Origin of the sequence: Nitrospira defluvii, assembly GCF_905220995.1 — a bacterium.
Lineage (GTDB): Bacteria > Nitrospirota > Nitrospiria > Nitrospirales > Nitrospiraceae > Nitrospira_A > Nitrospira_A defluvii_C.
In genome coordinates this window covers 1-111,718 of sequence record NZ_CAJNBJ010000001.1, presented here as the reverse complement: position 1 = coordinate 111,718, position 111,718 = coordinate 1, and the positions used below count along the sequence as shown (strand labels likewise).

General features: G+C 59.5%; 115 protein-coding genes and 6 tRNA genes (1 of these 121 cut by a window edge). 63 read left to right on the top strand and 58 right to left on the bottom strand.

Translation table 11 applies throughout. The annotated features are described in order from the left end of the window. On the bottom strand, positions 1-1,099 hold the 5' portion of the coding sequence (locus KJA79_RS00600) for a DUF2330 domain-containing protein (RefSeq protein ID WP_213040070.1). The gene continues 254 nt to the left of window position 1, outside the view; only the first 1,099 of its 1,353 coding nucleotides appear in the window; the start codon lies at positions 1,097-1,099; its stop codon lies off the left edge, out of view. Then, positions 1,096-1,995, bottom strand: coding sequence for an RnfABCDGE type electron transport complex subunit D (locus KJA79_RS00595; RefSeq protein ID WP_213040069.1), 900 nt, complete (start codon positions 1,993-1,995; stop codon positions 1,096-1,098). Before KJA79_RS00595 ends, KJA79_RS00600 begins: the two co-directional genes overlap by 4 nt. A gap of 565 nt (positions 1,996-2,560) precedes the next feature. Between KJA79_RS00595 and KJA79_RS00590 the strand changes: the two genes are divergently transcribed. Next, positions 2,561-3,196 (top strand): hypothetical protein, encoded by a 636-nt coding sequence (locus tag KJA79_RS00590; protein ID WP_213040068.1) that lies wholly within the window; start codon positions 2,561-2,563, stop codon positions 3,194-3,196. 90 nt (positions 3,197-3,286) lie between these two features. Further along, on the top strand, positions 3,287-3,649 hold the full coding sequence (locus KJA79_RS00585; RefSeq protein ID WP_213040067.1) for a hypothetical protein: 363 nt from the start codon (positions 3,287-3,289) through the stop codon (positions 3,647-3,649). A gap of 25 nt (positions 3,650-3,674) precedes the next feature. On the opposite strand, the gene KJA79_RS00580 is transcribed toward KJA79_RS00585, so the two are convergent. The 5 genes from KJA79_RS00580 to KJA79_RS00560 form a co-directional block, all read right to left on the bottom strand. Beyond that, positions 3,675-4,949, bottom strand: a complete 1,275-nt coding sequence (locus tag KJA79_RS00580; RefSeq protein ID WP_213040066.1) for a hypothetical protein — start codon at positions 4,947-4,949, stop codon at positions 3,675-3,677. 74 nt (positions 4,950-5,023) lie between these two features. Then, positions 5,024-5,521 (bottom strand): RNA polymerase sigma factor, encoded by a 498-nt coding sequence (locus tag KJA79_RS00575; protein WP_213040065.1) that lies wholly within the window; start codon positions 5,519-5,521, stop codon positions 5,024-5,026. A gap of 11 nt (positions 5,522-5,532) precedes the next feature. Further along, positions 5,533-6,525 carry an amidohydrolase family protein gene (locus tag KJA79_RS00570; protein ID WP_213040064.1) on the bottom strand — a complete coding sequence of 331 codons (993 nt, stop codon included), beginning with the start codon at positions 6,523-6,525 and terminating at the stop codon, positions 5,533-5,535. A gap of 57 nt (positions 6,526-6,582) precedes the next feature. Further along, complete coding sequence (locus KJA79_RS00565) at positions 6,583-9,981, bottom strand: acyl-[ACP]--phospholipid O-acyltransferase (RefSeq protein ID WP_213040063.1); 3,399 nt, start codon at positions 9,979-9,981, stop codon at positions 6,583-6,585. Between the two features lie 128 nt (positions 9,982-10,109). Continuing rightward, positions 10,110-11,993, bottom strand: a complete 1,884-nt coding sequence (locus KJA79_RS00560; protein WP_213040062.1) for a MutS family DNA mismatch repair protein — start codon at positions 11,991-11,993, stop codon at positions 10,110-10,112. Between the two features lie 29 nt (positions 11,994-12,022). Between KJA79_RS00560 and KJA79_RS00555 the strand changes: the two genes are divergently transcribed. The 4 genes from KJA79_RS00555 (at position 12,023) to KJA79_RS00540 (ending at position 15,064) form a co-directional block, all read left to right on the top strand. After that, positions 12,023-12,958 carry a 50S ribosomal protein L11 methyltransferase gene (locus KJA79_RS00555; RefSeq protein ID WP_213040061.1) on the top strand — a complete coding sequence of 312 codons (936 nt, stop codon included), beginning with the start codon at positions 12,023-12,025 and terminating at the stop codon, positions 12,956-12,958. Then, entirely contained in the window at positions 12,936-13,454 is a 519-nt protein-coding gene (locus tag KJA79_RS00550; protein ID WP_246507314.1) for an MOSC domain-containing protein, read from the top strand. The genes KJA79_RS00555 and KJA79_RS00550 overlap by 23 nt, the downstream gene beginning before the upstream one ends. 35 nt (positions 13,455-13,489) lie before the next feature. After that, complete coding sequence (locus KJA79_RS00545; RefSeq protein ID WP_213040060.1) at positions 13,490-14,149, top strand: class I SAM-dependent methyltransferase; 660 nt, start codon at positions 13,490-13,492, stop codon at positions 14,147-14,149. A 114-nt stretch (positions 14,150-14,263) separates the two neighbouring features. Further along, the gene (locus KJA79_RS00540) at positions 14,264-15,064 is read left to right on the top strand and encodes a formylglycine-generating enzyme family protein (RefSeq protein ID WP_213040059.1); all 801 of its coding nucleotides are present in this window, start codon (positions 14,264-14,266) and stop codon (positions 15,062-15,064) included. 224 nt (positions 15,065-15,288) lie between these two features. Here the strand turns inward: KJA79_RS00540 and KJA79_RS00535 are convergent, their stop codons facing one another. The 8 genes from KJA79_RS00535 to KJA79_RS00500 all read right to left on the bottom strand — a co-directional run bounded on the left by KJA79_RS00535 (position 15,289) and on the right by KJA79_RS00500 (position 23,964). Further along, positions 15,289-17,151, bottom strand: coding sequence for a fibronectin type III domain-containing protein (locus KJA79_RS00535; RefSeq protein ID WP_213040058.1), 1,863 nt, complete (start codon positions 17,149-17,151; stop codon positions 15,289-15,291). Between the two features lie 275 nt (positions 17,152-17,426). Next, a complete protein-coding gene (locus KJA79_RS00530; protein ID WP_213040057.1) occupies positions 17,427-18,227 on the bottom strand; it encodes an alpha/beta hydrolase family protein in 801 nt (266 codons plus the stop codon). A 13-nt stretch (positions 18,228-18,240) separates the two neighbouring features. Next, on the bottom strand, positions 18,241-19,557 hold the full coding sequence (locus tag KJA79_RS00525) for a hypothetical protein (protein ID WP_213040056.1): 1,317 nt from the start codon (positions 19,555-19,557) through the stop codon (positions 18,241-18,243). Positions 19,558-19,565: 8 nt separating this feature from the next. Then, positions 19,566-20,360: a bifunctional hydroxymethylpyrimidine kinase/phosphomethylpyrimidine kinase gene (gene thiD, locus KJA79_RS00520; RefSeq protein ID WP_213040055.1), complete on the bottom strand. Its 795-nt coding sequence runs from the start codon at positions 20,358-20,360 to the stop codon at positions 19,566-19,568. 38 nt (positions 20,361-20,398) lie between these two features. Continuing rightward, positions 20,399-21,376, bottom strand: coding sequence for a FlgO family outer membrane protein (locus tag KJA79_RS00515; RefSeq protein ID WP_213040054.1), 978 nt, complete (start codon positions 21,374-21,376; stop codon positions 20,399-20,401). A gap of 76 nt (positions 21,377-21,452) precedes the next feature. Further along, positions 21,453-21,953 carry a hypothetical protein gene (locus KJA79_RS00510; protein ID WP_213040053.1) on the bottom strand — a complete coding sequence of 167 codons (501 nt, stop codon included), beginning with the start codon at positions 21,951-21,953 and terminating at the stop codon, positions 21,453-21,455. Continuing rightward, positions 21,950-22,996 (bottom strand): HEAT repeat domain-containing protein, encoded by a 1,047-nt coding sequence (locus KJA79_RS00505; protein ID WP_213040052.1) that lies wholly within the window; start codon positions 22,994-22,996, stop codon positions 21,950-21,952. Before KJA79_RS00505 ends, KJA79_RS00510 begins: the two co-directional genes overlap by 4 nt. A gap of 140 nt (positions 22,997-23,136) precedes the next feature. Continuing rightward, on the bottom strand, positions 23,137-23,964 hold the full coding sequence (locus KJA79_RS00500; protein WP_213040051.1) for a hypothetical protein: 828 nt from the start codon (positions 23,962-23,964) through the stop codon (positions 23,137-23,139). A gap of 426 nt (positions 23,965-24,390) precedes the next feature. Between KJA79_RS00500 and KJA79_RS00495 the strand changes: the two genes are divergently transcribed. Next, positions 24,391-24,555: a hypothetical protein gene (locus KJA79_RS00495; protein ID WP_213040050.1), complete on the top strand. Its 165-nt coding sequence runs from the start codon at positions 24,391-24,393 to the stop codon at positions 24,553-24,555. Positions 24,556-24,878: 323 nt separating this feature from the next. Here KJA79_RS00495 and tenA read toward each other — a convergent pair whose 3' ends face one another. The 9 genes from tenA to KJA79_RS00450 all read right to left on the bottom strand — a co-directional run bounded on the left by tenA (position 24,879) and on the right by KJA79_RS00450 (position 34,269). Continuing rightward, positions 24,879-25,547 (bottom strand): thiaminase II, encoded by a 669-nt coding sequence (gene tenA / locus KJA79_RS00490; protein WP_213040049.1) that lies wholly within the window; start codon positions 25,545-25,547, stop codon positions 24,879-24,881. A gap of 79 nt (positions 25,548-25,626) precedes the next feature. Further along, complete coding sequence (gene sthA / locus KJA79_RS00485; RefSeq protein ID WP_213040048.1) at positions 25,627-27,030, bottom strand: Si-specific NAD(P)(+) transhydrogenase; 1,404 nt, start codon at positions 27,028-27,030, stop codon at positions 25,627-25,629. A 161-nt stretch (positions 27,031-27,191) separates the two neighbouring features. Beyond that, positions 27,192-27,878, bottom strand: a complete 687-nt coding sequence (tpx, locus tag KJA79_RS00480; protein ID WP_213040047.1) for a thiol peroxidase — start codon at positions 27,876-27,878, stop codon at positions 27,192-27,194. A gap of 73 nt (positions 27,879-27,951) precedes the next feature. Further along, positions 27,952-28,914: an alpha/beta fold hydrolase gene (locus tag KJA79_RS00475; RefSeq protein WP_213040046.1), complete on the bottom strand. Its 963-nt coding sequence runs from the start codon at positions 28,912-28,914 to the stop codon at positions 27,952-27,954. A 3-nt stretch (positions 28,915-28,917) separates the two neighbouring features. Beyond that, entirely contained in the window at positions 28,918-30,903 is a 1,986-nt protein-coding gene (gene oadA, locus KJA79_RS00470) for a sodium-extruding oxaloacetate decarboxylase subunit alpha (protein WP_213040045.1), read from the bottom strand. Between the two features lie 71 nt (positions 30,904-30,974). Further along, complete coding sequence (gene accC / locus KJA79_RS00465) at positions 30,975-32,393, bottom strand: acetyl-CoA carboxylase biotin carboxylase subunit (RefSeq protein WP_213040044.1); 1,419 nt, start codon at positions 32,391-32,393, stop codon at positions 30,975-30,977. Between the two features lie 169 nt (positions 32,394-32,562). After that, positions 32,563-33,018 carry an IPT/TIG domain-containing protein gene (locus KJA79_RS00460; protein WP_213040043.1) on the bottom strand — a complete coding sequence of 152 codons (456 nt, stop codon included), beginning with the start codon at positions 33,016-33,018 and terminating at the stop codon, positions 32,563-32,565. A 12-nt stretch (positions 33,019-33,030) separates the two neighbouring features. Then, the gene (locus KJA79_RS00455; RefSeq protein WP_213040042.1) at positions 33,031-33,855 is read right to left on the bottom strand and encodes a substrate-binding domain-containing protein; all 825 of its coding nucleotides are present in this window, start codon (positions 33,853-33,855) and stop codon (positions 33,031-33,033) included. 102 nt (positions 33,856-33,957) lie between these two features. After that, positions 33,958-34,269 carry an FmdB family zinc ribbon protein gene (locus tag KJA79_RS00450; protein ID WP_213040041.1) on the bottom strand — a complete coding sequence of 104 codons (312 nt, stop codon included), beginning with the start codon at positions 34,267-34,269 and terminating at the stop codon, positions 33,958-33,960. A gap of 158 nt (positions 34,270-34,427) precedes the next feature. On the opposite strand from KJA79_RS00450, the gene KJA79_RS00445 reads away from it, so the two are divergent. The 4 genes from KJA79_RS00445 (at position 34,428) to KJA79_RS00430 (ending at position 36,433) form a co-directional block, all read left to right on the top strand. Continuing rightward, positions 34,428-34,604 (top strand): hypothetical protein, encoded by a 177-nt coding sequence (locus KJA79_RS00445; RefSeq protein WP_213040040.1) that lies wholly within the window; start codon positions 34,428-34,430, stop codon positions 34,602-34,604. A gap of 148 nt (positions 34,605-34,752) precedes the next feature. Further along, a complete protein-coding gene (locus KJA79_RS00440) occupies positions 34,753-34,956 on the top strand; it encodes a hypothetical protein (RefSeq protein WP_213040039.1) in 204 nt (67 codons plus the stop codon). A gap of 126 nt (positions 34,957-35,082) precedes the next feature. Further along, positions 35,083-35,985, top strand: a complete 903-nt coding sequence (locus KJA79_RS00435) for a DMT family transporter (protein WP_213040038.1) — start codon at positions 35,083-35,085, stop codon at positions 35,983-35,985. Beyond that, on the top strand, positions 35,963-36,433 hold the full coding sequence (locus KJA79_RS00430; protein WP_213040037.1) for a hypothetical protein: 471 nt from the start codon (positions 35,963-35,965) through the stop codon (positions 36,431-36,433). Before KJA79_RS00435 ends, KJA79_RS00430 begins: the two co-directional genes overlap by 23 nt. A 48-nt stretch (positions 36,434-36,481) precedes the next feature. On the opposite strand, the gene KJA79_RS00425 is transcribed toward KJA79_RS00430, so the two are convergent. After that, positions 36,482-37,498 carry an acyl-CoA desaturase gene (locus KJA79_RS00425; protein ID WP_213040036.1) on the bottom strand — a complete coding sequence of 339 codons (1,017 nt, stop codon included), beginning with the start codon at positions 37,496-37,498 and terminating at the stop codon, positions 36,482-36,484. A gap of 364 nt (positions 37,499-37,862) precedes the next feature. On the opposite strand from KJA79_RS00425, the gene hemE reads away from it, so the two are divergent. The 4 genes from hemE (at position 37,863) to KJA79_RS00405 (ending at position 41,982) form a co-directional block, all read left to right on the top strand. Continuing rightward, on the top strand, positions 37,863-38,888 hold the full coding sequence (gene hemE, locus KJA79_RS00420) for a uroporphyrinogen decarboxylase (RefSeq protein WP_213040035.1): 1,026 nt from the start codon (positions 37,863-37,865) through the stop codon (positions 38,886-38,888). Positions 38,889-38,912: 24 nt separating this feature from the next. Beyond that, complete coding sequence (gene hemH / locus KJA79_RS00415) at positions 38,913-39,857, top strand: ferrochelatase (RefSeq protein WP_246507313.1); 945 nt, start codon at positions 38,913-38,915, stop codon at positions 39,855-39,857. 210 nt (positions 39,858-40,067) lie between these two features. Beyond that, the gene (hemG, locus tag KJA79_RS00410) at positions 40,068-41,537 is read left to right on the top strand and encodes a protoporphyrinogen oxidase (RefSeq protein WP_213040034.1); all 1,470 of its coding nucleotides are present in this window, start codon (positions 40,068-40,070) and stop codon (positions 41,535-41,537) included. 28 nt (positions 41,538-41,565) lie between these two features. Then, a complete protein-coding gene (locus tag KJA79_RS00405; RefSeq protein ID WP_213040033.1) occupies positions 41,566-41,982 on the top strand; it encodes a hypothetical protein in 417 nt (138 codons plus the stop codon). Positions 41,983-42,245: 263 nt separating this feature from the next. Here the strand turns inward: KJA79_RS00405 and KJA79_RS00400 are convergent, their stop codons facing one another. Then, positions 42,246-42,860 carry a hypothetical protein gene (locus KJA79_RS00400; RefSeq protein WP_213040032.1) on the bottom strand — a complete coding sequence of 205 codons (615 nt, stop codon included), beginning with the start codon at positions 42,858-42,860 and terminating at the stop codon, positions 42,246-42,248. Further along, on the bottom strand, positions 42,857-43,765 hold the full coding sequence (gene mazG / locus KJA79_RS00395; RefSeq protein WP_213040031.1) for a nucleoside triphosphate pyrophosphohydrolase: 909 nt from the start codon (positions 43,763-43,765) through the stop codon (positions 42,857-42,859). Before mazG ends, KJA79_RS00400 begins: the two co-directional genes overlap by 4 nt. Positions 43,766-43,897: 132 nt before the next feature. Between mazG and KJA79_RS00390 the strand changes: the two genes are divergently transcribed. The 13 genes from KJA79_RS00390 (at position 43,898) to KJA79_RS00330 (ending at position 57,019) form a co-directional block, all read left to right on the top strand. Beyond that, positions 43,898-44,317, top strand: a complete 420-nt coding sequence (locus KJA79_RS00390) for a DUF1844 domain-containing protein (RefSeq protein ID WP_213040030.1) — start codon at positions 43,898-43,900, stop codon at positions 44,315-44,317. A gap of 201 nt (positions 44,318-44,518) precedes the next feature. Beyond that, positions 44,519-46,816, top strand: a complete 2,298-nt coding sequence (locus KJA79_RS00385) for a sensor histidine kinase (protein ID WP_213040029.1) — start codon at positions 44,519-44,521, stop codon at positions 46,814-46,816. An 11-nt stretch (positions 46,817-46,827) separates the two neighbouring features. Then, complete coding sequence (locus KJA79_RS00380; protein ID WP_213040028.1) at positions 46,828-48,228, top strand: sigma-54-dependent transcriptional regulator; 1,401 nt, start codon at positions 46,828-46,830, stop codon at positions 48,226-48,228. 278 nt (positions 48,229-48,506) lie between these two features. Beyond that, positions 48,507-49,544: a phosphoribosylformylglycinamidine cyclo-ligase gene (purM, locus tag KJA79_RS00375; RefSeq protein WP_213040027.1), complete on the top strand. Its 1,038-nt coding sequence runs from the start codon at positions 48,507-48,509 to the stop codon at positions 49,542-49,544. Further along, positions 49,534-50,205, top strand: a complete 672-nt coding sequence (gene purN, locus KJA79_RS00370) for a phosphoribosylglycinamide formyltransferase (protein ID WP_246507312.1) — start codon at positions 49,534-49,536, stop codon at positions 50,203-50,205. Before purM ends, purN begins: the two co-directional genes overlap by 11 nt. Positions 50,206-50,391: 186 nt before the next feature. Next, positions 50,392-50,467, top strand: a tRNA-Ala gene (locus KJA79_RS00365). Between the two features lie 510 nt (positions 50,468-50,977). Further along, positions 50,978-51,235, top strand: coding sequence for a hypothetical protein (locus KJA79_RS00360; protein ID WP_213040026.1), 258 nt, complete (start codon positions 50,978-50,980; stop codon positions 51,233-51,235). A gap of 10 nt (positions 51,236-51,245) precedes the next feature. Then, positions 51,246-52,052: an ankyrin repeat domain-containing protein gene (locus KJA79_RS00355; protein WP_213040025.1), complete on the top strand. Its 807-nt coding sequence runs from the start codon at positions 51,246-51,248 to the stop codon at positions 52,050-52,052. A gap of 68 nt (positions 52,053-52,120) precedes the next feature. Then, positions 52,121-52,273: a hypothetical protein gene (locus KJA79_RS00350; RefSeq protein WP_213040024.1), complete on the top strand. Its 153-nt coding sequence runs from the start codon at positions 52,121-52,123 to the stop codon at positions 52,271-52,273. A gap of 469 nt (positions 52,274-52,742) precedes the next feature. Further along, entirely contained in the window at positions 52,743-53,792 is a 1,050-nt protein-coding gene (locus tag KJA79_RS00345) for an NAD-dependent epimerase/dehydratase family protein (protein WP_213040023.1), read from the top strand. 342 nt (positions 53,793-54,134) lie between these two features. Beyond that, positions 54,135-54,752, top strand: coding sequence for a glycosyltransferase (locus KJA79_RS00340; protein ID WP_213040022.1), 618 nt, complete (start codon positions 54,135-54,137; stop codon positions 54,750-54,752). Between the two features lie 147 nt (positions 54,753-54,899). After that, positions 54,900-55,583 (top strand): response regulator, encoded by a 684-nt coding sequence (locus tag KJA79_RS00335; protein ID WP_213040021.1) that lies wholly within the window; start codon positions 54,900-54,902, stop codon positions 55,581-55,583. Continuing rightward, a complete protein-coding gene (locus KJA79_RS00330; RefSeq protein WP_213040020.1) occupies positions 55,580-57,019 on the top strand; it encodes a sensor histidine kinase in 1,440 nt (479 codons plus the stop codon). Before KJA79_RS00335 ends, KJA79_RS00330 begins: the two co-directional genes overlap by 4 nt. Positions 57,020-57,043: 24 nt before the next feature. Here KJA79_RS00330 and KJA79_RS00325 read toward each other — a convergent pair whose 3' ends face one another. The 5 genes from KJA79_RS00325 to KJA79_RS00305 form a co-directional block, all read right to left on the bottom strand. Next, positions 57,044-57,325, bottom strand: coding sequence for an Hpt domain-containing protein (locus KJA79_RS00325; protein WP_213040019.1), 282 nt, complete (start codon positions 57,323-57,325; stop codon positions 57,044-57,046). Between the two features lie 44 nt (positions 57,326-57,369). Further along, a complete protein-coding gene (locus tag KJA79_RS00320; protein ID WP_213040018.1) occupies positions 57,370-59,139 on the bottom strand; it encodes a response regulator in 1,770 nt (589 codons plus the stop codon). 90 nt (positions 59,140-59,229) lie between these two features. Continuing rightward, positions 59,230-60,234, bottom strand: coding sequence for a GGDEF domain-containing response regulator (locus KJA79_RS00315; RefSeq protein WP_213040017.1), 1,005 nt, complete (start codon positions 60,232-60,234; stop codon positions 59,230-59,232). Between the two features lie 42 nt (positions 60,235-60,276). Beyond that, the gene (locus tag KJA79_RS00310) at positions 60,277-60,918 is read right to left on the bottom strand and encodes a response regulator (RefSeq protein WP_213040016.1); all 642 of its coding nucleotides are present in this window, start codon (positions 60,916-60,918) and stop codon (positions 60,277-60,279) included. 139 nt (positions 60,919-61,057) lie between these two features. Then, positions 61,058-61,507: a GatB/YqeY domain-containing protein gene (locus KJA79_RS00305; RefSeq protein WP_213040015.1), complete on the bottom strand. Its 450-nt coding sequence runs from the start codon at positions 61,505-61,507 to the stop codon at positions 61,058-61,060. A 176-nt stretch (positions 61,508-61,683) separates the two neighbouring features. On the opposite strand from KJA79_RS00305, the gene KJA79_RS00300 reads away from it, so the two are divergent. Continuing rightward, a complete protein-coding gene (locus tag KJA79_RS00300) occupies positions 61,684-61,896 on the top strand; it encodes a hypothetical protein (protein WP_213040014.1) in 213 nt (70 codons plus the stop codon). Between the two features lie 25 nt (positions 61,897-61,921). On the opposite strand, the gene KJA79_RS00295 is transcribed toward KJA79_RS00300, so the two are convergent. Further along, entirely contained in the window at positions 61,922-63,349 is a 1,428-nt protein-coding gene (locus tag KJA79_RS00295) for an MFS transporter (protein ID WP_213040013.1), read from the bottom strand. A gap of 133 nt (positions 63,350-63,482) precedes the next feature. Here KJA79_RS00295 and KJA79_RS00290 point away from each other — a divergent pair, with 133 nt between their 5' ends. Then, positions 63,483-64,175 carry a hypothetical protein gene (locus KJA79_RS00290; protein ID WP_213040012.1) on the top strand — a complete coding sequence of 231 codons (693 nt, stop codon included), beginning with the start codon at positions 63,483-63,485 and terminating at the stop codon, positions 64,173-64,175. A gap of 84 nt (positions 64,176-64,259) precedes the next feature. Further along, positions 64,260-64,535 (top strand): hypothetical protein, encoded by a 276-nt coding sequence (locus tag KJA79_RS00285; RefSeq protein ID WP_213040011.1) that lies wholly within the window; start codon positions 64,260-64,262, stop codon positions 64,533-64,535. 6 nt (positions 64,536-64,541) lie between these two features. On the opposite strand, the gene KJA79_RS00280 is transcribed toward KJA79_RS00285, so the two are convergent. Beyond that, positions 64,542-65,165 carry a glutathione peroxidase gene (locus tag KJA79_RS00280; protein ID WP_246507311.1) on the bottom strand — a complete coding sequence of 208 codons (624 nt, stop codon included), beginning with the start codon at positions 65,163-65,165 and terminating at the stop codon, positions 64,542-64,544. 17 nt (positions 65,166-65,182) lie between these two features. After that, the gene (htpX, locus tag KJA79_RS00275; RefSeq protein WP_213040010.1) at positions 65,183-66,100 is read right to left on the bottom strand and encodes a protease HtpX; all 918 of its coding nucleotides are present in this window, start codon (positions 66,098-66,100) and stop codon (positions 65,183-65,185) included. Between the two features lie 267 nt (positions 66,101-66,367). On the opposite strand from htpX, the gene KJA79_RS00270 reads away from it, so the two are divergent. Genes KJA79_RS00270 through KJA79_RS00260 form a run of 3 tightly spaced genes read left to right on the top strand, consistent with a single transcriptional unit; the run spans position 66,368 to position 68,369 of the window. Continuing rightward, on the top strand, positions 66,368-66,814 hold the full coding sequence (locus KJA79_RS00270; protein ID WP_213040009.1) for a cupredoxin domain-containing protein: 447 nt from the start codon (positions 66,368-66,370) through the stop codon (positions 66,812-66,814). Positions 66,815-66,865: 51 nt separating this feature from the next. Further along, entirely contained in the window at positions 66,866-67,867 is a 1,002-nt protein-coding gene (locus KJA79_RS00265; protein WP_343224233.1) for a phytoene/squalene synthase family protein, read from the top strand. 40 nt (positions 67,868-67,907) lie between these two features. Next, a complete protein-coding gene (locus tag KJA79_RS00260) occupies positions 67,908-68,369 on the top strand; it encodes a hypothetical protein (protein ID WP_213040008.1) in 462 nt (153 codons plus the stop codon). A gap of 69 nt (positions 68,370-68,438) precedes the next feature. Here the strand turns inward: KJA79_RS00260 and KJA79_RS00255 are convergent, their stop codons facing one another. From KJA79_RS00255 to KJA79_RS00240, 4 genes are all read right to left on the bottom strand, one after another. Then, a complete protein-coding gene (locus KJA79_RS00255) occupies positions 68,439-68,666 on the bottom strand; it encodes an ATP-binding protein (protein WP_213040007.1) in 228 nt (75 codons plus the stop codon). A gap of 65 nt (positions 68,667-68,731) precedes the next feature. Beyond that, positions 68,732-69,145, bottom strand: a complete 414-nt coding sequence (locus tag KJA79_RS00250; protein ID WP_213040006.1) for a hypothetical protein — start codon at positions 69,143-69,145, stop codon at positions 68,732-68,734. 35 nt (positions 69,146-69,180) lie between these two features. Beyond that, positions 69,181-69,531 (bottom strand): (2Fe-2S) ferredoxin domain-containing protein, encoded by a 351-nt coding sequence (locus tag KJA79_RS00245; RefSeq protein WP_213040005.1) that lies wholly within the window; start codon positions 69,529-69,531, stop codon positions 69,181-69,183. A 45-nt stretch (positions 69,532-69,576) separates the two neighbouring features. After that, complete coding sequence (locus KJA79_RS00240) at positions 69,577-69,945, bottom strand: hypothetical protein (protein WP_213040004.1); 369 nt, start codon at positions 69,943-69,945, stop codon at positions 69,577-69,579. A gap of 163 nt (positions 69,946-70,108) precedes the next feature. On the opposite strand from KJA79_RS00240, the gene ald reads away from it, so the two are divergent. The 10 genes from ald to KJA79_RS00190 all read left to right on the top strand — a co-directional run bounded on the left by ald (position 70,109) and on the right by KJA79_RS00190 (position 76,568). Further along, positions 70,109-71,212, top strand: coding sequence for an alanine dehydrogenase (gene ald / locus KJA79_RS00235; protein ID WP_213040003.1), 1,104 nt, complete (start codon positions 70,109-70,111; stop codon positions 71,210-71,212). A gap of 34 nt (positions 71,213-71,246) precedes the next feature. Beyond that, a tRNA-Pro gene (locus tag KJA79_RS00230) sits at positions 71,247-71,323 on the top strand. 227 nt (positions 71,324-71,550) lie between these two features. Further along, positions 71,551-71,838: an acylphosphatase gene (locus KJA79_RS00225; RefSeq protein WP_213040002.1), complete on the top strand. Its 288-nt coding sequence runs from the start codon at positions 71,551-71,553 to the stop codon at positions 71,836-71,838. Between the two features lie 14 nt (positions 71,839-71,852). Continuing rightward, entirely contained in the window at positions 71,853-72,851 is a 999-nt protein-coding gene (locus KJA79_RS00220; protein ID WP_213040001.1) for a sigma-70 family RNA polymerase sigma factor, read from the top strand. 24 nt (positions 72,852-72,875) lie between these two features. Continuing rightward, positions 72,876-73,391: an adenine phosphoribosyltransferase gene (locus KJA79_RS00215; protein ID WP_213040000.1), complete on the top strand. Its 516-nt coding sequence runs from the start codon at positions 72,876-72,878 to the stop codon at positions 73,389-73,391. Between the two features lie 105 nt (positions 73,392-73,496). Then, positions 73,497-74,072: a TraR/DksA family transcriptional regulator gene (locus tag KJA79_RS00210; RefSeq protein WP_246507308.1), complete on the top strand. Its 576-nt coding sequence runs from the start codon at positions 73,497-73,499 to the stop codon at positions 74,070-74,072. Positions 74,073-74,191: 119 nt separating this feature from the next. Beyond that, complete coding sequence (queC, locus tag KJA79_RS00205; protein WP_213039999.1) at positions 74,192-74,890, top strand: 7-cyano-7-deazaguanine synthase QueC; 699 nt, start codon at positions 74,192-74,194, stop codon at positions 74,888-74,890. A 44-nt stretch (positions 74,891-74,934) separates the two neighbouring features. Beyond that, positions 74,935-75,111, top strand: a complete 177-nt coding sequence (locus tag KJA79_RS00200; RefSeq protein WP_213039998.1) for a hypothetical protein — start codon at positions 74,935-74,937, stop codon at positions 75,109-75,111. A gap of 26 nt (positions 75,112-75,137) precedes the next feature. After that, positions 75,138-75,530 (top strand): c-type cytochrome, encoded by a 393-nt coding sequence (locus tag KJA79_RS00195; protein WP_213039997.1) that lies wholly within the window; start codon positions 75,138-75,140, stop codon positions 75,528-75,530. 201 nt (positions 75,531-75,731) lie between these two features. Next, positions 75,732-76,568 carry an SPFH domain-containing protein gene (locus tag KJA79_RS00190; RefSeq protein ID WP_213039996.1) on the top strand — a complete coding sequence of 279 codons (837 nt, stop codon included), beginning with the start codon at positions 75,732-75,734 and terminating at the stop codon, positions 76,566-76,568. An 81-nt stretch (positions 76,569-76,649) separates the two neighbouring features. Here KJA79_RS00190 and KJA79_RS00185 read toward each other — a convergent pair whose 3' ends face one another. Both KJA79_RS00185 and KJA79_RS00180 read right to left on the bottom strand, forming a co-directional pair. Beyond that, positions 76,650-77,381, bottom strand: a complete 732-nt coding sequence (locus tag KJA79_RS00185; RefSeq protein WP_213039995.1) for a hypothetical protein — start codon at positions 77,379-77,381, stop codon at positions 76,650-76,652. 85 nt (positions 77,382-77,466) lie between these two features. Then, on the bottom strand, positions 77,467-78,387 hold the full coding sequence (locus tag KJA79_RS00180) for a DUF72 domain-containing protein (protein WP_213039994.1): 921 nt from the start codon (positions 78,385-78,387) through the stop codon (positions 77,467-77,469). A 178-nt stretch (positions 78,388-78,565) separates the two neighbouring features. Here KJA79_RS00180 and malQ point away from each other — a divergent pair, with 178 nt between their 5' ends. The 3 genes from malQ (at position 78,566) to KJA79_RS00165 (ending at position 83,555) form a co-directional block, all read left to right on the top strand. After that, entirely contained in the window at positions 78,566-80,827 is a 2,262-nt protein-coding gene (gene malQ, locus KJA79_RS00175; RefSeq protein ID WP_213039993.1) for a 4-alpha-glucanotransferase, read from the top strand. 168 nt (positions 80,828-80,995) lie between these two features. Continuing rightward, on the top strand, positions 80,996-82,147 hold the full coding sequence (locus KJA79_RS00170) for a sensor histidine kinase (protein WP_213039992.1): 1,152 nt from the start codon (positions 80,996-80,998) through the stop codon (positions 82,145-82,147). Between the two features lie 13 nt (positions 82,148-82,160). Next, on the top strand, positions 82,161-83,555 hold the full coding sequence (locus KJA79_RS00165) for a sigma-54-dependent transcriptional regulator (RefSeq protein WP_213039991.1): 1,395 nt from the start codon (positions 82,161-82,163) through the stop codon (positions 83,553-83,555). A 7-nt stretch (positions 83,556-83,562) separates the two neighbouring features. On the opposite strand, the gene KJA79_RS00160 is transcribed toward KJA79_RS00165, so the two are convergent. The 6 genes from KJA79_RS00160 to KJA79_RS00135 form a co-directional block, all read right to left on the bottom strand. Continuing rightward, positions 83,563-84,000, bottom strand: coding sequence for a hypothetical protein (locus tag KJA79_RS00160; RefSeq protein WP_213039990.1), 438 nt, complete (start codon positions 83,998-84,000; stop codon positions 83,563-83,565). Between the two features lie 5 nt (positions 84,001-84,005). Continuing rightward, on the bottom strand, positions 84,006-84,260 hold the full coding sequence (locus KJA79_RS00155; RefSeq protein WP_213039989.1) for an Lrp/AsnC ligand binding domain-containing protein: 255 nt from the start codon (positions 84,258-84,260) through the stop codon (positions 84,006-84,008). Between the two features lie 120 nt (positions 84,261-84,380). Beyond that, complete coding sequence (locus KJA79_RS00150) at positions 84,381-86,099, bottom strand: PD-(D/E)XK nuclease domain-containing protein (RefSeq protein WP_213039988.1); 1,719 nt, start codon at positions 86,097-86,099, stop codon at positions 84,381-84,383. A 107-nt stretch (positions 86,100-86,206) separates the two neighbouring features. Further along, positions 86,207-86,701 (bottom strand): response regulator, encoded by a 495-nt coding sequence (locus tag KJA79_RS00145; protein WP_213039987.1) that lies wholly within the window; start codon positions 86,699-86,701, stop codon positions 86,207-86,209. A gap of 40 nt (positions 86,702-86,741) precedes the next feature. Beyond that, positions 86,742-87,590 carry a hypothetical protein gene (locus tag KJA79_RS00140; protein WP_213039986.1) on the bottom strand — a complete coding sequence of 283 codons (849 nt, stop codon included), beginning with the start codon at positions 87,588-87,590 and terminating at the stop codon, positions 86,742-86,744. A gap of 120 nt (positions 87,591-87,710) precedes the next feature. Next, complete coding sequence (locus tag KJA79_RS00135) at positions 87,711-88,187, bottom strand: hypothetical protein (RefSeq protein ID WP_213039985.1); 477 nt, start codon at positions 88,185-88,187, stop codon at positions 87,711-87,713. 172 nt (positions 88,188-88,359) lie between these two features. On the opposite strand from KJA79_RS00135, the gene KJA79_RS00130 reads away from it, so the two are divergent. Then, positions 88,360-88,509 carry a hypothetical protein gene (locus tag KJA79_RS00130; protein ID WP_213039984.1) on the top strand — a complete coding sequence of 50 codons (150 nt, stop codon included), beginning with the start codon at positions 88,360-88,362 and terminating at the stop codon, positions 88,507-88,509. A 229-nt stretch (positions 88,510-88,738) separates the two neighbouring features. Here the strand turns inward: KJA79_RS00130 and KJA79_RS22910 are convergent, their stop codons facing one another. Both KJA79_RS22910 and KJA79_RS00125 read right to left on the bottom strand, forming a co-directional pair. Then, complete coding sequence (locus KJA79_RS22910; RefSeq protein WP_281412636.1) at positions 88,739-88,870, bottom strand: hypothetical protein; 132 nt, start codon at positions 88,868-88,870, stop codon at positions 88,739-88,741. A 603-nt stretch (positions 88,871-89,473) separates the two neighbouring features. Then, positions 89,474-90,172 carry a hypothetical protein gene (locus KJA79_RS00125; protein WP_213039983.1) on the bottom strand — a complete coding sequence of 233 codons (699 nt, stop codon included), beginning with the start codon at positions 90,170-90,172 and terminating at the stop codon, positions 89,474-89,476. A 319-nt stretch (positions 90,173-90,491) separates the two neighbouring features. Here KJA79_RS00125 and KJA79_RS00120 point away from each other — a divergent pair, with 319 nt between their 5' ends. The 5 genes from KJA79_RS00120 to KJA79_RS00100 all read left to right on the top strand — a co-directional run bounded on the left by KJA79_RS00120 (position 90,492) and on the right by KJA79_RS00100 (position 94,076). Continuing rightward, positions 90,492-90,728, top strand: coding sequence for an antitoxin family protein (locus KJA79_RS00120; protein WP_213039982.1), 237 nt, complete (start codon positions 90,492-90,494; stop codon positions 90,726-90,728). Then, positions 90,728-91,138 (top strand): type II toxin-antitoxin system VapC family toxin, encoded by a 411-nt coding sequence (locus tag KJA79_RS00115; protein WP_213039981.1) that lies wholly within the window; start codon positions 90,728-90,730, stop codon positions 91,136-91,138. Before KJA79_RS00120 ends, KJA79_RS00115 begins: the two co-directional genes overlap by 1 nt. A gap of 525 nt (positions 91,139-91,663) precedes the next feature. Then, entirely contained in the window at positions 91,664-92,671 is a 1,008-nt protein-coding gene (locus tag KJA79_RS00110) for a replication initiation factor domain-containing protein (protein WP_213039980.1), read from the top strand. A 42-nt stretch (positions 92,672-92,713) separates the two neighbouring features. Then, positions 92,714-93,022 (top strand): helix-turn-helix domain-containing protein, encoded by a 309-nt coding sequence (locus tag KJA79_RS00105; protein ID WP_213039979.1) that lies wholly within the window; start codon positions 92,714-92,716, stop codon positions 93,020-93,022. Beyond that, the gene (locus KJA79_RS00100; RefSeq protein WP_213039978.1) at positions 93,009-94,076 is read left to right on the top strand and encodes a tyrosine-type recombinase/integrase; all 1,068 of its coding nucleotides are present in this window, start codon (positions 93,009-93,011) and stop codon (positions 94,074-94,076) included. The genes KJA79_RS00105 and KJA79_RS00100 overlap by 14 nt, the downstream gene beginning before the upstream one ends. A gap of 5 nt (positions 94,077-94,081) precedes the next feature. Here KJA79_RS00100 and KJA79_RS00095 read toward each other — a convergent pair. The 6 genes from KJA79_RS00095 to KJA79_RS00070 form a co-directional block, all read right to left on the bottom strand. Continuing rightward, positions 94,082-94,158, bottom strand: a tRNA-Arg gene (locus tag KJA79_RS00095). Positions 94,159-94,266: 108 nt separating this feature from the next. After that, on the bottom strand, positions 94,267-94,683 hold the full coding sequence (locus tag KJA79_RS00090) for a hypothetical protein (protein ID WP_213039977.1): 417 nt from the start codon (positions 94,681-94,683) through the stop codon (positions 94,267-94,269). A gap of 81 nt (positions 94,684-94,764) precedes the next feature. Continuing rightward, a complete protein-coding gene (locus tag KJA79_RS00085) occupies positions 94,765-96,135 on the bottom strand; it encodes a DUF4340 domain-containing protein (protein WP_213039976.1) in 1,371 nt (456 codons plus the stop codon). Between the two features lie 3 nt (positions 96,136-96,138). After that, positions 96,139-97,668, bottom strand: coding sequence for a GldG family protein (locus KJA79_RS00080; protein ID WP_213039975.1), 1,530 nt, complete (start codon positions 97,666-97,668; stop codon positions 96,139-96,141). Further along, on the bottom strand, positions 97,659-98,429 hold the full coding sequence (locus tag KJA79_RS00075) for an ABC transporter permease (protein WP_213039974.1): 771 nt from the start codon (positions 98,427-98,429) through the stop codon (positions 97,659-97,661). The genes KJA79_RS00080 and KJA79_RS00075 overlap by 10 nt, the downstream gene beginning before the upstream one ends. A 3-nt stretch (positions 98,430-98,432) precedes the next feature. After that, positions 98,433-99,401: an ABC transporter ATP-binding protein gene (locus tag KJA79_RS00070; RefSeq protein WP_213039973.1), complete on the bottom strand. Its 969-nt coding sequence runs from the start codon at positions 99,399-99,401 to the stop codon at positions 98,433-98,435. A gap of 250 nt (positions 99,402-99,651) precedes the next feature. Between KJA79_RS00070 and KJA79_RS00065 the strand changes: the two genes are divergently transcribed. From KJA79_RS00065 to KJA79_RS00045, 5 genes are all read left to right on the top strand, one after another. Further along, positions 99,652-100,026, top strand: coding sequence for a hypothetical protein (locus KJA79_RS00065; protein ID WP_213039972.1), 375 nt, complete (start codon positions 99,652-99,654; stop codon positions 100,024-100,026). A gap of 61 nt (positions 100,027-100,087) precedes the next feature. Beyond that, positions 100,088-100,744, top strand: coding sequence for a hypothetical protein (locus KJA79_RS00060; protein ID WP_213039971.1), 657 nt, complete (start codon positions 100,088-100,090; stop codon positions 100,742-100,744). A 344-nt stretch (positions 100,745-101,088) separates the two neighbouring features. Then, a complete protein-coding gene (locus KJA79_RS23105; protein WP_213039970.1) occupies positions 101,089-101,748 on the top strand; it encodes a septal ring lytic transglycosylase RlpA family protein in 660 nt (219 codons plus the stop codon). A gap of 131 nt (positions 101,749-101,879) precedes the next feature. After that, positions 101,880-102,083, top strand: coding sequence for a hypothetical protein (locus KJA79_RS00050; protein ID WP_213039969.1), 204 nt, complete (start codon positions 101,880-101,882; stop codon positions 102,081-102,083). A gap of 63 nt (positions 102,084-102,146) precedes the next feature. Further along, complete coding sequence (locus tag KJA79_RS00045; protein WP_213039968.1) at positions 102,147-102,977, top strand: HEAT repeat domain-containing protein; 831 nt, start codon at positions 102,147-102,149, stop codon at positions 102,975-102,977. A 249-nt stretch (positions 102,978-103,226) separates the two neighbouring features. On the opposite strand, the gene KJA79_RS00040 is transcribed toward KJA79_RS00045, so the two are convergent. The 3 genes from KJA79_RS00040 to KJA79_RS00030 all read right to left on the bottom strand — a co-directional run bounded on the left by KJA79_RS00040 (position 103,227) and on the right by KJA79_RS00030 (position 107,697). Further along, positions 103,227-104,669: a HEAT repeat domain-containing protein gene (locus KJA79_RS00040; protein ID WP_213039967.1), complete on the bottom strand. Its 1,443-nt coding sequence runs from the start codon at positions 104,667-104,669 to the stop codon at positions 103,227-103,229. Further along, on the bottom strand, positions 104,632-106,791 hold the full coding sequence (gene glgP, locus KJA79_RS00035) for an alpha-glucan family phosphorylase (RefSeq protein WP_213039966.1): 2,160 nt from the start codon (positions 106,789-106,791) through the stop codon (positions 104,632-104,634). Before glgP ends, KJA79_RS00040 begins: the two co-directional genes overlap by 38 nt. Positions 106,792-106,860: 69 nt before the next feature. Next, positions 106,861-107,697: a hypothetical protein gene (locus KJA79_RS00030; RefSeq protein WP_213039965.1), complete on the bottom strand. Its 837-nt coding sequence runs from the start codon at positions 107,695-107,697 to the stop codon at positions 106,861-106,863. Positions 107,698-107,821: 124 nt separating this feature from the next. On the opposite strand from KJA79_RS00030, the gene KJA79_RS00025 reads away from it, so the two are divergent. From KJA79_RS00025 to KJA79_RS00005, 5 genes are all read left to right on the top strand, one after another. Beyond that, the gene (locus tag KJA79_RS00025; RefSeq protein WP_246507306.1) at positions 107,822-109,906 is read left to right on the top strand and encodes an ATP-dependent helicase; all 2,085 of its coding nucleotides are present in this window, start codon (positions 107,822-107,824) and stop codon (positions 109,904-109,906) included. Between the two features lie 94 nt (positions 109,907-110,000). Then, the gene (locus KJA79_RS00020) at positions 110,001-110,906 is read left to right on the top strand and encodes a hypothetical protein (protein WP_213039964.1); all 906 of its coding nucleotides are present in this window, start codon (positions 110,001-110,003) and stop codon (positions 110,904-110,906) included. 236 nt (positions 110,907-111,142) lie between these two features. After that, a tRNA-Tyr gene (locus tag KJA79_RS00015) sits at positions 111,143-111,228 on the top strand. Between the two features lie 146 nt (positions 111,229-111,374). After that, positions 111,375-111,449 (top strand) — tRNA-Gly (locus KJA79_RS00010). 70 nt (positions 111,450-111,519) lie between these two features. Next, positions 111,520-111,595: transfer RNA gene (locus tag KJA79_RS00005), tRNA-Thr, on the top strand. The last annotated feature ends 123 nt before the right edge of the window (positions 111,596-111,718 follow it).

Genomic DNA, 111,718 nt, shown 5'->3' with positions numbered 1-111,718 from the left:
TCAGATCTTCAGGGAAATGCGCGGCATCGTATCGGACATGCAGCCGAGTGAGAAACACCTGCTGGCCTTGCTGGAACGCCCCTCTCCTGCCGCGCCCCTGAGGCTCCTGCCAAAATACGCCCAGACTACGCAGCTCTTCCGCCGACAGCGGGTTGGCGGCGCAGGGATCGCACCAGTTCATGTCCCAGGCATATTCCAGGAACAGACCTCGTTCATGCTCCCGCTTGACCTGTTGCGCGAACAGGTCACGGTAAAAAACGCCGAACCTGTCCTTCACGTACAGCGGCACTTCCTGGGCCTCAGGGGGACGCACGGTCCGGTAGTTCGTCGTCTCCACCCGTCCTTGTTGAGTCAGTAGATAGATGAACAATTCCTGCGCGCCGTCGGCATTCACGGTACCGAGCCGGATGGGCAACATGAACTTCGGCGATTCGAAGGCAATCTGCAACGGCCGGAGGTGCGTCAGTCCCAGTTTCGCCTGCTCACCGAGATTCACCTTGGCTACGAAAAATTTCATGCCTTGTGTGAGATAGCTGTGCAGAACCGGGGAGGCGCCGTTGGGAATCTTGTAGTCATGCTCGGTCAGCCAGGTTTCGAGCCCGGCACTTTCCTTGGCCGAGAGGATGAGGATGTCATATTCGCCGACGGTATATTGTGCCTCGATGGTAATGCCCAGGGCCTTGTCGCGCGTCCTGGGTGAGGCGGCTGCCGGCGCCACGTTTTTCATGGCATCCATGCTCCGGCGTTCCATTAATTCCTCACGCAGGCAGGGGTTCTCGTCGAAGTATTCCACGAGCCGCGGGGCCGAGTAGTCGGCGAGATGTGCGAGTACTGCGGCATCACTCACATGGATCTGTTCTTTCTCCAGGATCGTCGGGACCGGAACGACCAGCGCGAACTCCTTCGTGTCACCCGTGAAGTCGTTCGCCATCGTGATCACCGTCTTGTCGTCGTGCCGCGCGATGGCCACCTCCGACGCCTTGTTGAACAACTTCGTGTCGACCTTACCGACATAGAACCCGCAGAAGGCCGAGGCCTCACCGCTCCAGAGGACGAGTCCGGCGGTCAATATCAGAACAGGAAGCAGCCAACGTTTCATGAGAACCTCCTTGGTCGTGGGATGGGTAATGAATTCAGCATCGGAAGCAGGGTGGGGGGCGGTCTGTCGTCGGGCGAGGGGCAAGGCCAGTTATACCGCCGGCCCGGCAGCCAGGTGTCGATCAGCGGAACCAACGGCGCACAGACGATGAGTCCCCACAGCGGAGCAGTCGGACGAAACAGGCCGAATTGGACGTAGCAGGCGGTGAGGGCGACGCAGAGCGCATAGGTGATCCGTCCCGTGCGGGAATCCGGCGTGGTCTTCGGGTCGGAGATCATGAAGAAGGCAAAAATCAGGAGCGCGCCGCTTTCGAGTTGATGTAGCGGAATTGTCAACGGATCGCCGATCCAGAGGGCGCGTGCGACCAAGAGGCCGCTGTAGAACAACAGAAACGCCAACGTCACATCGGCTCGCGCTGCACCGGTGACGACCAGGCTTCCGAGGCAGGCAATGAAAAAGCCGAACCAGGCGACGTGGCCCCATTGGCCCGGCGAGATCCACCCGAATCCGGTCGCCAGCACGACGGCCAGCGCGAGGGCGGTGGGGTTGAAGACGTGCTTGTGACCCCAGCGAATAAGGAACTTGCTGCTGATAGCCAGCACCGCCGCCGCGGCCGATACGGCAAGGTCATTCGTGCGGAGGAGCAGGCAGAGTGAGAGCGACGAGATGAGGGCGCTCTTGGGATCGAATGTCGGGAGACCGACGAGGCGCGTTGCGGCGTACTGCACCAGCAGAGCGGTCCCGATGGTGACCACGATGTGTGGGAAGGAGACCTCGAACTGCAGCCAGACGAGCCCGTACGTCAGGAGCGTCCCGAGGCTGACGATCTGATACAGGCGGGGATCGCGCCGATTGATTAAGAAGCCTGGTTTGGACATGCCGTGAATCTGCTCCATGATGCCTCCCTTCACAGGAGGATATGGTGCGAGAAGACAAATCCTTTCAGGCGGGGAAATGAGCAAGGCGGGGAGCTATACTCTTTGCTCGCGGAACGCGCGGCTTCAGAAAGCCCTCGTTCGACGCGCGCAGTAGAGCACAGCTCCCCGCCTCGCTGAAATGAGGTAATGAGGGTGGGTTTAAGAAATCGTGAGGTGACCTGTGACATGATAGGCTCGCCGGCGTGCGCCAACGTGACGCTCGTTCTTCCTCGCGTCGCGCACCTCGCGGAACGGCCGGCTTGAGACAGCTCTCGTTCGACGTGCGCAATAGAGCAGAGACCCCCGGCTCGCTGAATTGAGAGAGCATCGGTTAGATTGGGGGGCGATGTTCGGTCAATGCTTGCAGAAACGAGCCACCTCGCCGAGGCCGTCAGCAGGAATGGCCGGAAGTCGGCATTGATGAGCGGAACGCATCCTGCTCCCTCTTCGCGGCCTAGTGTTGACTTCAGCAGCTAGGGACATCCCCCATTGAACAGCAGATAGCTCATGCGTAACATTGAGAGGACAATGGAGACGGTGCGAGATGCCAATGCGTCGTGTTTGGTTCGTGGTGCTCTTCGTCATGGGACTCGGAGGTTGCTCGCTGGAGCAAGAGTTGTCCCGAACGCCGCGAACGGCGGTGGAACAGGTGCTGCTGACGCAGGCGCTGACCCATGCGCTCAAGAATCTCACCCTTCAACTGCCAGGCGGCGTCAACGTGGAAGTGGATGCGACCGGGTTGGAAAGCGACCGATCCCGGCTTCGCATGACGAACTCGGACCTGGGTTCGTTGAACAGTCCGGCCCGCGATATCCTCTACATTCGAGACTTGGTCGCGGCGGAATTGGGGCGTCGAGGATATCTGGTGCGGGCGCGTGACACGGAATCGCCGTACCTTGTGCGCGTGATGGCCGAGTCATTCGGCACGATGCAGGGCATTACCTTTTTCGGCATGCCGCCGGTGCAGAGTGTGCTGATTCCCTTTGCGCTGCCGGAACTGACGCTCTACAAACAGCAGAATCAGAGCGGGTATGCGCGGCTGCACCTGGACATCTATGACAATCGCACCGGTGAATTTCTCGGGTCGTCCGCCACACTGGTGGGCCGTACGTTTTACAATCAGTACACGCTGCTATTCTTTCTCACCTGGAATCGGACCGATATCGACGCACCGCCGTGAGGGTGCCGCCCGCGCTGATCACCTGCCATCTTGTCCACGGTACAGGCGGGATTCTGCCCTCCCTGCCCGGTCTCCGGTATACTCACGCCCATGCTCGAATTGCTGATTGTGTTGGGAAGTCTGGTACTGATCGGGTTGACCGGCCTGCTGACGGTCGTGGTGACGCCGCCCCTCATGGTGGAGTTTGGGATCTGGGTCCTGGCCGCCGGCCTGTTGATGGGCATTCCGGCCGGCTGGTGGTATCACGTCATACTGTATCGGACGCTGGCTGCCAGGATGTCCCTGCCTTCGCTGTGGTGGCGGAAGCCGGTGGACCTGCATTCTCTCCTGACGCCGAGCGAGTATCGCCGGATGCGACCGTGGTTCGTCGGCGGGGCCGTGGGGTTTGTGTTGTGTGTCATCGGGGGGATGGCGGCGATTGCCGGGATGTTGGTGTTGCGGTTCTCTTCCTGATCTGAAGGTGCGGCAGCGGCGCCCGTTATCGGCTCACGGGAATGTCGACGGCGATTTGAGCAGCGGGTGACGCGTCAGAATTCATCACATACGTCGCAAACTCCCGGGCTCCGGTGGTTCCGTCGGGGGAGACGGTCTCGATCAGCAGATTGCCGGAAAACCGGTCGAGCATGCCGACCTCTTGCATTGTGAGCGGGCCGAAGGGCTTCGGTGAAAACCGGAGGACGAGATCGAGCAAGCCGCTCTCTGCCGGGGGAGGCATGGGAATCTCGACCCGTGTCCTCGCGACGGCCTTCAGCGAAATTTTCCCGGTTTCCTGCGGGGGCCACCAGAGTCTGGTCCCGGCCGATCCGAGATTCTGCAGGAGTTGCAGATATCCGTCATGGGTGGTCTCCACCAGTAACCGCACGGGCCCTGTACTTCTGGAGGCAGTCGCGGCACTGACCTCCTGATTCTGTCCGTCGCTTCCTCGAATCACAAAGCTGTAGCGCAACCCCAACAATGTCACCGATGCGGCGGCGCCTGTGTTCCCTTCCGTCCTCGTTCCGGCTCCTGTGGATGGAGAGACGCCTCCGAAGTAGAGCGCCCGGGCGCTGTTGACGGGCGCCGGGGCAGCAGCTCCGGATAAAGCGGAGGGGGCAGGCTTGAGCATGGGTGCCGCGGCCGGGGCAGGTGGGCGCGGTGTCTCCGTCACGCGTGCGCGGTCTTCCGAGACGCGTGCGTGCTCGGCGGGTTGGCTCGATTCTCCCGCGGGAGCTTGATCGGTCGCATCGGTGCGTGGTCGTGCGGCTCGTGTTTCGCGGCTCGCCGCCTGCTTGGCGCGTTGGCTCTGAGGCGTGCCGTTCGCGTTGGCGTTCGTCGCCGGCTCTGACGCCAATGGCGCCGGCGGTGGGGCGCTTGATGGTGAGGAGCTCATGGCTGAGGGGGACACCGGCTCCTCGGTGACGACCGAGCGGGTGTGGCGATCGAGACCTTCTTGAAAGATCCTCGTGCCGAAGGTGAGGGCGATGAGCGCGACCGCGAGACCTCCGGTCACGGCCAGTCCGGCCGGTTTTCGAAACCAGGCCCACCAGGGGCTGGTCTGTTCAGCCGCCTGCGTAACCGGTTGCTGTAACGCTTCGAGCAGTCGGCGACGCACGGCCGGATCCGCGAGCAATTCTTTCAGCGCTTGTTCATCGGCCAGGGCATCGAACAGTCGCTGGTCTTGCAGGGCCGCTGCATAGAGACGCTGTTGTTCGTCTGGCGTCAGCGTGTCTGCCGCAAAGCCACCCAACAGGTGTTCTAGCTCGTGTTCAGACATAGTTGGTCGTTGTTCCTGGCACGTCGATCATGAAGCGCAGCACGACTCGCTCAGCACTCAGTCACGTGCCACACTTATTCCCACGTTCCGCCCATGAGACTCAACAACTGTTTCCGACAGCGGAGATCCCACGTGTAAATGGTGTTGATGGAAGTCTGGCCCATGATTTTCCGGATCTCGGGGAAGCTGTGTCCTTCCAATTTCCATCTGAAGAGGTCCCGGCAGCGCCCTCCCAGTTGACCGACGGCGGCCAAGAGCCGATCCACACGTTGCTTTTGATCCAGTTGTGTGGCCGGATCATCGCCGGGATCCGCCAGTGGGAGATCTTCGATCGCGTCCTGATGATACTCGCCACGCCGCAACGATTTGCGGTGGGCATCCAACATCTGAAACCGGAGGATCTGAAACGCCAGCGGGACCAGTTCGGTCAGGTCTGTGACCCGTGCATATTTTTCGTGCAGCAGGACCAGGACCTCTTGGGTGAGGTCTTCGGCGAGATCCCTCGAGACACGTGATGTCGCGAAGGCCAGAATCCTTTCGCGCAAGCTGGTCAACATGAGGTCTCGCTGCATGGCCAATCTGGTCATCCTCGAAGCGACGTCGATGCGGGTGGCAGGAGGTCGCCGAATGAACGAAACCCCAGTTTCAGGCCCCGGCAGACTTCCACCTGCCGATCGAAGCGGTTCGTGGTCTTGATGATCCTGCGTAACGTACCGAGTGTCACGCGGCCCCAGGCTGCCGCATGGAAGACGGACAGCGGATAATCCGTGCCGAAGAGCAGGCGTTCGTGCAACTCCGGGTATCGTCTCAAGTGCAACAGCATCCGCATCCGGTTCGGGAGCGTGAGGGCGGAAATATCCGCATGGAAACGGGGGTATCGTTGCACAAGATCGCGCAGCGTCGGCAGGAACTTTTCGTACAGGATCAGGCCGTAGCTGCAGGCATGGGCGGCAATGACGGTGGCGCCCTCATCCAACGCCAGACGCAGGCGGTCTGGGTCGCCCACGGATTGGTCCTTGCCCATCAAGCTGAACTCGTAGCCGACATGGCTCAGAAATGGCAGCTTGCGTTCAGCCAGTGCGCGATAAAAAGCGGTGTATCGACGGTTCGCCGGATCGAATTGTTTCGCGTTGGGGAGCACCTTCACCAGGACGGCTCCTGCATCCGCGCAACGGTGCACCTCGTCGATGGCGTCGCGCCGTTGCGGATTGATCGACACCCCGGCCAGCAATAAGTCTGGATGGGCTCGAGCGGTGTTTAACACATAGTCATTGCCGATAAGAAAATCGGTATGGGCCTGGTTGAGCCGGCCATTGTGATCATAGACGCCGTCCATGGCCAACAGCACGGCTTTCCCTACATGGCGTGACGCCCGCAATTCGCTCACGAGATCGGCGAGATATTTGTGATTCGCCTCGCGCGGCTTGTCCGGCGAGAGGTTGTGCTTCCAGAGCAGGAACCGGAACAGCGGACTGCGGAGCGTCTTGGGGGAGATGTAGCACCCGTTGTCGCCGTCCGGGAGCGCTGCAAGATGCACATGGCAATCGATGAGCGTCTTTGTGGCCGGGTTCGTCATAGCGTTGGCGGCAGTCCAGTGTCCGTCTGTCGCACCGGACGTGTCACGAAGAACGTTTCATGGTTCACGCTTCCCCAGCCGTTCCATCGCGATCCGTTTCAGCGCCCGAAGATCCAGCTTGCCGGTTCCCAGGATCGGAAGTGACTCGACTTTGAGGCAATGGGTATGCGAGGGGAGAAAGAGGTTCGGAAGGCCGGCAGCGGCAGCCTTCGCCAGGATCTGCGGAATCCTTTCTTCCGGGAGTGTGTGCAGGACGGCCAACTGTTCACCCTTCCGCTCATCCGGAACGCCGGTGACGGCACAGACTTGCATCTCCTCTCCTGACGCCAACTGGAGGGCCTCCTCCACACGTCGATGCGGGACCATTTCACCGCCGATCTTGGAAAACCGCGACAACCGATCCGTGATGGTCAGGAATCCATCGTCGTCGAGCGTGGCGATGTCACCGGTAATATACCATCCGTCGCGGATCGCCTGGGCGGTCAAGTCTTCCCGGCCGAGGTAGCCGTTCATCACATTCGGTCCCTTCACGAGCAACATGCCGGCTGTGCCGGGTGGGAGCAGGGCAAAGCTGTCGGGATCGACGATGCGAACGGATACACCGGGAAGCGGTTGCCCGACCGTCCCGCGCCGGGAGGCCGGCTGGAAAAACCCGGCCGCGCGGAAGTCCGGGCAATTGACCGCGATCACGGGAGCACATTCGGTCACGCCATACCCCTCAATCGGCCCGATGCCGAACCGGTCCAGGAAGGATTGGCAGAGGCGCAGGGGGAGTTTTTCAGCCCCGGTGAGGACGACCCGTAATGTGCTGAACTGCTCAGGGGTGCAGCGACGCTGATAGAGCTGCAGAAACGTCGGCGTGCACACGAGAAACGTCAGACGGTGTTTGGCGCAGAGCTCGCCGATGGCCGTCACATCGAGCGGAGAGGGATGGAAGACGGTGGCCGCTCCATTGAGCGTGACATACCAGAACACCAGATAGCCGAACGAATGAAACAGCGGGAGGACGCCAAGGATGCGGTCGTGCCGATCCAACGGAAGCACCTGTGAGACTGCCTGGACGTTGGCATCGATGCTGAAATGAGTCAGCATGACGCCTTTCGGTTCTCCGGTGCTGCCGCTGCTGAAGATGATCGTGGCGAGATCGTCCATCGAGACCGGCTTGGTCTGACCGCAGGCCGATTCGATCAGCCTGAGCGGGGCCAGCAGCGCGAGGAGTGCGGCGAGGGCTTTCTGCCGCGGGCCGATGGTGGCGCCGATGTCTTCCAGCCAGATGATGGTCGGCCCCTCAGGCAGGTCGATTTTGGCTTTCTCGATAAATATGCGGCTCGTGACGATCGTGCGCAGCCGGGCTTGCCGAACGGCGGATTCCAGTCCCGCCTTGCCCACCGTGTAGTTGAGGTTGACGCAGGTCCGGCCGGCCAGCGAGGCGGCAACGGTGGTGAGCGCGCCTGCGACGGTCGGCGGCAGCAACAACCCCACATAGGGTTGATCCGTCCAGTGAACGCGGAGTGCACGTGCGAGGGCGATGGCACCGATCAGGGCTTGGAGCGAGGACACGTGCGGCTTGTTCATATCGGCCATGGCCAGCCGGAAGGGATGCCGGCGCATCGCGTGCACAAAGGCAGCGTGTAGGGGGCGCCTGGTGGGTTTCCTCAGGTGCCAGGCCGTCTCGCCGAGCTCACGCACCAGCCGGCGGAGTTCGTGCGCGGGTGTGTCGGCGCCGACCGGGGTGCCAAACGATACGGTGACCGGATAGGGCAGGCGCTCCGGCCATTTGGTCACAAAGCGCCCCCCGACAAAACTAAAAATGCTGCCCCACACCCGATCCAGGTGTACCGGCACGACGGGCACGTCACGCCCCTTCACAATGCGCTCGAAACCGCGGCGGAACGGCAAGAGATTTCCGGTGCGGGTGATCTGGCCTTCCGGAAAAATGCAGACGAGATCGCCGGCATCGAGCGCCTGGCCCGCGTCCCGCAGGGCGCGCAGGATGACCCGAGGACCGCCGTCGGACGCGATCGGAATCACCTGCAAGGCCTTCATGAAGGGCTTGAAGAGCGGGTGGTTGACGTATTGAGCGTCGACGACGAAGCGAATGGGGCGATCCAGGCTGGCGATCAGCAGAAAGCCGTCGATAAAAGAAATGTGGTTAGGCACGAGTAAGGCGCCGCCGGTGACGGGTACATGCGACGGCCCGACAATGCGGAGTCGGTAGAGGGTGTGCGTCAACAGGACGAGGATCAGACGCAAGAAGGTGTCGGGCATGAGCCACATGGCCCAGGCCGTTCCGATTGTGGTGCCGAGCGCGGTCGCCAGGAAAATGCCGACGGTCGAGAGGCCTGCGTTGGCAAGGATGCCGCCGCTCAGCGAGCCCAGGAGAATGCCGGTGAAGACACAAATATTTTCCAGGGCGATGACCGACCCTCGCCGGTCGTGCGGTGCGCGCCATTGCACCAGCGCGTTGATGGGGATGAAGATCAATGCACTCGAGATGCCCAAGGCCATCATCAACAGGAGGGTGCCGCTGAATGCCGGAGTGGCCCACCCAAGCACCAACAGGAAGGTCGCGACGCCGGCTGCGCCCAGCGGAACCAGACCGTATTCCACGCGGGAGCGGGAGAGTCGACTGACCAGGAGAGCGCCCAGCCCGATACCCACGGAGATCAACGCCGAGGGAACGGTCGCCAGGGCATCCGACAGGCCCAACACCGCTTTGGCGTAGACCAACACGTTTTGGACGACCAGGCTGGCAATGGTCCAGAAAAACACCGCGCCGATAATGGCCAAGCGTAAGAGCCGATCCGCCTGCAGCGCAGAGAAGGCACCACGCAGGGTGTCGAACAGGCCGCCTGTGGCACGCGCTGCGGGAACCGGCGGAACAGTCCATGCCGCCACGAAACCGGCCAGGGCGAGCAGGGTCAAGGCGAGGGGCGCAAGCCAGGCCTGGTTGCCGGCACCCGCCAGCAGAAACCCTCCCGCCGTGGTGCCCGTCAAAATCGCCAGGAAGGTGAAGAGCTCCAGCAGGCTATTGCCGCGGGCGAGCTGTTCGTGCGGGAGCAATTCGGGAAGAATGCCGTACTTGGCGGGGCTGAAGATCGCACTATGGACTCCCATGCAAGCGAGCACCACGAGCGCCCAGTAGCCGCCGGTGGGATGAGAGAAGAGGGCAAGGGTGGCGCCGGCCATGAGCAACACTTCCACGGCTTTCATCGTGATGATGACGGTGCGCTTGCTGAGCCGATCAGCAAACCATCCGGCCACGAAGGAGGTCAGGACCAGCGGGAGGGTGAAGACCACCATCGCAAGGGTGGTTTGGGTCTGTGATGCCGTTTCAAGGTCCTGCCCTGGCGTGAGGGCTGCCGTGACCGACCGGATTCCCAGGAGGGCCACCATGAATTTCCAGGCGTTGTCGTTAAAGGCCCCGCAGAACTGCGCGAAGAGCAGCCCGCGCAACGGGTGTGTAGTTCGTTGTGAGGGATCCGGCTGCGGGTCGATAGGGGCCTCCCGTATCTAGCTGGTGAATGGTGGCGTTGCCTGTGCGCTTCAGTCTGCCGAAACGGCCGGAATGATGCAATTCCTGATCATAAAGACGGATCAGGGGCGTCCACCGGCAATCCTTCGAGGGCCATGATGCGGAGGGCGTTCGTCGTCGGGCAGGGACCTGGTTTGAGCCGATAGTCAAACTGCAAGGTACCCTGGGCGACCGTTTCCTGAAAGTGCACATTGGTGACGGTGGGGAGTTGTCGCTCCAATTCTGACAGTTCCAGGTCGTGTGTCGTCACCAGGCCGAAGCCGTTTCCCCCTGCGAGTGCCGTGATGAGGGCGCGCCCGCCGATCAGCCGCTCCCGGTTATTGGTGCCTTTGAAGACCTCATCGATCAACCAGAGCACCGGGGGAGCCTGTTCGTTCCGCGTGTCGTCCAGAATCATCTTCAGGCGTTTGACCTCGGCATAAAAAAACGAGAGGCCGCCGTCGAGCGAGTCATCCACGCGGATGCAGCTGCCGATGCGGACCGGCAACCACCTGAACGATGTGGCGCACACCGGGCCTCCCGCCTGTGCCAGGCAGGTGTTGATGCCGATGGTGCGGAGAAACGTGCTCTTCCCGGACATGTTGGAGCCGGTCACCAGAAAGATACAGCCCCGGCCTGTGAAGCGGATGTCATTGGCGACACGCAGGGTCGATGGAATCAGTGGGTGCGCCAGGCCCTCGGCAGCGAGCATCGGCACGTCACCGCCTCGTCGTCCATCCGCGCCCGGTTCGAGCAAGGTCGGCCAGAGATATTCCGGATGGAGATGGGCGAAGGTGGCGAGGGAGGATGCCGCATCCAATTCGGCCAGCAATTCGAACCAACCGGGGGCAATGGTGGCGATCCGGTCCTGCAGTTGCTGGAGCCGATAGGTGTGGTAGAGGTCCCAGGGACCGAAGGCATTGATGAGGTAATGCACGAGCGGGTGGGCTCGCACGCTGAGGCGGTTCATGACGGAGGCCGCCTGCTTCAGCGAGCGCGATGGACGGCTCTGCTGCTCCAGGATCGGCCGGCAAAGCTGTGCCAGGTGGGGGGTGAGCCGGTAGGATCGCCGCTCCAGATAGCCGAGCACCGCGCTGAGCCGCTCTAATTGAAGATGCAGTGATTGGGCATGGTCGAAAATTTCCTCCGACCGGCTACGCACCGAGAGGAAGAGAAATGCGTACAGTCCGAACGACAGCATCCAATAGTTGCCGAGTCCGTACAGCAGGTCCGCGAACAGCAGCACGCCCGTCGTGAGGGTCAGTGCGGTCTCGGTCAGTAACATGGGGATAAGCCCGGAGTCGTCGACCCGCTTCTGTAGCACGGCCAGGAGCCGGCGGCCGTCGATATCCGCGTCCTCCACGGCTTGCGCCTCCAGGGTCAACCGGTCGCGGAGAAGCGTCAGGGGGGTCAGTTCGCGGATGAGGGTTTGGCGGCTCCGCCATGGCGCGGTGGGAGGCGGTTGGTCCAGAAGCCATGATGCGAGGCGCTGTCGGCCTTGTGATGAAATCGTGTTGTCGATCAGATGGAGGAGAGAATGCGGGCCTGCGAGGTCGAGGTCCCTGGCATATCCATGCCGTTCCGGTACCGTGATGGGACGAAGCGGAATCTCTGACCAGGTCAGGTGCAACCGGGCGAGATGGACCTGTTTGATCCCCTGCCAGCGGTGGAGTCGATGCAAGCGGTCTTCGAGCCTGTTATGATACCAGGCCACCGTCAGGAACAGGGCGACGCTGAACGCCAGCGCCATGTTGCCGGAGGTCGTCCATCCCATTTTATGCGGTATGATCGAGCCGAACAGCCCAAAGGCGAAAATGGCCAGGCGTCCGGTGGTGAATCGCGCGCTGATGCGTCGACCCTTGGCCTCCAGCCGCGCGACGCGACGGAGCCCGCGCAGCAGGCTTGCTTCGCGGGTGGGGCAGGATCGTGTGTGTGAGGCTGAAACCGGCTGCACAATAATGCAGACGATACTGGGAGTCTGAGATGGCGTCAACCTCCAAGACAGATCATGTTTCGACGGACCACGCCGCTTCGGGCCACACGCAGGACTGGGTGCAAGTCGATGTACGGACCTCGATCGATGCCGGTGAACTCCTGGGGCTGTTAAACGATCCTGCCGTCACCGGTGCCTGGCAGGAAGACGAACAGGTGCATCTCTACTGGCCGGGGCATCGCTGCGGGCCGGATACGTGGCAGGGGCTCAAGCTGGCGTTGGCGCAACTTGGGCATGCGGACCCGGAGCGTGCCATCACCATTAATCGGCTGCCGAATGAGGATTGGAATGCCCAGTGGTCGCGTTTGGTGGAACCGATCAGGATCGGGCGGGTGATCATCAGGCCGAGCTGGAAGGAGGTCCCGCTGCACGATCATGACATCGAGCTGGTCATCGATCCCAAGCAGGCGTTCGGAACGGGCCATCACGCGACGACGCACCTCTTGATCGAGTGGCTCCAGCAATGTGTGACGCCGACCGACCGGGTGTTGGATGTGGGAACCGGCAGTGGCGTGCTGGCGATGGTGGCATTGCGGCTTGGGGCTGTAACGGCGGTGGGGGAAGATTTTGACCCGGTAGCCATCGACTGCGCCCGCGACTATGCAGAGACGAACGGATTCGATGGGCGATTGACGCTCATTGTGCGTGATGCACAGGCAGGGCCGGAACAGGACCGGTTCGAGCCTACTCTGGTGCTGGCGAATTTGGATCGGCAGACGTTGCTGCTGGCTGCGGACACCTTGTGTCAGTATGCCTCCGGCGGCGCGCGATTGTTGCTGTCGGGCCTGCTGGTCGAGCAGCGGGCCGAGATTGAAGCCGCGTATGCCGCGCGCGGGGTCTATGTGAAGGCGGTGCGGGAACGTGAGGGGTGGCTCGCGTTGGAGGCGACAGGGATGGAATCGTGTGAGGGGGGACTGTGCTCCTGACATCATGGTGACGCGCGCATCTCTTCCGCACATCCATCAGGTGAGCCTGTCCGATGGCGGTGTGCCAAAGTTGGCCGTCACTACGGCGCTGGTTACCGTTCATGGATTAGCCGGTGACCGTCAACGGAACCGGAAGTATCACGGCGGGGCTGATCGGGCGGTCTGTCTCTATTCTCTGGAGGTGATAGAGGCCTTACGGGAAGAAGGCCATTCGATCGGGCCCGGTTCTTCCGGAGAGAACTTGACCGTAGCGGGACTCGAGTGGTCGCAGGTGAAACCGGGAGCCCGACTCACGATCGGTGGAACGGTGCAAGTGGAGGTCATGAGTTATACGACTCCCTGCCGACTCAACGGACAGTGGTTCAAGGATGGAGACTATAGGCGGATTGCCCAGGATCTGTATCCGGGGTGGAGTCGACTGTATGCGCGAGTGCTGCGCGAGGGGACGGTCAGTCAGGGGGACGCGGTCCTTGTGGAGTGGCTGGATGGAGAGTGAACGGCCAGGATAATCCGGTCGGCATGGAGTATGACATGAAGCGGACGTTGGAACCGGAGCTGATGGAAGATGTTGCGCAGGCCCGTGCCTACGCGCGGGCGGATTTTGCCGAGGAGAATCAGGGGTTCGTCGATCGTTTTCGCGGCTATTTCCCTGATTGGCACTCGGGCCATGTGGTGGATCTGGGCTGCGGGCCCGGCGATATTCCCATCCGCTTCCTTCGCGCCTACCCCGAGGCGCGGGTCACGGCGGTGGATGCCAGTCGTCCCATGCTTGATCTGGCGGCTGAGGCGATTGCCGGAGCCGGGTTGGCGAATCACATCACGCTTCGGTGCGAACGCTTTCAATCGTTGGTGTTGTCGGAGCAGGCCGATGTCCTCCTGTCAAATAGCCTTCTGCACCATGTCCCGAATCCGTTGCAGTTCTGGTTCCGCCTCAAACAGTTGGCGAAGCCCGGCGCCTGCATCCTGGTGATGGATTTACTGCGGCCAGACTCGCCGGAAACGGCCCAGGCGTTGGTGGAGCAGTATGCGCCCAAGGAAGATCCCATTCTCAAGCGGGACTTCTATCATTCCTTGCTGGCAGCGTTTACCGAGGATGAGGTCGCGGCGCAGTTGGCGGAAATGAATCTCTCCCGGCTACTCATCGATGTTCCTGACGACCGACACTGGGTCGTCGGGGGCACCATACTCTGACGAAGGTGCCTAGTTCTGCTCACGATGTCTGGTTTGTGTGACGCCCTCTTCTCCCCCGCCGGACGTGCATGTAGGCGGGCTCGCCATGCGCTCTTCATAGCTATGGTCGGCCTGATGGCGCTGTGCACTGGTCTGTCCGGCAGCGATTCCGTTCATGCGCAGTTGGATCGTTTGCGGAAGGCTCAGGGAACCCTTCCATCGCCTGTCGCTGATACTCCCTCGATAGTGATTCCAGAGGGCGAATTTCTCATGGGCGCTGCGGGACCAGATGCGCTTGAGGACGAGAAGCCGCAGCACCCTGTCTGGATCGATCGGTTCGACATCGATCTCCATGAGGTGACGACGGCGCAATACGCCGATTTCCTCGCCCACGAACAGCGGATGGCCCCATGGCAATGGGATGCGGTGGATTTATCCCAACATCACGATCGTCCGGTCATCGGAGTAAGCTGGTTTGATGCGGAGGCCTATTGCCGTTGGCGGGGGAAGCGCCTGCCGACGGAGGCCGAATGGGAAAAAGCCGCACGGGGCACCGATGCGCGGGCCTACCCCTGGGGTAATCAGGCGCCTCGGCAGGAATGGGCCAACTTCGGCCTGGGTGCCAGATTTAGCTATCGTCAGGTGCTGACGCCGGTTCACAGCTACGATCAGGGGCGAAGCCCCTACGGGCTGTATCAGATGGCAGGGAATGCCGGGGAGTGGGTGGCCGATTGGTATGGAACGAACTACTACGAGGTCAGCCCCCCGAAGAATCCGTCGGGGCCCGCCTCCGGGTCATTTCGCGTGGTGCGAGGAGGGTCCTGGTCGGACCTTCCCAAATATCTGCTGACGTACGGGCGTCTTCGGTTGCCGCCGGAGACTCGCAACAGCTACACGGGATTTCGATGTGCCAGGACGGTCGGCCCTGCCCCATGACCGTGAGCCGGGCGCTCCTGCCCTCCGGCTCACGGGGTCTCGCCAGGCCAGCCTGGATTGTTCATGAATGCCGTCGCGAGGCGTTCGAGACAGAAGGCCGCCGAGGCTGCTCGCATGTAAGGCCGACGCAGGCGTACTTGCAGTCCGTCGAGGAGGTCGAATGAGAACAGCCTCGCCGGACGAGAGGATCGGACGCCGGAGCAGGTATTCATGAACAGTCCTGGCTAGAACAGACTCTTACTCACTTCCGCAGATTTCGCGCTCTCATTTCCGGACTTGTCGAATGCCGATACGGCAAAGAAGTAGGTCGTGCCGGTCGGCAGATTCGCAATCGTGAAGCTGGTGCGATTGGTAACTTCGAACGGCCCCACGAAGCCGTAACTTCCTGACTTTGTTCCGACATAGACTCGGTAGCCGGCCAAATCCGACTCGGTGTTGGCATTCCAACTGACCGTGGCACTCGCAGTCTTGGGACTTGATGTCGAGGCTGAGGCCGAGGGGGTCGTCTGTACCGGAGTCGGGACCGGTGTCGGCGGTGGGGGTGGGGGTGTTGAGACGGCCGGTTGCGTGGGTGTGCTGGGCGTGGCCGATGCGGTTTGCCCCCCCGTCACCGTGAAGGTGATGGGAATACGGAGCGTATTGGAGAAGTTGTTGGGCCCTGATTCCACGATGTACACCACCGCCGAATAGGTTCCGGCGGCGAGGCCCGACGGTTGGGCGGTGATCACAATCTGATCGGTTTCAGAGGTGATGGTCTGTGTGCTGCCGTAGGGCGGATTCATCCACACCCACGATTGGCTTGCGCTGAGCGAGTAGACGTGTTGGTCGGTCCCGGCTTTCCGTAAGGCTAAGGTTCCGACCGCATTCGTGCTGCTCAGGCTCAGGGCAGCCGGTGTCGCCTGGATGGGTCCGGTGGCGACCGGTGTCGGGGCGGGCGGCGCGGGGGCCGGCGGAGGCGGCACAGCGACCGGCGCGGGTGGCGGAGGAACCACGACGGGCGTCGGAGGCGGGGGCGGCGTGACTGCCACCGGCTTGGGCGTCGGTGTGACTGCGGCCGGAGGAGCCGGAGGAGTCGGCGGGGGTGTCGTCACCGGGGTAGCCGTGACCGTCAGGGTGACCGGGATACGGAGCATGTTGCTGAAATTGTTGGGCCCTGACTCCACGATGTAGACCACGGCGGAATAGGTCCCGGCCGCGAGGCTGCTGGTCTGAGCAGTGATCACCAGTTGGTCTGTCTCAGTCGTGATGGTTTGGGTGCTGCCGTACGGGGGGTTCATCCAGACCCACGACTGGTTGGTGCTGAGGGAATAGCTGTGCTGATCCGTTCCCCCTTTTCGCAATGCCAGGGTGCCGACGGCGGTTTGCCCCTTGGCGGCCGTCAGCGTCAATGCCAATGGGCTCGTCACAATCCCGGATGTCGGCACGACGGTCGGAGCGGGCGGCGCGGGGGCCGGCGGAGGCGGCACGGCGACCGGCGCGGGTGGCGGAGGAACCACGACGGGCGTCGGAGGCGGGGGCGGTGTGAGGACCACCGGCTTGGGTGTGGGGACCGCAGCGGGAGGTGCCGGGGGCGGCGGCGTTGGCGCGACTGGTTCGGCTGTCACGGTCAGCGACACCGGGATCCGGAGCATATTGGTGAAGTTGTTCGGTCCGGAATCCACGACATACACCGTCGCCGAGTGGGTGCCGACGGCGAGATTGGCGGTTTGCGCCGTGATGACCAGCTGATCGGTTTCGGAGGTGATGGTTTGGGTACTGCCATAGGGCGGATTCATCCACACCCACGACTGGTTGGTGCTGAGATAGTAGGTGTGCCGATCTGAGGTCGATTTTTTGAGTGTGAGGCTGCCGACGGCGGTTTTGCCTTTTGGGGCCGTTAAGACCAGTGCCGCGGGGCTTGGCAATATAGGGGCCGTTCCGCTGCCTTGGGCTTTGGTGATGGCCGCGTCAAGGGACGGTTGTTGCAGCAAGCTCAACGTGGCCGAGGTGTCTGCGGCAGCGGCGGTTGAGACCAAGGCTGTTGTGCACAGGGTGGAACATAAACAACCGGCAGCACTGAATATCAACACACTCCTTGGCGTCATCATGATGGTACCTCCGGGAAAATCACTCCGCCTATGGAGCAACCGGCATGCCAGCCACGAAGGGGTATGAATCGGCAGAAAGCCTCGACACGAGCCGATTTACACCGAGTTGAAAGAGGTGCGCTGTTCAATTTTTGGGAGCGTGTGCAAGTTGGAGCATGCGCTGCAGGGGAAAACCTTCGGTGGATCTGATTGTGCGCAACCAGGAGAGCGGTAAGACAACTCGGTGAGACGCCGGCCGTTCCGGATGCGCGAAGAATGTGGTTGGCTGGACCGCGCTAGATTGTGGTGTGACGAGCAGTCCAGTCCGTGAGCAGGGTCAACATCCGCTGGAAGTCGGAAGGTTTCGTGAATCGGTGATCGGCGCCGGGAAGGATTTCCAGATGTTTGGGGCCGGGCAAGGCATCAAAGAGTCGTTGGCTCTGATGCAAGGGGACATACTCGTCCTCATCGCCCTGCACGATCAGCGTGGGGGCTGTGATCCTGCGTGCCGGCTCGTAGGCAATCTGTTGGAGGCAATCCTCGTAGAACGCGTAGTTCAGGGGAACACGGGTGGGACCGCCATGAAGATCGGGAATGCTATCCGTTCGTTTCCATTCTTGTAGTCCTTGCGCACCGAGCTCAAGACGAAGTTCTTCACCAAAGTCGACTACGGGACATTTCAGCGCGAGACAGGCCAGAGGCGGAACGGTTACCGGTTGTGCCTCGTGCGCCCGCGTCCACTCGGCGGCGGCGAGGATCGAGAGCAGTCCGCCGAAACTGGAGCCGATCAGCGCCAGCCGCTGGTACCCTCGGGACACCAGATACTGCAAGACATGCATCGTCTGGGCGACTCCGATCGTGGTCGTGAGGGCGGCAAAGGGGCCGTCGCTCTCCCCGTGCCCGTAGCAATCGAATCGGCATGTGGCGATGCCCCGCTCCATCAGGAGTGTGGCCAGGGCCTGATTGCTGCTGCTGTTCTTGTGCGACAGGAATCCGTGACAGAGCACTGCAGCAGAGTTGGTAGCCGACCTTGGGGCGGCCAGTACGGCGGAGATGCGAGCGCCTGCCTTGTCCTGGAGCGTGACGGATTCTTCCATGGGATGAGGGCCGTTATCGTGTGCCGGAATGTGTTGAGTCGTTCGTGCTCGCCCGTTCGTGACCCGGCTCTGTGTTGAGTGCCTGGGTGATGGTAACCGTCACCATGGTGAGGTGAAGCAGGAGCAAGCCCAGGCTCCCCCACGTGCTTGCCTGAATCCAGGGAGAGGAAAGCGGCAGGTTCCATGTCAGTGAGGCGACCAGAACCAATCCCAAGGCTCCAAAACTGACGGTCGCCACCTGAACTGCCCGCCAGCGATTGATGACCTGCCCCACGACGTCCCGGTAGGCTCCCCGCTTTTTCTGATGAGACACTCGCTGCGCGGCAAGCAGCGGGGGGAGCGCGGAGGAGAGTCCACCGACGACCGCCTGGAGGAAAAATCCGAGAAACGCGGTATGGGTGTAGGCCACCAGATGCAGCGTGCCGTAGGGCAGAGCCGGTGGTGTCCATAGGATGTTGATGCCGAGGGCCATACCGATACAGGTCATAATGAGCAGAAAGCAGAGCGCCGTGAGGAGGTGATCGGTGGCGGCTGAGCCGGGCTGGCCGGCCTGACTCCAGGTGCGGAGCAGATTGAGGCAGCACAGCGCCAGAGTCACCAGCAGACCGCCTCCCGCGACGAGCTGGATATGAATCGACGACAAGAGAAACCCCGTCAGGAGTCCCGCGGCACAAGCCGGCAGCAAGAGGAGCACTGCTTGGCCCAATGCCTGGCTGTGTAAGGTACGATTCAGCAGGAGCGGCAGGGTGAGTTGAATGGTGCCGACGCCGGCCAGGGTGAGGAAGAGCAAAAGGCCGGCATGCAGATGGCCGAGCCGGATAATGCCATGCCAGGTTGGATACCAGGATCCGGCAAGGAGTTCCCCGAGGACCAAGCTGCCGAAGAGCCCGAGAAGCGAGAGTCCAAAAAAGAAGGGTGACAGCGGCGTCCAACTTGAACCGGTCCGTAGCCCATGAAGGAAATGGCGTGCCATCGGAACGCAGGTCGCGGCCAGCAGCAGGCCCGCCAGGATTGTCAGGTTGGGCTCCCGCAGCCCCGCGCCCACGGTGAAACCGAGGGCGGCGAGATTGATGCCGAAAAAGAGCAGGCGGTGCTTTGAACGGCTGCCCTCCCGTGCGGCGAGGTGGCTCGCCGTGAGGGCGAATCCCGTCATCAGCTGGAGGAGCCCGCCGATGATGATCCCGTGGACATGGAGTACACGAAGGCCCGGCGGAAGCGGAGCGCCGCGGACGATGCCCCAGAACGTGGCGAGTCCCAGGAGAGAGGTAAGGAGGAGCCAGCCCCATCCGGCCAGCAAAAACGACAGTGGTGATCCAAGCCCGCGACTCATAGCCTGTGCTACCCCTGGTTTAAGAAATAGAAGTGATTGGTCGGGCCCTTGCCATGCCCGATCGCCAGGCTGTGCCTGATGGCTTCGGTGAGATAGGTCTTGGCGGTTTGGACCGCGTCAGGCACGGTTTTCCCCCTGGCCAAATGCGCCGCGATTGCCGAGGCCAAGGTGCATCCGGTGCCGTGGGTATGGGGGGTGTCGATGAATTCCCCCTTGTAGATATGAAAAAAACGCCCGTCATAGAGGAGGTCGGTTCCACGCTCCTTCGTCAGGTGGCCGCCCTTGATGAGGACATTGGCACAGCCGAATTGGTGAATGATCTTGGCGGCGCGCCGGGCATCGGCCAGCGAGGTGATCTTGATGCCCGAGAGCTGTTGCGCCTCATGGACGTTTGGCGTCACCAGTAACGCGAGAGGGAAGAGGTTCTTCTTGATGGTATCGATGGCGTCCGGTTTCAGCAGGGGCTGGCCACCCTTGGCGATCATGACCGGGTCCACGACCAGGTGCGTGACCTGTTGGGGCTTGAGGAGCTTCACGACGGTCTGGATGATCTCCGCCGAGGACAACATGCCGGTCTTGACGGCCGCCACGTCGAAATCGTCGAAAATGGCATCGAGTTGCGCGGCGATGATGGAGGTGGGCAGTTCGAACACGTCGGTGACTTCCTCCGTGTTCTGGGCCGTGATGGCGGTGATCACCGACATGGCATAGACCCCGTTGGCCGACATGGCTTTCAGATCTGCCTGAATACCCGCGCCACCGCCGGAGTCCGAGCCTGCTATGGATAAGACTTGTTTGATCATGACGAGGTTTCCTGTGAAAAAGGTCCGGAAATTATTGTCTAGGGTGTGGGGGCGGCCGGGTCCGCCTTTGCGGCCCCGCCACTGTCAGCGGATGCAGGTCTGTCGACGTGCAGCCCGTCCAGCGTGATGATTCGATCCGGTCGCGGTGAGGTTTCGTGATAATGCAGCGTCACGGGGCCTTTGGGGGATTGGCCGCCCACGAGAAAGGACAGATTCGCACGCTGCTGCCGTCTGGGCGTGAGTTCCAGCCCGCGGGTGCAGAGGCCTTCGCGATTCTGGGCGACGTCCTGTTTCCACTGTTCGCCCCGCTCGTTCACGAGATACGTGTCGAGCAGCTGGCAGCCGAGCTTCGCCGGATGTGTCGTGCGGTTCACGAACATCAGATCCACCTCAATGCGGTCGTCTTGCCGGGATACTCCCAGGACGGTGACTGTATACACGTCGTTTTCTTGGGTGATCAACACCGGGGTTGTGGATGCCGGTGCTGCAACCGTCGGCTGGGGCTTTGGAGCATTGGCCGGTTTCAGCAAGGTCGCCAACGGACCGGATTTCGGCACGATCGTCCGGGAAGCCCCGACGGGATATACCGTGTAGGGACCAATCAGCTTGGCGGTGACCTGCACACCCTCGGGAAGTTCGAGGTACGAGCCGGTCACGTACAGATCGGCGCGGAGTGCCTTGGCCACTTTTTTCGCTGCCTTCGCCTGCGAGGTATCGAGGTGGGTCAGGTGGTGTTTTTCCATGGTGGCGAGCAGGAGCTTGCGATCGACGACCTTCAGTTCCCCGGCCACCAGCAAATGGGTCGCTAGTTCCTCCGCGAGAAACTGGCCGATGGGCGTCACCTCCCCTGAGCCATCGACGAAATCCAGGAGCGCGAGACGTGATTTTTTCAGTTTGATCGCCTCGGCCGCCACGCCTTCGGCCAATTCCTTCACGCTGTCTTCGTATTTCGAGGCGGCCAGGGAAGGGGAGTGCCAAAGGCCGAGCAGGACCAGGCACCAGAGCAGACGGATCATCGAACGCCACTCATCTCAACGTTATGCATGGCCCACATTATACTCACGTCATTGATGCTGTCCAGCCTGTGCCGATTTAGGTGGTCACTCGCGGTAACAGGGCTTTCGCCAGGGCTCGCCCGAGTCCGTAGCCGACCGGCAAGCTGAGCAACAAGAGGGCCGGCAGGTAAAAATAGGCGAGAGCTCCCTGGGCATCGGGATAGATCAGTACACTGATGTGGGTCCATCCTGCGATCGCGAGCATGACGACCTCGGCAGACAGGAGCCCCAGCGCGCGGCGGTGGGCGATCAATGCCTTCTGGCTATCGATGGTTCCCAGATGCAGAAGGATCATGATCGCGAGGATCACGAAGGGAATGGCCGTCAGCACGCCCACGAGAAAGAGATTATAGCCGGGGGCGAACAGATGCAACGTGAAGGATCGCCAGGCCCGGGAAAATGGAACCTGGTGGACCCAGGTGTCCACCCCCAGCATGATGGCCCAGGGGAGGAGAAAGCCGACCAGTAGGGTGAACCAGAAGCCTAGTCTGGTCAGGACCCGGAGGCGGGAGGACTTTCCCATGGTAAGGGAGCTCATGGGGGTGTTGCTCCTGCGGCCGGCACGGGGCTCGGCGCGATACCGGACTCCAGCGCGGCGACGGCATCGGTCATGGCCGCCTGGACGATTGGATCGGAGTCCCGTCGTTGCTTCAGCGAGACGAGTGCTGGTTTTGCACCCTGACCCATGCCGGCCAGGGTTTCCACCGCTAAGTACCGAATGAGTGGATGATCATCATCAAGTAAGGGCAGGATCGGTGTCAGGGCCTCGCGGGCCGCCGGGCCCAGTTGCGCCAATTGGTGCAAGGCATAGTCCCGCGCGGTGCTGTGTCCGAGCATCATGCCCAGTGACTCGATGTGTGCCGCGTCGCCGGCTTTCGGTTTGTCGAGGGCGGTGCGGGCGAGCGTCGCGATCCCCTTGTCCGGATCGTTCAACATCGCTGTCAACGCGGCCGCCGCGTCCTCCGACACCGGAATCGTAAACGCAAACTGGGTGACAGCCGTCTGGCGCACGAGCGACGAAGAATCGTGCAGGCCTGCAAGGAGCGCGATGCCGATGGGGCCGGGAGGAATCCCGATACCGGCCAACGCGATGAGCGCGTTGCGGCGTACCAGTGCGTCTGCATCATGGGTTGCCGCAAGCAGCGCGGGCACCGCCGGTTTTGCGACCGGTCCAAGGCTGCCCAGGACCGCGCAGGCCGTCCGACGTTGTTGTACGTCCCTGTCCTGAAGCCGCGTGGCAAAGTGGGTCATGACGCGACGAGCGGCCGCTAAATCGATCCACTTCAACGCGGCTGAAGCGGTCGTATTGGCATGCTGGCTGCCGTCCTGGGTCGCCTGGTTGAGCAATTGGGGAATGGCTGCCTTGGCCGCCGGGCCGATCTGTCCCAATTGTTCCGCTGCGACAATACGAGTCGACGGATCATCATCCTTCAGCATCTCGATGAGGGTCGGCACAACCCGCGCTCCGGTCGAGAGCCAATACCACAGCCCCAACAGGCCAAGGAGCAGGACCAGCCCCGTGAGATGAAGGGTGATCTCGCGAGCGGTGAGCAGAGTTGGCGATGTCGTTGTGTCGGTCATGCTGAGGTCGACGCGGGCACGCTGAATCCGTGACGGACTCAGCCTACCATACCGCGGGGTGAAATCTGAGGGGGCGGGCAGCCATGCGGGCGGTTGTGGCGGAGGCCAGGGGGAGAGGCCAGCAACATGAACAGGGTTCGCTAATAGGGCGCGTGACGCCGTTCAAAGGTCATCGGAGTGAAATCGAACAGCTGCCGGGGTTCGCCAAGACCGGAATCGTTGAGCACTCCGGTCCAGAGTCTGCCGACAGTCGCCCAGACCAGTCTGGTCCCGTCCAGGTCCGCCCACTCCCAATCCGGTTGCGTCAGGCAGATGTCTGCCTGCGCGTGGACCAGTTCATGTTCATCCCAGTAACAACCCTTGCCGGGAGGACTGCCGACTTGGGTATGGGCATATTTTCGCAGCAGCCAGCCGTTGCCGAGCGGTTTGTCGAAGATGTCGTATTGGTCGGTGATTCCGGCCGATAGATGCTCAGCATGTCTCCATCCGTCGCGGAGGAGGCGTGGGTAGTAGACGCTCAGACATTCCCCGCCCCTGCCGCCGGCTGGCCGGTAGCGGTCGTCGTGGAACAACCCGGATTCACCACGCACCTGCCGATCGTCTCCATGTCCGTTCAGCCAATATCGACTGTTGTCGAGAAAGAGTCCGCCGCCGTTCCAACAGTCGCCTTTGGGATAGAAGTCCAGAGCCTTCAGGTGCGGCGTCAGCGAAATCGCGGACCAGGAACCTTTCGAAAACCCCTGCCAATTGCCGTCCATGGCGAAGTAGAGGAAGTGCGCTCCGTCCGGCGAGAGATCGCACCGTCGTTCATACAAGCGGCCGTTGAACCACTGGCCGAGAGTGAACGTATCAGCCTGTCGGTCCCAGAGCATTGTACAGACCTGCCGGGACGGCCCGCGGCGGATGACCAATCCAACCGGTGCCTCCCGTGCGATCAGGACATGAAGGCGTGGAGGAAACGTCTGCATGCTTGGCTAAGTGTAGCATCTGATCACAGGGGGCCTGCCTCAGGGGGCGCTTGGATGAAAACTGATTCTCGCCCGCATTATTCATGAACGCTTCTGCTGCACTCGCCGATCCGCTGTTTCGACAAGCCTGCGGCCGGCGGGCTCGCCCCTCCGGTCCGGCCGCCTCACCGACTCGGCGGCGCGCACAGACGTGGCGCTCTTTCTTCATCGCGCCGTGCGCCCCTCACCGTACTGCACGAGTACGCGTCGGGTCCTCCCGGCTCCGCACGCCGGTCTCACGACGCGGCTTGGCGATTTCGCGACGAACCGTCATGAATAATCCGGGCTAGGGATGTTGCCACGGAAAACCAGGTATTTCCCTCGTGGCCGCCGGCCGCGGGCGGGACTAGCATGACAGTAGGACCACCAGCAACACAGGAGGTCACCATGCCTGTTTATTTTCTTCTCGGCTTAACGGTTCTCATTCTGGTGATTGCCGTCTATGCGACGGTCGTCGAAGAGGTCGAAGAATCGTCAGTGGACTCCACCCTGGAGCAGGATTGGGAGGCGCTGACCTACGACCAGCAGCAGGAATACCGGAAGGCGGGTTAAGAGAGACAGACGTATGCAGAGCGGGTAAAGGGGCGGATCTGGTCGCTGTGTCGGGGGGGTGGAAAGACTTTTCTCGCCTCATTGTTCTCTCATTCTTCCCTTCCAGTGGACGGGCGACCGGCGGGGAGGTGGGCAGGCTGTGAGCTTGTTCGCTGCACCGGTGAGGTCTTTGCGCTGTCGGAGACGGACCGTCCTGCTCGCAGGTGGCGTCTGCTGTTCGAAGCTGCGGGACGCAGCAAGTTCAGACGCCAAGGTCGTCTCCCGGCGGCGCGCGCCGGTGCAGTGACTCTATGCGCAACAGCGTGCCCAGCTCGCCCGCCCCCTCACACCGGCCACTTCTCCTCATTCCAGGCCATTTCCCAAAACATCCACTCATATTTGGAACTGATCAGGAACGCCTGTTCCATGCGTTTCTTTTCTTCATGTCCGGCCGTTCGCGCCCAGGTGTCGACTCTGGCCCGCATCCATTCCTGGACGGCCTCGAACTCCGGTGAGGCGTACAGCATCAGCCAGTCACGGTAGGGGTGTTTCGCAGGCGGAGGGCCATTCTTGAGCAGGTGTTTGCCGACGACGCAGTAGATCCATGCGCAGGGAAGTGCGACGACGGCAATCTCCGTGGCCGTGCCGCTTTGGGCCACGGCGAGCATGTGACGTGTGTAGGCGTAGTTGGTCGGGGACATCGGCTCGTTCAGCATCTCTTGCGGCGAGAGTTTCCAGCGCTTGCCGTAATTTTCGTGGAGGCTGCGCTCGACGGTGATGGTTTCTTCGGCCAGCTTGGCAAATCGCAACGCCGATTCCGCATCCGGCGCGCGCAAGGACCCCGCCGCGAAGACCCTGGCGAGATCGGCGAGGAAGCGGGCATCCTGAAGAATGTAGTAGCGGAACTTTCGCTCCGACAGCGTGCCTTTCCCGAGCGCCAGCACAAAGGGGTGGGTCAGTTGCGCATCCCACACCGGTTGAGCCAATTTGCGAAGATGCGTTGAAAACGACATCCGGGTCCTCCTTCATCGCCTGAGATACATCTGGTCATCTCCAAGATAGGAGATACGCTTCACGAGAGACGTGGTGGCGTCACACTCTCGGAGTCCAGGGCCTGGGCAGCTGATTGATCCCGTCCAAGGCGGCGACGCGATAACATTCCGCGAGGGTCGGGTAATTGAATACGGCATCCACGAAGTAGTCGATCTGGCCCTGATAGGCCATGACCGTTTGGCCGATATGGATGAGTTCCGTGGCGCCGTCGCCGATGGCATGGACGCCGAGCAGTTGCCTGGTCTTGTTGTGGAAGAGCAGTTTCAGCATGCCGATCTCGTCGCCGATGATTTGTCCGCGCGCGATCTCGCGGTACCGGGCGATGCCGACGGCGTAGGGGACGCCGTTCTTGGTGAGGTCGTCTTCGTTGCGGCCGATCATGGAGATCTCCGGAATCGAATAGATCCCGTAGGGCATCAGATCCGATTGGGTCTGGCAGGGGATACCAAAGGCGTGACAGGCGGCATGACGGCCCTGTTGCATAGAGGTCGAGGCAAGCGCGGGAAACCCGATGATGTCCCCGGCGGCATAGATGTGGGGGACAGCTGTTTGATAATGCTCGTTGACGGTGAGGCGTCCGCGTTCATCTGCGGAGAGCCCGATGGCATCCAGGTTGAGCGTGGCACTGGCCCCCGTGCGACCGACGGAGTAGAGGACGGTGGAGGCGGCGATTTCCTTGCCGCTTTTCAAGCGGACGATGACCTGTTGTCCGGCCGTGCGGTCGACGGAGACGACCTCTTCATTAAACCGCAGCACCACCCCGATGCTGCGCATATGATACTGCAACGCCTCGATGGTTTCCTGGTCCACAAACTCCAGCAGGCGGGGGCGGCGTTCGATCAGGGTGACATGGATACCCATGGTCGCGAGGATCGACGCGTATTCCGCGCCGATGACGCCACCGCCGATGATGGTAATGGACTTGGGCAGATCTTTCAGCAGCAGGAGGCCGTCGGTGTCGATGATCGTATGGTCGTCGAACGGAATGTGCGCGGGGCGGGCCGGGATGGTGCCGCAAGCAATGACAACATAGTCGGCCGTATGTTCTACCCGGTCATCCGGACGTTCGATGAGCAACCGGTGCGGATCGAGGAAGGACGCCGTCCCGAAGCAGAGATCGACGTTGTTCCGCGTCATCTGGTTTTGGATGATCTCGATCTCACGGGTGATGACGTGGTTGGCGCGGAAGGTCAGGTCCGCCATGGTGATGTCCTGCTTGACGCGGTAGCTGGCGCCGTACAGGCTGCGCTGATGGAATCCGGAGAGGTAGAGCGCGGCTTCGCGAAGCGACTTGCTGGGGATGGTCCCGGTGTTGGTGCAGACGCCGCCGACGACCCGTTTCCGCTCGACGATGCCGACTTTCTTGCCCAGTTTGGCCGCTTGAATGGCGGCCTTCTGCCCGGCCGGGCCTGTGCCGATCACCAGTAGATCATAGTGGGCCATGTGCGCTCCTACTACCCCGGGCGGTTTCCCGCCCGGGGCCGCCGTGCTCATACATCGTGACCAGTGGACGGAATGTCGTTTCTGCCGGGAAGTGGAAGCGGTGGCCTTTCCTCAACGGTTGTGTGCCGGATTGAGGATGGGGTTCACCGCCACCGGCAACCTCAACTCGCCGTAACCAACTTGCGTGCGAACCTGAAGGCTTCTTCCAGATCCGGCAGTTGCGCCAGCTCGGGGGTAATCTGGAGGTAGCGAACCTTATTGTCTTTGTCCACCACCAGGAGGGCGCGGCTCAGCAGATGCAGGTCTTTGAGCAGCAGGCCGTGGGCCTTCCCGAAATCCGCCGCGCGATAGTCTGACAGGAAGGTCACGTTCGCGATCTTCGCCTCCTCTGCAAAGCGCTTTTGCGCAAAGGGCGTGTCGACGCTGATCGTGATGAGCTCGACCATGCGGTCCAGGCCCATGTTTTTCTCGCTCAAATAGTGGGTTTGTTGCTCACAGACCTTCGTGTCGAGCGACGGGACGATGCTGATGATCCGTACCTTCCCCTTTCCCTTCGTCTCGTTGATGGGAATCATGGACAAGTCCGGCTGGGCCAGTTTGACGTCGCGCAACTTGTCGCCCACCTTGACCCCCATGCCCGTGAGCATCAAGGGTTTGCCCTGGAAGAGGATGTTGTTGCCTTCGCCGGCCACGGCGCTGCCGTCGGCTACCGGCATGTCTTTGTATGAAAACTCACTCTTGTCGTGACCCGGCAAGGTGCCGCAGGCACTGAGTCCAAGGCAGAAGAGTGTGACCAAAATTCGGGAGAAGCGCGCACCGTGTCGTATCGACGGACTGTCAGGCAGCATAGGGAGTCTCCATGGACAGGGGAAGGAATGGCGATCGTTCAGTCTGCCACTCTATGGCCGGTGACCGGCTCTGTCAAGGATGGAGGAATTCTGTGATGAGCCGGTTCACGGTTTGCGGCTGCTCCCACTGGGGAATATGGCCGGCGTTGGGGATCAGGATGAGGCGCGACTGGGGGATGAGGGCCTGCAGATCGCGACCGACCTGCGGGGGAAAAAGGCGATCCTGTTCGCCCCAGAGGATCAAGGTGGGGTGTCGGACCTCTGTGAGTCGCGGGGCGAACTGCTGTTCCCAGAGCGGCAGGTTGTCCCGGAGTGCCAGGAGTGGCGTGATCATGTCCGTTCTCTGCCGGTTCCGGTTGGAGCGGTCGATCACCAGCGGAGTCACAAGGGCATGGTCGTAGACGATTTCTTTCAGCACGGCTTCCATGGCGCGGGTTCCGAACAGCGATGCGCCGACGCGGGCCAGCCAGGCCGGCACATGCGTGTTGACGGCGCGTCGCATGAGCGGGCTGACGAGGCGTTCTCGCACGTGGTCCGGGAATCCGTCGATCAGGACTAGCCGATCGACCCGCTCAGGGTGAGTCAGCGCCAACCCGAGTGCGACGCCGGCTCCCATAGAACTGCCGACAAGGGTTGCGGTCGGCAGGCCCAGGCTGTCCATGAGGCCGCTGATGCTGTCGATCAGATCCTGGGGGCGGTAATCAATGTTCGGTTTGTCGGACAGGCCGGAGCCGATGAGATCCGGCGTGATGACGCGGAATTGTCCGGTGAGGGGGCGCTGATATTCCCACTGCCACATGGAGCCGCCATATCCATGGAGGAGGATCAGCGGCGGACCCTGGCCTTCGTCCAGATAGGCGATGCGGTGGCCGTTAACGGAGGCTGTGTGGATGGGGATTCGTTGGATGGCGTCGAAGAAGGGGGGAATCTCTGGTGCTGCCGCGCAACCACTCATCAACAGACTCGCAAGGACCCAGGCCGCGACAGACTGCGGCGAAACCCTCGTGACGCGGAGGAGGGTTGCCGTGCGTATCACCGGCTAGTCCAGCTGGATGACGGTTTCGTCGATTTTGACGTTGTCCCCTTCAGCGGCCAGGATGGCCGTGACCCGTCCATCCATCGGGGCCGGGACCTGGCTTTCCATTTTCATGGCTTCGATGATCAAGAGCGGATCGCCCGTCTTGACCTGGGCGCCCTCTGTCACGAGGATCTTCACGACGCGACCGGGCATGGGGGGAGCGACATCGCCGGGCTTGGTCGGCCTGGGCCGTTTCGGCTTCGACGTGCCGCCGGCCTCTGGAGATTCCGGCACTCCGGCGAGCACTTCCTGGAGTGGTTCGAGGGACACTTCCTGCAAACGATCGTTGACGCGAATGTAGTAGGGTTTGCGCCCGTCGGTCGTGCGACCGGATCCGGAGACGACGACATGGTAATTCTCGCCGTGCACGGTGATGTTGAATTCCGCTGGGGCGAGATGGAGATCGTGCGCCACGGCCGGACCTTTCGCTTCGGCCGGTTCGAGCGGTTCGGGATGGAGATCCCCTCGTTCACGGGCTTCGAAGAAATCCCTGGCGATGGCCGGGAACAGAGCGAAGGAGAGTTGATCCTCCGGCGTGGTCGCCGTCGGGGGCATGTCTTTTTTGAGTTTTTCGAATTCGGGCTCCAGCCGGTCGGCCGGCCGGCCCTTTACTGGCTCTTCATCGCCGATGGCGCGAGCCATGATGCCCTTATCGAGCGGGCCTGGCGCACGGCCATACAAGCCAAGAAAATAGTTCTTCGTCTCGGTGGTGATGACTTTGTAGCGCTCGCCCTGCTCACCCGTCAGGACATTCAACGTCGCCTGCGTGCCCACGATCTGGCTGGTCGGGGTGACGAGCGGGGGATACCCCATTTCTTTCCGCACGCGTGGTACTTCATCCAGCACCTCTTTCATGCGATCCAGGGCATTTTGTTCGGCCAATTGCGCAGCCAGGTTCGACAACATGCCCCCGGGGATCTGTGAAGTGAGGATTTCGGCATCTACGCCCGTGAAGTCGCTTTCAAACTGTCGATATTTGCGGCGCACGTTGCGGAAATGTTCCGTGATCGGCTCGAATTGCCGGAGGTCCAGCCCGGTGTCGTAGGGCGTGTCCCGCAGACTGGCGATCAAGGTTTCGGTCGGCGGGTGCGAGGTGCCGCCTGCCAACGGAGACACCGAAGTGTCCAGCATATCGAGCCCGCCCATGATCGCCATCAGAGCCGACATGGAGGCCATACCCGAGGTGTAGTGGCTATGTAGATGGATCGGTACCCGCACGGCTTTTTTGAGCCGACGGATCAGATGGTAGGCATCCAGTGGCGCCAGCAATCCGGCCATGTCCTTGATACAGAGGGTATCGGTCCCCAGGTCTTCCAATTGCTTGGCCATGGACACGAAGCGATCGATGCTATGGACCGGGCTCACGGTATAACAAATCGTAGCCTCGACATGTTTGCCGCAGGCCTTCACCTCGCGGATGGCCCGATCTAGATTGCGCACGTCGTTGAGGGCATCGAAAATGCGAAAGACATCGATGCCGTTGGCTGCCGACCGTTCGATGAACTTGTCGAGCACGTCGTCGGCGTAATGCCGGTAGCCCACGAGATTCTGTCCGCGCAGCAACATCTGCAACTTGGTGTTCGGCATCGCCTCGCGGAGTGCACGGAGGCGCTCCCAGGGATCTTCTTTGAGAAACCTGAGGCAGGTGTCGAAGGTCGCGCCGCCCCAGACCTCCAACGACCAGTAGCCGATGGCGTCGAGTTTCTGGGCGATGGGCAACATATCCTCCGTGCGCATTCTGGTGGCCAGGAGGGATTGATGTCCGTCGCGGAAGGCGACATCGGTCAACAACACTTTCTTCCCCGGCGCGGCTTCCAGGCGAACCTCTGGATTCGTCGGGTGCAACGGGCGATCGCCGCGTGCGGCCGCCTTTCGGCTGGGCTTCACCGGCGCTTTCTTCGCGGGGCTTTTCTTGGGAGCGGCTTTCTTGGTCTTTTTCGTTGCCATGCTGACGGCCTCGGGGCGGCGGAATCGCTCGCGTAACAGGGTTGAGGTGGTGCTGCCTGGTGGCTGAGAGGTCAGAGTCCTTCGTAGGCGGCGATTGCTGCAGAGATCGCCAACACCAGGTCCTCAGGCTCCTCGGATTCTTCGTATTGATACAGGTCCGGATGCGTGTCGAGATACGAGGTGTCGAACCGCCCAGCCTGGAAGTCCTGCTCCATCATGACATTCTTCATAAACGGAATGGTCGTCTTCACACCGCGCAGCACGTATTCCTCGAGCGAGCGGCGCATGCGGCTGACCGCTTCTTCCCATGTCCGTCCCCGCACGGTGAGCTTTGCCAGCAGCGCGTCATAATACGGGGGGATTATGTAATCGCGGTACACGGCGCCGTCGATGCGAACCCCGATGCCGCCGGGTGACAGATAGGCCGTCACCGTGCCGGTACAGGGCATGAAGTTGTTGCGCGGATCTTCCGCGTTAATACGGCATTGAATGGCGTGGCCCTGCAGTGTGACGTCCTTCTGCCGGATTTCCAAAGGCTTGCCCGCCGCAATCGAGATCTGATTGCGGACGATGTCGATTGCCGTGATTTGCTCGGTGACGGTGTGTTCGACCTGCAGGCGCGGGTTCATTTCCATGAAGTAGAAATGCCCCTCGTGGTCGAGGAGGAATTCCACGGTGCCGGCGTTGTCATAGTTTACGGCTTTCGCGATGGCAATGGCCGCTTCGCCCATTTGTGCGCGGAGTTTCGGCGTCAAGACCAGCGACGGGGCGATTTCGATCAATTTCTGATGGCGGCGCTGGATCGAGCAATCCCGTTCCCCGAGGTGGATGATGTTGCCGTGTTTGTCGCCCAGGATCTGGAACTCGATATGGTGGGGGCGCTCGATATATTTCTCGATGAAGATGCTGCCGTCGCCGAACGCCGCCAGGGCTTCCCGTGAGGCGACTTCCATGTTCTCGCGCAGTTCCTGATCGGACCGGACCACCCGCAGACCGCGACCTCCTCCCCCGGCGCTGGCCTTGATCATAACCGGGTACTGGATGCGGCGGGTGAAGTCCAACGCTTCCTCGACGCTCGTGACGCCCCCTTCGGTGCCGGGGACAATCGGGAGGCCTGCCTGCTGGGCGATCTGCCGAGCCTTGACCTTGCTGCCCATGAGGTCGATCGTTTCGGGGGAGGGGCCGATGAACGTGATTCCGGAGGTGTGACAGAGCCGTGCGAATTTGGCGTTTTCTGAGAGGAATCCGTAGCCGGGATGGATCGCATCGGCGCCGATGCGCTTCGCAATCTCCACAATTTGTTTGCCGTCCAGGAAGCCTTTGACGGGGCCAGGGCCTACGAGATAGGACTCGTCGGCCTTCTTGACATAAATGCCGGAGGAGTCGGCCTCGGAATAGATCGCCGCCGTCGCGATATTGAGCTCGCGGCAGCCTCGGATGATGCGCATGGCGATTTCGCCACGATTGGCAACAAGGATCTTCCGGAACATGATGGGATTACGAGAGGATCGGAGCCGCAGCTCACCTCCGGGTCGCCTCCAAAAAAGATCGCGTAACCTAGCATAGGGTCAGGAGAGTTGTCGAGACGAACGAGGCTAAAACGAGGACTTCGAGCCGGGGGAGGTGGGCAGGAGGATGACCTCCTGCCCTGGAGCCTGTTTACTTGGCGTGAATGAGGAGTGGCTTCGATTGCGCACTGCCGCCGCCGGCTACCACGATGATGAAGGACATGCCCGCTTTGGCCTCCGGCACGACGGCTTCGATCGTCGTCTCGTTCACGAATTGATAGTCGATCTTATCCTTGGGGGCGGCGCTGAAGGTGACGCCATGGAAACATTCCTTACTCCCAAAATTTTCGCCTTTGATCGTCACTTTGTCGCCGGGTTTGGCTTCATCCGGTTCGACCTTGCCGATGGAGGGGCGCTTCGAGCGATCGCAGACCGGGTCCTTTTCGAGCTTCGAGGTGTCGGATCCTTTGATCGATTCGGTGTTGAACATCGTATACCCGGCGCCTTCCACCATGGCCCCTTCCTGGGCATGACCCGGAGCGAAGGGGACCAAACTGAGGCCAAAGGCCAGAGCGGAGCCGAGGAACACAGGAAGATATGTGCGCATAAAAGCCTCCTATTAGGGAGATGATGTCTTGGGAAGTGGTGTATAGGATTCGCTGAGAATTTTTTGTCCCTCGTCCGACAGGGCGAACTGTTCGAATGCTTGAACGAGCGGGTCCGGTTCGTTGTTCGACAGTAACAGCACCGGCCTCCGCAGCGGGTATCGGCCGTCCTTGACGGTGGGCGTTTCTGGTTCGACCTTCTCAACCGGGAGCAACCGGACAGGCACGCCGGAGGCCACGGCTTCCAGCGCCTGGCCGAGCGACAAATAGGTGACGGCCGAATTGGGCGGGAGCGTACCGGCGACCGTCTTGATCACCTTCTCATCCTTCGCAATGACTTTGGTCGTATCGGGAATCTTGCCGACAATGCCGAGGAGTTGTTCGAAGGCGTCGCGGTTGTTTTCGTTGCGTGGCCGGTCGAGCAGCAGGATCTTGGTGTCCGGTCCGCCCAAGTCAGCCCAGAATTTATATTTGCCTGAGAATAATTCGGCGACTTCCTGTTTACTGACTTCCTTCGTGAAATTCGATCGATGGACCATGATGGCGATACCATCCCAGGCAATCTGGACAGATCGGAAACCGTCCTCGGGGGTTCCGGTCACGGCGATGGTGGCCTGTTTGGATTTGACCATCTCGAGCGGTTTGGAATTATCGTCCCAGACGACGTCGATGTAGGCCCGAGGATTGGCTTTTTCGAATGCGTGGGCCAGGGATTCCATGACATGCTGTTCGGGGCCGTGGCCGGCAATCACCATCGACCCGGCGACTTCGGCGAAGGCCGGTAGCGCACTGAGGAGCAGGAAAGAGGCAGAAAGCAATCCACTGATACGGGAAACCATGCTGAACGACTCTCCTTGTCACTCTAAGTGGTGTCTTTGGGCCCTAGTCGTCGACCGTGGAGGCCGCGCGGCGGTTGGGGCGGTCGTACGGCTTTGCGCCGTTTACGGGGGGGTGCCTTCTGGCGGCGTGACCGCGCCGGCCATCATCTCAGGAGAAACATCCACTCGCTTGCCCATGGCGGGAGGGAGTTTCGCGAATCGATTCATGCGTTCATTCAGCATATCGTAGGCCTTGATCTCTTCGAATCCGGGCTTGTGACTGCCCTTCACCTTGGAGGCAAAGGAGGACAACATTCGAGTGGCGCCGGTCTTATTGCATTGGGGGCAGACCGTATCCTCCGGTCGGGCGTGCATGGACTGGGTGGCTTCGAACTGGTGAGTACATTGTTCGCAGCGATATTCGTAGACCGGCATGGCCGACTCCTTGGATAACGTTCCATGGCCTCGCCCGAAGCGATCGGGCGAAAGAACGCGGTTCTCTGTGTGGAAACGCTTGACCCTATGCGTAACTTTGCACTATTGTACCGAATCTTTGTGTCGAAACGCGAGCCACATTTAGAGGAGCGGTTGAAATGCCCCTGTTAATTCGGAAGTACAAAGGTAGCGGCGGTGTCATGCAGGAAGAGCGTATCGACGATCCGGATCGGATCGAACGGTATATGCGGTTGTTTGAGGATAAGGACGTCAAGAAGCTGGAAAGCGGTGTCAAGACCGTGATCGAGAAGGACGAGTGGCAGCTCCTGCCCTAACGCGACCTCCTGGTTTGATCCCACAATTTCATGCGCAGTGCCGTCACGGGGCCGTCGCGGTTCGGTGATTTCTGCGCGTTGCTCTCCCCGCGAGATGCGTGGTAGGGTTGACCTGTGACGGCGAGGACGGCGGAATCCGAAGGGTACCATGGTCTATTGGATTCATATTGCACGCGCGATCGATCGAGTGACGCTGCATCGGGATCGTTGTTCGGAAGTGCCGTCCAGCGTCTCCAGTAGCGATTTTTGGGAAGGCGGCTGGTTCGATTACCCGGACAAGGAGCGCGCGTTGGCGGCCATGGAAATGGCCGGGACCAGCGACGAACGCAAATGTGCGCTCTGCAAGCCATAAGAACCACGTTCAGTGGTGAGCGCTGAGTCTGGAGTGCTGTGTGTGCAGATCGCGCCCGGTCGATCTCTTCAATGCGTATAATGCAACACTCATAACTCAGCATTCATACTTTTCTTCAGCCTGACCATGCCTCAACTTGCGCTGCTCCTCACAACCATTGTGTGGGGAGCAACGTTTCCGGCCACGAAGGCCGCGCTCGAACAAATCTCCCCGTTGTCGTTTCTCTTCCTGCGGTTTCTCCTCGGCATGCTCGTGGTGTTCATGGTGCTTTTGCTCATGCGCCGTGAGCTGACGTGGAATGCCGGCATGGTACGGATGAGCCTGGTTGCAAGCAGCTGGCTGTTTCTCGGTTATGTGTTGCAGACGGTGGGCTTGCATCTGACGACGGCGTCGAACTCGGCATTTATTACCGTGCTGTACGTCGTGTTTGTGCCCCTTTACCTCCGCAGGCTGGGTGCGCATACGTGGGTGTCCAACGGGATTGCCTTGGTCGGGCTGTGGTTCCTGGTTAAACCCACGGCTTCCGCCAACCTTGGAGATTTGCTGACATTGGGCAGCGCGGCGGCGTTTGCCGCGCATATCGTGTGTTTGGAACGGTATACGAGGGTGACCGATGCCCTGTCGCTATTCGCCTGGCAATTGGTGATGATGACGGTGGCCATGTTGGGGGCGATGTGGTGGGAGCATCCGACGCCGGCCATGTTTGAACCGAGCCGAGTGCTGGTGGTCGGGCTCGTGGTCACCGGGGTGCTGGCGACCGGTGCATTTGGGGTGCAGATGTGGGCGCAGCAACTCTTGCCGGCCCAGCAAGTCGCACTATTGTTTGCCGCGGAGCCGGCTGTGGCGGCCTGGATGGCCTGGTATTTCTTGGGCGAAACCCTGGATGCCCAGGGGTGGTTTGGCAGTGTGATGATTCTTGGTGGGGTCTTGCTCGGTTCATGGGTAACAGGTGAGGGGACCGCGGCGCGGGGTGAGCCTGTGACGGTGGGTCCTGATGGAGGGGAACGTGGCGCAGAAGTTCGGGAATAGCCGCTGGGTGCAAGAGGGATTTCTCGATAACCGGGAAGACGGGACGGTGGTCGGGCGCATCACCTTTGCGGTGCTGGGACCGGTCGATGTGTACCTGGCAGGAAATTGCCGCGGGGAGATTGCCGGCAAAGTGATTCGGTTCAAGAACAGCCGGTTTGCCGATGAGGACCTCGCCGGGCAGGTGCTGGGAGATGTCGAGATTCCTCAGGTCGGGGATGCCAGTTTGATTTCTTTCGATCCGCACCCGCATCTGGTACCGCATCCCTATATCGAGTGGTTCTCCTTGAAGAAGAATCACTACCGGATCGAACTGACGCCGGAGGATGCGTGGATTGCAACTGAAGCAGAGGTGGCCGAAATTAATCCCGTCAGCCGTGAGATTCGGGATCGACTGAGGTCGCTATACGGGCGGAAGTCTGTGGCGGCGGATGAGTCAGAGTGGGTGTAGGGCGTGTAACGGGGGCGGGCTTGCATGACCGCCCCCGTCTTAATCTTTTCAGGCGAGTTTATTCTTTCCTTCCCGGACGTGCACCGGGACTTCACGGATATCCCACACCAAGCCCACCGCCTGCATCGCGCGTAGCATGTAGTAGGTAATGTCGATCTCCCACCAATAGAATCCCTGGCGGGTCGAGGCGGCATAGTAATGGTGGTTGTTGTGCCACCCCTCGCCGAGGGTGATCATGGCAAGGATGAAGTTGTTCTTACTGTCGTCCCCCGTCTTGTAGCGCTGAGATCCATACACATGCGAAAGCGAGTTGATCGTGCAGGTACCGTGGAGCAAAGCGACTGTGGAGACGAAGAATCCCCAGATCAGCATTTGCGGACCGTTCGTGCCGAGGCCCGGCGCATAGGTTTCCAGTAATTTGCCCAGCCCGAACATGCCGAACCCACAGATGGTGGGGACCAGCGTGTCGAAGCGATCCAGGAAGCGGAGTTCAGGGAACTTCGCAAAGTCGCCGATGCTCTTCAGGCGCGGAGGGAAAAATTTCTTCGAGCTGATCCAGCCGATATGGGCCCAGAGGAATCCGCCCTGGCGCACGGAATGGGTATCCTCCGGCTTATCCGAGTAGATGTGGTGGTGCCGATGGTGGCCGGCCCACCAGAGGGGGCCACGTTGGGCGCACGATGAGCCGAGCAGTGCGAAGGCAAACTGACAGGCTCGTGAGGTCTTAAAGGTGCGATGCGAGAAGTACCGATGGTACCAACCGGTGATGGCAAACATGCGGATGAAGTAGAAGGCGGCGCAGACCCCTACGGCGACCCAACTCCAGCCGACAATGAAGACCCCGAGACAAATGAGGTGGACAGTAATGAGGGGAATGGCGCGCAGCCAGTCGACCGAAGCCGGGGCGGTGTCGGTTTCCATTTTTTCGATGCCGGCCCAGGAATCGAACCACCGGAGGATCGTCAGCCAGGGGTTGTCATTGTGAGAAGATTCAACCGGTTGTACGGCGGTTTTCGGGAGCTCACCGGTCTCGGGTAAGGTGAGCGGATGCAGATCACTACTCATGCCACCTCCACAGTTGTGCGAATCTAGGATGCGTTACCGAGGGGTCGCGCCGCTGTTGCAGTCGCGGGACTTCATCTTTGCGGCGCTTGCGAGTGATGCGAGAGGCAGGCCGCTGAAGACACTGAATTGTGTCGATCAGTGAGTGAAGAGACTCAGGCTTTCACACACGTGCAGTTAGTATACACGGAACAGGAGGAAAAAGTCGTGAGATTTTTATACCCCTGTCCCGGGATTTTTTTGCACGAGCGGCGATCGGAGCCGGGACCGCGTACTGTTGCTGCGTCGGGGAGGACGGCCGCTCGGTCGTTTCCGGCGTGAGATTGTTTGACTCTGTTTGGACTGCCCCTCTACAATGCGCCCCACTATGAATGATCGATTTCTCAAAGCGTGCCGGCGCGAACCGGTTGATTGTACGCCGGTCTGGTTCATGCGCCAGGCAGGTCGGTACATGATCGAGTATCGACGCCTCCGGGAAAAATACTCCATTCTTGAATTGTGTAAGACGCCGGAATTGGCGGCGCAGGTCACCATGCAGCCCATCGACCGGTTTGACCTTGATGCGGCCATTATCTTTGCCGACATTTTGCTGCCGCTTGAGCCGATGGGGCTGTCTCTGGAATTTGCCGAAGGTGAAGGGCCGATCATTCACAATCCGGTTCGAGATCGCGCCGCTGTGGACCGACTCAAGGTCATGGATGACGGCGGCCTGCAATACGTGATGGATGCCATCAGCCTCACCCGCACGATGTTGGCCGGCCGGGTGCCGCTGATCGGCTTTGCCGGTGCTCCGTTCACGCTGGCGAGTTACGCCATCGAGGGAGGCAGCTCTCGCAACTACATCCATACGAAGCAGATGATGTATGGTGAGCCGGAAGTCTGGCACCGCCTGATGGATACGTTCGCACGGGTGATCACCGGCTATCTCCGTCGGCAAATCAAAGCCGGCGCTCAGGCCGTGCAGTTGTTCGATAGTTGGGTGGGCTGCCTGTCGGCCGGGGACTATGCCGAATATGTCATGCCGCATGTCCAATTGATTTTCGACGGCCTCAAGCATGAAGGGGTGCCGCTCATTCATTTCGGCACGGGGACGACGGCCATCCTCAAGTCAATGCGACAGGCGGGCGGCGATGTGATCGGCATTGATTGGCGTATCCCTCTTGATGAGGCCTGGGCCATGGTGGGGCACGATCGTGCGGTGCAAGGAAACCTGGACCCGGTAGCCCTGTTTGCGCCGATACCTGAAATCGAGCGACGAGTGGCGGACATTCTCCGGCGGGCGGGAGGCCGTCCGGGGCACATTTTCAATCTTGGACATGGGATCCTCCCCAATACGCCCGTGGAGCATGTCGCGGCCACGATCGATCTCGTCCATCGGTTAAGCAAAACATAACCAGACGTAGGGCTGGAGCTCAGCGTGCCTGCATCCCAACCACCAATCGCGCTTCTTCTTATGGCCATGGGTGGGCCCGATTGTTTGGAGAACGTCGAGCCGTATCTCATGGATGTCCGGGGTGGGCGACCGACCTCTTCCGAATTGGTGGAGGAAATCCGAACCCGCTACCGGATGACCGGTGGACGATCTCCTGTGTTGGGGATCACACGCGAGGTTGCCGCAGCCCTGGAGGGGCGGCTGAATGACTCAGGCGACAGGCAGTATCGATGTTACGTCGGGTTGCGGCATTGGCATCCCTTTATCAAGGAAGCCTACGCCGAGTTGTTGAAGGACTGCCCGGAGCGGATTGTCGGGCTCTGCATGGCGCCGCAATACTCCTCGCTCAGCATCGGGGCCTACGTGAAGAAGGTGGAAGACGCGCGGGCCGCGCTGGCCGATGAGACCCCGATCAGTTTCGTCACGAGTTGGCATCGTCATCCGTTGCTGATTGCCGCGATCGCCGACAATATCCAGCGGACCCTGGACCGATTTCCGCGGGACGTGCGCGGACAGGTGCCGGTGTTGATGACGGCTCATAGTTTGCCGGAGCGTGTGGTCGCCATGAAGGATCCCTATCCCGAGGAAGTCCGCGGCACCGCCCAGGCGGTCATTGCGCAGCTCGGCGGGCAACCGACACGCTTCGCCTATCAAAGCCAGGGGCGTTCCGGGGAGACCTGGTTGGGGCCGTCGGTCGAGGAGACGGTGGAGGCCTTGGCACACGAAGGGCACCGGCATGTACTGGTGGCGCCGATCGGTTTTCTCTGTGACCATGTGGAAACGTTGTACGACATTGATATCGAGCTCACCCAGTTGGCCCGGGCCAAAGGCATGCAACTGGAACGGATACCCATGCTGAACGCCTCGGCTCCACTGATCGACATCCTGACGTCGGTGGTGGAGGCACACGAGTCCTCGCTGGTTCATTAGGCGGATGTTGAAAAAGGCTCGCAGCATCGTTCTCGCTTCGCTCCGAGGTTCGACGTATCCAGCCACGTACGACTCACCTCGTCGCTTGCTGCGGCCGCGCTGCGAGACCTTTTTGAACACCCTGCGCGAAGCATTCGTTAATTGTCCTGACGCTCGAACGATTCAGCGAGTGTCCCAGCATTGTTCCACTCCCTTGTAGCGGCACCACCTGTGGCGCGCACTCCTAAGTCAGTCATCATTGTCGGTGGAGGCATCTCTGGTCTCTCCACGGCGTTTGCCCTGCTTGAACAGGCCGCGTCCGCCGACCTGCCGCTTTCCTGCACCATCCTTGATGCGGCGCCGGTCTGGGGCGGCAAGATCGTGACCCATCGAGTCGGACGGTGGGTGATGGAGGCAGGGCCTGACTCGTTTCTGTCCCAGAAGCCTTGGGGGATGGAGCTCTGTCGACGACTGGGGATCGCCGATCAGCTGATCAACACCAACCCGGTGGAGAAGAAGGCGAGTGTCCTCAGGGGCGGGCAGTTGCATGAATTGCCGGAAGGGCTGGTGACCTTTACCCCGTCGCAGTTGGGGCCGTTTTTTCGCAGCGGGCTCTTGTCTTGGATGGATCTGGCCCGCATGGGCTGCGATGTGCTGATTCCGCCGCGACGATCGACGGACGACGAGTCGCTGGCAGCCTTCTTTCGTCGCCGGTTCGGGCGGCATGCGTGCGAGCGGGTGATGGAGCCCTTGATGGCCGGTATCTATGCCGGCGATGCCGAGCAGATGAGCCTCCGTGCGACTTTTCCTCGATTCTACGAATTGGAACAGAGCCATGGCAGCGTGATCCGTGGCATGATGGCGGCTCGCCGGGCCCGTGTACAGACCGCCTCCGACGGTCGCCCCCGGCACACGATGTTTGTGACGCTGAAGAACGGCTTGGCCGACCTGGTGGCGGGGATGACGGCACGGATTCAGCAGACCGGCGGCGTGCTGAAGTCCGGGGTCCAGGCCGAGGCGTTGCGGGTCCGGTCGCATCAGGCCGGCCGCTGGATGTACGATGTGATCTGCTCTGATGGAACCGCGTTGTCGGCGGAGGCGTTGGTGTTGGCGACGCCGGCCTACGTCAGTGCGGATCTCGTTCGGCCCCTCAGTCCCCTGGCGGCCGGATTGATGGAGACCATTCCGTACGCGTCGACGGCAACGATTTCTCTGATTTATCCGGCTGCGGTGGTCGGACGCAGCTTGCAAGGGTTTGGCTTTGTCGTCCCACGGGTCGAGGGGCGTGATTTGATTGCCGCGACGTGGACCTCGATCAAGTGGCCCCACCGTGCGCCCCCGGACGAGGTCTCTGTGCGTTGTTATCTCGGCGGTGTCGGACGGGAGGCGATCTTAGAGCGGGACGACGAGGCGTTGGTGCGCTGCGTGCGAGACGAATTGGCGTCGATTGTCGGACTCCACGCGACCCCGCAGTACGTGGAGGTGAACCGGTGGCATCGAGCGATGCCGCAGTATACGATCGGGCACCTCGACCGACTGACTCAGTTGGAGGCGGCGGTGTCTCGATTCGGCGGGTTAACGATCACGGGCGCCGGGTATCGGGGCGTGGGCTTGCCTGATTGCATCAGGGACGGGACAGAGACGGCAGCCCGGACGCTTCGCTATCTGCAGTCGACTGTGACCAACAGGTCGGAATTATGATGAGTGAGACGAGAGAGGACATGCGGACATGCTCAACGACCAGTTAGTGATCTCCAATGTGGCCGGCCCGTTTCGTGAGCCGAGGGAGCCGGTGTTTTCGTATGACTATTCCATTCAACGGGCCACCTGGGCGGCGACCCATGCCGTTCGTGTCAAGATCGCCCTGGCCGAAGAATTGGACTATGTGAAGACCAAGCTTCTCGGCGCGGTCACCGGCAGTCCGGGACAACAGCTGATGCTGAACAAGTTGCTCTCGCGCAAGATCGGGGATCAGAAGCTGCGGATTGCCGAGGCCGAAGGCTGGTTGAAGGACCGCGCCGATGTCTTGGTCCCGCCCTTCACGGGTCCGCTCGCCCATCACTTTCCGCAGCTCGATGCCTGGGTTCAAACCGAGCAGGAGGCTCTGCGGGCCGAGATCAAACAGACGATCGGCCTCGGGGCCTAATTCCTCCTCGTCCTTGCGACTGCCGTACGGTATCCCCCACGCACAGAATCTGTGGATAAGCATGTGTATATCCCTGGTCGACCCGCCCAAGGCCCTTAGCAGAACGGTCCTTCAGCAGCCTGCACAAGTTTTAGGCATTGGGGTAAGCATGCAGGAGACCACAATAGGCTGTAGAAGATGAAAACCCCTAGGTGCATCTTTGCCGATCCTCATGCGGCTGGGGATAGCGAAGGCTTTCCTGGAGCGGGTTTTCGGCTGAGAAGCTAAAAAATGCGTCGATAGTGTTTGCTATGCACGCCGGATTCGTCGGCAAATCCGATGGCCCCGGTGTCGGGATTGCTCGTATCATTCAGGTCGATACGGTAGTGGCCGCGCACCTGTTCCATCGCTTCTTCGAACGGAATCGCCTGCGGGTAGAGGTTTCCCGGAGCATGGGCGCCGCGCGCCAAGGTTCCGACGACTTCCGGTGCGGCATACTTCGGATCTGAGAAGATGTAGAAGTCGGCGACGGCCTGGTCGCCGAGTTTGTGGCCGGGGCTGGTGGCCGGGAGCATGGTCGGGAGACTCTGATCCAACCGGGCTTCCTTGAATCGTTTCAACAGGCCGACGACTTGGCTGGTCGTGACCTGCGCCGGCACCACGATACTCACGGCATTAAATTCCGTCAACGTCGCGTGAACCTTGTACATCACCGGCGCCGCATCAGGATCTTCGATCACGACCTGCGAAATCTCCGGGCCGGTGGCTTGTTTCTGTTTGCCGCTGGGCACGGCGAGATTGATGAGGAGCCACATGATCAGAATGGCGCCGAAGATCACGATGAGCGGATGGAGCCCGGCGCGTTTGCCTTCTTCATATGGATTCTTGTCGGTGGTCATGAGGCGGTATCTGTCGGCGTGGTTGATGAGGTCAGCGTAGGCTTCGTCTCGGCCTGCCCCTGCGTTTCCAACTGCTTGGCGGCATTCCAGTAGGCATCCAGTTCTGCCAGGGTCAGGTCCTGCACAGCGCGCCCGCTCCGTGCGGCTTCCTGCTCAATGAACTGAAAACGGGTCGTGAAGCGATTCGTGGCCAGTCGCAAGGACTCCTCAGGGTTCACCTTGAGATGCCTCGCCACGTTGACCAGGGAGAACAGCAGGTCCCCCAGTTCGGCCGCCATGGCTGCTGTCGGTTCCACTTTGGGATCGGACGCCGTCTGAGCGGGAGTTGATGCCTCGAGGATAGCGTGGCGCAGCTCCCTGAGTTCTTCTTCCACTTTATCGAGGACGGCAGCCAGCCCCTGCGGGCTGTCCGGCCAGTCGAATCCCACCCGCGCCGCACGTACCTGGGTTTGGTAGGCACGCAGCAAGGCCGGCAGGGCTTTCGGAATGTCGTGCAAGACAGAGTTCGGTTTTCCGGCGTTTTTCCGCTCGGCCCGTTTGATGTCCTCCCATCGATGCACCACTTGATCGGAGTTGAGAGCCGGGGCTTCGGCCGCGCCGTCGCCGAACACGTGTGGATGGCGGCGCACCAACTTGTCGGCAAGTTGTTCGAGCACGTCTTCCATGGTGAAGGTGCCTGCTTCCGTGCCGATCTGACTGTGAAACAAGACCTGAAGCAACACGTCTCCCAGTTCTTCCTTGAGTTTGGGAAAATCGCGCCGATCAATGGTGTCGAGCGCTTCGTAGGTTTCCTCGATCAAGTAGGGTTTGAGGGATTCATGGGTTTGTTTCCGGTCCCAGGGGCACCCTCCGGGCGCCCGGAGGCGGGCCATGATGCGAACAACGTCATCGAAACGTGCAGACATGCAGATTCCCTTCGTGGCGCCACTCTAACCGAGTTTGATCCGGCCTTCAACGGGGCCTGCTGCCTTGCGCGCCTTCGAGGCCTATGGTAGGGTACGCGCCTGCATTGCCGGTCATGTCATCGGAGGAAGAGTATGGGGGAAGAGCAGGAACAGGGGTTCGTCATCCGTGATCGCCGCGGACGAGGGGAGGAAGCGCCTCAGGCAGCAGCGGCCCCCAAGTCTCCCACCCCCGAAGCCGCGCCGGCCGAGGCTCATCATGCTGATGCACATGGGTATGCCGGACACCTGCCGGTTAACTTTTCGTCCTTCGTGATTTCCATGGGAAGTTCGGCGTTGATGCTGATGGGAGAACAACTGGACCCCCAGCAACCGTCGATGCCGTTGAACCTTCCGCAGGCCAAGGAAATCATCGATCTCCTGTCGATGTTGGAAGAGAAGACGCGCGGCAACCTCACGTCGGACGAGCAGGTGGTCATGAAGGACATGCTCTACGCCTTGAGGATGAAATTCGTCAGCCTGACTTCCGGGAAACCATCGATCCATACCCCGTAACCTGTGGCCGATTCCTGTGGGCGCGTCTGGGTCCCGGCCGTCTGTCCTTCCGCTGGTTCCGCCCCTCCCTGCATACGTGTCTCTGGCGCCGAGCCCTGTTCTGCGCGACCGACCGGTCTGGTTCGATTTTTGAGACTCTCCAAGGAATTCGTTATAGTGAGACAGGCCCGCACAGGTCGGGACTAAGCCGGAGTAGCCGCGATGCCTGAGTCGACGGACATGACCAAGCTCCTCCCCCCGGGGGTGCTGCGCGAACAAGAGTCGTCCACACCCGCATCGCTTGAACACGAGCGGCGCAAACGCCATGTCCGACCCGTGTGGATCGTCCTGATTCTGCTGCTCCCCTGCCTCGCGCTCACCTTCTATTATGCGCAAATGGCCGTTCCGCTCGGGGAGGAGTCGGACTCGTTCCTGCCCAGCACCGGCTATGCCTTTGTGTTGCTGCTGGTCAATCTTGATCTGATCGGCTTCGTCGTCCTGACGTTGCTCCTCTCGCGCAACCTCATCAAAGCCTATTTCGAACGCCGGCATCGCCTCGTGGGGTCCGGGTTTCGGGCGAAGTTAGTGGCGGCCTTCATCGGCTTTTCGTTGATTCCGACGGTGCTGCTGGCGCTGGTCGCCAGTGGATTGGTCAATAAAGCGGTTGATGTCTGGTTTAACGACCAGATCGAACACGTGATGAAGGACTCCTATGAGGTTGCGCGCATGCACCATGCCGGGCATGTGTCCCTGGCCATCAACAGTGCTCGCGCCATCAGTCATGAAATTTTTCGGGAAGAGTTGTTATTGCCGGAGCAGCGCGATCTGCTGGTCGCGGCGATCGCCAGAAAACGCGCGGAATATGCCACGGCCGGGATCGAGGTGTTCTCTTCCAAAATGGAGACCCTGACGAAAGCCTTGGATCCCGAGGTGCCGGTGACGGTGCTTGACCTGCCGATCGGCCAGCTGGTGTTGCAGGTGATCAACGGCAAGCAAGAATTGACGTCGGTGCAAGAAGCGCAGACCGGTCGGCTGGTGAGGGCCGGTGTGCCGATCGCGTCCAGTGTGCGCCGGGGAGAGATCGACGGTGTGGTGGTGGTGGATGCCTATGTGCCGGAATCGCTGCTCGGCAAGATGGAGAGCATCGGCCGGCAATACGCCGAGTACAAGCAGATGAAGGCGATGAAGAACCCCATCAAGGCCGGCGCCTATCTGTTGGTCGCGGTCATCACCGTGATGATTTTGTTCAGCGCCACCTGGTTCGGCTTCTACGTCGCGCGGGGTATTACGGTGCCGATTCAACGATTGGCCGAGGCGACTGAAGCCATTGCGCAGGGGGATTTGTCGGTGCGCATCGAGGCGAAGGCGACGGACGAAATCGGCACCCTAGTCGAATCCTTCAACCGCATGACGGCCGACTTGCAAAGCAGTAAGAGCAAGGTGGAAGAAGCGAACGTGTCGCTCCGCCAATCCAATCTCGAACTGGATCGACGGCGCGCCTATATCGAGACGGTCGTCGATACCATTGCCGCGGGGGTGTTATCCATCGACCGGCAGGGGATCATCACCACCTTCAACCCCTCGGCGGAGCGCATGTTGGGCTTATGGGCCGACCGGTTTCGCGGGCGGTCCGCCAACGAGGTGTTCAAGGAGTACAAGCTCGATCTGTTTCAATCCGTGTACGACCGCATGCTGGCCGACCAGCGGGACAACATTGCCTTGGAAGGGCAGTTGGATTTGCAGGGACGGTTCCTGACCATGGGCGTGCATTGCTCGCGGATGCGGGACGAGTCGAACAAGGATCTCGGGTTCGTCGTGATTTTCGAAGACCTGTCGGAGTTAATCAAGGCGCAGAAGGCGGCGGCCTGGCGGGAAGTCGCGCAACGGATCGCCCATGAGATCAAGAACCCATTGACGCCGATTCAGCTTTCGGCCCAGCGGCTGCGGAAGAAATTCCAGGACAAGGCGCCCGACTTCGACCGGATCTGCGATGAGTCCACTCAGGTGATCATCAACGAGGTCGGCAGCCTCAAGCAGATGCTCGATGAGTTCTCAAAATTCGCGCGGATGCCGGCCCCGCACATGACGATGAACTCCCTCGACGATGTCGTGAAGGAAGTCGTGGCGTTGTATGAGAGCGCCCATCGGGAGATCGTGTGTGCGGTGTCGCTCGATCCCGATCTGCCGCCATTCAATTTCGACCGTGAACAGATCAAACGGGTGTTCGTCAATCTGTGCGATAACGGCATCCATGCCATGAATCACAAGGGGCGATTGTGGATCACGACCCGGTACGATACGAAGCAACGCCGCGCCGTGGTCACCGTGGCCGATGAGGGGACCGGTATCGCCCAGGAGGATCAGGAAAAGCTGTTCGTGCCCTACTTCTCGCGGAAGAAAACGGGGACAGGCCTGGGGTTGGCGATCGTGCGCCGGATCGTGACGGACCACGACGGTCAGATTCACGCGGGGAATCATCAACCCAAGGGGGCCTTGTTTACGTTCGAGTTGCCGGTTTAACGGGAGCGTCTATGTCTGCCTCGATTCTCATTGTCGATGATGAAGTGTCCATCCTGAATTCCCTGAGCAGCATTTTGGAGGATGAAGGGTATGACGTGAGTGTGGCGAAGAGCGGCGTCGAAGCCCTCAAGTTGTGCGCAACAAGTCCGCCGGAGCTCATGATGCTCGACATCTGGATGCCCGAAATGGACGGGTTGGAGACCTTGCGGCGCTTGCGTGAACTGGTTCCGAACACTCAGGTCATGATGATGTCCGGACATGGCTCGATTGAGACGGCGGTCAAAGCGATTAAGCTGGGGGCCTACGACTACATTGAAAAACCGCTCTCACTCGAAAACGTGACCCTGCGGGTCAAGCACGCGTTGGACCAACATCGGCTCGAGCAGGAAAATCGCACCCTCCGCACCAAGGTGGAGCGGAAATTCGAACTGATCGGGCAGTCGCCTGCCATGCAGCAGCTGAAACAGATCATTGCAACGGCCGGGCCGACCAACAGCCGGGTCTTGATCGGCGGGGAGAACGGCACCGGCAAGGAACTGGTGGCCAGGGCCATCCATCAACACAGCGGGCGGGCTACCCGACCGTTCGTGGCGGTGAACTGCGCGGCCATTCCCGAAACGTTGATCGAAAGTGAATTGTTCGGTCACGAACGAGGCGCCTTCAGCGGGGCGACCACCATGAAGCGCGGACAGTTCGAGCAGGCCGACGGCGGCACCCTGTTTCTCGACGAGATCGCGGACATGAGTGTGAGCACTCAGGCCAAGGTGTTGCGGGCGCTGCAGGAGCAGCAGTTCACGCGCGTGGGGGGGACCAAGCTGATCAAGGTGGATGTGCGCGTCCTGGCGGCCTCGAACAAAGATCTCTTGCAGGAGATCGACAAGGGGACGTTCCGCGAGGACTTGTTCTACCGGCTGAACGTGGTGCCGATCGTCGTGCCCACCTTGCGCGATCGCCGCGAAGATATTCCCTTGCTGGTAAAACATTTCCTGCGCGTGCATGCCGAAGAGCAGGGGCTGAAGCTGAAGCAGGTCTCCCCGGAAGCCATGGAGGTGTTCATGCACTATGAATGGCCGGGAAACATTCGCGAACTGCGCAACCTGATCGAGCGGCTGATGATCATGGTGCCGGGACCGGTGATCGAGGTGTCGCACGCGTCCGTTGCGTTGCAGGTGCGTCCTCAACTGTCCGCCGCGCAATCGGCCGGCGGGGCGCAACCGGTCAATACGTTGCTGACCAGGCCCTATGATTCGCTCCGTGACGCACGGAATGCGTTTGAAAAAGAGTTCATTGCGCGGAAGTTGCGCGAACATCACTGGAATATTTCCCGCACGGCGGAAGATCTCAAGATCGAACGCAGCCATCTGCATCGAAAGATTAAGTTGCTCGATGTGGAGATGCGCCCCGAGATGTAGGGGGGGCGAATGGGGTCCTGTAGCCTCCTGTGCTCGCAGAACGCGCACCTCTGAAGGTGCTCGTCCGATGCGCGCAGTAAGGAGGCTGCAGGACCCCATTCGATGACAGGGGAGTGAAGTTCATGAGTACGCCTTCGGTTCTTGCTCGCCTGCGGCCTTGTTGAATGACCAGTGTGAGCAGCCCCTGTAGTCGTGACGTGTAAGGGGCTCACGGAGAGAGTGAGCGCATGAGACTATTGTTGACCGGCTATCAGTCGGCTCGTTAAGATGCGGCCCCAATGACTACTTATCGTGATGCCGGAGTCGATATCGATGCCGGCGATGAATTCGTCGAACGGATCAAGCCGCATGTGCGCGCCACGTTTCGCCCTGAGGTGATGACCGATCTCGGCGGCTTCGGCGGCCTCTTCCGGTTTCAAGCCAATCGGTATCAGGATCCGGTGTTGGTGTCTGGGACGGATGGCGTCGGGACGAAACTCAAGATCGCCTTCCTCATGGATAAACACGACACGGTCGGCATCGACCTGGTCGCCATGTGCGTCAACGATATTGCCGTGAGCGGCGCGGAGCCGTTGTTCTTCCTCGACTACTTTGCCACCGGGAAACTGTCGATCGCGACGGCTGCGGCGGTGGTGAAGGGGATTTCAGACGGCTGTCGCCAGGCCGGTTGCGCATTGATCGGGGGCGAAACGGCCGAGATGCCCTCGTTTTACGGCGAAGGTGAATACGACCTGGCCGGTTTTGCCGTGGGCGTGGTGGACCGGCCGAAGATCATCGACGGAAAGCAGATTGCTCCGGGTGACGTGGTCATCGGATTGGCCTCGAGCGGCGTCCACAGCAACGGTTTTTCGCTCGTCAGGAAGGTCCTGCTGGAGCGAAGCCGGTTGACCGTCGAGACGGTCGTGCCGGAATTGGGCGGGGCGCTCGGCGAGACGTTGCTGACCCCCACGCGGATTTACGCCAAACAGGTGCTGTCGCTGATGGAGTGTTGTCCCATCAAGGGCATTGCCCACATCACCGGCGGAGGCATCACCGACAATCTGCCGCGGGTCTTTCCAGCGCGTTGTGGTGCGCGGATTCGCCGTGGGTCTTGGCCGGTGCTGCCAATTTTCGAGGCGATTCAATCTCGCGGGGCGGTGGCGGTGGACGAAATGTACCGCGTCTTCAACATGGGAATCGGCCTCATCCTGGTGGTGGCACCCGACCATGCCGACCGGGTAATGGCGAAGGCTCGCGAGTTGGGGGAACAGGCGCACCACATCGGAGAGATGGTCGCGCAGCAGACCGAGGAAGGGGTGGTCGACTATGTCGGGTAAGGCGCCTCGGCTGGTGCGGCTGGGTGTATTGGCGTCCGGACGGGGCTCCAATCTGCAGGCGATCATCGAGGCGATCGAGCAACGTGCACTCTCGGCCGAGATTGCGGTGGTGCTCAGCAACAAGCAAGAGGCCCTGGCGCTTGAGCGGGCTCGCAAACATGGCGCGCCGGCGGTCTGGCTCGATCCCAAGCCCTTCGCGGGGAGACCGGATAGTCGTGAGGCCTATGACCGGGCCGTGCACGAGGTTTTGCAGAAGCATGAAGTGGATCTGGTGCTGCTGGCCGGCTACATGAAAATCGTGACCGCCGTGCTGGTGTCTGCTTACGAAAACCGGATGATGAACATTCACCCGTCGCTGCTTCCTTCTTTTCCCGGACTGGATGTGCAAAAGAAAGCCATCGAGCACGGTTGCAAAATCGCCGGCTGCACCGTGCATTTCGTCACGGAAGGGGTGGATGAAGGGCCGATTATCATTCAGGCGGCCGTGCCGATTGCTGAAGGGGACACGGCGGAAACTCTCGCGGCTCGCATTCTGGAGCACGAGCACCGCATTTATCCGCGAGCGATCCAGCTCTATGCCGAGGGGCGGTTGCGCGTCGAGGGGAGGCGGGTGGTCGTGGCGGAGGCCGGCACTCCGGCGATCGGGTTCCACTATCCGTGATCGAGCGCTTCACAGATTCTTCACGACAACCTCATCCAGCAGGCGTGGTGAATTTCGATGCGTGCGTTAGGCGTCGCTGGTCGACGTTTTCCGCAGCCCGCTAAGCCGGATCATTCGGGACGGCGTGTCGTGAATAATGCGGGCTAGAGACTGACGTGCTGGTTGTGTATAATGCCGCCTGGTTGTGGGGGGCTAGCTCAGTTGGGAGAGCACTACGTTCGCAACGTAGGGGTCGGGGGTTCGACTCCCCTGCCCTCCACCAAACCAAACTTCGATCTAACCGGCGGCTCATGAAGAAAAGCCTCCTCTCCTGGTCACCGCCGAGCCAGCGCCCCTAGCGTGTCAGCGGGCTCCAGTTCCTACCCAGCACATGTGCGATTCTGCGCTTGGGGTGTGTGTGTGGAGGATAGATCCACTACTTCCAGCAAGATCCCAAGTAACTCCGCAAGTCTCGCAACTGTTCAGGCTGAACCGTTCGTCCTCGTCACCGTCCAATAGTCTGCGCCCGTGATCGTTCCTCCTGCTCTCTTCAGGCCGCACCATCCTGCATGTGCTCGACTCAGGCCGATCGGGCCTGTTGCCCGTTTTGTTGATGCCGGGTCGGTAGTGACGCAGATGTGGCGTACGCGATGGTCCCAGGATATGATTTCGTCACTGTGGGCACAGGAATGGGTCCTCGCATCATTTTCTGCAGGGCCCATCAATCACATCGTGGTTTGATATGGTCACAGGACATCGTCATCGAAGAGCCGTATACGTCTTGATGTTGCTCATGCCTATCACGCTTTCAATTGCTGTAGCAGCGACTCTCTCCTGCTTTGCCTACATGCAGGGAGGTGTTTCCGCCGTGTACACCACTTGGACAGAGAAGCCCTCGGTGAATGAAGGCTACCCCATCGCAGCCCTGGCGATTGGTGTACCGATTGGAATGGTGAGTGGCTATCAACTTTGGATCTGGCTTATCAAAACGGTTCACCTGTTCACCAAAGATGAACTTGCGAAGTACACGGCGATGGAAAGGAGGAAGTAACTTTCCCGACATGGTTGGATCAGGCAATGATTCCGCTATGATGGCAAGAATTCAAAAACGGTACTTCTTATTTCCCTTTCTTCTTCTGACGCTGTATTCCTGTCATCGAGCACCGCCTCTTCATCACTATGCCAGGGGTGGATCACTAGAACATGTGCAATTTATGGTGAATCAGGGGGACAACGTTAATGGAGTCGACGAGGACGGCCGCACCGCATTGATTTATGCGGCTCGGTATGGGCAAGAAGAAATCATAGAATATTTACTTAGCAATGGCGCTGATGTCAATCAACAGGCCCAGGACGGTGAGACTCCATTGATCGCAGCATCGTATGGATGCCATGCGAAGAGTGCCGAGATACTTCTGGCTCATCGAGCTGACTATAAAATGCTGTATCAGCATGGTCAGCATGGCTGGACAGCTCTCATGGTGGCAGTCTCGCAAGGATGCACTGACATCATCCAGCCCTTACTCGGAGCTGGTTCCGATCCCAACAAAGAGATTGCGGAAAGATATACCCCTTTGATCGTCGCTGTAGCCAAAGGTCACACTTCCATTGTGAGAACACTACTTGCTGCAGGAGCGGATGTGAATTACAAAGGCAAGAAAGGCATTGCTCCCCTCATCGTGGCATCGCACAAAGGGAACCTTGAAATTGTAAAAGTGTTACTCAATTCTGGAGCTGCAGTAGACTCACGAGTGATTGCTGGAGAGGACGAGGCTTTCAGGGCCGGTGAGACTGCACTGAAAGTTGCTCGGCGGAATCACCATTCGGATATTGAGCAGATTCTCATAGCAGCAGGGGCTACAGAATAGCCATTCTAGGCGGAGCCGCGACACGGTCTTTCTCCATGAGTTAAACGAAGGGGCTGAGGTGGACCAGGGTGTTCAATTCGGCAATGATTCTCGGCACCATTCTGGTACTGATTGGGATGGCACTCATGGATGTGCGGCGCACATTTCAAATCGTCATTCCTTCTCGAACTGTCGGGTGGTTGGGGCTCGCCGATACGATTGTTCTGCTGTTCGCAGAATAGCAAGTTTACTGCTGCCCACTCCGATCACTCTTCCTCGATCTTCACGTCTCTGCGTCGACGTCGCACTCTGTCTGCATCACCCCCCCCCTTTGTCGTGCTGACCTGACTCACTCCGCCTCTCCTCGCCGCAGCGCATCACTTCGCGACACATGTTCATCTTGCTCAAACTGCCGGCCTCGTCTCAAGCACTTTAACCCCTGAGCGGCCAAAGCCGGCGAGCGTGATATCTCACGATCTGTAGGATCTAGGGGTTTCACTAGTTTGCCTCAGGGGCAGGAAACAGATACCTCTAGAGACTCGTGTGGCCTGAAAGCCCTCCACAGTCCATTCACCGTAGCTCCAGCCTCACAGTAGGCAGATCGCCGTGGGGTCCGTCTTACGGCGAGCCTGATCCTCAGGCCGTCGGTGCGGTCATCGCACATGGGCATGACGAGCCGCCACCGGTGATGAAGAAGCGGTGTCTTCAATCATGAAGGAAGCGAAAGCCATGATGTATGAAGCAACGAAGTTGGCCGGGGCCAGAATTCTCGTCACCGGAGGTACGGGTTTTATCGGAAGCCATTTACTGACTCGTCTCTGCAAAGCGGGTGCTCATGTCCATGCGGTATCACGGGAGCGGCAGCCCGAGTCAAACCTCACCATACAGTGGTACCAGGGAGACCTGGCCGATTTGCCGATGGTGACGTCATTGCTGAAGGCCGTCAAGCCACATGTGATCTATCATCTCGCCGGGCATGTGGTGGGCACTCGAGAGGCGGAAGCCATCGTGCCGACCTTCCACTGTAACCTCGCGACCACGGTGAACCTGTTGACGGCTGCTGAACGCATCGGCTGCAACCGATTCATCGTATCCGGTTCTCTGGAAGAACCGTCTTCAGGCGCCGGCGATGTGGTGCCTAGTTCTCCCTATGCGGTCACAAAATGGGCCGGCAGTGCTTATGCCCGTATGTTCCATGCCTTGTACGGATTTCCCGCCGTCATCCTACGCGTATTTATGGTCTATGGCCCCGGACAACGCGATCTCAACAAGCTTATCCCCTACGTCATTGGATCGATATTGAAGGGAGACACGCCTAAGTTGACGAGCGGCCAACGGGCTATTGATTGGATCTATGTGGATGACGTCGTGGACGCGTTCCTTGCGGCGGCTCTTGCGGAGAATGTCGAAGGAAAAACGATCGACGTTGGATCCGGGAGAACCGAGACCGTGCGCGGGGTGGTGCACACCATCGCGCGGTTACTGGAACAGCACGAGGCGCCCATATTCGGGGCCAGACCGGATCGACCATTGGAGCACGTGCGGGTGGCCGATCCCCATACAGCTGAGAAATTCTTGCGGTGGACTCCACAGGTGTCGTTGCAGGAAGGCCTGAAGCGGACCATCGACTGGTATGAGCGCAACCTTGGCGCGTCAGCCGGTGACTACGCCGCTGCAGTCCACGATGAATACCGCACGGACGAGGCGGATGACACTTACGGTGATCCGTCCATCCCTGAACGCGGTCTCAACAGTCGCTGATACACGACTTGCCGTCAAGGACGGTCCCAGTCTGTGCCCTGGGAGGGTGTCGGTGCGGATATCGCGCCATCCATGCGCTTCTTGGCTGTAGCGTCTCTGCCCTGTCGACTTCCCAATAATACTGGCGTCCCCCCTGTCTACACTGAGCCAGCTTGTCGTGCTGACCCGATCCACAGACTGCCTTCTCACCGAAGCTTCATCCCTTCTTCGACGAATCTTCATCTTTCTCGCACTATCCTTTCTCCTGCTCCGAAGCTCGTCCGATGGAACGATTGGGGCTGCGGTCGGATGGGCATTCTGAGAAGGTCGGAACTGTCATCACGATACAGGTGGAGAAAACACATGAACATTGCGCAGATCGGTCCGTTTCATGAAGCCGTCACAGGGCACAGCGAAGGTCCGGAGGGACGAATGATCGCGTCGTTGACCGAGGAGTTGCTCCGTCTGGGCCATGACGTCACGGTGTTTGCCAGCGGGGATAGTCACACGGCCGGGAGATTGATTCCTGTCGCGCCGTTGGCCATGCGAGCTTATCCGATGCCAAAGCGGCACCTGGCCGATGCCTTGGCCATGTTGGCGCTGGAGAAGGCCTTTGCTATGACGCCCGCCTTCGACATGATCCATGTCCATGCCGGTTCGGCCGCCTTTCCGTTGATGCGCAGGAGTGCCATCCCCATCGTGGCCACGATCTACGGCCCGATTGATGCCCCGGAGGTGTTGCGCCTCCATCGGGAGTTCCGTGAGTTGGTGCTCATCGCCACCTCGACCGCGCAAGTGCAACAGGCTCCCGATCTGAACTGGCAGGCAGTCATTCCGCCGGTGTCTTCACCAGGAGAGGTGAACAATGATGATCTGTCTGCGCGCATCGCACAGGCCTATGAATCCGTCTATGAATGGAGGACGCTCCGTCGCCCTGCTGAGCGTCAAGACCGTGCCCTTGCACTCTGTCATGGCGTCTAGGCGCTGAACGTGCCCGAGGCGAAGTATTCTCACCTCTGCTCATCGAATCCGGCCATCATCTTGTACTAAGATAAGTCTGACGCGCGCGTTGCGACCGGTCCTTGGGGGCCCTCCTGCAGTGCGCGTGCTGTCTTAGGGGGGACCCGTATGCGTATTCTCTTGGTAGAAGATGATGCCGATCTGGCCCAATTTTTGAGAAAGGGGCTCAGGGAGGAGCGGTATGCGGTGGATGTGGCCGTCGACGGCGAGCAGGGACTCCACTTCGGCACGGTGAATCCCTACGACCTGTTCATCCTCGACATCATGCTGCCGCAGATCGACGGACTGACGCTCTGCCGCCGTCTGCGTGATGCCGGTGTCACGGCGCCGGTCTTTCTTCTCACTGCGCGCGATACGACCCAGGACAAAGTTTCGGGGCTGGACTTGGGAGCCGACGATTACCTGACGAAGCCCTTCGCGTTTGCGGAGCTGCTGGCGCGGGCACGGGCGTTGTTGCGTCGGGGAGGGCCGCAGCTGCAGGCGCGGCTCAAGGCGGCGGATTTGGAACTCGATCCCGCCACCCATCGGGTGTGGAGGAGAGGGACCGAAATCGCCCTCACCAACAAGGAATATGCCCTGTTGGATTTTTTGCTCAGGAACAAGAATCGAGTGCTGACGAGGACCGCCATCATCGAACATGTGTGGGACATCAGTTATGACCCGATGACGAATATCGTGGATGCGCATATCCGGGCGCTGCGGGCCAAAATCGACAGAGATTTTTCGCCGCCCCTGATCACCACGGTCCGCGGTGCCGGCTACATGTTGGAAGAACAGGAGCCCCAATCGTGAACTCGCTGGGACGACTGATTCGAAAAACGGCTTTAATGCTGGTCGGGGGACTGCTGCTCGCGTTTTCCCTGCTCATCTATATCGGCGGCGAGACGTTGATGAATCGTTATGTCGATCGGCGGCTATTGGAGTTGGCCGAGACGCTTGGCCGAATCATCGAGCAGCGTCCCGAGCTGATCCGCAATGCCGGGGGTGAACTCGTCGCCTTGGGCCAGAACGGACGGAGCCAGGAAGAACAGCATGAACTGCGGGAGGCCTCGCATACGGTGAGAGTTCTCTCGGTGGAGGGACAGTTGGTGTGGAAGGGGTCCGACGTCGTGCCTCGTCCCCCGGTAATCCCGACGTTGCTCGACCAGGTGGCGCGCGGCGAGACCGTCTTCGATCTGGTGCACTTGCAGGATGGCTCGCCCATTCGGCGCGTGTCCATTCCCGTCTCAAAAGGGGGCGAGATCCGGTACGTGCTGCAGGCGGAAGAATCCCTCCACTACGCCCAGGAGACTCTACGCGGACTCGCGATTCTACTGATGATCGGCTCAGGCGCCATCATGCTGATCGCCTGGGCCGGCAGCGTCTGGATCGCCAGGATGGTGTTGACGCCCATCGAGCAGCTCAGCCGTCGGGCCGAAACCATGTCGGAGGCTGATCTGGGGGAACGGCTCGTGCTGGATTCTCCGTTTCGCGAGTTCCATCGCTTGACTCACGCGTTCAATGCCATGATGGACCGGTTTCAGAAGAGCTGCCGGAGCCAGCGGCGATTCGTGGACTACGCCGCCCATGAAATGCAGACGCCCCTCACCGTCCTCCAGGGAAACCTGGAGGTGACGCTGCAGAAGGCGAGAACGACAGCCGAGTACCGCGATGCCCTCATCGGCAACTTGGAGCAGGTGGAAAAGCTGATCACGCTGGCCCGGTCGTTACTCACGTTGACCAAGGTCACGGGGGATCGTCCGCCCGTGCGCCTGGAGCCCTTATTGCTGCAGCCGCTGGTAGAAGACCTCCTCGCGGAACTTGCGCTGCTGGCCGAGGATCGACGGGTTACCCTCACCTGTGACGCGGCGGCGGTCCCGCCGATCTCGGGTGATGCGCAATGGCTGAAACAGGCCTTGATCAATTTACTCGATAACAGCCTTCGGTATACGCCGCCGGGCGGCAAGGTCATCGTGCGACTGCGGCATGTGGAGGGACGTGTCGAGATAGCTGTGAGGGATACGGGGCATGGCATCGAACCGGAGCATCTGCCCCATCTGTTTGAGCACTTCTACCGCACCGACAAGGCGCGGGCGCGGGATTCCGGCGGCACCGGACTCGGACTGGCCATCGTGAAGGGCATTGTGGAGGCGCACGGAGGAACGGTTGCGGTCGAGACGAAGGTGGGAATGGGGTCGGAATTTACGTTGCGATTGCCGATTCCGACCAGGGAGACGGTCGAAGTGTAGGGTGAATGCAGGAGGCCGGTGGCCCTAGGGGGTGTAAATGACGGTGACCTTCGCAAGGAAGTCGGTCAGGTGGGCCACTTCCGCGGCGATCGACACAGGATCCTGTGCGATGGCCGCCTGTTCAAGCCGGTCGCCGATCGTGCTGATCTGATCGAAGCCGTATCCCCCGCCGTCGCCTTTCATCCGATGGCCCAGCATGCGGATGGTGTTCAGGTCGCCCTGCTTCAGACAGGCTTCGATCGTCGCGAGATCCCGCCGGCGGTTGGCGAGGAATCCGGGGACGATGGCCTCGAGGTCCTGACTCACCTTGACAAGGATGGTGGACGGGCTGCGGTCAGGGCTAGGTGGCATCACTGGGCGCGTGTCTTTTCGTAGGCCGCGAGCAACTCGAGCAGCGTCGTTCGCTTGAGCGGCTTGGTCATGTGGGCGTTGCATCCCGCTTCGAAGATCCGGGCCGATTCCTCTTTCAGCGCCAGGGCGGTCAAGGCGACGATTTGGACTGCGGGTAGGCCCTGTTCCTGCTCCAAGCGCCGAATGGTCTTGGTAGCCGTCAGGCCGTCCATGACCGGCATCTGCATATCCATGAGGATCAGGTCATAGTGTCCGTTCTGGAACTTGGCGACACCGATCTGGCCATTATCGGCCAGATCGATCCGGTGCGTCGTGTTCTTCAGATACGACTGAATCAGCACCTGATTGTCGGGTGAATCCTCAACCAGCAGGATCCGCAAGGATCGCCCTTGTGATGCGACTGGAGGAGGTGCGCTCGATGGGGCGGCAGGCAAACCGCGCTTGCTTCGTCCCAAGGCAATGCTGATGGTTTGTTGAAGGTCGGACCGTCGGATGGGCTTGACGAGGTATCCGCCCAGGCCGAGGTCGTACGTCTTCGCGATATCATCGGCCCAGCGGTCTGAGGCCAGCATGATGATAGTCAGGTCCTGCAGCCGAGCATCCGCATGGATACGCTCGATGACTTCGAATCCGTCCATGCCGGGCATCCGACAGTCCAGGAGCAGCAGATCGAAACGTGTGTCCGCGTTCAATGCGGCCTCGAACGCCTCCATAGCCTGTTCGCCGCTGTCAGCTTCGACCACCTCCGCGCCCCAGGCAAAGAGGGTTTCCCGCAGGATCAAACGGTTCGTCGGGTAGTCATCCACAACGAGACAACGGACTCCGTTCAGATTCAACGCCCCCGCAGCCTTAGCCGGTGGAGGATCGGCCTGGACGCCGAGTTGCACGACGCAGTGGAACGTGCTGCCCTTGCCCAGGGTGCTCTCGACCCAAATACGACCGCCCATCAGCCCGGCCAACTGCTGCGAGATCGATAGTCCCAGCCCCGTGCCTCCGTACCGGCGGGCAATCGTGCTGTGCGCCTGGGTGAAAGTATCGAAGATGGCGGTGATTTTGTCCTGCGGAACTCCGATACCCGTGTCGGTGACGGAGAATCGGATGGCGCCCGGGGTACGTCGTTCGGGGTCGTTGGTAATGGTCATCACCACCGAGCCCTTCTCCGTGAATTTGATCGCGTTTCCGAGCAGGTTCAGCAGGATCTGGTACAGGCGGTTGGGGTCGCCGATGAGATGGCAGGGCACGTCGCCGGCGAGGTGACAGACGAGTTCCAGGCCCTTTTCGTTGGCCCGGAGCGCCAGCATTTCGCTCGCCTTGTCGATGAGTTCCGAAAGATCGAAGTCGATGCTATCCAGGTCGAGCCGGCCCGATTCGACTTTCGAAAGGTCCAGGATATCGTTGATCAAGCTCAAGAGGCTGGCCCCGGCCCGTCGAAAAATGCGGAGGTATTTGCGTTGCTCGGGCGTCAAGGTCGTATCCCACAACAGATCGGCCATGCCAATGATCGCGTTCATGGGCGTGCGGATTTCATGGCTCATGCTGGCCAGAAAGTCGCTCTTGGCGCGATTGGCGACATCGGCGGCGTCTTTCGCGCGTTGTAACTCTTCCACGCGGTGTTGCAATTCTTTGGACGCGCGCTCGAGCGCCCGTTCGGCGCGCCTTCGAGCGGCTTGCTCGCGTTGGAGTGCGGTCAGGGGGCGGGGAGTGGTGCGAAGGGTGCGTTTTGGTGTGGTGCCTGTCGTGCGTCTCGTTTGCGGGATGCGTTTGGCCATGTCGTCGTCCGCTCGCCTGCGGTCAATGATGGCGATCTCCCGTCGCGGCTGGGTGAGTCGTGGAGCGGCCGTCGCGACGTCGAGGCGTCATCAATCTTTATGGGTGTGATGCACGAGGGTCAGCACTCCGGCTTGTTTGGCCCGGTTGCGCCCTTCCTGTTTGGCTTGGTAGAGCGCCTGGTCGGCGGCTCGAATCAGGTCGGTCGGGGCGGCGACACGACTGGGCACCGTGCACGCGAATCCCAGGCTGATGGTCACGGGATCGCCGTTCGGATGTTTCATCTCCGCTTCACAGACCTTCCGCCTGAGTGTATCCGCAACCTGCGCCGCGCCGTCGACGGTGGTCCCCGGCAGGACGATCACGAACTCATCGCCGCCGTACCGCGCGACCAAGTCGCCAGGACGATTGACGTGGCTGGAAATCAGCTGTGCAACCTGGCGGAGGCATTCATCCCCGGCCTGGTGCCCGTGGCTGTCGTTGTAGGTCTTGAAGTAATCGATGTCCAGCATGATGAGCGAGAGCGGCGTGGATTCGCGCGCGGCACGCCGCCATTCCTGATCGAGGAAGTCGTCGAATTGCCGACGATTGGTGATACCGGTGAGCCCGTCAAGGCAAGACAGCCGCAACAGCATTTGGTTGGCTTCCTGCAATTGGCGCATGACCTCCAGCAGTTCCTGCTCCCGTGCCCGGCGTCGCTCGATTTCATGGACGAGCCGGAGCACGCAGCGGACGCGGGTCAGCAACTCGATCTTGCTGATGGGTTTGGCCACGTAGTCGATGGCACCGGCCGCGAAGGCCAGTTGCAGATCCACGGGATCGGTCTTGACGGTAACCATGATGATCGGGATGTCCCGATAGCGCTCCACCGCCTTGATCTGCCGGCAGGCCTCGATCCCGTTGGTGGAGGGCATGACGATATCCATCAGGATCAAATCCACCCGCCCGGCCATTTGCCGCATCCCGTCGAGGCCCAAGAGGCGAAAGGCGGCCGCAGCGGATTCCGCAACGAACGTTTCTTCGTACCCGGCATTGGCGAGGATGGATTGGATCAACAGACGATCGTCCGTCGAATCATCGACGATCAGGATACCCATGGTCAGTCCCCCTGAAAATGTGTCGTACGCCGATGCTAGCAGCTAGTCTGGGTAAACACCAGGGTAATGCTTTTTGATGCATGGGGTGCAGAGGCCGTGACTGAATTCGGCCTCGGAGTGTTGCTGGATATATTCTTCCAATTGCTGCCAGAAGCCCTGGTCGTTGCGAATTTTTTTGCAGGAGGCACAGATGGGCACGAGTCCCTTTAGGACTTTTACTTCGCGCAGGGCGCGGTGTAACTCGTCATTGCTGCGGCGGAGTTCCACCTCGCGGGCTTTGCGGCAATCCATCTCTTGTTTCAGCATGAGGGCGGAGTTGACCCGGGCAAGCAATTCCGTGCTGGTGACCGGCTTGGTAATGTAGTCCATGGCCCCGGCGGAAAACGCCGCTTGCAGGTCACCCATGGCGGTCTTGGCGGTGACCACGATGATCGGAATGTCCCGCAAGGTTTCCAGTCCCTTGATGTGCCGGGTGGCGGCCACGCCATCGATGCCCGGCATCAGAAAATCCATCAGGATCAAATCGACGGCATGGGGGTTGTGCTGCGGCTGGTCGATGCCGAGTTGGGCATAGGCCGAGGTCGCGGAGTCGGCGATGAGCAGGTCTTGATGGCCCGCCTTGTACAGAATGGTTTTGAGTAGGAGTTGCTGGTCCGGGGAGTCATCGACGATGAGAATGCTCATGGGGTGCCTCATCCGGCCGAGCTGGTGTCGGCTGCATTATGAATTCTGGCTCAGGCACGGGAGGGGATCACGGTCGCTGCCCGGGCCAGATTCAGTATCGGCCGAAAGGGCCCAGGGGTTAAGTGCCGTAAGGTGCTGACTACCGTTGAAGGGCGGCTTTGACCAGCTCGCTGACGACTTTGCCGTCGACGGCCTGGCCGGCGAGGCGGGCCATCACCGTTTTCATGACCGGCCCCATGTCTTTGAGGGAAGAGGCGCCGGACTCTGCCACCACCCCCCTGACGATCTGTGCGATGTCGTCGGTGGAGAGTGCGGCGGGGAGATAGCTCTCGATGATGGTAATTTCCTGCCGTTCCTTGGCGGCGAGGTCCTGACGGTTGCCCCTTTCAAACTGTTCGGCGGCTTCCTTGCGCTGCTTGATGAGCGTCGTCATGATCCGGCTCATGCCGGCGTCGTCGAGATCCTGCTTCAGTTCTACTTCTTTATATTGCACGGCAGCCTTGATCATCCGGATCACGTCGATGCGCAGCTGATCGCGCGACTTCATTGCCGATTTGAGATCTTCGCTGAGACGGTCGTGGAGTGACATCGAGTTCCTTTCCGCTTGGGGCATCGCTATGTCGTCGCGGAGGATAGCGCCTTTGGGAAAGGCAGTCAACGTGGTGCACGCCGTCTCGTTTTCATGTTGAGCGGCGCAGGGGACTATCCCATAATGCGCTGTACGTGGTGGAGGCAGCGAGTCTAGTCATTAAAAGGGGGGACGGAATGGATCAGAAACGGAGCAAGCTGTCTGCCTGGTCTCTGGGCGTCGTGATGGTCGGAGTTCTGGCTGTCGTGGTAGGTCTGCTGGCTGGTTGTGCGAGTGAAAAGCCCAAGCCGATGCCGCAACCGTCTTCAGAGCAGGTCAAGGGAGGTGCCGACCGTGCGTTCGATCGCCTGAAACAGGAAGAGGGAGAGCGCCGACCGGGGGGGATGTAGGGTCGAGCTCCGAACAGCTCGCCGTCTAGGGCACGACGCGCGGGTTTCTCCAAGGCAGCAGCGCCGTGAGCGGCTTCAGGAAAGGCAGTTCCCACAGCAGATGTCCCTGTGGCGGAGAGACAATGTTTCGAGGTTCGGCGAATGTTCGCAGCAGGCTCACGGCAATGACGAGTCGTAATCCCCCGGAAAGGCAGAACAGAAACGGCAGGTTCGATGCCGGCGTGAGGTGCCACCAGCCGAGTGAGAGTTCGGCCGGCATCAGGGTCGCAAGCCAACTGCCGGTCAGCGCGCCAAGCCCCCATCCCACCGCATTCATGGCATTGGCCAGCGCTACTCCCCTGGTGCGCTCTCCAGACCGCAACGAATCGAAGACGTAATTCTGCAGGCCCAGCGACAGCCCCGCCCAGATCACGCCGCCGAAAAAGTTCACGACCAGGAGAAAGAGATACTGTTCGCTCAGGAGGTAGCCCATGGGCAGAAAGGGCACTGCCGAGGCGGTCAGCGTCAGCAAGGCTTTGTTGCCGTAGCGATCGCCGATTCGGCCCCAGGGCCCAAGGGTGAGGAATTGGGCCGAGATACTACTCGCCATCCAGCCGGCGTATTGCAGGTAGGACCAGTGGAGGTCTCGCAGGAGATACATTACAAAAAACGGCCCGGATAACAACACGGCGAAATGCATCAGTCCGGAGAAGAGGAGAAAACGGCGAAAGTCGCCGCTGGCGGCATGGGAGAAAAAATGCCGGAATCCGTGCGGGGCCTCAAGCCTGTGCACCGGCATCAGCCGCGAGACGTGGGTCTGGCAGGTGGTGGCCCCCAGACGCGCCGCCGCGGCGCCGAGGAAAATGACGAGGAAGCCGATCCAGCTCAGGTCCCATCGTTGCCCAAGTGTCAGGATCGCCCCCGCCACCCCTAAGGCTAGAAAACTGGTGAGCGCCGTCGTCCGGGCTCGCCTGGCGAAATAGGCGCCGCGGCTCTCGGCTTCCGCCACGTCGACCAGCAGACTGTTCCAGATCGGAGTGGTCACATGGCCGAAGCCGAAGTAGAGCATGGCGCAGCCGATCAACAGCCATGCGCCTTGGTCAGGGGCGATCAGTGGCAGCAACAGGATGGGGAGCCAGCAAAAGGCCTGGGCGCGCCCTCCCGCAATGAGGAGACGGCTTGGTATGCGGAGATACTGCAGCAGCTTCACCGAGGCGAGTTGCGCCACCACGCCGACTAATTGAGGCAGGGCCGAGAGGATGGCGATCTGGAACGGGGAGGCGTGCAGGAGGAGCGCGAATGCCGAGAAATAGTTTTCCCCGCCGCCTTGCGCCGCGGCTTGACAGGCCGCATCGCGGATGCCGTATTGCCGGCTGCTGGCTTTGGCCTCATCCTCCGAGGTCTCCGTCTCGTCTGAAACGGTGAGCGGCTGAGAAAATGAAGACGGGAGGGAATCGGTTGTTGAATGATTCATGGGGGCCTTGCACGGCAGCGAGGTGTCGGTTGAATGAGTGGCATTATATCAAAGCCGCCGGGTTTGCCCCTGTTTCGATCAAATCCCAACAGGCCGGTTGACCCCTCCTTCTTGCAGTGGTTACCATAAGCCTATGGACGTCCTGGCTACACGACGAGGGGTGGGCGTGATCCGCCGGCAGGGGCGACGATTCTCCCGTCGATTCGCGATCGTTCTGTGTGCCGCATCGATCCTGGGAGGGTGGCAGACGGGCGCTGAAGGGCGTGATCTCCTGGTTCCGAAGGAGCAAGTCACGACGGAGTTCGAGCCGACTGAAACGCCATCGCTGGATGTGCAGCAGAAGGGCGTTCCGCAGTCGCTCTTCACCTGGATCAAGATGGCGCGTGGTTATGAGGTTGAATGGGACACGTTTGGCCGCAAAGGCTGGTTCACGCAGGATCCGCGGCTGAAACCCATTGCTCCAGGAACGACGGTGTTCACGACCGATACGCCGGCGGTCTACATTGTGTTCGAGGTCGCTCCGCTCGAGGATCCGGCACAGTTCGCCGCTCAGGTGTTTGCCATCGGGGCGGACGGAAAAACCGGTGACGTGGTGATCGTGCAGGATAGTCTGGAGGTACCGGGCCACGAACGGTACGGTTTCCTGGAGTTGAAGAAGCCATCGCCCCGATGGCTGGAGGGCAGGTACCTCGTCAAGATCTACATCACGTCGCTCGGGCAGCAGCCGTTTCATGCCGTGAATCAAGTGGGCACCATGCGGTTTGTGGTCACCGATCAACCGTCTTCGGATGTCCTGCCAGCTCTGTCTGAGCCGTCTTCCCGTTGAAACTCATCCCTCGCTTGGTCTAACGTGCTCCCACCGCGCGTGCAGGCGCGCGCGAGAAGGCGATTGTCATCAGGGAGCAGGGGCATGAAAGAAACCGATGGGGAAAAGTTAGCGCTGTTGTACGAGCGCTTCTGCGATGTCTGTTTGGTGGAGAAGGAAGTGTGGACGGAAATCTATATGCCGCGGACGTTTAAGGACGGCACGGCTGTGAGGACCAATATTCAGGACCGGTATCAGGTGGTGATCGACGACCGGGGAGTGGAAGACGCCCTGGAGGCCAATATCCCTCTTGGGAAGGCCGCATTGACTGCGGCCATCCAAGAGTATCGCGCGCACATCAGTTTCGAGAAACAGACCTGACGGCGATCAGCTTTTCGCCAGAAACCGTTCGACGTCCTTGACGATTTCCTGCGCGAGCGGTTTCGTGCCATGGTGATAGCGGGCGACGACATTGCCCGTACGATCGACCAGGTACTTTTGGAAATTCCACTCCACTTCACCGGGGAAAGGGCTCTGTTCAGTGAGGTAGCGGTAAAGGGGATGTTTGTCTCCGCCCTTCACACTGATTTTGCTGAAGAGCGGGAATCCGACACTGTATTTGGTCAGGCAGAATCCCTTGATCTCCTCGTTGCTGCCCGGCTCTTGCTGGCCGAAATTATTGGCCGGGAAGGCCAGAATCTCAAACCCTTTGTCCTTATAGGTTTCATACATCTTTTCAAGGTCGGCGTATTGCGGGGTGTTCCCGCAAAAGCTGGCGGTATTGACCAGCATGACGACCTTTCCCCTGTATTGACTCAGGGACACCGGTTTGCCGTCGATGTCGTTTAGCGTGAAATCATAGACGGTCGAGGCTTTCGCTGCCATGCGTGTTGCTCCTTGTTGTGCCGCACCGACCGAATCCAGGCCCATCGTCACGGCGCCAAGCCCGAGACCCACTGCGAGCCCAAGGACCAGAACCTTCCACGAACATGTCGGTCGAGTGATCGGCATGGTATGAACTCCTTCGGTTAAAGCCGTTCCAGGGCCGCGACACGCTCCTCAATCGGAGGATGGGTCGCCAGCAAGTGCAAGAACCCCGAGGTGTTGCCGGAGATCTTCATCGTGGCCAGGGCATCTTGCGTTGAATATTCGAACTGTGCGCGGTTGACCCAACGGTCGATCGCCTGCAAGGCCTTGATCATCGAGTCTTTCCCGTACACCCTGGCCGAAAACGCATCGGCGGCATATTCTCGGCGACGGGAGTGCCAACTGACGACCAGCATGGCGAGGATCGACAGCACGACCTGTAAGAAGAGATAGACCACGAAGCCCAAAATCGGGCTCCCGCTCTGCCCCTCCTCCCGATCGCCTCCTTGTGGCTGCGCCACCACCTGGTAGACAAAGTTGCTGATGTAGTGCACGAAGGTGTTCATCAACCCGGCCAGGACGGTCGTGGAGAACATATCCCCGTTGAACACATGCCCCATCTCGTGCGCGAGGACGGCCTTCACTTCGTTTTCCCGCAAGTTCGCCAGCAGGCCGGTCGACACCGCCACCATCGCGTTGTTCTTGCTCGGTCCCGTGGCAAACGCGTTGGGGTCCGGTGACTCGTACACCCACACTTCCGGCATGGTGATCTGGAGACGTTCCGCAATCTCCCGAACGGATCCATAGATCACCTGCTCCGCATGTGAGCGGGGCTCGATAATCTGGGTGCAGTCCAGCATGGCTCGTGCCATCTGTTTGGAAAACATCAAGCTGATGAACGCGCCGCCGAAGCCGATCACCAGCGACCAGACCAGCAACTCCTGACTAAAGACCCCCCGGACGTCGATGCCGAAGGCTGGCAGGACCATGTTCACCAACACTCTGACGGTAATCGACAGGGTGAGGTAAATAAGAATGTTCGAAATAATCAGCAACCCGATACCCTTCAACGACTTCATATCTCTCCTCCTTGGAGGTCCGTGCACCGTCTGTCTCTTAGGGAGTGCCACGAACCTTGGATGTCATTATACCGAACGCTGGGCCGATTGTTGGACCCGAGGGGCAGGAATCTTAGCTCCGTCCCGGTGTTCACAGATAATACCAAGTTTTAGGCCAGTCAAGACGCTCGGTCCCGGATTTGCCGGCTGGAGGTACCGACGCCGCGGTAGGGCGGGGCGCCAGGGGGTTGGTTGACCGGTTCTGAGGGCTTCTGCTAGAAACCTTGCATGCGTGTAGGTCTCTTGTCCGGCCGGCTAGGCCTCTTGGTTTCGGTGATCGGTGTGACGGTGATAGGCATCGCGCCGATTGTGGCGGCCGAATCGGCATCGCCGGTGCCCCCGCTCCAGGTGCCGGTTGACATGGTAGATGGCCTTCAGCGGGCTACCGTCGTCCTGGACAGTTACTCCTATACCCCGCATCACTTGATCGTGCAGGCCGGGAAACCCGTTGAGCTGTTCTTGACCAGCATCACCTCCATCACCCCGCACAACTTTGTGCTAAAAAACGAGGCTGCCGGGCTCTCGATCGAACGGGATGTGAGCGCCGGGAAAACAGTCACGGTGCAATTTACCCCGACGAAGCCGGGCATCTACTCCTTCTATTGCGACAAGAAGCTCCTGTTTCTTCCAAGCCACCGGGACAAGGGCATGGAAGGGACACTCGAAGTCAGATAAGCAGGTCGAGCCACGACTACCCAGCCTTCCAAGCACGAACTCCTTCACGTCATTCTGAAGCAGGTATCCCGTTCATTTTACCTGACGCTGAATGTCCTCCCGTCGGATGTCCGCGACGAGATGGGGTTGGCCTATTTGCTTGCACGGGCAGCCGATACGATCGCCGACACCGACCTGATCGGGCGAGACCAACGCCTTTGGTATCTGAACATGTTTCGCGATCAGTTCAGGGGCGACGAGGTTCAGCCGCAGGCCGTGCAGTCGATTCAGGCGGGCCTGCTGCCGCACCAGACCGACTCGGCTGAGCGCGTGTTACTGGAACGATTGCCGGACTGTTTGGCGCTGTATCGGAAATTCGAGCAGGGGGATCGTGAGCGCATTCGTTGGTTGATGGATGTGCTGCCCAACGGAATGGAAATGGACCTGACCAGGTTTCCTGGTTCGTCGGCTCAAGACCTGTCGGCGCTGGAGCGTCCGGAGGAATTGGATCGGTATACCTACTATGTTGCAGGTTGCGTGGGTGAATTCTGGACCAGAATGGTCTGCGCACATCGGCCTGCCATGAAGCACTGGGATGTCGACCGAATGTCTGCGATCGGCGTCCGCTTCGGCAAGGGGTTACAGCTTACGAACATTGTCAAAGATATCGCCCGTGATCTTCACAACGGCCGCTGCTACGTGCCGACACAGTGGCTGGATGAGGTCGGATTGAAGCCGGCTGATTTGCTCAGACCAGGAAGTCTGCCGATGTTTCGTCCCATCCTGTTGCGGATGATCCGCCAGGCTGTGGAGCATTTGGACCAGGGTTGGCTCTACACCATGGCCTTGCCGCGGTTTGAAATTCGGCAGCGGCTCGCCTGCATGTGGCCGATTCTGCTGGCAGGCGAGACACTCAAACGTGTGGCCACCGCGCCGGATCTCCTCGACCCGACCGTCAACGTCAAGGCCCCGCGCTCGGTGGTCTATCGAGTGATGGCCCTCACGACTTTCACCGGTGCCTGCGGCTACGTCGGCACAGCCTACTGGGGCAGACTCCGCAAGCAGATCGTGTAATCCGGGTTGCAGGTTCCCGACATTCTGGAGGTCAGCCGCAGTGAAATCTGTCGCGGAGCCCCGGACAATCAGGCTGCTCGCGGTGCTGTATGGAGCAGTTGCCGCATGGTTTGCCCCGGCGATGGGTCTGGCGGTCCTTGCGTTGCTGGGATTTCTGTGGAATCCTCGCACGATAGGAATCAGACACCTGCTGTTCGAGGTGGGAGTCGTGTCCGTCCAATTCGGAGGGGCTGCCCTTGCCTCTGTGGGATTATGGCGCCTGCGGTGGTGGGGCCCGGGAGTCGCTTGTGTCTACAACGTGGGGTGGGCTGGAGTCCTTGTCGGGTATGCCATTGAAAGCGACCGAAATCTTTCGTTCCAGGACAGCGTACCGCTTGCGTTGGTGCTTCTCGCGGGACTCCTGTTGCTGCCGGCGGTGAGAGGGGTGACACGCTATCGCTCTGAGAGCCAACGTGTGGCCTGCGGACAGCAGGCACACATACCTCAACGACGTCGAGGCTGAACCGCACACTCGGACTGAGTTCCTGCCGGCGCATGGCGAACCACGCGCCGGCCGTCAGCCGCATTCACCCTACTTCTTTTGCGGCTCCAGCAGCTTGTCCCCCTTGCGATAGACCGCGTAAATCGCTTGTGAGGGGCAGGCATCCAGACAAAGCCGACAGCTTTCCAGGCAGCGTGAGGGATCAAATTTGTACGGTGGCGTTGAGAGCCAGGCACTCGTGGGGCAAACCGGCATACAGATGGCCTGGTGGGTGCAACGGTCGGGGTGGCGCACCAGGTGATCGCGAATGAGCATCATAGGCTTGACTCCTTCGAAGAGACCTTGCGAGAAGATCTCGAACATGTTCTTTTGAGGAAGACTGCTCACTTCCACTCCTTGATCAGCTCAGCGAGCCGGTCTTTTAATTCTGGAAGCTGTTCTGCATTGTTGCGAATCGCGCCCAGAATGTTTTCGAGGCGGGCGATCCGTTGCGCCTCTTTATCTTTGTTCAGCAGTTGATCGTATCCGGCATAGGCCTCGGCATGTTTGGGCTCGAGATGGGCTCGACCAACCTGCAGCGCTTCGCCCAGTTCGTAGGGCTCCGGACGTAACAGCGGCACCACCAGAAACGACCCGTCCGTGCAGATGATTGCTGCGGATCCGGATTTGCTTTTGAGCGGCAACACCACTTCCACGGTTTTTCCGATCAATTGATCCCAAGCGTGCAACAGGCCGGGGAAGCCTTTCATGTAGGCCACCTTTTCCATGTTGGCCTTCCATTTGTCATCGGCGGGCATAACGTTCTCGCAAGATTCCGAAGGATGTGACCGGCTTAGATTTTTAGCGGGGAGAGCAGCGGAGAGGGGGGCTGGTCGGGCATCAGGAGTCGATCGACCAGCTCTCCCTTCATAATATGGTGCTCCATGATTTCCTTCACATCGGCCTCGGAGCGGACCCGGTACCACACCCCTTCCGGATAGACCACCACGGTGGGGCCTTGCGCGCAATAGTCGAGGCAACCCGCTTTGTTGGCGCGCACCACACCCTTGAGGTTGAGTCGCTTGGCTTCTTGTTTGAAGCAGGCATGCAACGCGTCGGAGCCGAGTTTGGAGCAGCTGCCGCGAGGATCATCCGGCTCGCGTTTGTTGGTGCAGACGAATATGTGTCGTTGATAACCAGTCATGGCAACAGTTCCGGGGCTGTGTCGTTCACTGGGTGGTGCGCAAGATCAGGCGCGCGCGTGGAATTGTTCGATTAATTGTGTGACGTCCGACGCGTTGAGCAGTGATGAACCGGCCGCTTGCGTGCCGGCAATGGCGGCAATTTCCCGGAGGCGCAATTGCGCACGCTGTTTGGCCTCTGGTTCGGACAGCGCAGAAGCCTGGCCCTTGGTGAGCTTGTCGAATTCGGCGCGGATATCGCGAAAATCCCGCTGTAAATTTTTCATCATGGAGCAGGGCTCGCAATACCACTTCGGACTTTGATCCGAGGAGGGCGACAACCGGTCGTAGGTGCGCCCGAAGAAATCTTTGCCCAACGAGAATTTCATCAACGGTGTGCCTGCGGTGCTGCAGGCGTTACACGATCCGGCATCCATGCGCGAAGTGCTCCTCATCAGGGGAAGACGTCGATAGACTGAGGATCTTACCGCACTGTTCTTTCGGCTGGCAAGGTGGCCCCGCAGTTCACGTTGGTGATGGCCCCGGCCCATGTATAATGCGGTATGCACGGGGGCCGGTGATGCGGGCGAAGGAGGCGGTATGGTGATCGGGGTTCCGAAGGAGATCAAAGACTACGAATTTCGGGTGAGTGTCACACCTGATGGCGTTCGTGCCTTGCAGCAGGCGGGCCATCAGGTACTGGTCGAGTCGTCTGCCGGTCAGGGAAGTGGCTTTTCCGATGAGGCGTATCGGCAGGCCGGCGCTGAAGTCGTACAGTCTAAGGAAGAGGCCTTTCACCGGGCAGAGCTGATTGTGAAGGTCAAAGAGCCTCAATTGCCGGAGTGCGCGCTCTTCCGGCCAGGCCAGGTGTTGTTTACGTATTTACATTTGGCGTCGATGCCGGAGCTGACGAAGGCCTTAATGGCAGCCGGCGTCACCGCGATTGCCTATGAAACGGTGGAGGCCAGGGACCGCAGTCTGCCGATGTTGCGTCCGATGAGCGAAATTGCCGGCCGGCTGTCCGTACAAGTCGGGGCGCACTATCTCGGGACCGTCCAGGGGGGGCGTGGGGTGCTGTTGGCCGGGGTGCCCGGCGTCCAGCCGGGTCATGTGGTGGTGATTGGCGCGGGTATCGTGGGGACTTCGGCTGTGCGCATCGCGGTAGGACTGGGCGCGCGGGTGACGGTGATCAACCTGGATTTGGATCGATTGCGGTTGTTGGACGATCTCTACGGGGGCCGAATTGCAACCTGCGCGGCATCCGTGTCCGCCATCGAACGAGCGGTCCTGGAGGCGGACTTGGTGGTCGGCGCGGTGTTGGTGCCGGGGGCGCGCGCGCCCCACGTGATTCCCCGGAGCCTTGTGGCGAAAATGCAGCCCGGTTCGGTTATCGTCGATGTGGCCGTGGATCAGGGGGGCTGCTGCGAAACGACCAGGCCTACAACCCACTCGAATCCGGTGTATGTGGTGGACGGGGTGGTGCATTATTGTGTGACGAACATGCCCGGAATCGTTCCGCATACGTCAACGCGCGCCTTGACCAATGTGACGCTCCCGTACATTGTTCGTCTTGCATCAGAGGGGGTCGCCCCGGCCATTCGCTCAGATTCCGGGCTGGCCAAGGGAGTGAACGTGATGGATGGCAAAATTACGTGCCAGGCGGTGGCTGAATCACACGGCTTGCGTTTTACCCCTCTGTTGTAAGACAATCCGCTCTCCGTTTTCTGATCCGCCCGGTCGGGGCGTAGCGCAGCCCGGTAGCGCACTGCGTTCGGGACGCAGGGGTCGGAGGTTCAAATCCTCTCGCCCCGACCAAACCGCTTCTTCTCCTATCCAGTGTCAACGACTCAGCCCGCGGAAGGGTCCTCCGCGTCGAGCACTCATGCTTTGTGCGATCCCTGCCGATAAGGGAGCAGCAAGAGCGTGGACGTGCCGCGCAAACTACTAAATCGCGTGACGCCATCTAGCCGCTGTGAGAGTATCCTGGTCAAGACGCGATTCTCGCTCTGCGAAAATGTCCGTGCCCAGGGAGTTGTGGCCCGATGACGGAAACCGGCGAAGCCGTGCGGGCAAAAATCTTGGTGAGTGGTCGTGTGCAAGGTGTGGGCTATCGCGCGTTCACCTGTCGCATGGCTGCCTCGCGCGGACTGACCGGCGGAGTGGAAAATCTGGATAGCGGGCAGGTGGCGGTGGATGTTGAGGGAAGTCGGAATGTCCTGGAGGAATTTCTGACGGATCTCAAGCGGGGGCCGGTGGGGGCGCGTGTGACCCAGGTGCAAGTCGAATGGGGCAACGCCACGGGCCGGTATCACGACTTTACGATTCGGTAACAGGTAACGACGTTATGGCTCGACGTGCAACCATGCGACAGGACACCGAGATGAATCCGCCGGTTTCGGCTCGCCGCCCGCGTGTGGTGCGGGGAGATGAGGAAGAGGAGGCGGACTCGCAGGGCCATGTGGACGCGAGCGAGCCGGGCGGTGAACGCCGTTCGTCGGAATCCGGACGCGCGGAAGGCTTGGACACGATCAAGAGTTATCTGCGCGAGGTGCGCAAGTCGACCCTGCTGAATTTTAAGCAGGAGCAAGCGCTGGGCAAGCGGGTCATGGCGGGCGACGAAGCCGCCCGGCAGGAGATGATCGAAGCGAATCTCCGGTTGGTGATTAGCATCGGGAAGCGCTACATGAACCGAGGATTCCCTTTTGCCGATATCGTCGAAGAAGGCAATCTGGGGCTGATCAAGGCGGTCGAGAAGTTCAACTACAAGCGCGGGTTCCGGTTCAGTACCTATGCGTCCTGGTGGATCCGCCAGTTTATCGAACGGGCCATCATCAACCAGGGGAAGCTGGTCAGATTGCCGGTGCATGTGGTTGAACGGTTGAATCGCTACCTGGCCAAGGTGGAGCAGCTGGTTCATGAACACGGGCGGGAGCCGCTGGCCGAGGAAGTCGCGGCGAAACTGAAAATCAGTGTCGCGGAGGTCGACGACCTCAAGCAACTGGTTCGCACCACCTGCTCGCTGGATAGTCCCATCAGCGACCGTCAGGACACCTTTCTCCGGGATGTCATCGAGGACCCGCTCTGTCTCACCCCTGCCGATACCGCCGAAGGCGTGATGCGGCGGGCCGAACTGATGGCCTGGGTCAACGAGCTGCCGGAAAAGGAGCATACGGTGATTCTGGCTCGGTTTGGACTTGACGGCGCGGAGTCGCGGACGTTAGAAGAGATCGGCCAAGAAATGGGGCTGACTCGTGAGCGGGTTCGTCAGATCGAATCTGCCGCGCTGGCCCGGCTCCGCGGAATCATTGAACGGAAAACTATGAAGCGGGCGGATCTCTTATGAGGACGTCCCGATGCCCCCACACCCATGAATTACAAGGCCCTCATTCGAGAAGTCCCCGACTTTCCTAAGCCCGGTATTCTGTTCTACGACATCACCACCCTTCTCAAAAACCCTCAAGCCTTCCGTGCCATTGCCGATGACCTTGCCGCCCGTTATGACGGCCAGGGTATCGCGAAGGTGATCGGCATCGAATCGCGTGGATTCATTCTCGGCGGCACCCTGGCGGCCCGTCTTGGGGCCGGGTTTGTCCCTGTTCGGAAGCCAGGCAAATTGCCGGCAGATATCTATGAGGTGGAATATAACCTGGAATACGGGTCCAGCGTATTGGCGATCCATCGGGATGCCGTCTCGGCCGGAGAGCGCGTGCTGATCGTGGACGACTTGCTGGCGACCGGTGGCACGGCGGCCGCAACGGTGGACCTTGTGCGCCAACTCGGTGGAGAGATTGCGGGCCTGGATTTCCTTATCGAACTGAAAGGTCTGAAGGGGCGTGACCGGCTGACCGGGTACAACGTGCATTCTATGCTCATCTACCCCTGAACACCCAAGATCTTGGGGAATCGGGTACTTGTCAAACGATCTATAGCGTGATATACCTGCCAAACTTTTTCGCCTTGCACTCATCACGAAAGGGCATGAGACTCTATGGCGACGAAAGTCGGCGCGAAGAAAAAAACACCAACCACGAAAGCCAAAGCCATCGCTCCTGAGAAACCCGTGAAGAAAGAGCGTCCGGCTCCAGTAACAGCTATGACGGAAAAAGATGAAGACAGCGTAGCCGCGCGCGTGGTGGCTGCGTTGACGCAGAAAGAAACGCCAAAAGAAAAAGAAGAACGTCAGCGCCGGCGCGAGGTCTTGCAGCGAATGCTGCTCGGCAAGCGTCAGGAGATTATGCGAGAGATCGAGGGCAACCTCGGCCAGTCGCTGACGGAGGATCAGCAACGCCGGTTGGAATCGGCCCGTGACGTGGGCGATCAAGCCCTTATGGACTTGGATCGCGAACTCGGTATCTCGCTCATGGAGATGCGCAATAGGAAGCGGCAGGCGATCGATGAGGCGTTGACCAGACTCAGCGAGGGAACCTACGGCATTTGCGCAGAATGTGGCATCGAAGTCAGCGAAAAGCGCCTGGAGGCCGTGCCGTTCGCGAAACTCTGTGTCCAGTGTCAGTCGCAACAGGAACTGCTCGAGAAGATCGAGAAGGAAGAGGATCGAGACTAGCGCGCTCGCGTCGTGCCGATCCTGCTTCGGTTTGCCCTCACGTCTTGCGCCTGTGATCGCACAGGTGCTCCTTCTCCGGCACCGGACCTCCGTGGTCTCCGGTTCTCGTGCCTGCACCTATGACTCATCCCCAGTCGAATGCAGTGGTGTTGCTGAGTGGTGGATTGGATTCCACCGTGACGGCCGCCATCGCGCAGCAGGACGGTTTTCGCATTCACTGCCTGACCGTCTCCTACGGGCAGCGTCATGGGGTGGAAGTACTGCGTGCTCAGGCCGTCGCGGCGGCATTGGGTGCGGGAGGCCATGTGATCGTGACGGTCGACCTTCGAGCCCTCGGTGGTTCCGCCCTGACGGCCGATCTGGCGGTGCCGAAAGATCGCACGGAGCGGGAACGAGCGGGCGAGATCCCGATCACCTACGTTCCGGCACGTAATACCATCTTTCTCTCGCTGGCCTTGGCGCATGCCGAAACCCTTCAGGCACAGGCGATCTATTTCGGTGCCAATGTGCTGGATTATTCCGGCTACCCGGATTGCCGCCCGGAGTTTATCCGTGCGTTTGAAGCGGTCGCCAGGCTTGGGACGAAGATGGGCGTCGAGGGGCGGGCGATCGAGGTACGCGCACCGCTCTTGATGCTTTCCAAGGCAGAGATCGTGCGCCGGGGGCAGGAGCTCAACGTTCCATTTGAGCTGACGCATAGCTGTTATGACCCCGGTGTCGATGGGGTCGCTTGCGGCCGATGCGACAGTTGTCGGATTCGCCGAGAAGGTTTTCGTCAGGCGGGAGTTGAGGATCCCGTCCCCTATGCGATACTGTAACAAACAGTGAGAGCGCGCGTGCCCGAGTCGGGAGAGATGGACCGATGACGCCTGAAGAGTTTTTTATGTATCTCATCATTGCGCTGGTGATCGTGACCCCGATCGGGGCCCGGCTCTATCGCCGCCTGACCCTGAACCGTACAACACAGTTGTTGCGCGAGCAAATGCACCAATCTCAGTCCGGTCAATCGGCGACGCCACCCTCGGAGCCACCGCGATGAGGCAGATGATGGGGAGGAGTATGTCGATGAAGGCCTGGATGGTGGGGACCGGTGTTGCGGTGATGGTAGCGGCGTTGGTCGCCTGCGAATCGAATGCGACCAATCAGGATGCGGCTAAGCCGGCCGGAGGAGTCACACCGGCTGATGTGCAAGTCGGCGAAGGGAAATTTGCCGCCAATTGTGCCGCCTGTCATGGTGTCCGTGGTGTCGGAACCAAACAGGGTCCGCCGCTTGTTCATAAAATCTATGAGCCAAACCATCATGCCGATATGGCTTTCCACCGTGCGGCGGAGAACGGCGTACGCGCGCATCATTGGGAGTTCGGGAATATGCCGAAGATTGAAGGCGTGACACCGGCGGATGTGGAGCAGATCATCCGATATGTACGCTGGTTGCAACGCGAGGCAGGCATATACTGACCCGCGTTGCCTACCTGTTCTGTTCCATCCTCTCCTCTCATCCCTGTGCTTTCCCGTCGGCCTCCAGGCTCCGCTCCCTCCGTTTGACAAGCTGCGCGTGCGGTTCGTAAGGTAGATACATGGCCAAACGAGGCCGTTCACACCCGCCTGGACCGCAAGGCGGCTTGGTTCGTGGGCGAGGCCTTTTCACAGGAGGAACCTATGCGACAGGGAGCCTGGTTCATGTTGGGCGTGCTGGGGATCGTCGGGGCATCGTTGTCGATCTCGGGCTGTGTGGCGATCGAGGCGGGTCATGAGGGCGTGATGGTTGAGCAGCCGTTCTTCTTCGGCCACGGAGGGATTGACCCGTCACCCTCCAAGACCGGTCGCGTCTGGGTGGCGCCCACGACGAAGGTGATTGAGGTGGACGTCCGGCCGCTGCAGTATTCGGAGCACTTCGACATTATTTCCGCCGAGAATGCACCAGTGTCGTTCGACGCGTTTTTGATTGCTAACGTCGTGGAAGGGCGCTCCCCTGAACTCATCGGTCGCTACGGAACTACCTGGTATCAGAATAACGTAAAAGAAGCCTTCCGGACCTTTGTCCGTGAAGAGGTGCAACGGTATCCGCTCTTTCAGTTGACCACGGACCCCACGACGAGAACAAAGCTTCAAGACGCGATTGCACGCGAGGTGCAAAATAAGCTCATTGATAAGCAGAACATGCCGATTCGACTTAACCGGGTCGTGGTCGGAAGCATTCTTCCGCCCAAAGGCGTGGTCGAACAGACGACGCAGACCATCGTGCAGGAGCAGCGCAAGATCACGATGGTGGAGTTTCAAAAGGCGGAAGAGGCGCGTGAAAAGGCGGAAAAACAGCGCGGTATCGCAGACCGTGCCTATCGTGAATCATTGGGATTGACCGCCCCAGAATTTGTCGATCTGCGCCGCATCGAGGTGCAGAAAGAAATTGTGCAGCATGCGCCGACGGCGTTGACCGTCATCATGGGATTGGAGCGGGTCGGCATCAATATGCCGTCGTCAGGGACTGATCGGTAGCGGGAACAACAGGCTGTCGCGAAGCTTGTAGAGCGGTGGGCCAAGCCGGGTCGGTTCCGGCTTGGCTTCCGCGATGGATCGTTACTTCACCACCCACACCCGGTAGCTTTTTGCGTTCAGCGGTTTGGCGATTCTGAGCGTCCCTACTTCGCCGGGATTCATCACATCATCGCCCGTCGCGGTTTTTCTGGCCGGATGCCGACTGCTCCGGATGAGTATTCCCTGCTCGTCATAAAAATCCACCATCACATCGGCTGATTCGCGAAGCCCCCCTTGATAGGCGGTTCCCAACCAATCGAGGCGTTTGAGTGCTTGATAAGTGACGACGAGCGTGCCGTCCGTGTCCTCACGCGCGCTGAGAATCCTCAGCGCCCGATTCTGGTCCAAAACCTGGTCGGTTCCGCTTGAAGTCTGGGTGTGTAGGACCCGGTCGACGGCGTCGGCATGGAAAAGCGCCTTGATCTTGCAATACACCGTGCGGCCCTGCTCGCTCTGCTGCACGATTTGCTGGTCGGACACATGTTGCGTGGCGAGGGTGTGAATCAGCCGGTGAAAGAAGGTCGAATCCACCAGGGAAGCAGTGCGTTCTTTCACCGCGATCGAGTTGCTGACAGCCTGATGCAGGGCTTCCGTGCAGGCGTGCTGCTTGGCCTCAGCCAGAGTTTCCGGCTGATGGAGGGCGTACCGATAATCGCCGGTGATTTCTACCAGACCGTTGTCAGAAGAGGCCTGGGCCGGCGCGACGAGTATCAGGCTGTGAAGGGTGATTGCGAGGAGGGTTCCGCCCCCTGTCCGTGACAACCATGGAGTCATATGAGTCACCTCCCTCTTAATCGCAAGGTCTACATCGTGCGGTAGTCAGGCCTCACGGGCTGCGTGAGATTATGCTACCACGCGGTCAGGGTGGCGGCAATGCGGCTGAATCGGGAATCGCCCTCAACGCTTCCACGATGGCTTGAATCGTCAGCGGAGCGTTGCCCTCCGAACGATTGTTGACCAACACATAGGGCATAACCTGCTGCGAGGCTGCGGCGTGAATCAGGGAGGCGGCGTCCCGGCGCATCTGCGGCTGGGCGGTGACGATCCGGTTGTACGGGGCATACCGTTCTACGGCTGAAGCGTACCGAAGTCCGAGGGGCGTCAGCAGGCGCATCACCAGAAAAGCGGCGGTGAACCGTTCTCCCAGCAGTCGATGCTGCATGAGGAGCGGTGGCATCCCCGTCCAATGGTTGTACGTATGTGCTACGCCGTGGGCGTGCAGAATATCTCGATACCGTGGGCTGAGCAACGCGGGATTTCTAATTTCCACGGCATAGGGATGTCCGGGCGAAAGCTTTGCGAGGAATTTGTCGAGTGCGTCCAGGAACGGCTCCGGGTCGAGACCGCTGCGCTGAAACTCGAAGATGAACGGGCCAACGCGTCCAGACAAGTCTTCGATAAACGGTTGCAGCACCAGATCATGAAAGGCAGTCACGTCGAGAAAACGTGGGTTTGCTTTGCCGGCCTTGACGCCGTAGCGCGAAAGGTTGGCATAAGTTGGGATGGTGAGCTCTTCCCACACTTTGGAGCAGAAGTGAAAATCGGAAGGAACCTGGGCCGCGTAGTTAGCAAGTTGCGCGGGCGTCGCGGGACGATAGAAGGTGTGGTCGATGCCGACCGTGCGGAACAGTGGTGGCCCGGCGGGCGCATAGGCGGCATACTCGGCGAGGCTATCTTTAGAAAAGCGGCCGACGGTATAGGTACGACGGTACACCTGCCCTTGCCAGCCCTCATAGGCCCAGGAACTGGTTCCGAAACGGACATGTGCGAGGTCCATCATAGAGTCCACGCCTCGACGCGTGTGTGTATGCTGGCCTTGAACGGTTGCCTGCTCGGCTGTCGTGGAGGCTGCTGTCGATCTTGGATGAGGTGCATGCGGCGAATTCTATCGCAACCCTGCGGAAAAACGTAGGATGCCTTGACTTGATGGAGGTCTTCACTCACACTCGCTCGACACCATGTACGACGGCACTGAGCAAGACCTGCTTCGCCTGCTCGCCTCGCGAGCCGGTATCTGTTCCGACTATCACGATATCGCCGGTACGCTTCACGTTACGAGCGACGACACCCGTCGCGCCATCCTCTCCGCCATGGGGTTTGATGTGGCGTCGCGCGAGTCGCTGACGCGGGCTCTGCTCGAGTGGGACGAGGCGCCCTGGCAACAGGTGTGCGATCCGATTCTCATCCTCCAGCAGGGCTACGGTCCCACGGTGTGGACCTGCCGTCTTCCGGTCGAGGTGGACGAAGAGCCGCATCTGGCTGTCGCGTGGCAGTTGACCGACGAAAAGGGCACCACTGTTCATCGCGGAGAGGCCGGGCCTGGCCTGCAGCCCCAGGACGTTCGATTCCTGTTGGGGCGGCGGATGGTGCGCGTCGAGGTGCCGCTGGTGTCCGATCTGACGCTCGGGTATTACGACCTCTCGGTTACGAGCATAGGATGTACAGTGCCAACGAAGGGGGCCCTCCGTGTGGTGGTGGCGCCGGCGCATTGTTATGTGCCGGAAGGTATTGCCCGCGGTTCTCGTGTCTGGGGCGTGGCCGTACAACTCTACTCCTTGCGCTCGCGGACCAACTGGGGCGTCGGCGATTTCACGGATCTTGCCCGGTTGGTTGAATGGGCCGGCAGGGAGCTGGGCGCAGGCATCGTCGGTCTGAATCCCTTGCACGCCTTGAAGAATTCACGCCCGCACCATCTCAGTCCCTATTCGCCCACGAGCCGTCTGTTCCTCAACGAACTCTACATCGATCTCGACCGGCTACCGGAATATCACGCCTCGGCTGAGGCACAGCGTGTGAAACAGAGCCCCGAGTTTCAACAAACATTAGAGCGGGCGCGCACGGCTGATTGGGTGGATTCCGAGTCCGTGGCTCAGGCAAAACGGAGGATGCTGGATCTCGCCTACCGCCAATTTCTCACTGACAATTACGCGGGGACCGAACCTGCTTTGCAACCGACGAGTGCGCGCGGGTGGTTGTTGGAACGGTTTATTCGCGATGAAGGGGAGTCGCTTGAACGGTTTGCGTTGTTCCAGGTGCTGGACGAAGATCGGCGCCTGATCGAGCAAACACACAGGCTGTGGCCGGAGTGGCCGCCCCAGTATCGCAATGCCGATTCTCAGGCGTTGCGTGAGTTTGCCAGACGACATCGCAAGCGGGTCCGGTTTTTTCAGTACATGCAATGGGTGGCCGCCGATCAACTCAGAGCCGCCAATACTCGTGCCGAACAGGTGCAGATGGTGGTCGGACTGTACCCTGACCTCGCGCTCGGCAGCGATCGAAACGGAGCGGAGGCCTGGATGCTGCAGGATGTCCTGGCGTTGGGCACGGACTGCGGGGCCCCGCCGGATGCGTTCGCGCCTCAAGGCCAGAATTGGGGATTCGCTCCGTTCAATCCGTTACGTCTGAAGGCAACAGGATACCGATCGTTTATCGAATTGCTGCGGAAAACGTTTCGACAGGGCGGGGCGATTCGGATCGACCATGTTATGACCCTGTTCCGCCTGTTCTGGGTCCCGCGGGGAATGACCGCTGCGGCGGGCGCCTATGTGCAGTATCCGGCGGAGGATCTGTTGCGGATTCTGGCGCTGGAGAGTACACGTGCACAGACGTTGGTGATCGGAGAAGATTTAGGAACCGTACCGGACTATGTGCGCGAACAGTTGGCCCGCTACAAGGTACTCTCATACCGGGTGTTGTATTTCGAACGAAACTGGGATGGCTCCTACAAGCCCCCGTCGTCCTACCCTGAACAGTCCCTCGCGGTCGTCACCACCCACGATCTCCCTACGTTGACCGGCTATTGGATCGGAGAGGACATTCGGTTGCGGGCCAGGCTCGGCATGTATGCGCATGAACAGGCGGTCCAGCAGGCGTTCGAGGAACGGGCCCGGGATAAACATCACATCCTCACGGCGCTCAAAGGGATGGGCGTCTTGCCGGCCGGGGTCAGTGAACAGCCGGAGCATGTTCCGGTCATGACGCCGGATCTCTGTCGGGCGATGCATGTGTATCTGGCGATGTCGCCGGCTTGGGTGGTCATGGCCAATCTTGACGACGTGATCGGTGAAGTGACACAAATGAACCTGCCCGGGACCGTGGATGCCTATCCCAATTGGTCGCGTAAACTGTCGTTGTCGCTGGAGGACCTCCAACGGGATGAACGTGTACAAGCTCTCGCTGCTGCCGTGCGAACGCTTCGGCCTTCCGTCGGATCCAGCTAGCGGGCAAGGAATGCGTGTCCGGTCCCGTTCCTTCCCGTCTCGTGAGGGGCTCCTTCCCGCCCCATCCGAGTGTCGCCCCCCAGTCAGTGTTTTCCCTATCCATAGGAACGGTTTGATGCGCATTGATCGGTCTGCAGGACCCTTCTCCCTGTCGGGCAGGGAGTGGCCATGAAGAACCGAAACCAGGTGGTCCTGGTCATCGCTGCACTATTGTTCCTCATTGTCACAGTGATGGAATGGATGTTCCCGTTGAATGTGGTGGGGGCGTTCGGGTTCGTGTTGCCGATTCTGTTAGTGGCCACGGTGCGAAATCGTGGGCTCATGATCGTGACCCTGGCCTTGTGTATTCTGGTGACGTTTGTTGGATTGTTTCAGCCGGCCAAGAAAAAGGAACGTTTCACGACGGTCGTGTTTAACCGCATTATGGTGGTGTGTGTCTTGACGGGCGTGGCCTATCTCGGCGTGACCTGGGAGGAGCGCAAGGCCCGCGAAGAGGCGGCACAGGCCGCATTGGCAACGCAGACGGAACATCTGCTTCGGGCGAATACCCAGCTGGTGGAGATTAAGGACAAGCTGGCACGATCGGAACGATTGGCGACGGTGGGGCAGTTGGTGGCGTCGGTCGCACACGAAGTCGGAACGCCCTTGCACTCCATTGCCTGGCATGTGGAGGCATTGGCGGAGGAGCCCGGCGTTACCCCCGAGATGCAGAAGCGTATCGGCATTATCGAGGAGCAGTTGAATCGGGTGGTGCGCATCATTCAAGATCTGCTCTCCTCCACCAGACAGCGCAAGCCGGAGCCGACATGGTATCCGGCTGAACGCCTAATCGAGCCGGTCATCGCCCTGATGGAGCCTGGTTATCACGCCAAGGGGGTGGCGCTTCACTCGGAGGTGGCCCCAGCGCTATTGGCCTGGGCCGATGCCGAGAAGATCCACCAGGTGCTTGTCAATCTTCTCACCAATGCGTTGGCTGCCACCGGGACGGGAGGGCAGGTGACGGTCACTGTGGCGATGCGGCCGGCGTCGGCGGACGAACGGGAGCGCGCCGCCTGCACGGGCCGGTCCGATCTCGACACCGTGGTCATGCTCGTCGTGGCCGATTCGGGATGCGGCATGCCACGGGAAAACCTGGAAAGGGCCTTTCAGCCGTTTTTTACGACCAAGGCGATCGGCAAGGGGACAGGGTTGGGGCTCTTTCTCAGTCGCGAGGCCGTTGTCGCCCATGGCGGTCAGTTGACGCTGGAGAGTGAATTGGGAACAGGGACAACGGTGACGGTGGTGCTTCCCGGCATGCCGTCGGAGTCAGCTGCAACGTAGGAGCAGAACGCTGATGAGTCAGGCAAAACTGTTTGTGGTCGACGATGATGACGCGGCGCGTGCGTTGCTGGCCGAAGCGCTCGCAAAGGAGGGGTATGAGGTCGAGGCCTTTTCCAGCGGCCAGGCTGCCGTGGAACGTGGTCGGCACGTCCTCCCGGACGTCGTGTTGACCGACATTCGCATGGAGCAAGGCGACGGGTTCCTGGTGCTGAAGGAATTCAAGCGGTTTAGTCCGGATACGTCGATTGTGTTGCTCACCGCGTTCGGCTCATTGGAAGGGGCGATCGAGGCGATCAAGCAGGGTGCGTATGATTATCTGGCGAAACCCTTCAAGAAGGACGATATCCGCCTGGTCGTCCAACGAAGTTTGGAGCATTGCCGGCTGGTGCGGGAGAATGCCCGATTCCGTGAGGATGCGCGAGCGCGTGAACCCTGGTCGCACCTGGTTGGCAGCAGCCCGGCCATGCTGGAGGTGTATAAACTCGTCGCTCGAGTCTCGGACGGGCGGAGCACGGTGCTGATCGAAGGAGAAAGTGGAACCGGCAAGGAATTGATCGCGCGAGCGGTGCATCTCAATAGTCCGCGTCGCGACAAGCCCTTCATCCCCGTGAACTGCGGGGCGTTGCCCGATCATCTCCTGGAATCTGAAATGTTCGGATACGAAAAGGGGGCGTTCACGGGAGCGGTCGGCGCTAAGGCCGGCTTGTTTGAAGCGGCCAACGGCGGCACCCTGTTTCTTGATGAGATCGGAGATCTTGGCCAGGCGCTCCAGGTCAAACTGTTGCGTGTGATGCAGGAGCATGAGGTTCGGCGTGTCGGGAGTACGTCCTCGGTGAAAGTCGACGTACGCATTATCGCCGCCACCAATCGCGATCTGGCCGCCCAGGTGAAGGACGGAAAGTTCCGCGATGATTTGTATTATCGCCTGAATGTGGTACGGATTGCGCTTCCGTCCTTAGCTGAGCGGCAGGAAGACATTCCGATGCTGGCCCACCACTTTTTACAGAAATATGCCAAACAAGGGTCGCATGTGCGGGGGTTTACGCCGGAAACCATGATCCTGCTCAAGCGTTACCATTGGCCGGGCAATGTGCGTGAGTTGGAAAACGCCGTCGAGCGGGCAGTCTCGCTCAGTCATGGACCGCTGTTGCTGCCTGAAGATCTACCAGAAGCCATTCGTGCTGAGCCTGATCCATCGGCGACGCGCAAGGAGAGTCGTGGGGACACAGATCCCGAAGCCTTACTGACCCTGGACGAGGTGGAAAAGCGGCATCTCTCCCGTGTGCTCAAGGAGACACGAGGCAACAAGGTCAAGGCAGCGAAGATTCTCGGGATTGATCGGCGAACGTTATACCGGATGGCGGAGCGGTTCGGCCTGGATTTCGGCGAGGAGGGCGACGACAAATAGCCCCAGTTTATAATAATCGCAGGGCGTTTTTGATCCGGCGAATTTCATTCGCGGCGCTCTGCGGCAGAGGCGTTTCCGCATCTTCCCACGTGTCGAAGAGTCCGTCTTTCCCACGGTGAAATACTTGCAGCCGCAGCCGGGTCGTCGATTCGTCCTGCGGGACGACGCGTGCTTCCACCCGGCTCTTGCCCACTCCGAACCTCCAGCGCAGCAACCAGTTCCATGGACTTCTGATTTCCTGCCTCATGCCCGTCGTCACATTGCCGGAATCATCCTGGGCGACCGTATAGCCTTCCTGGGAAAGCACATCGGCCACTGCAGCTTTGACCTGTTCGATGGGAGCGTGGAGCGTAACGTCCATCACATCCGGCTCCGGGGCGGCAGGGCTGCCTGCACAGCCAGCGACCGCTGCTACAAGGAGAATGGCCGCACGAGATGGCAGCATCCGGCTCATTTTGGCTTGCCTTCCTGCAGTCGATAGACCATGTGCGTGTCGGTCTGATCGACACCGGGGATGGCGTGAATCCTCGCCAATACCAGCTGGGTCAAGGCGTCTTGATGAGGAATTTCAACGATTGTGAAGATGTCCGGCTTGCCCCAGCAGGGGTCGATTTGTTTGATCTCTTTGATGTCAGACAGGGCTTTCACGACGTCGGCGGTTTGTCCGGGATGGACGTTGATCAAGACGTAGGCTCGGTCGGACATAGGGGGGAATCTCCCTTGAACTAGTGCGGACAGGCGGCGAGGCCGTTCCGCGAGTCGAAACCTATCGGATTGGTCCGGATGAAGTCAATAAAACGCCTGCCGAGGGGGCGGGGCCACGTGTTATTTCGGCGCGACGATCACCTCGACTCGGTACGTTTCCTCTGTGGAGGTCAAATCGGTCTCCAGGCCACGAGGGTTTCCCACCCGTCCTTCCGGGTCATAAATGAAGCACAGCAGCGTGGTTCCATTGGGTCGAGCGGAATAGTGGACCTTATCTGCCGCAACCTGTTCGGCCAAGTCCTTGCTCGACAGGCCTGAACGAGTTTGTTTGACGACCACTACCGTGTTATCCCAGTCGAGCAGATAGCTGGTCCGATGTGCGCCGTTCGCATAGGCTGGGGACCAGTCCTCCGTGCCCACCTCATCAAACTGCAAGCGCAGAAGGGCATAAAACAGGTCCTGAAGATCATACTCATCGTTGATTTCGAGTGTGGGACGATATTCTTTTCGGAGCCTGAGTTGGCGCGCGACGAGGTGAAATCGGGCGCAGACCCTCCTTAGTATGCCCAGCGTTCCCTGTTCGACGTGGAGTTTGACGTCTTGCGCCTTCTCTGGAACCGGGCTCTGAGTCGATGCGGGCGAGGATGGTTGGACCGGCGTGGTTACCGATGCAGCAGATGAAGGCGCAGTCGGTTCCTGCTTTGGTGCGTGAATTGAGCTGGCCGGTGCCGGCGCCGCCGGCTGAATGATCGGAGCCTCGGTTCGAATGTCGGGAGCAGGAACATCATCTGATCCGGCCAGGGCTGCAGGCAACGATGGGGCTGCGGGTTGGGGTGACGCAGGAATCGGAGCGGCCGTCGGCGCTTGAGCGATTGTGTGCATCGCGGCCGGCTGAGTCGGTGTCGGAGATTCGGTGCTGACGGATGTCGCGGGCCGCGGGCGCAACGTTGTATGGGGAACAGGTGGAATGGTCCCGTGAGGGATAGCGCTCACGGTCGGCGCGACAGGAGGAATTGTTCTTGTGGGAATGGGGGCATCTGCTGCCGCCCTGGCTGTGGAACTGGCTGTCGGTGGCGGCGTTGCCGGGTCGGCACTGATGGTGACCGGCGGTGTCGAGACTGGCGGCTGTGCCATGCTTGCGTGTGGCGCCACGGTGGTTTCAACTGATGTTGGGCCGATTGAGGGCGGTGGCTGAATCGAGCGAGGTGTTGGCGCGTCGGGCCTAGACTGAGGTGAAGCGTCCGTGACCGGCATTGGTGTGGAAGGGACGACAACCAGTGCGGCTGCGGAGGTCGTCGAGGGGAACGAGGGAAGTGGGTTGATGGTGGCCGTCGCTCTGACGGCTGGAGCAGGGGGACTAGGAACAGAGACGGCCGCAAGCGAGACAGGCTCCATTGCGTTCGGCGCTGTGGGGGAGTCAGGCGGGGTGGTGAGCGGAACTACAGTCAGCGATGGACGATCGGGCTCTGCCTGGACGACGGCGATGACTTCATCCGGCTTGAGGCCGAGTAACTCAGCTTTTTGAATCTCAAGCGCCGCGATGAATTCCTTCAAGAGCGCGGTGCTCTGTGCGGATTCTGCGCGACTACCGACTCTCAGTTTGTGATTCTTGTGCGCCTGATACTCGGGGGATTTTTCACCGAATAATCGACGGATCGTTTCACGAAAGGAGAGTTCGGTTCTCGCGCGGACGGCTTCACGGTAGGGGAATCCATCCCGGCTCAGATCCTCGATCTGGACGCTTAACTCCCGGAGCGTGGCGACGCCGCGGGTGAGCTCTTCAACGGCGTTCGGTTTTGTCTTGCTGCGTAGCGGCTCTGTTGCTTTTGCTCGTGCCATGCGACATATCCCTCTTGTGAGAAAAGTCTATCCGAGGGGGTGTTGCCTGACAAGCAATCCCTGCATTTACTCGTTGCCGATCGTGAGATGCGGGGGCGTGATGGCAGTCAGTCGACCCATTCGACCTCGGCCTTGCCGGATGCAGAAGGCTTCGGAGGGCTCTGTGTGGTAGGAGGGCCGGCCAATGTCTCATGGATCAGCGTCAGCAACACCTCGCTGGTAAAGGGCTTATTCAGGAAGGGTAATCCCTCCCGAATGAGGCCACGACTGCACAGGTCTGGTCCTGGAGTGCTGGACATGAGAATGATTCGGATGTCTCGTTTTTTCTCAAGCAGCAGGTCGACCATCTCGAGACCATTGACTCTGGGGTAGGGATTCTTCTCGACGGAGAGTTGGAAGTCGGGGGGAGGAAGAAAGATGTCTGTGAGGATGAGATGAATCGGCTGTGGGTGTTCGGTGTAGAGCCGAAGGGCTTCAGCGCTTCCCGGGGCTTGCAGTACTGTGTGGCCGGCAAGTTGCAGTGGTTTGGTGGCCAACAGAATTGTTGTGGGATCGTCGTCGACGATAAGGATGGTCGAGTGCGGCGCTGGTTCTGTAGCCATGACGGTCTCCTGCTCGGGACGGTAATACCTGCTTGTCTCGTCAGAATCGGGGATGTTGCTCCTTCAGCCGTTCGTATTCCCGCTGCTCGCACGCGCCGGGTTTTGGGCGTAGCGCGTCGGGCACCTCCGCAAAACGTAGCGCGCAATAGCGACGGGCTGCCCGACGGCGTTCCTGGTCCTGCTGTTCTTCGAGTTGTTGGAGCCGGGTTGTGAGGTCGATGGTCGGCAGATCTGTTCCCGTCGGCGGCTCCTGCGGGGCGGGCGATGTGGTTCCCTCACTGGACCGTGAATGCGGGCCGTTCAGGCGCCAGCGTGTCAGCACATCATCCTGGTTGAACACGATGGTCAGTCCGAATTGCGCATAGTCCCAAATCAGTTCGCCTTGTTCCGGTCGCGCCCAGATCGATCGTGGCAAGCCGTAACGGCTCCAGACCTCGTCCCGCAGCATGCCCACGCGCGGCGTGAGGTTGCGGATTGCCGTGACCTGCGCAAGGATCGGGGAAATGTCCGCCGGTTTTCCAGGGGCAGGGCGTTTTGCGAGCGACTCTAGTGCTGCACGCGGGGCTCGCAGTAATCGCCAAACGGTCACGAATCCCTGGGCGCAGTCTGCGGGACGGGCGTCTTCAAAAATCATCTGGGTATCCAAGGGAAACCCTTCGATTTCCTTGGCGCGGGTAAAGTTTCTGACTTCCTGAACTGCGGCGAGGTAGGCACGCTGACGTCCTTCTTCAATGGATGGCGCACATGAAGATCGGCCGGTAAAGAACACATCGTCCCCGAAATGAAACAGGGCCTGCTCCGTCCAAAACGGGCGATGTTCTGCGGCCCCGGCGAGCAGAGGACAGACGAGACAGAGGGTCTGAAGCAGAATGGGCAGGCGATAGGCCATACGTGTCTGCGGTCGAGAAATGTGACGCGTGTCACGTGACCAGTATAACGCCTGGGGTGGAAAATCGACAGAAAGAGCGCGTTTTCGCACAGAGGGAGACAGTGAGGAGTGAAAATCCTGCTAATTGTTCATTGGGGGAGTGAGGTTTTCCCGGCCGGAAGAGGTTGGATTCGCTACTGGTCTGTGTGTTTCGGTCACCATGACGCCTGATCCCTGGGGGCACACGTTTTCCGGCGCAGTCGCCCCGGGGTTACGCATGCCCCACGCGGTGGCCAAGGCATGGCAAGTGAGCAGGCTGATACCTTCCTCGATGTTGCTGAACCGTTCAGTGGATTGGGCCTTGCCGCTCCACTCGATTTCCCCTGTATTCACGTCAACCGCCCGTAAGGAGATGGTGGCTGAATACACACGTTGGCTGTGCGGAATCCCCGCACTCCAATCAAGGGCTTCCCACGACCCGACCTCTGCATTGCTGAAGACGACCAAGCGTGCACCGACGAGTTTGGCCATTCGCAATACATCAGTTTCGAGGTATTGATATCCCGTCAGACTCACCTTCTGGTCAGCTGCGGCCTGTAGGACCTTTGTCTGGTCCACAACCAGGAGGCCTCTTTTCAGGAGCCAGGTGCTCGCGCTTTGTACGGTGTCGGGTCGTCCGCCCCAGACTACCGCTCGGGTGTATGGAGCAGGCAGTTTTGAATGGAATCCATCCGTCGTCGGGATCTCCAGGCGAGAATATCCGTGGCACCCGGCCGTGAGGAGAAGGAGCATGACCAGGCAAGCGAGCAGGTTCATCGGGTTCACGGATTTCTGTGCGGTGGATATGCTGGAAGTCGTTCTGGTGACAGGGGTGTTCATGAGGAACCGTTTGTGCGGTGTGGAGGATGCCGCGATCATTGTCTGCGCGCATTATACATGAACAATTCTACCTACGTCTGCCTGATTCGTCGAGGGACAATGGGCTGCTTCCGGGAGCGTGGCCATACCCTCATGTACGTATATGTGAGCGATGGTGTAGGGATGTCTGATTGCGGAGGGTGGAGAGGAATCGTTCTTCGTGAGCGTTGATCAGAAGCCTTTTCGGCGGGGGCCCGTTGCTGCCCGGCAAGGCGGCGGCTCTGCTCATGGTCGGCAGAGCCGCCGCAGGCTTACAGGATCTCGACCTGCGGAAAGGCGTTTTGCTCGCCGTTCTCTTGAGGACGGTCGGCCATGATCATCAGCTGGAAGGCAATGATCGGCAGCAGTGCATAACCTATGAGGATCAGCGGGAACTCAATCATGATAGGGACTCCTTTTGTTATGTGGAGTCGCTTTTGCAAGCTCAGTACCGTTCTCGGGTGTTTTGGTAAACTGTTGATTTTGCAGTCCTTCTATCCCGATTATTCCACAAGTGTCGGTTCTGGAGTCGAAAGTGGAGGGAGAGAACTGTGCAATGAGAACATTTTACGCTGAGCCTGAAGGCCTAAGGGTAGTCGTGCGAAAGGGACGGCAATCTACGCGAGAATTCTTAGCAGGAGTGCTCTTCGGCCTCGTAGAGTTGAATGGAGAGTTGTTTTATGGCTGACATCCCTGAGCAAAGGCCTCACCCGTCTTGGATGCGTGGGATATGGAAGAGAATTATCGCAAGGAACAGGAGAGGTAAGGTTGGTGCCCCCGACACGAATTGAACGTGCGACCCGCGGTTTAGGAAACAGGCCGGGACAGATTTTAAAACGCTCGGTGTATCAATGGTTTCCCCATTTTTGACTGCCAAAACAGATACTTGTGCGCGTTCCACTGATTCGATGGATTCGAGGGGTAGTGGTCGGTTTTGAAAATTTTTAGCACAAATTTAGCACAGGCATGCGAATCGAATTCTCAGACCATTAGTGCTCAAGTGTCTTTCATCTCGTTGTCCAATGCTCTGTGCAAACTGAGCCACTGAGGCAAATGGACCAGCCTCCCCGCTCCTTCTTGCCAAATGTAATTTTCGGCACACTCACAGACCGTTCTTTCTGCTCAAGACCGTCAATTAGTACAGAAAACTTGGCATCTGGCTTTGGAGTGATGATGTTGAAGGCAATCCCAAAGCACATCTCGCCGATCACGAAAAAAGTGGCGTGCTCGCTTTTGTGAAATTCAGGATCAAAAATTCCGGAGCAAAATCTCGTAGGATCGTCTTCTGTGGCCATGAATGGTCCGGTAAATCTTTCAGGAAGCAATAGTTGCCCTCCCTCCAGCGCTAGACCGACCTGAAATGGATCGAAAACGAATTCCTTAACCTCCGGGTTAAGATGGACGCCTATCCAAAATGGAGAACCACCAGTGTGCTCCCAAATGGGAATGAAAGGGACCACAGGTCCGATCAAACCGAATGAATCATCATTGTGAGCAACTACACGAATCGCTATTCCTGCCAGATTTAGAACGGGATATTCTTTTCCATCATCATCTTCGCTACCTCCAACAAAAGTTGGCCAGCTGTATGTGCCATGGCCAATCGCAACACAGCCTCCAATGTTAAAAAGACTGCCTATCATCAAAAGGATCAAATAGGCCTTCCAATAAATCGGGGATGCACCTTTGTAATTAATAGCGTTCATCTGACTTGCTGGAATTAGAAATCGAGAAAGAACATATGGGGGAATCTCGGTGCTTCTAACGCTTCGAGGAGATTTCGTGTCGTCAGTTGGTTCAATAAATTGAACCCCTTCTTAAAACTATTTAGCACAAATTTAGCACAGTGTTTTGGGGTGAACCCCTTCCCTGAGACCGTCAGTCAGGACTAGCGACGGCCCAACTCATTTTGCAGGTTAATGGGCGGTCGTGCGACAAGTGGTGAGATTTGGACGCCGTTTGAGTAGAATAGGCTCTACCGATGCAGTGCCGCGGATGGGCGAATGCAGGGGGGAGGGTTTTCCGATGCGACAGACAATCAAAGCCCGCTATCATGACGGAGTGTTGCAGCCGCTGGAACCTCTTGCGTTGACCGATGACGCGGAAGTCCAGGTCACTGTTGATACCGAGCTTGCGCTTGGTGCGGACGAAATTCTGCGGCGTGCGGCGCAGGTCTATCAAGGGCTTAGTGCCGATGAGATCACGCAGGTCGAGTCCATCGCATTGGATCGGCAGCATTTCTTCCGTGAGCCGGCTGCCTAATGTCGCAACCCGCCGTTCTGCTCGATACTGATATTCTTTCTGAACTCCTCAAGCAACATCCTCTCGTCGTGCAGCGGGTGCGGAACTATCTGGCGGAGCACGAGCGGCTGGCCTTCTCGATCATCACGCGCTATGAACTCCTGCGAGGACTGAAGGCGAAACAGGCACGGGCTCAAGAGGCGGCCTTCACGTTGCTCTGCCAAGCCAGTCCCATTCTCCCGATCACCGACCAAGTCGTGGAGCGTGCGGCGACGTTATACGGCGACCTCCATCGACAGGGAACCTTGCTGCCCGATGCCGATCTCCTCATTGCCGCTACCGCTCTAGAGGCGCAACGTCCCTTGATCACCAACAACCTTGCTCACTTCCAACGCATCGCTGGCCTCAGCGTTGAAAGCTGGAAACGGTAAATCTAACCCAGCGAGCCTGCTTCCTTACGACGAGCAGACTTCACGGCTTCACTCTCCGCTGATCCCATCCCAGAAGGCGCGTAATGCCTTCCAAACTTTTTTTGCGCAGGTAGCAAAAACGAGCCGATTTTTTTGCTCGATGTTCTGGCTCTGAACGATGCGCACAATTGCCGCTCTGAGCGCACGAAAGCGCACATACGCCTCCTTATGCTCACTTCCTTTTGCGTCTGAGCTGTCACACAATCTGTCCTCTGCTGTCCCCTCGTGTCCCCTAGTGACCTCTTCCGGGGCCTTGGCTTTGTTCCGGGAATTCGCCTAGGGTGAGACGAACTAGAGCAGGGCTCACAAGAAGGTGCAAATGTCCGAGTCGGAGCGCGTCATACAGCAACACCTTTGTCCGTGGCCGGGAGGCAAAGCCGGTCCGCGCCGCATGCCGATAGGCTGCGGGGCGGACCGGAATGGCCCCCGTCTTGGTAACACGGGGGCGCTACCTACAGCGCTCCGTACAGGAGTTCGATAGGTTCCATGGATTCGAGCTTCACTCTCTCCATAGACTGGCTGGCGTTTACGGTCCTGGCCAGCAATCCTCAAGAGACCATGCGGGTTTTGGGTGGCGACTGGAGTAAGGCGAAAGGCGGCTTCCGAGGCTATCCCTTGTCCTGGATGAGAGCAGACGGTCTGCGCGGGGTCGGCAAACTGGGCACCAATGCCCCTCGTCGTCCGAATGAAATCCATGTGGATCTGTCGGGCGGCCTCGCGTCCGCCCTGACACGGGATCAGATCCGCACCCTGCTCCAGTGGGTCCATGCCCAACAAGGTCACGTCACTCGGATTGACTGCGCGCTGGATGACCGAGCGGGCACGGTGCCGGTGGCGACCATCCGAGAAGCCGTCTCGGCAGGCCAATGCGTCACAAGGGCGGCTCAGGTCCGGCATATCGTCTCCAAGCTGACGCATGGGACCGGAGCGACCACGGGCGAGACCATGTATTTCGGGAGTCCGCAGAGTCAGACCCTTTTGCGCATCTATGACAAGCGCCTCGAACTCCAGAGCAAGGGACAGGAGAATTGGGAGGAGTATGGGACGCGGTGGGAATTGGAATTCAAGAAGGATCGGGCCGAACAGTGCGCCCGCGCATTGGCCACCTTAGACGAAGCCGACTGGAAGGAGTTGGTGATCGGCTTACTCCGGTCCTATGTGGATTTCCGGCAGATCCCGAAGGATGCCGAGGATGAAGAACGGTACCGGGCTCCAGTGTTGGAGTGGTACGCCCTTCTGACGGAGGGATTTCAAAAGGGGCGATTAGCCCAGGAGACGCAGGTGCAGACCCTGCAGAATGTAAAACGATGGGTGAGCGACACCCTGACGCCAATGCTGGCGGTCATTTGTGCCACCCCTGGAGAGGAAGAATGGCTACTGAACGAAATTGTCAGGGGCATTGCTCGGTGGAAAGACCGACATCGCAATTTGCTCAAACAACCACCCAATCGGTTTCACCGGACTGCCGGCGGTCACGCGGGCAGCCCATGTTAGGGGGACTGGGGGTGTCGAGAGACTCCCCCGGTGGATCTGCACATGCTCACCGTCAAAGAACTCTCAGCGTGGCTCAATATCAAACAATCCACACTCTACCTCTGGGTGTCAGAGAACAAAATCCCGTGCCGCCGGATTCATGGCCTCGTCCGCTTTGAGCCTGAGGCGATTCAGGCTTGGCTGAAGAGCTTTGAAGTTGGTCCCGGCAAGCCGTTCCCACTGCCGACTCACGACGACACCCGCGACCTCGACCAGCTCATTGAAGCGGCGAAATCCGAGGTCTATACTCGCCACGGGGAAACCATCACACCGAGCCCACGCATGAAGGAGGAGCAGCATGGGGCTCGTTAAACGAAACAATATTTGGTGGATGTCGTTTACGTTTCAAGGGCAGCAAGTGCGCCGATCGACCGAAACCTCGGACAAGAAGTTGGCCGAAGCCATCCTCAGCAAAGTCAAGGTGCAGATCGTGGAAGGAAAGTACTTTGACAAGCCCAAAGAGGAAGCCAGGACATTCCGAGAGTTGATGGATCGGTATTTGCGGGAGCATGCCAGTCGACGGTCGGGCTACCGTCGCTATGTGAACATGGTCACGAATCTGACCGCGCATTTTGGCAATCCCAAGTTGGAACACGTGACACCCAAAACGATCGTCGCCTATAAGAACAAACGGTACGCGGATGGGGTCACACCGGCCACGATCAATCGCGAATTGGCGCTCATGAAGAAGGCCTTCAATCTGGCCTGTCGCGAATGGGAATGGACCAAGGACAATCCGGTGTGCCGGGTATCCATGGAACGGGAGAACAACACGCGGGATCGATGGCTGACATGTGAGGAGGAACGACGTCTCCTTGCGGCTTCAGCACCGTGGTTACAGGAAGTGATCGTGTTCGCGATCCATACCGGGATGCGATGTGGGGAAATTCTGAATCTCACATGGGCCGGGGTGGACCTTAATCGACGAACCGCTACGGTGTTTAAATCGAAGAACGGGGAGCGGCGAACGATTCCGCTCAGTCACACGCTCGTGCAGGCGCTTCAGAACAAGGCCAGCCGCCGCATGGATTCGGAGTTAGTGTTTACGAGCGCGGCACGCACACCCTTGGATGCTCCCAACCTACGACGGAGTTTCCGGTTAGCGCTCAAGCATGGCCAGGTGTCGGATTTCCGGTTCCATGATCTGCGCCATACCTGTGCGACTCGCATGGTGCAGGCCGGTGTGGACTTGTACAAGGTCCAACGGATTCTGGGGCATAAGTCGCCGATGATGACTCAGCGGTATGCGCATCATTATCCGGAAAGTTTGCGGGATGGAGTGGCGATTTTCGATGAGGGAAGGGCGTTTAGCACAAATTTAGCACAAGCGGGGATTCGGCCAGAGCAGGTTTCGCTAACCTGTTGAAAAATTGGTGCCCCCGACACGAATTGAACGTGCGACCCGCGGTTTAGGAAACCGCTGCTCTATCCAACTGAGCTACGGGGGCGTCGTCGTACGATACTGAAAGCGGATAAGATTGTCTACAGCAAGGCAGGCCTCCGAAGGGGCGTGATCACCTTCGGAGGCGCGTCACGGATCAAACTAGACCGTCCGCTTACCGTTGGTTGGCTTGGTCGCGCTTGCAGCTCTCTTCGGCTAACATCCGCTGACCCGCTGACCCGTCTTTGGGGATACGTGCCATGCAGGCTTCCAAACTATCGCCGGCTGCACCCGCTGCGGCGCGGTTACCGCTCTTGGCGGCGGCGTTCCCCGCGATGGCCTGGCGGAGTGCGTCATCGCGGCGACAGCTTTCTTCAGCGATCATGCGATTTCCGGTCGTGCCTCCGGATGGAATGCGGCTGAGGCAGGACTGGAGAGAATCGTAGGCTTGTGTTGCGGCGCCCATCGATCCACCCGCCGAGGCAGCTTGTGTCGATCCGCTGCTGGTTGTGGTCTGTTCCGTGGCGCAGGCACTGAGCAGGAGTAGGGATAAAGACAGAACAACGGCACCGTGAGAGCGCGAGTACATCATTGAAGGATCCTCCTTGATCAAGAGCGAATGGGCGCACAGTAGCATACTCCTCCTCTTCCTGGAAACACCTCTGGCGGCGGTTTAGGGCGGTGTTTCCGGGCCGTTGGCGAGCAGGGCCAACCGGGAGGGGATCTGAGTGAGTAGGTCGGGGCGAACCTGGAAGACGCCGGGTATTCGGTGGCCAATAGCATAGACCAATCCTCCCGATTGATTACCGAGGGCCAGGCGGCCGGCCACACGACCGTCTTTCCCCGTGGCGACAAATTCGGCGACCGGCGCGACGAGTCCATAGGGAGCCAGTGGACCGACTTGTTTGAGGACACGTTCCTCGGCAGGCAGGTTCACGATCCGGCTGACGAGAAGGTCGGCGACGTCTTGCCGCAGTTTTTCCATCGGCTGATCCTCCAACATCCATCCATCGCGGTCATGAACCAAGGTGTACTGCTCCTCTCGTGTTTTAATGGAGAGCAGCGCAATGTCGCCCGTATCGACTCCAAGTAACCGCTTGTCCTGTAGGGCAAACAGGTCTTTCGTCAGCTCCTTAATGACAGAGGGACTAATTTTATAAATGGGACCGTCCGGATTGGTTTGCGCATAGGCCTCGCCGCTGGCTGGATCGGGTTGAAACAGGCGAACGACCTGGTCGGTTCCGGCCGCATGCACCGTGACTTTCACCTTGGGCTTGGTCAGTGAGGGTGTGAGTTTGTCCCGTTCAGGCCCGGGATCAATGATGGCTAGGGCCTTGAGATCTTCCAAACGAAAGAGGAGGGCTTGGACTTCTGTACGATCCGCCTCCGCCTCGATGGGGTAGCGGATGCGCCATTTTTTCTTCGGCTTCTCTTCAATCCCGTGGAGCACGATTTCCGTCGTTGGGTAGGTGAGACGGAGTTGCTCCGTGTCCTGTTGATTGAACTGCAACAACTCTTTTCGCCTGAAGGAAAGCAGGGTCCGGTTCAAAAAGTCTTTCGGTGCCAGATCGGTCAGCAGTACGGCCTCATCCGACGCTCTGAGCACGTAGAGGGTGGACGAGAGAGGGCCGGCGTCTCCGATGGAGAGGGTTTCCTCGCGATCGCCCGCAGTCACGGTCACGACTGTGGAAGGATGATCCAGACCAAAGGGCGTCAACGAGACCGGGTGGGTTTCAACGAGTCGCGAGACTTTCCCGGTGACGAGTGCACGGAGGAGGGCCTGAACCTGACGTTGATCGGCGTCAGTTTGAATCGGCGCGGTGATTCCCCATGGACGGCCGGGGGGCTGGCTGAGGACCACTTCCCCGGAGTGGCTGCGGACCCGTAAGGCGCTGATCTGGGCCTGCTCAAACGGCAGGATTTGTTTGGCCTGTGTGGCCGTGACGAGTTCAGTGCGTTGCTCGGGGAGTTCGACGAAGTAGAGGTACAGGCCAAGCCCTGCAAGGACGCCTGCCAGAAGTGCTGTCGGCCAATAGCGCGCCATGGCCTACAATCGACGCCGTTTCCGCCAGACCAGGAGGCCGCAGAGCACGGTCATGGCCGGTAGGAAAATGACCTGGACATAAAGTAGAATCCGCTCCTGGAGTGGGTTTGGGGTGAACGGGCGAACTGCCGGGTCCTTCGGCGTGAGCGAAATCAGGTCACGTTCTTCCGAGAGCCACCCGACTGTCCGCTGAAAGAAGTCGCTGTTTCCAACGAAGTTAATGAATCCATTGCTGGCAAAGGCGGAATTGCCGACGACCACGATGGCAGAACGCGGTTTGCCTTCCTCTGGGGCCTGTTTGGGAGTTAGGGCGGCCGCCAGCGCCAACGGCCCTTGCACATCTTCCTTTTCGTCATAGCTGACCACCCGACCCTTCATATCGGTTTCTGCCCAGCTACGGGGGGATGTTCTCGCCAACGGGACGTAGTCCCAGTCCTTTCCCTGTTCCTCGTGAAAGATCAGGTGCCGGGCCAGCGGAAACAAGACTGCGGCCGTAAGCTCATGGGTAATCTCGTGGTCGGTAAACGTGCGTACCAGCAAGGCCGTGAGGTCGCCCTGTGCGAGTCGGTCCTGTAGGTCGACAAGGACACCCGGCCCTAGCTCCATGCCCCAAACCTTCAGGAGGTCATCCATGCTCGACTGCGTGTCCGGATCAAGCAACACTAGAAGATGCCCGCCTTTCGCGACGTAGGCTTGAATGCGTTCTTTCTCTTCTTTGGTAATGGCGCGTCGGGGCCCTGCGACGATCAGGACATCCGTGTTGCTCGGCACAGCCGGTTCTTGCAGCAAGGTGATGGTGCCGATGTCATACCCTTGCTTTTCCAGCACTTCCCTGGTGAGGGCCATCCCGCCGCGGTCTTTGTCTTCCAGGCTGCGTTCACCGTGGCCTTCCAAAAAGACGATCCGCTTTTTGGTGTCTTTGGACACCCGCACAAGAGCTCCGGTGATCTCGACTTCTGCCGGTGACGTAATACGAACTGATTGTGGACCGCTTTCGAAGATCGCCACGTCGGTGCGGGTGACGCCGTAATTTTGCGCGACTTTGGGTTGGCGTTCCGGATCGATGAACTGCACGGTCAGCTTGGGGCTGGCTTGCCGATAGCTGTCCAAACGCTCCTTATAGGCCTGGTATCCAGGGTCCTTCTCCCTCGTAAACACGGTGACACTGATTTCTCGTGGGAGATTGCGCAGGACGCGGTAGCTTTCTGGCGCGAGCGTGTAGTTCTGATTCTCTGAAAAATCCCAGCGGATTGAATGCCGGGCGGCCAAGAAGTTTACGATGGCCAAGATGGCCACGAAGAGTGCGACCATCAGCGCGCTGTTGGCGCCCATTCGTGTGGATCGTTGGGAGGAGAAGCGTTTGACCTGATCAAAATGAGTCGCAAACGTCCAGATCAAACAAGCGAGGGCCGATCCTTCCAGGAGCGTGACCAGCCAGAGCTTATCTGGAACGAGGGAGTAGGCGATGACCCCGGCGATGGCCAGACCGGTTCCGATGGCACCAATGGGGAGGGGATGACGCGTCATTTCCATCGCGATGAATCCACAATGCGGTGAGCGAGGAACAGCATCAGCACGGTTCCACTGACGTAGTACACCAGGTCTTTCGTATCAACCAGGCCGCGCACCAGGTGGTCGTAGTGTTCCATGAAGGAGAGGTAGGAGATCACCTGTCCGGCCGGGGTGTCCCCCAGCAGGGAGCCGAGTCCGGCAAGCAACCAAGACATGAGCAGAAGGCCGAAGCTGGTAAAGGCCGCCACAATCTGATTCTCGGTGATGGAGGAGGCAAAGAGGCCGACGGCCAGAAAGAAGCCACCGAGCAGTATTAAGCCGAGATAGCCGGTGAACACCGGATACCAGTCGAAATCGCTGAACAGGGCCAGTGTGAGCGGAACCAACGTGGTGAGCAACAGCATCCCGACGAAGACCAGATAGACGCTGATAAACTTTCCCACGATGATTTCGCTGACTCGTATGGGGGCGGTCATCAGGAATTCGAAGGTTCGAAGCTTGCGCTCTTCCGCCAGTAGTCGCATGGTGAGGATTGGAAGAATCAACAGCAGGACGAACCGCATGCTGGCGAAAAGGTTGCGAAACACGAGATCGTTGAGATTAATCTGCGCCGGGCCGCCCTGCATTTGCGTCAGCTGGATGGCCTGGGCTCCGGTAAACACGATGTAGAGGTACGCGAGAAAGCCGAAGGTCAGGAGGAACACTCCGCCCACGACATAGACGATCGGCGAAACAAAATACGAACGTAACTCTTTCCTGATGATGGCTTGGACAGGTGGCATCGATTAGTGTCGCTCGCCCATGGTGGTTTCGTTCGAGTTCGGCAATTCGTCTTCCCGCTGAGTCAGTCTCAGGAAGACATCTTCAAGCGTCATCGAGACGGGTTTCATCTCCAGTAACCCCCAGTTTTGCCCGACTGCGAAGCGCGCCACGTCTTCCCGGATGTCTTTGCCCAGCGCGCACTCGATCAGGACCGTTCGTGGGTCGGAGGTTGTCAGTACGTGTTCCACTCCAGCGACGTCGCGGAAGCGTTCCATCATATCGGCTGCCGGGGCCTTGAGCGTGACGCTGATCTTCTCTGATCGCCGAAGTCTGGCAGACAGCTGGTCCGGGGTATCCTCCGCGACGATTCGGCCACCATTGATGATCACGACGCGCTGACAGACGGCCGTGGCTTCCGGAAGGATATGTGTGCTCAGGATAACCGAATGTGAGCCGGCTAGGCTCTTGATCAATTCACGAATCTCAATGATCTGCTTTGGGTCGAGACCGACTGTGGGCTCGTCCAGAATCAGAACGGGTGGATCGTGAATCAGCGCTTGTGCCAATCCGACCCGCTGCCGATAGCCGCGTGACAGGTTAGCGATCAGCCGGTGCTGAACGGAGCCCAGGGCTAGCCGCTCCATCACGCGCTCCATGGCGGTTCTTAACTCCGTCCCGCTGAATCCGCGCACTTTGCCGACAAAGGTCAGATATTCTGCGACCGTCAACTCCTGATATACCGGCGGTGTCTCGGGCAGATACCCGATTCGCTTCTTCACCTCCTCCGGTTGCTCTGCACAGTCGAAGCCCGCCACGTGTGCGGTGCCTTCTGTCGCCGGGATGAACGACGTGAGAATGCGCATCGTGGTCGTTTTGCCCGCGCCGTTCGGGCCTAGGAAGGCCAACACTTCCCCTTTGTCGACACGAAAGGTCACGCGGTCGATTGCCGTGAGGTGACCGTAGCGTTTCGTGATGTTGCGAACTTCGATCATGCAGTCGGGATTGACGGCTGGATGGGTGTGAGTCCGGTTGTTTGTTGACGCGGCACGCGGTGTGGTAAATCGAGCGTGATCTTACCGACCGTCCTGAGTGCAGTCAAGAGAGGGACGAACGGTCTCACGTCATGGCAACAAGGGGGTCCCCGCCGTTCATGTCTTTACAGCGTGGTGCGTAACTGCTAAAGTTCCGCGACTTTATCCGGCAAGTGTTCATGTGCGATGCACCGGGACGAGGTGGTCAGGGATGACGGAAGATGTCAGTAAGCCGCGGCTGAGTCTGCTTGGGGTGCTCGTGATTGGCGCAGCTCTCTGCGTGGCCCTTGCCGGTCTCGGAAGTTTCCTCACCTCCGTCTATGCAGCGAACAATACCATTTATGAGATTAGGGGAACCGTCGAAACTATTGATGCGGCTGACGTTCCTCCCGTCATTGTGGTGAAGGGGCAGCACGGATCAAGCGAAGGCGTTGTTGTCGGCGCGGTCGTCCAGCAGGGTGCAACCATTTTGCGGGGGAAGAAACGGATCGGCCTTGATCACATCCAAAGAGGGGACAAAGTTACGTTGAAATACATCAAGACGCGTGAAGGGCTTAGCGTGCGATCGATAGTCCTTCATCGTTAGTGACGTCAACACCAACCATTTCGTCGACGATGCGTTACTCACAAGGAGGTAGAGAGATTTTATGATTCGACAGCATGTGGTGCGGGGGCTATCTGCGCCGGTGGCCGTCGGGTTGCTGCTGCTATTTGGCTGCTCCGGAAAAGGTGACATCATCCCTATGAATCTCACCCCAAAGGCTGGCAAGGACGTCGGCGGCTCCGTGCAGGTGGTGAAGGCTATGCCGGGGCCACGGGTGGCCGTGATTCCGTTCGAAGATGCCCGAGCTGATCGTGCCAAGGTGGGGAGTCGGACCTCGATGTGGGGAGGGGAGACGGACTTTAATGTCTCGAGTGGGAGTGCAGGAGAGGAGACCGCTCAGGCATTTGCTGACTATCTCAAGCGAAAAGGCTGGCAAGCTCAATATGCCAAGGCCATTCCCGCGGCAGAAAATGGGCCTGACATTGTGCTCTCTGGAAAGATTCTGGAGTTAGCAGTTGATGCCAAACGAGGGTTTTTGCTGACTGATATCGAAGCCAGAACGAAGTTGGTGATTCAGGCCAAGAATCGCGAGGATGAAAGCTCCATTGTCAGAACCGACGCGCATTCCGGTAACCATGACAATGTGTTCTGGTTTGACCCGCAGGATGGTGAGGACATCCTCTCTGAAGTGCTGGAGAAGAATTTCGAGCGTTTCGTCGTGAATACTCGTTTTGAGGATCGATCAATTCGATTCCGCTAGCTAGTAGGAGCGTTTCGATCGGTTGTAAGGTTGCCACGGCTGACCTTTGAGGCTGTGGCAACCGGAAAAGCTCCCGCCTGGGCAATTGGTTGTGGTATTCGGTGTGTAAATGATTGATAGCACTATCCTATTCGTGAATGTGAACGCCGTTCCTGTCTGATCTGTTGACCTGTGCCGTCTGCTTCGAAGCCCTCGGGGTTGGTCAGATTCTCTCTCCGTTTGTAGGGGGGCCTTACTACCCAGACGGTATTGTCGCGATGAGGAATGTTTCGTAGCCTACAATCACCTTCCTGAAGAGTGCTCACGCAGACGGTGATGTTCAGGCTTACACATGAGGTGCTTCTATGGATAGGAATTTCCGGACCGTTTTTTCTCGCAAGACCGGATATGCTGCAATCCCCCTCCTAGCCTTCTCTCTCCTCAGCGCCTGCTCCTCTCTGCCGAGAGGCGAACTCTCCCTGGATCTTGGGATTAAAGATCGAGGGGTTGCCTCGTGGTATGGAAAGGATTTTCACGGAAAGCTTGCAGCCAACGGTGAAATCTTCGATATGACTGCCTACACTGCTGCCCACCGGAAGCTTCCACTTGGGAGCTTGGTGCGTGTCATGAATTTGACGAACGGGAAGTCGGTTCAGGTCAGAATCAACGATCGAGGCCCCTATATCCCGGGTAGAATATTAGATCTCTCACACGCTGCGGCTGTGGAGTTGGACATGGTCGAAGTCGGCACCTCAGTTGTGCAAATAGAAGTCATTGGTGACCATCGTGCGGTGGCACCGATCCCCCCCTCGAGAATTCCTTCTGTCGCGGGCCTGTTGTTGAATGTCGATACGCGAGTGGTCAAGCACTCCATTCGTCATGACTCTGCTCTTGGAGCGCCAGCCGTCCCTCCCAGGATGATGCCGCAAGAGGCTCTGTATGTTCGACGTGAGAGAAGGATTGGAACCATGTTGGCGGCCAATCATTCTGCGCATAATACAGTGCCTGGCTTGATCCTTTCTTAACAAGCGTGTTGCGACGCTCTCTCTGTTGACACGTACTCTCGCACTTGATTAGACTGCCTGCTCCGGAGTGGCTGTTGATGGATGGTTGCTCCTCATCGGTGTCGACTTTAACTGTTGGAGGTTGGAGCTGAATGGCAAAGAAACCGACTGGTGAATCAGACGAAATCCGGCTCAAAAAGAAACTTGCTGCACGTGCAAAAAATGCAGGTGGCCCTTCCGGTGACCCTGCCTTGCGTTCGCTGCGCAAACGGCTCAAGCGCGTACAGCGCAAACGCCGAGCGTTGTCATTGAGAAAGAAGCATGCAGCTGGAACCAAGGCTGAAGCAAAATCGTAGTCTGCTTGCGGATTGAACTATTTAAGCTCGAGCGCGCTCCTGCTGAACTAAGGAAGAAAGAATATGGAACATGCTGGTGAAAATGAGCAACAGGCCCAGGCTGTTTCCCCTGTCGGGCAGGTTGCAGATGAGGCGTTGACAGATCAAGTCTCAGACGAACTTGCGGCGTCCTTGGATACATCAGCGAGTGAGCAGGAACTCACTGAGCCTACGCAGGAGGTGGTGCTCGAAGAAGAGAAGGTCAAAGATGAAATCGATATTCAGATCGACCTTCTCAAGGATCCAGACTGGGTTGTGAGGCGGGAAGCTGCAATCACGCTAGGAGAAATGGGCGATGAGCGTTGCGTGGAACCACTTGCTGCTGCCCTTCGTGACGGTGATTGGCAGGTGCGGGAAGTGGCAATCGAAGGGATCGGGCAGATCGGATCTCCCGCCGTTGAAGTGCTGCTCAAGCTTCTCCGTGATTGGGATGTGCGAAAGTCCGCCATTATGGCTCTGGGTAAAATCCGCGATGAGCGAGTCCTGGAACCACTGATGCAGCAACTGCGGAACGATGAGTTCATGGAGGATGCGACGGATGCCTTAGTCAACCTCGGTGAGCCGGCCTTGCCCGGGTTGATCAAAGCCTTGAAGGATAAGGAGGAATTAGTACGGAAGCAGGCGGTGATCGCACTGGGCCGGATCAAGTCGCCTGAAGCCATCGATCCTCTGATCGAGATGTTGCAGAATAAAGACTGGTTCACACGTCTTACTGCGGCCGCGGCGCTCGAAGCCATCGGTGATGAGCGTGGTCGTGAAGCGATTAAGCCCTTGTTGAAGGACAGTGATATGGTCGTAAAGATGCGGGTTGAACGCATCCTTGCGAAGTGGAAGAAGCAACCGGCAGCGGTGTGAATCGGTGTTCGTCGAGTTGGTCTGAAGTTAACTCTCTCAGCATTTTTCCGAAAGCCGGTGGTCCGACCATCCTTTATCGGCAACTCTGCATAATGTCTGTCCTTGCTCGCACTCCCACGTCCTGGGAATGATCACTGCCGTTCTCATTGGGTTGGCGGCTTCCCGTTTCTGACCCGTCCAATTCCCGACGTCACGGCCACCAATGAAGCTTTCATCAGTTAATCCGGCTACCCGCGCGGGCCTCTGATTCTAACGGCTCCTCGCTTTTTCTTTGCGTGACAAGACATGGATCAGACTGCCGGCGGAAGTAATTCGGACGGCTGCATCCGAATCCTGGAGGCCAATCTTTAGGGCGGGAACCAGCGATTTGAGTGGGGATTTGCCAAGGGCTCTGGCGGCCATGAGGCGAGGGAGTGGTTGTTGATCCCGGAGGAGCAACTCAAGGATTGGGAGAGCATTAGGAGCCGTTGCGACTGCGAGGGCGTGCGCGACATCGCCACGCACGGAAGGGTCGGGATGCCGTGCGAGATCTGCCGCATTCAACACGGCACTGGCATCACCTAATCGAAGCAGGGCTTCCACCGCACTGATCCGGACATGTTCATCAGCATCTCGCAGGAGCGGCTGAATAACGCTTCTGGTGTCAGCGACGCCCAAGCGGCCGAGGCTGGAAAGGGCGATTGCGCGAACTCGCGGGTTTTCATCACCTAGGGCATGGGTCAGTGGTGCAATGCCTTCAACGCTACCGAATTCCCCAAGGGATCCCGCCGCAAATGCTCGGACGGCTGGGTGAGGATCGTACACGGCCTGACTGAGAATCGACAGACTGGTTGGCCGACGCAAGCGCCCAAGTACTCCCAATGCCGCCATTCGTACCTCTGGGTCCGGCAACGTCACGGCACTGAAGATGTCGATTAGTACGTCGGTTCGCCCGAGTTTGTACAGGCCGGCGAACGCGAAAATGGATTCGGGGCCTTCGTCGACACGGGCGATTTCCGTCAATTGATCGGTAATGCCAGCGACCTTGGCGTCACTGAGCGCGTTGATCGCGGCGATGCGCACGCCGGGAGCTTCATCGCGAAGTGCTCGCTTGAGTGCAGCCGAGCGTTCCGCTAGTCCAGCTCGACCGATGGCTTCCGCTGCCCTCGCACGGACAAGCGCCGACGAATCCAGAAGACCATCCTCGAGGAGCGGCAACGTCTCGCCCTCTCCCATTTCCGCCAACGCCGTGTAAGCGGCAATCCGAATATGCTCCTGCGGATCTCGGACGCGGGAAAGAATGAACCCTCGCGCGATGTCTCGCAGTAAAGCCGTTTCGTCCGGGTGATTTGCCGTGACGAGTTTAGGATAGAGCTTCCATGCTTCCTCGGGTTTCCCCAGTTTGAGCTGACTCAGGAGCCCATACCTGATGACCTCGCGACCAGGCTCCTGGCCGGCGGGGACCTGCTGAAGTAGATCAATGACGCGGTTGAATTCTGAGGCTTGGTACAGCGCCATGGCCTCCCGCTCTATCGCGGTGGGTGTGGATTTCGGAGGTGGTGCAGCCGCCGCCACCGGGAGTGCGCCGCTGAAGGCGATCAGCAGGAAACCAACTGGAATTCCACGAATGGACAGCAATCCAGTTTTTGCGAAGAGCGACTTCCCGACGATCATGCTACCACTTGCTCGGAGTGCGCGCAGTGGCTGGTGCATACAGCTGCCTCATATATTCCTTGACCATGCGCTTGGTGCAAAAACGGGGAGCAACGGTCTTGATGCTTTCTTTGACAATGTGCAGCCAGCCGCGCGGAATGCCATCAAGATCGCGTTGATAGAACAGTGGGACGACTTCTTGTTCCAGCAGGCGAAAGAGCTGTTCGGCATCGTGCGCATCCTGTGCCTGAGTGTCGGTTCCTTCAGGCAATGGTTGGATGCCCCAGCCGTTCGCGCCGTTATATCCTTCCTGCCACCAGCCATCCAGCACGCTGAGGTTAATGACTCCATTCAGGGCCGCCTTCTGTCCGCTGGTCCCGCTCGCCTCAAGCGGCGCGCGGGGAGTATTCAGCCACACATCGACTCCTTGGACTAAGTATTTGGCCATGTGCATGTCATAGTCTTCCAGGAAGGCGATATGGCCGCCCAGTTTGTGATCGTTACAAAAGTTCAGGACTTCATGAATAAAATACCGTCCTGGTTCATCGGCGGGATGGGCTTTGCCGGCAAAGATGATTTGAACGGGCCGCCACCGGTTGTGGAGCAATTGTTTGAGACGCTCCAGGTCGCGGAATAAGAGCGTTGCGCGCTTGTAGGTGGCGAATCGTCTGGCAAATCCGATGGTCAGAGCTTCCGGATCCAACAATGTCCCTCTCGCAAGCGCCTGCATCGGTTGGAGATGGCCGCGAATCCAGCCGTCCCTGGCCCGTTCTCGAATAAACCGCATGAGTTTACGCCTGGTTGTTTGTCGAACGGCCCAGAGCGCATCGTCCGGCAGATCTGCGACCCGTTGCCAGATGGTTGGATCGTCAACCCGCTCCGCCCAGTCTGGGCTGAGGTACTTGGCATAGAGGGAATTGGCTTCTGGTGAGATCCATGTGGGTGCGTGAATGCCGTTGGTGAGACTTCGGATGGGGACCAAGTCTTGCGCCAGGCCTGGCCAGAGGTGTTGCCACATTTGCCGGGAGACGCGCCCGTGCTCGCGGCTCACTCCGTTGACGTGAGCGGAGAGGCGCATGGCGAGAGCCGTCATATTGAAACCGTGTCCAGCACTTTCCGGTGTTTCACCAAGACGGAGGAACTCTTCGCGCGACAGGCCGAGTTGGCCCCAGTAGTTGTGGAAATACCGATCCATCAGGTGAAAAGGAAAGATGTCATGACCAGCAGGGACTGGTGTATGGGTGGTAAAGACCGTGCTCTGCCTGACGAGGTCGCTGGCTTCAGCGTGGCTCTGACCGGAGGTGACGAACTCGCGGATGCGCTCCAGCGTGAGGAAGGCGGAATGGCCTTCATTGCAATGCCACACGGCGGGATTGATGCCTAACGCTCGGAGGATTCGCACACCGCCGATGCCTAGGAGAAATTCCTGGCAGAGCCGGATCTCCTGATCCCCACCGTACAACCGTGCAGAGAGGGCGCGATCCTCCGGTGTGTTGTCGGCGACATCCGTGTCGATCAAATACAGGGACATGCGACCGGTGCGAACCTGCCACACCAGCACCGTCACCTGACGGTGCCCGATTTCCACCTTGATCGAACAGGGGACACCTGTCGGCGTCAGGGCCTGGTGAATCGGTGAATCGTGTCGATTGAACGGGACATAGGTGGCCTCCTGCCATCCCTCCGGGTTGATGCGTTGCTTAAAGTACCCCTGCGGATACATGAAGCCGATGCCAACCAGTGGAATGCCCAGATCGCTGGCTTCCTTGCAGTGGTCTCCGGCCAGGATGCCAAGGCCTCCACTATAGATCGGGATGGAGATATGAAGACCAAATTCTGCAGAAAAGTAGGCGATCGGAGAGTTCTGGAGCGTCGGGAACTCCGTGGCAGCCCAGGTGCTCTTATCACTCATATACTGATCGAAGCTGCGAAGCACGGCGGAATATTGCCGTACGAAGGTGGGGTCGTTGGCCAATGCGGTAAAGCGTTCCGGCTTTACCCCGGTCAGTAGCTGGACCGGATTGTGGTGCGTGAGAAACCACAGGGTCGGGTCGATCGACTCGAACAGTTGTCGTGCCGGCTGATTCCAGCTCCACCACAGATTCCGCGCCAGTTCGCCCAGCCGATGGAGGTTTTGAGGAACCGAATCTTGAGGGGGATGAATGTGATCGGGTGCTTGCACGACGCCTCCATGGAATGATAATCGATGGGTGAGGAAAGAACCGACGGGTTTCGCTTCTGGAACGCTTCGTCAGGCATGTCCGGCTTTGTGCCAGGATGCCCACTGGTCAGAAAAGGCGACGGCCGCGTAGCGCTCTCCGAGAATCTTGGCCACCCGATTCATCGTCGCTGTCAGCTGTTTCGCCTCTTCCTGGGTGAGATCTTGCCGGAAACGCGGATGGAGCCCCCATCGTGTTTCGACTTCTTCACCTTTGATGCTGGACATGACACTGACGAGTTTAATGTCGGCGCCTGTGGCCCCCCTGGGGGGAACGCTTGTGCTGTCCGCTGTTGCTCCGGATGTGGCATCGGCCGTGACCGGGGGCGCCTGTCCTTCAAAAATACCCGTGAGGGCAGGAAGCACGGCGGCAATGCAAAGGGTCGCAGCGGCGGTGACCTTGGGGTTTCCGGGAGCTCCTACCGCACGAGCAACGCGGTCGCTGAAATCCTGGTACATGTCGTTCTTGGCTTTGCTGTCCTCCGTGACTAAAAACCGGTAGCGTTCGTATGTCTGGCGGCTTTCGGACACGGCAGTGCCGATCGTCATGACGATTTCCATCTGATCGTTGCCGGCGCCAAATGCCGGCTCCAATGCCTTCTTGAGCTGATCGATCACGGTGTCAGTCAACTCGTCCATGAACTGTGGCTGTTCTTTTAGGGGAATGTGCAGTGCAGAAACCCGATCGGTGAGGTTGAACATGGCCCGCAAAAACTCGAGATAAATTCCCCATTCGTCCTGGCTCTTCAACTTCAACGCCTGCTCCGGCGCCGCCCGTTTGATTACCGAGACGGACTCTCCTGAGACAGCGAGCATGAGCTCCGCTACGGTTTGCATCTGTTGTGCGAAGGGATGTGGTTTGGTCGGCATAATCGTAGGTCCTCTACTGGGTCGGCATTATATACGACTCGATTTACAGGTCCAATGTATTCCTCAGTGACAGTCGATCATAACTGCACCGCCAGGCCCCTGTCGTTGCAAGGCAGCCGGTGGTATGTTATACAGCCCGACCGCTCACGTCTTGCGCCTCACCGCCCAGTCGGACGCCAACATGGACCGAATCATTAAACCCTATATTCTCAAGCGGACCCTTGATCAGAACCAGGGGCCAAAGCTCTCCCTGGATTATGCCAAAGAGCTCAATGCGCAACAGTACGCGGCTGTGACGGCGGTAGACGGTCCTGCGCTGGTGATTGCCGGGGCGGGTAGCGGAAAAACGCGGACCCTCGTGCACCGAGTCGCCTACCTGATCGAGTCCGGTGTGGACCCTTCCCATATACTGCTCTTGACCTTCACGCGCAAGTCCGCAGAAGAAATGCTGGAGCGCGTCGGTGCGTTGATCGGCTCGCGCAGCCAGCGGGTGTGCGGCGGCACTTTTCACTCGGTTGCCAATATGTTGTTACGGCGGTACGGAAGAGTGTTGGGGATCGAGCCGGGCTTCACCATCATGGATCGAGGCGATGCCGAAGATTTGATCGCGCTCTTGCGCGTCCAGCTTGGCCTGAATGAAAAAGACAAGCGGTTCCCTCGCAAGGGTACCATCGCGGAGATTTACAGCAAGTGTGAAAATACGTTGCGCGGGTTGGAAGAGGTTGTGCTCGACGAGTTTTCCCATTTTGCGGATCATCTGGAGGCGCTGGGCAAACTGCAGCGAGCGTACCAGCTTGCAAAGCGGCAACGTCAATTGCTTGATTATGACGATCTTCTGGTTCTGTTGCGCGAAGTATTGACGAAGGATGAACAGACGCGACTGACCATTTCGCAGCAGTTCCGCTACATTTTGGTGGATGAGTATCAGGATACGAATCGCCTGCAGGCCGAACTCATTAGGAAGTTGGCGACCACCCACGACAATGTCACGGTGGTTGGAGATGATTCGCAGTCGATTTATGCGTTCCGCGGCGCCACCTTCCGCAATATCATGGAATTTCCCTCCTGGTTCCCTGGTGCGACGATCTATAAGCTGGAGGAAAACTACCGGAGTACCCAGCCGATTCTCAGCCTGGCGAATGAAATCATTCAGGAGGCGCCTGAGAAGTATACGAAGCACTTGTTCACCCGCAAGCTGGACGGACCGTTGCCGGCATTGGTCGAGGCGGCCGGCGAACATGCGCAATCGCGGTTCGTCGCCCAGAAGATCCTGGAACTGCGAGAGGAAGGTGTCCCGCTGAACGAGATTGCCATCCTGGTTCGCTCCAGTTTCCACTCGTTCGATCTGGAAATCGAATTGTCGCGTTGCGGGCTGCCGTTTGTGAAGCGCGGCGGAATCAAGTTTATCGAGGCGGCCCATGTCAAAGATCTCCTGGCTCACCTGCGCGTGGTGGTGAATCCGCAGGATGCCGTGAGTTGGCATCGGGTATTGATGTTGGTCGAGGGGGTTGGGCCGAAGAAGGCGCAGGATCTCGTGGCGGCTATGGTGCGGATGACAAATCCGTATCAGGTCTTGCGAAGCTCCAGCGGACGTTCAGGAAAAGGGCTCAGTGCGCTGGCCGATGTGCTCGAGAATCTGACCGTCAGTGACGACCTCAGTCCGACAGAGCAGGTTAATCGGGTGTATGAATACTATCTGCCCATCCTGAAAGATCATCATGATGACTATCCCAAGCGGATTCGGGATCTGGATCATCTGCACACCATTGCCGAAAGTTATCCCGGTCTGACGGAATTCTTGGCCGATTTGGCATTGGCCCCCCCGGACGGCAGTGCCAGCGAAGTTGAGCCCGTGGGCCGAGATGACGAGCAGGTGGTGCTCTCGACGATCCATTCCGCGAAAGGGCTGGAGTGGCAATGTGTGTTCGTGTTGTGGGTGGTGGACGGCAAGTTCCCTTCTGTGTTTTCGTTCAATAGCGATGAAGAGTTGGAGGAGGAGCGGCGCTTGATGTATGTGGCCGTGACGCGGGCGAAGCGCCACTTGTTCCTGACCTATCCGATCAATGTATATGACAAAAGTTCAGGCATGCTGCTCTCGAAGCCCTCGCGGTTTCTGGATCACGTGTCGCCGCAGGTGTTTGAAACGCTTGCCCTGATCGAGGAAGGGCACGGGCATGACTGGGGGCGCGGTTACGACCGGTACATTTAAGTTGCTTTCCTGACTGCTGCGTCGGGTAAGTTTCTCCAACCAAATTCTTGCGATGCTCACCATGATGAAAACGTTGCAATCCTCCACACGCTCGATGGCCCGAATGCTTGTTGCGGCAGCGCTTGGGATGGTATGGGGGGTGGGGCTGTCCGGCCCGGTCACAGTTGGTGCGGTGGCGCCTGCTCCCGATTCCTCACGGCTCTGGCGTGCATTGGTGGCCGAGGCGAGAGCGCTCCATCTGCCAACCCGATTTCTGGAGGAGATCCCTGAGCAGTTCGTCGCTTTCGAGTTTGAAGATCTGCACGCGTTTGCTGCGGAATACCACCCCGTCGAGCATCGGATGGTGTTGGATCGCTCCCTCTCCCTGAATGGCGCCGGCCGAACCCTGCGCCCCCTGCGGAAAATGACGCATAAAGAACTGGAGACCCTATACCACGAATTGTTTCATGCATACCTAGACTTTGTTGAGCACGAGTCCGCACCATCGAAGGCACATGCTTCGTTCCTCGCCTTCGCCCATGAGCAGCAGCGCTGTCGGTACCAGCAGGTCCTGATTACGCCGGTGCTTCAGAAGAAGGGGCTGAAAGAAGAGCGATTTCTGAGCGAAGTGGAATCGTGGGAAGTCCTCAACGAGACCTGGGCGTTGTTCATCGGCTGGGCCGTGTGGACGCAGCTGGAAGTGGAGGCGAAGGGGACGCGCAAACATCGGGCGTCAGGGCGGACCGGCAATGTGTCTGCCTGGATCGCTCGACTTGATCAGGCAGAGCAGGATGCCGTGCTCACGGGGTACTATGAGCCCGAAGATCCGGGAGAGAAGGCGATGGCTCGCAAACGATTTTTGGCGCCTGAGTTTCGGCTGTCAGCGCCCGAGTTATCGACCCTGATGCGGGACGTGTTGGGGAATTCTTCGGATATGATTCGGCAGGCCGAGCAGGTGCTGGAGCGCTCTCGACCGTTCCAGAGGGTGTCAGGTGTCTGCGCCGAACCGGCGGCTCACTAGAATTGTTCCTGCATAGAACATACCCCCTTGACATTAGAATGCGTCGCAAATAAAATCGGCTGCTTTCAAAGCCAGGTCAATCCTCATTTTAGCAGCGCTCCAGTCATGCCATTTTGCTGGGACCCTGTGTGTGGTGGGGCTTACTTTCATTCTCCGAACGCGGAATGAAACGGCTCTGGCTCTAGTTTTTTCTGAAACGAAGACTGATCGCTCAAGTTTGGGAATGCATATCTAGCGGGCAGGTACCCAAGTGGACAAAGGGGGCAGACTGTAAATCTGCTGCCTTATGGCTTCCAAGGTTCGAACCCTTGCCTGCCCACCAAACTGAGTCTGGGGAATGTGGGTCGCGCGCGCGGACTGTGCGCTCGATGGACGGAATAGCGCATTGCGAACGATGTGCCATTGTGCCGAATTCTTGGCGAAGGGCTAGACCGAGAGATTGTCGAAGCGTTGGTGGGTTTGTCGGAGGCGGGCGTAGCTCAGTGGTAGAGTTCCAGCCTTCCAAGCTGGCTGTCGTGGGTTCAAATCCCATCGCCCGCTCCAACTCCAGCGTGCTCGACCACAGAGGCGGGCAGAGAGTGCCTGAAGCGGATGACGGCTATGAGAAGTGAGGGCCCACGTAGCTCAGTTGGTAGAGCACGTCCTTGGTAAGGACGAGGTCACGCGTTCGATCCGCGTCGTGGGCTCCAGGGCCGTGTGTATCAGGGGAAAGTCTCTGTTTGCTCGCCGGTGGCATCGGAATATACGAGTCGGATTCCGGAAAACAGTGTTCTGAGAAAAGGAGTGAATCATGGCGAAGGCGAAATTTGAGC

Bases quoted from the DNA above. Each gene is read 5' to 3' on its own strand.
- KJA79_RS00595 (WP_213040069.1), bottom strand. From the start codon at position 1,995: ATGGAGCAGATTCACGGCATGTCCAAACCAGGCTTCTTAATCAATCGG.
- KJA79_RS00590 (WP_213040068.1), top strand. From the start codon at position 2,561: ATGCCAATGCGTCGTGTTTGGTTCGTGGTGCTCTTCGTCATGGGACTC.
- KJA79_RS00585 (WP_213040067.1), top strand. From the start codon at position 3,287: ATGCTCGAATTGCTGATTGTGTTGGGAAGTCTGGTACTGATCGGGTTG.
- KJA79_RS00580 (WP_213040066.1), bottom strand. From the start codon at position 4,949: ATGTCTGAACACGAGCTAGAACACCTGTTGGGTGGCTTTGCGGCAGAC.
- KJA79_RS00575 (WP_213040065.1), bottom strand. From the start codon at position 5,521: ATGCAGCGAGACCTCATGTTGACCAGCTTGCGCGAAAGGATTCTGGCC.
- KJA79_RS00570 (WP_213040064.1), bottom strand. From the start codon at position 6,525: ATGACGAACCCGGCCACAAAGACGCTCATCGATTGCCATGTGCATCTT.
- KJA79_RS00555 (WP_213040061.1), top strand. From the start codon at position 12,023: ATGGCGTCAACCTCCAAGACAGATCATGTTTCGACGGACCACGCCGCT.
- KJA79_RS00545 (WP_213040060.1), top strand. From the start codon at position 13,490: ATGAAGCGGACGTTGGAACCGGAGCTGATGGAAGATGTTGCGCAGGCC.
- KJA79_RS00540 (WP_213040059.1), top strand. From the start codon at position 14,264: ATGGCGCTGTGCACTGGTCTGTCCGGCAGCGATTCCGTTCATGCGCAG.
- KJA79_RS00535 (WP_213040058.1), bottom strand. From the start codon at position 17,151: ATGATGACGCCAAGGAGTGTGTTGATATTCAGTGCTGCCGGTTGTTTA.
- KJA79_RS00530 (WP_213040057.1), bottom strand. From the start codon at position 18,227: ATGGAAGAATCCGTCACGCTCCAGGACAAGGCAGGCGCTCGCATCTCC.
- KJA79_RS00525 (WP_213040056.1), bottom strand. From the start codon at position 19,557: ATGAGTCGCGGGCTTGGATCACCACTGTCGTTTTTGCTGGCCGGATGG.
- thiD (WP_213040055.1), bottom strand. From the start codon at position 20,360: ATGATCAAACAAGTCTTATCCATAGCAGGCTCGGACTCCGGCGGTGGC.
- KJA79_RS00515 (WP_213040054.1), bottom strand. From the start codon at position 21,376: ATGATCCGTCTGCTCTGGTGCCTGGTCCTGCTCGGCCTTTGGCACTCC.
- KJA79_RS00510 (WP_213040053.1), bottom strand. From the start codon at position 21,953: ATGAGCTCCCTTACCATGGGAAAGTCCTCCCGCCTCCGGGTCCTGACC.
- KJA79_RS00505 (WP_213040052.1), bottom strand. From the start codon at position 22,996: ATGACCGACACAACGACATCGCCAACTCTGCTCACCGCTCGCGAGATC.
- KJA79_RS00500 (WP_213040051.1), bottom strand. From the start codon at position 23,964: ATGCAGACGTTTCCTCCACGCCTTCATGTCCTGATCGCACGGGAGGCA.
- KJA79_RS00495 (WP_213040050.1), top strand. From the start codon at position 24,391: ATGCCTGTTTATTTTCTTCTCGGCTTAACGGTTCTCATTCTGGTGATT.
- tenA (WP_213040049.1), bottom strand. From the start codon at position 25,547: ATGTCGTTTTCAACGCATCTTCGCAAATTGGCTCAACCGGTGTGGGAT.
- sthA (WP_213040048.1), bottom strand. From the start codon at position 27,030: ATGGCCCACTATGATCTACTGGTGATCGGCACAGGCCCGGCCGGGCAG.
- tpx (WP_213040047.1), bottom strand. From the start codon at position 27,878: ATGCTGCCTGACAGTCCGTCGATACGACACGGTGCGCGCTTCTCCCGA.
- oadA (WP_213040045.1), bottom strand. From the start codon at position 30,903: ATGGCAACGAAAAAGACCAAGAAAGCCGCTCCCAAGAAAAGCCCCGCG.
- accC (WP_213040044.1), bottom strand. From the start codon at position 32,393: ATGTTCCGGAAGATCCTTGTTGCCAATCGTGGCGAAATCGCCATGCGC.
- KJA79_RS00460 (WP_213040043.1), bottom strand. From the start codon at position 33,018: ATGCGCACATATCTTCCTGTGTTCCTCGGCTCCGCTCTGGCCTTTGGC.
- KJA79_RS00455 (WP_213040042.1), bottom strand. From the start codon at position 33,855: ATGGTTTCCCGTATCAGTGGATTGCTTTCTGCCTCTTTCCTGCTCCTC.
- KJA79_RS00450 (WP_213040041.1), bottom strand. From the start codon at position 34,269: ATGCCGGTCTACGAATATCGCTGCGAACAATGTACTCACCAGTTCGAA.
- KJA79_RS00445 (WP_213040040.1), top strand. From the start codon at position 34,428: ATGCCCCTGTTAATTCGGAAGTACAAAGGTAGCGGCGGTGTCATGCAG.
- KJA79_RS00440 (WP_213040039.1), top strand. From the start codon at position 34,753: ATGGTCTATTGGATTCATATTGCACGCGCGATCGATCGAGTGACGCTG.
- KJA79_RS00435 (WP_213040038.1), top strand. From the start codon at position 35,083: ATGCCTCAACTTGCGCTGCTCCTCACAACCATTGTGTGGGGAGCAACG.
- KJA79_RS00425 (WP_213040036.1), bottom strand. From the start codon at position 37,498: ATGAGTAGTGATCTGCATCCGCTCACCTTACCCGAGACCGGTGAGCTC.
- hemE (WP_213040035.1), top strand. From the start codon at position 37,863: ATGAATGATCGATTTCTCAAAGCGTGCCGGCGCGAACCGGTTGATTGT.
- KJA79_RS00405 (WP_213040033.1), top strand. From the start codon at position 41,566: ATGCTCAACGACCAGTTAGTGATCTCCAATGTGGCCGGCCCGTTTCGT.
- KJA79_RS00400 (WP_213040032.1), bottom strand. From the start codon at position 42,860: ATGACCACCGACAAGAATCCATATGAAGAAGGCAAACGCGCCGGGCTC.
- mazG (WP_213040031.1), bottom strand. From the start codon at position 43,765: ATGTCTGCACGTTTCGATGACGTTGTTCGCATCATGGCCCGCCTCCGG.
- KJA79_RS00390 (WP_213040030.1), top strand. From the start codon at position 43,898: ATGGGGGAAGAGCAGGAACAGGGGTTCGTCATCCGTGATCGCCGCGGA.
- KJA79_RS00385 (WP_213040029.1), top strand. From the start codon at position 44,519: ATGCCTGAGTCGACGGACATGACCAAGCTCCTCCCCCCGGGGGTGCTG.
- KJA79_RS00380 (WP_213040028.1), top strand. From the start codon at position 46,828: ATGTCTGCCTCGATTCTCATTGTCGATGATGAAGTGTCCATCCTGAAT.
- purM (WP_213040027.1), top strand. From the start codon at position 48,507: ATGACTACTTATCGTGATGCCGGAGTCGATATCGATGCCGGCGATGAA.
- purN (WP_246507312.1), top strand. From the start codon at position 49,534: ATGTCGGGTAAGGCGCCTCGGCTGGTGCGGCTGGGTGTATTGGCGTCC.
- KJA79_RS00360 (WP_213040026.1), top strand. From the start codon at position 50,978: ATGCCTATCACGCTTTCAATTGCTGTAGCAGCGACTCTCTCCTGCTTT.
- KJA79_RS00355 (WP_213040025.1), top strand. From the start codon at position 51,246: ATGGTTGGATCAGGCAATGATTCCGCTATGATGGCAAGAATTCAAAAA.
- KJA79_RS00345 (WP_213040023.1), top strand. From the start codon at position 52,743: ATGAAGGAAGCGAAAGCCATGATGTATGAAGCAACGAAGTTGGCCGGG.
- KJA79_RS00340 (WP_213040022.1), top strand. From the start codon at position 54,135: ATGAACATTGCGCAGATCGGTCCGTTTCATGAAGCCGTCACAGGGCAC.
- KJA79_RS00335 (WP_213040021.1), top strand. From the start codon at position 54,900: ATGCGTATTCTCTTGGTAGAAGATGATGCCGATCTGGCCCAATTTTTG.
- KJA79_RS00320 (WP_213040018.1), bottom strand. From the start codon at position 59,139: ATGGCCAAACGCATCCCGCAAACGAGACGCACGACAGGCACCACACCA.
- KJA79_RS00315 (WP_213040017.1), bottom strand. From the start codon at position 60,234: ATGGGTATCCTGATCGTCGATGATTCGACGGACGATCGTCTGTTGATC.
- KJA79_RS00310 (WP_213040016.1), bottom strand. From the start codon at position 60,918: ATGAGCATTCTCATCGTCGATGACTCCCCGGACCAGCAACTCCTACTC.
- KJA79_RS00305 (WP_213040015.1), bottom strand. From the start codon at position 61,507: ATGTCACTCCACGACCGTCTCAGCGAAGATCTCAAATCGGCAATGAAG.
- KJA79_RS00300 (WP_213040014.1), top strand. From the start codon at position 61,684: ATGGATCAGAAACGGAGCAAGCTGTCTGCCTGGTCTCTGGGCGTCGTG.
- KJA79_RS00295 (WP_213040013.1), bottom strand. From the start codon at position 63,349: ATGAATCATTCAACAACCGATTCCCTCCCGTCTTCATTTTCTCAGCCG.
- KJA79_RS00290 (WP_213040012.1), top strand. From the start codon at position 63,483: ATGGACGTCCTGGCTACACGACGAGGGGTGGGCGTGATCCGCCGGCAG.
- KJA79_RS00285 (WP_213040011.1), top strand. From the start codon at position 64,260: ATGAAAGAAACCGATGGGGAAAAGTTAGCGCTGTTGTACGAGCGCTTC.
- KJA79_RS00280 (WP_246507311.1), bottom strand. From the start codon at position 65,165: ATGCCGATCACTCGACCGACATGTTCGTGGAAGGTTCTGGTCCTTGGG.
- htpX (WP_213040010.1), bottom strand. From the start codon at position 66,100: ATGAAGTCGTTGAAGGGTATCGGGTTGCTGATTATTTCGAACATTCTT.
- KJA79_RS00270 (WP_213040009.1), top strand. From the start codon at position 66,368: ATGCGTGTAGGTCTCTTGTCCGGCCGGCTAGGCCTCTTGGTTTCGGTG.
- KJA79_RS00255 (WP_213040007.1), bottom strand. From the start codon at position 68,666: ATGATGCTCATTCGCGATCACCTGGTGCGCCACCCCGACCGTTGCACC.
- KJA79_RS00250 (WP_213040006.1), bottom strand. From the start codon at position 69,145: ATGCCCGCCGATGACAAATGGAAGGCCAACATGGAAAAGGTGGCCTAC.
- KJA79_RS00245 (WP_213040005.1), bottom strand. From the start codon at position 69,531: ATGACTGGTTATCAACGACACATATTCGTCTGCACCAACAAACGCGAG.
- KJA79_RS00240 (WP_213040004.1), bottom strand. From the start codon at position 69,945: ATGGATGCCGGATCGTGTAACGCCTGCAGCACCGCAGGCACACCGTTG.
- ald (WP_213040003.1), top strand. From the start codon at position 70,109: ATGGTGATCGGGGTTCCGAAGGAGATCAAAGACTACGAATTTCGGGTG.
- KJA79_RS00225 (WP_213040002.1), top strand. From the start codon at position 71,551: ATGACGGAAACCGGCGAAGCCGTGCGGGCAAAAATCTTGGTGAGTGGT.
- KJA79_RS00220 (WP_213040001.1), top strand. From the start codon at position 71,853: ATGGCTCGACGTGCAACCATGCGACAGGACACCGAGATGAATCCGCCG.
- KJA79_RS00215 (WP_213040000.1), top strand. From the start codon at position 72,876: ATGAATTACAAGGCCCTCATTCGAGAAGTCCCCGACTTTCCTAAGCCC.
- KJA79_RS00210 (WP_246507308.1), top strand. From the start codon at position 73,497: ATGGCGACGAAAGTCGGCGCGAAGAAAAAAACACCAACCACGAAAGCC.
- queC (WP_213039999.1), top strand. From the start codon at position 74,192: ATGACTCATCCCCAGTCGAATGCAGTGGTGTTGCTGAGTGGTGGATTG.
- KJA79_RS00200 (WP_213039998.1), top strand. From the start codon at position 74,935: ATGACGCCTGAAGAGTTTTTTATGTATCTCATCATTGCGCTGGTGATC.
- KJA79_RS00195 (WP_213039997.1), top strand. From the start codon at position 75,138: ATGAAGGCCTGGATGGTGGGGACCGGTGTTGCGGTGATGGTAGCGGCG.
- KJA79_RS00190 (WP_213039996.1), top strand. From the start codon at position 75,732: ATGCGACAGGGAGCCTGGTTCATGTTGGGCGTGCTGGGGATCGTCGGG.
- KJA79_RS00185 (WP_213039995.1), bottom strand. From the start codon at position 77,381: ATGACTCCATGGTTGTCACGGACAGGGGGCGGAACCCTCCTCGCAATC.
- KJA79_RS00180 (WP_213039994.1), bottom strand. From the start codon at position 78,387: ATGATGGACCTCGCACATGTCCGTTTCGGAACCAGTTCCTGGGCCTAT.
- malQ (WP_213039993.1), top strand. From the start codon at position 78,566: ATGTACGACGGCACTGAGCAAGACCTGCTTCGCCTGCTCGCCTCGCGA.
- KJA79_RS00170 (WP_213039992.1), top strand. From the start codon at position 80,996: ATGAAGAACCGAAACCAGGTGGTCCTGGTCATCGCTGCACTATTGTTC.
- KJA79_RS00165 (WP_213039991.1), top strand. From the start codon at position 82,161: ATGAGTCAGGCAAAACTGTTTGTGGTCGACGATGATGACGCGGCGCGT.
- KJA79_RS00160 (WP_213039990.1), bottom strand. From the start codon at position 84,000: ATGCTGCCATCTCGTGCGGCCATTCTCCTTGTAGCAGCGGTCGCTGGC.
- KJA79_RS00155 (WP_213039989.1), bottom strand. From the start codon at position 84,260: ATGTCCGACCGAGCCTACGTCTTGATCAACGTCCATCCCGGACAAACC.
- KJA79_RS00150 (WP_213039988.1), bottom strand. From the start codon at position 86,099: ATGGCACGAGCAAAAGCAACAGAGCCGCTACGCAGCAAGACAAAACCG.
- KJA79_RS00145 (WP_213039987.1), bottom strand. From the start codon at position 86,701: ATGGCTACAGAACCAGCGCCGCACTCGACCATCCTTATCGTCGACGAC.
- KJA79_RS00140 (WP_213039986.1), bottom strand. From the start codon at position 87,590: ATGGCCTATCGCCTGCCCATTCTGCTTCAGACCCTCTGTCTCGTCTGT.
- KJA79_RS00130 (WP_213039984.1), top strand. From the start codon at position 88,360: ATGACCAGGCAAGCGAGCAGGTTCATCGGGTTCACGGATTTCTGTGCG.
- KJA79_RS22910 (WP_281412636.1), bottom strand. From the start codon at position 88,870: ATGATTGAGTTCCCGCTGATCCTCATAGGTTATGCACTGCTGCCGATC.
- KJA79_RS00125 (WP_213039983.1), bottom strand. From the start codon at position 90,172: ATGAACGCTATTAATTACAAAGGTGCATCCCCGATTTATTGGAAGGCC.
- KJA79_RS00120 (WP_213039982.1), top strand. From the start codon at position 90,492: ATGCGACAGACAATCAAAGCCCGCTATCATGACGGAGTGTTGCAGCCG.
- KJA79_RS00115 (WP_213039981.1), top strand. From the start codon at position 90,728: ATGTCGCAACCCGCCGTTCTGCTCGATACTGATATTCTTTCTGAACTC.
- KJA79_RS00110 (WP_213039980.1), top strand. From the start codon at position 91,664: ATGGATTCGAGCTTCACTCTCTCCATAGACTGGCTGGCGTTTACGGTC.
- KJA79_RS00105 (WP_213039979.1), top strand. From the start codon at position 92,714: ATGCTCACCGTCAAAGAACTCTCAGCGTGGCTCAATATCAAACAATCC.
- KJA79_RS00100 (WP_213039978.1), top strand. From the start codon at position 93,009: ATGGGGCTCGTTAAACGAAACAATATTTGGTGGATGTCGTTTACGTTT.
- KJA79_RS00090 (WP_213039977.1), bottom strand. From the start codon at position 94,683: ATGATGTACTCGCGCTCTCACGGTGCCGTTGTTCTGTCTTTATCCCTA.
- KJA79_RS00085 (WP_213039976.1), bottom strand. From the start codon at position 96,135: ATGGCGCGCTATTGGCCGACAGCACTTCTGGCAGGCGTCCTTGCAGGG.
- KJA79_RS00080 (WP_213039975.1), bottom strand. From the start codon at position 97,668: ATGGAAATGACGCGTCATCCCCTCCCCATTGGTGCCATCGGAACCGGT.
- KJA79_RS00075 (WP_213039974.1), bottom strand. From the start codon at position 98,429: ATGCCACCTGTCCAAGCCATCATCAGGAAAGAGTTACGTTCGTATTTT.
- KJA79_RS00070 (WP_213039973.1), bottom strand. From the start codon at position 99,401: ATGATCGAAGTTCGCAACATCACGAAACGCTACGGTCACCTCACGGCA.
- KJA79_RS00065 (WP_213039972.1), top strand. From the start codon at position 99,652: ATGACGGAAGATGTCAGTAAGCCGCGGCTGAGTCTGCTTGGGGTGCTC.
- KJA79_RS00060 (WP_213039971.1), top strand. From the start codon at position 100,088: ATGATTCGACAGCATGTGGTGCGGGGGCTATCTGCGCCGGTGGCCGTC.
- KJA79_RS23105 (WP_213039970.1), top strand. From the start codon at position 101,089: ATGGATAGGAATTTCCGGACCGTTTTTTCTCGCAAGACCGGATATGCT.
- KJA79_RS00050 (WP_213039969.1), top strand. From the start codon at position 101,880: ATGGCAAAGAAACCGACTGGTGAATCAGACGAAATCCGGCTCAAAAAG.
- KJA79_RS00045 (WP_213039968.1), top strand. From the start codon at position 102,147: ATGGAACATGCTGGTGAAAATGAGCAACAGGCCCAGGCTGTTTCCCCT.
- KJA79_RS00040 (WP_213039967.1), bottom strand. From the start codon at position 104,669: ATGCACCAGCCACTGCGCGCACTCCGAGCAAGTGGTAGCATGATCGTC.
- KJA79_RS00030 (WP_213039965.1), bottom strand. From the start codon at position 107,697: ATGCCGACCAAACCACATCCCTTCGCACAACAGATGCAAACCGTAGCG.
- KJA79_RS00025 (WP_246507306.1), top strand. From the start codon at position 107,822: ATGTTATACAGCCCGACCGCTCACGTCTTGCGCCTCACCGCCCAGTCG.
- KJA79_RS00020 (WP_213039964.1), top strand. From the start codon at position 110,001: ATGGCCCGAATGCTTGTTGCGGCAGCGCTTGGGATGGTATGGGGGGTG.